The organism is Janthinobacterium rivuli (assembly GCF_009208735.1).
Classification (GTDB): Bacteria; Pseudomonadota; Gammaproteobacteria; order Burkholderiales; family Burkholderiaceae_D; genus Janthinobacterium.
In genome coordinates, this window is the sequence record NZ_WFLJ01000016.1 from 1 (window position 1) to 113,638 (window position 113,638).

Annotated in this window: 105 protein-coding genes and 1 pseudogene (1 of these 106 cut by a window edge); 38 read left to right on the plus strand and 68 right to left on the minus strand. The window is 64.4% G+C overall.

The genetic code is table 11. The features are described from left to right. Positions 1–179 precede the first annotated feature (179 nt). Together GCN78_RS20460 and GCN78_RS20465 are read right to left on the minus strand one after the other, a co-directional pair. A complete protein-coding gene (locus GCN78_RS20460) occupies positions 180–506 on the minus strand; it encodes a hypothetical protein (RefSeq protein ID WP_152253331.1) in 327 nt (108 codons plus the stop codon). 219 nt (positions 507–725) lie between these two features. Next, the gene (locus GCN78_RS20465; protein WP_152253332.1) at positions 726–914 is read right to left on the minus strand and encodes a KTSC domain-containing protein; all 189 of its coding nucleotides are present in this window, start codon (positions 912–914) and stop codon (positions 726–728) included. Positions 915–1,140: 226 nt separating this feature from the next. On the opposite strand from GCN78_RS20465, the gene GCN78_RS20470 reads away from it, so the two are divergent. Together GCN78_RS20470 and GCN78_RS20475 are read left to right on the plus strand one after the other, a co-directional pair. Next, on the plus strand, positions 1,141–2,019 hold the full coding sequence (locus GCN78_RS20470; RefSeq protein ID WP_070260689.1) for an EamA family transporter: 879 nt from the start codon (positions 1,141–1,143) through the stop codon (positions 2,017–2,019). 146 nt (positions 2,020–2,165) lie between these two features. Next, positions 2,166–2,573, plus strand: coding sequence for a c-type cytochrome (locus GCN78_RS20475; RefSeq protein WP_152253333.1), 408 nt, complete (start codon positions 2,166–2,168; stop codon positions 2,571–2,573). Here GCN78_RS20475 and GCN78_RS20480 read toward each other — a convergent pair. After that, a complete protein-coding gene (locus GCN78_RS20480) occupies positions 2,555–2,824 on the minus strand; it encodes a hypothetical protein (RefSeq protein ID WP_226939744.1) in 270 nt (89 codons plus the stop codon). The two genes, GCN78_RS20475 and GCN78_RS20480, sit on opposite strands and share 19 nt — an antisense overlap. A 119-nt stretch (positions 2,825–2,943) precedes the next feature. Continuing rightward, the gene (locus GCN78_RS20485) at positions 2,944–3,207 is read right to left on the minus strand and encodes a DUF378 domain-containing protein (RefSeq protein ID WP_226939745.1); all 264 of its coding nucleotides are present in this window, start codon (positions 3,205–3,207) and stop codon (positions 2,944–2,946) included. 321 nt (positions 3,208–3,528) lie between these two features. Here GCN78_RS20485 and GCN78_RS20490 point away from each other — a divergent pair, with 321 nt between their 5' ends. Then, positions 3,529–4,911, plus strand: a complete 1,383-nt coding sequence (locus tag GCN78_RS20490) for a methyl-accepting chemotaxis protein (RefSeq protein ID WP_152253334.1) — start codon at positions 3,529–3,531, stop codon at positions 4,909–4,911. 33 nt (positions 4,912–4,944) lie between these two features. Here the strand turns inward: GCN78_RS20490 and GCN78_RS20495 are convergent, their stop codons facing one another. From GCN78_RS20495 to GCN78_RS20505, 3 genes are read right to left on the minus strand one after another with little or no spacing between them, the layout of a single operon-like run. Further along, positions 4,945–5,469, minus strand: coding sequence for a GNAT family N-acetyltransferase (locus tag GCN78_RS20495; RefSeq protein ID WP_152253335.1), 525 nt, complete (start codon positions 5,467–5,469; stop codon positions 4,945–4,947). A 7-nt stretch (positions 5,470–5,476) separates the two neighbouring features. After that, the gene (locus GCN78_RS20500; protein WP_152253336.1) at positions 5,477–6,049 is read right to left on the minus strand and encodes a helix-turn-helix domain-containing protein; all 573 of its coding nucleotides are present in this window, start codon (positions 6,047–6,049) and stop codon (positions 5,477–5,479) included. Between the two features lie 48 nt (positions 6,050–6,097). Continuing rightward, entirely contained in the window at positions 6,098–7,000 is a 903-nt protein-coding gene (locus tag GCN78_RS20505; protein WP_152253337.1) for a LysR family transcriptional regulator, read from the minus strand. A 107-nt stretch (positions 7,001–7,107) separates the two neighbouring features. Between GCN78_RS20505 and GCN78_RS20510 the strand changes: the two genes are divergently transcribed. Beyond that, entirely contained in the window at positions 7,108–8,187 is a 1,080-nt protein-coding gene (locus GCN78_RS20510; RefSeq protein WP_226939746.1) for a YeiH family protein, read from the plus strand. 95 nt (positions 8,188–8,282) lie between these two features. Further along, positions 8,283–8,924 (plus strand): LysE family translocator, encoded by a 642-nt coding sequence (locus tag GCN78_RS20515; RefSeq protein WP_152253339.1) that lies wholly within the window; start codon positions 8,283–8,285, stop codon positions 8,922–8,924. 4 nt (positions 8,925–8,928) lie between these two features. Here the strand turns inward: GCN78_RS20515 and GCN78_RS20520 are convergent, their stop codons facing one another. Next, positions 8,929–9,690, minus strand: a complete 762-nt coding sequence (locus GCN78_RS20520; RefSeq protein ID WP_152253340.1) for an alpha/beta fold hydrolase — start codon at positions 9,688–9,690, stop codon at positions 8,929–8,931. An 85-nt stretch (positions 9,691–9,775) separates the two neighbouring features. Between GCN78_RS20520 and GCN78_RS20525 the strand changes: the two genes are divergently transcribed. Beyond that, a complete protein-coding gene (locus GCN78_RS20525) occupies positions 9,776–10,537 on the plus strand; it encodes an AraC family transcriptional regulator (RefSeq protein WP_193316809.1) in 762 nt (253 codons plus the stop codon). On the opposite strand, the gene GCN78_RS20530 is transcribed toward GCN78_RS20525, so the two are convergent. The 7 genes from GCN78_RS20530 to GCN78_RS20560 form a co-directional block, all read right to left on the minus strand. Continuing rightward, a complete protein-coding gene (locus GCN78_RS20530; protein WP_152253342.1) occupies positions 10,534–11,175 on the minus strand; it encodes a CatA-like O-acetyltransferase in 642 nt (213 codons plus the stop codon). The two genes, GCN78_RS20525 and GCN78_RS20530, sit on opposite strands and share 4 nt — an antisense overlap. A 37-nt stretch (positions 11,176–11,212) precedes the next feature. Next, positions 11,213–11,602: a DUF5071 domain-containing protein gene (locus GCN78_RS20535; RefSeq protein WP_152253343.1), complete on the minus strand. Its 390-nt coding sequence runs from the start codon at positions 11,600–11,602 to the stop codon at positions 11,213–11,215. A 13-nt stretch (positions 11,603–11,615) separates the two neighbouring features. Then, on the minus strand, positions 11,616–12,836 hold the full coding sequence (locus tag GCN78_RS20540; RefSeq protein WP_152253344.1) for an MFS transporter: 1,221 nt from the start codon (positions 12,834–12,836) through the stop codon (positions 11,616–11,618). A 167-nt stretch (positions 12,837–13,003) separates the two neighbouring features. After that, entirely contained in the window at positions 13,004–13,330 is a 327-nt protein-coding gene (locus GCN78_RS20545; RefSeq protein WP_193316810.1) for a pentapeptide MXKDX repeat protein, read from the minus strand. A gap of 82 nt (positions 13,331–13,412) precedes the next feature. Further along, the gene (locus GCN78_RS20550; RefSeq protein ID WP_413465225.1) at positions 13,413–14,144 is read right to left on the minus strand and encodes a molybdopterin-dependent oxidoreductase; all 732 of its coding nucleotides are present in this window, start codon (positions 14,142–14,144) and stop codon (positions 13,413–13,415) included. Positions 14,145–14,194: 50 nt separating this feature from the next. Beyond that, the gene (locus tag GCN78_RS20555; protein WP_152253347.1) at positions 14,195–14,791 is read right to left on the minus strand and encodes a cytochrome b/b6 domain-containing protein; all 597 of its coding nucleotides are present in this window, start codon (positions 14,789–14,791) and stop codon (positions 14,195–14,197) included. Next, positions 14,791–15,597, minus strand: a complete 807-nt coding sequence (locus GCN78_RS20560; protein ID WP_152253348.1) for a DUF1223 domain-containing protein — start codon at positions 15,595–15,597, stop codon at positions 14,791–14,793. The genes GCN78_RS20555 and GCN78_RS20560 overlap by 1 nt, the downstream gene beginning before the upstream one ends. 130 nt (positions 15,598–15,727) lie before the next feature. Between GCN78_RS20560 and GCN78_RS20565 the strand changes: the two genes are divergently transcribed. The 7 genes and pseudogenes from GCN78_RS20565 to GCN78_RS20595 form a co-directional block, all read left to right on the plus strand. Continuing rightward, the gene (locus GCN78_RS20565; RefSeq protein WP_152253349.1) at positions 15,728–16,318 is read left to right on the plus strand and encodes a sigma-70 family RNA polymerase sigma factor; all 591 of its coding nucleotides are present in this window, start codon (positions 15,728–15,730) and stop codon (positions 16,316–16,318) included. After that, positions 16,315–16,962 carry an NrsF family protein gene (locus GCN78_RS20570; RefSeq protein ID WP_152253350.1) on the plus strand — a complete coding sequence of 216 codons (648 nt, stop codon included), beginning with the start codon at positions 16,315–16,317 and terminating at the stop codon, positions 16,960–16,962. Before GCN78_RS20565 ends, GCN78_RS20570 begins: the two co-directional genes overlap by 4 nt. A gap of 131 nt (positions 16,963–17,093) precedes the next feature. After that, positions 17,094–18,593 (plus strand): DUF4331 domain-containing protein, encoded by a 1,500-nt coding sequence (locus GCN78_RS20575; protein WP_152253351.1) that lies wholly within the window; start codon positions 17,094–17,096, stop codon positions 18,591–18,593. An 18-nt stretch (positions 18,594–18,611) separates the two neighbouring features. Next, a complete protein-coding gene (locus GCN78_RS20580; RefSeq protein WP_152253352.1) occupies positions 18,612–18,860 on the plus strand; it encodes a hypothetical protein in 249 nt (82 codons plus the stop codon). 66 nt (positions 18,861–18,926) lie between these two features. Next, complete coding sequence (locus GCN78_RS20585; RefSeq protein ID WP_152253353.1) at positions 18,927–20,138, plus strand: tetratricopeptide repeat protein; 1,212 nt, start codon at positions 18,927–18,929, stop codon at positions 20,136–20,138. An 8-nt stretch (positions 20,139–20,146) separates the two neighbouring features. Further along, on the plus strand, positions 20,147–21,268 hold the full coding sequence (locus GCN78_RS20590; protein ID WP_152253354.1) for a HupE/UreJ family protein: 1,122 nt from the start codon (positions 20,147–20,149) through the stop codon (positions 21,266–21,268). Between the two features lie 118 nt (positions 21,269–21,386). Further along, positions 21,387–22,004: pseudogene (locus tag GCN78_RS20595) on the plus strand (aldo/keto reductase); the annotation flags it as partial. Between the two features lie 16 nt (positions 22,005–22,020). Here the strand turns inward: GCN78_RS20595 and GCN78_RS20600 are convergent. Together GCN78_RS20600 and GCN78_RS20605 are read right to left on the minus strand one after the other, a co-directional pair. Continuing rightward, positions 22,021–22,566, minus strand: a complete 546-nt coding sequence (locus tag GCN78_RS20600) for an RNA 2'-phosphotransferase (RefSeq protein WP_152253355.1) — start codon at positions 22,564–22,566, stop codon at positions 22,021–22,023. 17 nt (positions 22,567–22,583) lie between these two features. After that, entirely contained in the window at positions 22,584–24,656 is a 2,073-nt protein-coding gene (locus tag GCN78_RS20605; protein ID WP_152253356.1) for a TonB-dependent receptor, read from the minus strand. Between the two features lie 431 nt (positions 24,657–25,087). Between GCN78_RS20605 and GCN78_RS20610 the strand changes: the two genes are divergently transcribed. From GCN78_RS20610 to GCN78_RS20630, 5 genes are all read left to right on the plus strand, one after another. Next, positions 25,088–26,362, plus strand: coding sequence for an alpha-xenorhabdolysin family binary toxin subunit A (locus tag GCN78_RS20610; protein ID WP_152253357.1), 1,275 nt, complete (start codon positions 25,088–25,090; stop codon positions 26,360–26,362). A 69-nt stretch (positions 26,363–26,431) separates the two neighbouring features. Beyond that, positions 26,432–27,688 carry an alpha-xenorhabdolysin family binary toxin subunit A gene (locus tag GCN78_RS20615; RefSeq protein ID WP_152253358.1) on the plus strand — a complete coding sequence of 419 codons (1,257 nt, stop codon included), beginning with the start codon at positions 26,432–26,434 and terminating at the stop codon, positions 27,686–27,688. A 72-nt stretch (positions 27,689–27,760) separates the two neighbouring features. Continuing rightward, positions 27,761–28,780: a hypothetical protein gene (locus GCN78_RS20620; RefSeq protein ID WP_152253359.1), complete on the plus strand. Its 1,020-nt coding sequence runs from the start codon at positions 27,761–27,763 to the stop codon at positions 28,778–28,780. Then, complete coding sequence (locus GCN78_RS20625; RefSeq protein ID WP_152253360.1) at positions 28,777–29,799, plus strand: hypothetical protein; 1,023 nt, start codon at positions 28,777–28,779, stop codon at positions 29,797–29,799. Before GCN78_RS20620 ends, GCN78_RS20625 begins: the two co-directional genes overlap by 4 nt. Positions 29,800–29,915: 116 nt before the next feature. Then, positions 29,916–31,136 (plus strand): response regulator, encoded by a 1,221-nt coding sequence (locus GCN78_RS20630; protein WP_193316811.1) that lies wholly within the window; start codon positions 29,916–29,918, stop codon positions 31,134–31,136. Here GCN78_RS20630 and GCN78_RS20635 read toward each other — a convergent pair. Further along, a complete protein-coding gene (locus GCN78_RS20635) occupies positions 31,121–31,489 on the minus strand; it encodes an immunity 22 family protein (RefSeq protein WP_152253362.1) in 369 nt (122 codons plus the stop codon). The two genes, GCN78_RS20630 and GCN78_RS20635, sit on opposite strands and share 16 nt — an antisense overlap. A gap of 2 nt (positions 31,490–31,491) precedes the next feature. Next, on the minus strand, positions 31,492–34,185 hold the full coding sequence (locus tag GCN78_RS20640; protein ID WP_152253363.1) for a polysaccharide deacetylase family protein: 2,694 nt from the start codon (positions 34,183–34,185) through the stop codon (positions 31,492–31,494). 161 nt (positions 34,186–34,346) lie between these two features. Between GCN78_RS20640 and GCN78_RS29910 the strand changes: the two genes are divergently transcribed. After that, complete coding sequence (locus tag GCN78_RS29910) at positions 34,347–34,469, plus strand: hypothetical protein (protein ID WP_264372695.1); 123 nt, start codon at positions 34,347–34,349, stop codon at positions 34,467–34,469. A 21-nt stretch (positions 34,470–34,490) separates the two neighbouring features. On the opposite strand, the gene hmgA is transcribed toward GCN78_RS29910, so the two are convergent. The 13 genes from hmgA to GCN78_RS20705 form a co-directional block, all read right to left on the minus strand. After that, positions 34,491–35,795: a homogentisate 1,2-dioxygenase gene (hmgA, locus tag GCN78_RS20645; RefSeq protein ID WP_152253364.1), complete on the minus strand. Its 1,305-nt coding sequence runs from the start codon at positions 35,793–35,795 to the stop codon at positions 34,491–34,493. Continuing rightward, a complete protein-coding gene (locus GCN78_RS20650; protein WP_034755818.1) occupies positions 35,792–35,977 on the minus strand; it encodes a DUF2783 domain-containing protein in 186 nt (61 codons plus the stop codon). Before GCN78_RS20650 ends, hmgA begins: the two co-directional genes overlap by 4 nt. A 12-nt stretch (positions 35,978–35,989) precedes the next feature. Next, on the minus strand, positions 35,990–37,669 hold the full coding sequence (locus GCN78_RS20655) for an FAD-dependent oxidoreductase (protein WP_152253365.1): 1,680 nt from the start codon (positions 37,667–37,669) through the stop codon (positions 35,990–35,992). 13 nt (positions 37,670–37,682) lie between these two features. Next, positions 37,683–39,035 (minus strand): MFS transporter, encoded by a 1,353-nt coding sequence (locus GCN78_RS20660; protein ID WP_152253366.1) that lies wholly within the window; start codon positions 39,033–39,035, stop codon positions 37,683–37,685. 154 nt (positions 39,036–39,189) lie between these two features. Next, on the minus strand, positions 39,190–39,588 hold the full coding sequence (locus tag GCN78_RS20665) for a DUF1842 domain-containing protein (protein WP_152253367.1): 399 nt from the start codon (positions 39,586–39,588) through the stop codon (positions 39,190–39,192). Positions 39,589–39,811: 223 nt separating this feature from the next. Continuing rightward, positions 39,812–40,621 (minus strand): helix-turn-helix domain-containing protein, encoded by an 810-nt coding sequence (locus GCN78_RS20670; protein WP_152253368.1) that lies wholly within the window; start codon positions 40,619–40,621, stop codon positions 39,812–39,814. A 24-nt stretch (positions 40,622–40,645) separates the two neighbouring features. Continuing rightward, entirely contained in the window at positions 40,646–41,155 is a 510-nt protein-coding gene (gene msrA, locus GCN78_RS20675) for a peptide-methionine (S)-S-oxide reductase MsrA (protein WP_152253369.1), read from the minus strand. Between the two features lie 56 nt (positions 41,156–41,211). Further along, positions 41,212–42,555, minus strand: coding sequence for an MBL fold metallo-hydrolase (locus GCN78_RS20680; RefSeq protein WP_152253370.1), 1,344 nt, complete (start codon positions 42,553–42,555; stop codon positions 41,212–41,214). 107 nt (positions 42,556–42,662) lie between these two features. After that, positions 42,663–43,637, minus strand: a complete 975-nt coding sequence (gene hemB / locus GCN78_RS20685) for a porphobilinogen synthase (protein WP_152253371.1) — start codon at positions 43,635–43,637, stop codon at positions 42,663–42,665. Between the two features lie 112 nt (positions 43,638–43,749). Next, on the minus strand, positions 43,750–44,652 hold the full coding sequence (locus tag GCN78_RS20690; RefSeq protein ID WP_152253372.1) for a VirK/YbjX family protein: 903 nt from the start codon (positions 44,650–44,652) through the stop codon (positions 43,750–43,752). 178 nt (positions 44,653–44,830) lie between these two features. Further along, a complete protein-coding gene (locus tag GCN78_RS20695) occupies positions 44,831–46,024 on the minus strand; it encodes an acyltransferase family protein (RefSeq protein ID WP_152253373.1) in 1,194 nt (397 codons plus the stop codon). A gap of 110 nt (positions 46,025–46,134) precedes the next feature. Next, positions 46,135–47,499, minus strand: a complete 1,365-nt coding sequence (locus GCN78_RS20700) for a sensor histidine kinase (protein ID WP_152253374.1) — start codon at positions 47,497–47,499, stop codon at positions 46,135–46,137. Further along, on the minus strand, positions 47,492–48,178 hold the full coding sequence (locus GCN78_RS20705; protein WP_152253375.1) for a winged helix-turn-helix domain-containing protein: 687 nt from the start codon (positions 48,176–48,178) through the stop codon (positions 47,492–47,494). The genes GCN78_RS20700 and GCN78_RS20705 overlap by 8 nt, the downstream gene beginning before the upstream one ends. A 269-nt stretch (positions 48,179–48,447) precedes the next feature. Between GCN78_RS20705 and GCN78_RS20710 the strand changes: the two genes are divergently transcribed. The 4 genes from GCN78_RS20710 (at position 48,448) to GCN78_RS20725 (ending at position 52,488) form a co-directional block, all read left to right on the plus strand. Continuing rightward, positions 48,448–49,218, plus strand: a complete 771-nt coding sequence (locus tag GCN78_RS20710) for a DUF481 domain-containing protein (RefSeq protein ID WP_152253376.1) — start codon at positions 48,448–48,450, stop codon at positions 49,216–49,218. A gap of 16 nt (positions 49,219–49,234) precedes the next feature. Beyond that, the gene (locus tag GCN78_RS20715; protein ID WP_226939748.1) at positions 49,235–51,103 is read left to right on the plus strand and encodes an esterase/lipase family protein; all 1,869 of its coding nucleotides are present in this window, start codon (positions 49,235–49,237) and stop codon (positions 51,101–51,103) included. 124 nt (positions 51,104–51,227) lie between these two features. Next, on the plus strand, positions 51,228–51,872 hold the full coding sequence (locus GCN78_RS29765) for a hypothetical protein (protein WP_226939749.1): 645 nt from the start codon (positions 51,228–51,230) through the stop codon (positions 51,870–51,872). Between the two features lie 40 nt (positions 51,873–51,912). Beyond that, on the plus strand, positions 51,913–52,488 hold the full coding sequence (locus GCN78_RS20725) for a hypothetical protein (RefSeq protein WP_152253378.1): 576 nt from the start codon (positions 51,913–51,915) through the stop codon (positions 52,486–52,488). Between the two features lie 76 nt (positions 52,489–52,564). Here the strand turns inward: GCN78_RS20725 and GCN78_RS20730 are convergent, their stop codons facing one another. The 7 genes from GCN78_RS20730 to GCN78_RS20760 all read right to left on the minus strand — a co-directional run bounded on the left by GCN78_RS20730 (position 52,565) and on the right by GCN78_RS20760 (position 62,236). After that, a complete protein-coding gene (locus GCN78_RS20730; protein ID WP_152253379.1) occupies positions 52,565–53,560 on the minus strand; it encodes a response regulator in 996 nt (331 codons plus the stop codon). Between the two features lie 13 nt (positions 53,561–53,573). Next, positions 53,574–57,281: a PAS domain S-box protein gene (locus tag GCN78_RS20735; protein WP_152253380.1), complete on the minus strand. Its 3,708-nt coding sequence runs from the start codon at positions 57,279–57,281 to the stop codon at positions 53,574–53,576. A gap of 376 nt (positions 57,282–57,657) precedes the next feature. Continuing rightward, positions 57,658–58,125, minus strand: coding sequence for a GNAT family N-acetyltransferase (locus GCN78_RS20740; RefSeq protein WP_152253381.1), 468 nt, complete (start codon positions 58,123–58,125; stop codon positions 57,658–57,660). Continuing rightward, on the minus strand, positions 58,126–58,620 hold the full coding sequence (locus tag GCN78_RS20745) for a nuclear transport factor 2 family protein (RefSeq protein ID WP_193316812.1): 495 nt from the start codon (positions 58,618–58,620) through the stop codon (positions 58,126–58,128). 60 nt (positions 58,621–58,680) lie between these two features. Next, the gene (locus GCN78_RS20750; RefSeq protein WP_152253383.1) at positions 58,681–59,337 is read right to left on the minus strand and encodes a hypothetical protein; all 657 of its coding nucleotides are present in this window, start codon (positions 59,335–59,337) and stop codon (positions 58,681–58,683) included. Then, positions 59,334–59,702, minus strand: coding sequence for a hypothetical protein (locus GCN78_RS20755; protein ID WP_152253384.1), 369 nt, complete (start codon positions 59,700–59,702; stop codon positions 59,334–59,336). Before GCN78_RS20755 ends, GCN78_RS20750 begins: the two co-directional genes overlap by 4 nt. A gap of 74 nt (positions 59,703–59,776) precedes the next feature. Further along, complete coding sequence (locus GCN78_RS20760) at positions 59,777–62,236, minus strand: TonB-dependent siderophore receptor (RefSeq protein ID WP_226939750.1); 2,460 nt, start codon at positions 62,234–62,236, stop codon at positions 59,777–59,779. A gap of 216 nt (positions 62,237–62,452) precedes the next feature. Between GCN78_RS20760 and GCN78_RS20765 the strand changes: the two genes are divergently transcribed. Continuing rightward, the gene (locus tag GCN78_RS20765; protein ID WP_152253386.1) at positions 62,453–63,421 is read left to right on the plus strand and encodes an IS1595 family transposase; all 969 of its coding nucleotides are present in this window, start codon (positions 62,453–62,455) and stop codon (positions 63,419–63,421) included. Between the two features lie 12 nt (positions 63,422–63,433). Here GCN78_RS20765 and GCN78_RS20770 read toward each other — a convergent pair whose 3' ends face one another. From GCN78_RS20770 to ppc, 6 genes are all read right to left on the minus strand, one after another. Then, the gene (locus tag GCN78_RS20770) at positions 63,434–64,402 is read right to left on the minus strand and encodes a FecR domain-containing protein (protein WP_152253387.1); all 969 of its coding nucleotides are present in this window, start codon (positions 64,400–64,402) and stop codon (positions 63,434–63,436) included. Next, the gene (locus GCN78_RS20775; protein WP_226939751.1) at positions 64,399–64,905 is read right to left on the minus strand and encodes a sigma-70 family RNA polymerase sigma factor; all 507 of its coding nucleotides are present in this window, start codon (positions 64,903–64,905) and stop codon (positions 64,399–64,401) included. The genes GCN78_RS20770 and GCN78_RS20775 overlap by 4 nt, the downstream gene beginning before the upstream one ends. A gap of 150 nt (positions 64,906–65,055) precedes the next feature. After that, complete coding sequence (locus GCN78_RS20780) at positions 65,056–65,235, minus strand: hypothetical protein (protein ID WP_152253389.1); 180 nt, start codon at positions 65,233–65,235, stop codon at positions 65,056–65,058. Positions 65,236–65,392: 157 nt separating this feature from the next. Beyond that, positions 65,393–66,853, minus strand: coding sequence for a pyruvate kinase (pyk, locus tag GCN78_RS20785; RefSeq protein WP_081345659.1), 1,461 nt, complete (start codon positions 66,851–66,853; stop codon positions 65,393–65,395). A gap of 91 nt (positions 66,854–66,944) precedes the next feature. Then, positions 66,945–67,955, minus strand: a complete 1,011-nt coding sequence (gene gap, locus GCN78_RS20790; protein WP_152253390.1) for a type I glyceraldehyde-3-phosphate dehydrogenase — start codon at positions 67,953–67,955, stop codon at positions 66,945–66,947. 32 nt (positions 67,956–67,987) lie between these two features. Next, positions 67,988–70,741: a phosphoenolpyruvate carboxylase gene (gene ppc / locus GCN78_RS20795; RefSeq protein WP_226939752.1), complete on the minus strand. Its 2,754-nt coding sequence runs from the start codon at positions 70,739–70,741 to the stop codon at positions 67,988–67,990. 342 nt (positions 70,742–71,083) lie between these two features. Here ppc and GCN78_RS20800 point away from each other — a divergent pair, with 342 nt between their 5' ends. After that, positions 71,084–71,539 (plus strand): RrF2 family transcriptional regulator, encoded by a 456-nt coding sequence (locus GCN78_RS20800; RefSeq protein WP_152253391.1) that lies wholly within the window; start codon positions 71,084–71,086, stop codon positions 71,537–71,539. 64 nt (positions 71,540–71,603) lie between these two features. On the opposite strand, the gene GCN78_RS20805 is transcribed toward GCN78_RS20800, so the two are convergent. The 4 genes from GCN78_RS20805 to GCN78_RS20820 form a co-directional block, all read right to left on the minus strand. Beyond that, complete coding sequence (locus GCN78_RS20805; RefSeq protein WP_152253392.1) at positions 71,604–73,286, minus strand: cation acetate symporter; 1,683 nt, start codon at positions 73,284–73,286, stop codon at positions 71,604–71,606. Further along, entirely contained in the window at positions 73,283–73,591 is a 309-nt protein-coding gene (locus GCN78_RS20810) for a DUF485 domain-containing protein (protein WP_152253393.1), read from the minus strand. Before GCN78_RS20810 ends, GCN78_RS20805 begins: the two co-directional genes overlap by 4 nt. 127 nt (positions 73,592–73,718) lie before the next feature. Further along, positions 73,719–74,900, minus strand: a complete 1,182-nt coding sequence (hmpA, locus tag GCN78_RS20815) for an NO-inducible flavohemoprotein (protein ID WP_152253394.1) — start codon at positions 74,898–74,900, stop codon at positions 73,719–73,721. Between the two features lie 33 nt (positions 74,901–74,933). Beyond that, the gene (locus GCN78_RS20820; RefSeq protein WP_152253395.1) at positions 74,934–75,347 is read right to left on the minus strand and encodes a hemerythrin domain-containing protein; all 414 of its coding nucleotides are present in this window, start codon (positions 75,345–75,347) and stop codon (positions 74,934–74,936) included. Between the two features lie 225 nt (positions 75,348–75,572). Between GCN78_RS20820 and GCN78_RS20825 the strand changes: the two genes are divergently transcribed. The 7 genes from GCN78_RS20825 (at position 75,573) to GCN78_RS20855 (ending at position 82,872) form a co-directional block, all read left to right on the plus strand. Next, positions 75,573–76,451, plus strand: a complete 879-nt coding sequence (locus GCN78_RS20825; RefSeq protein ID WP_152253396.1) for an STAS domain-containing protein — start codon at positions 75,573–75,575, stop codon at positions 76,449–76,451. 7 nt (positions 76,452–76,458) lie between these two features. Further along, the gene (locus GCN78_RS20830) at positions 76,459–76,821 is read left to right on the plus strand and encodes an STAS domain-containing protein (RefSeq protein ID WP_099667758.1); all 363 of its coding nucleotides are present in this window, start codon (positions 76,459–76,461) and stop codon (positions 76,819–76,821) included. A 10-nt stretch (positions 76,822–76,831) separates the two neighbouring features. Next, entirely contained in the window at positions 76,832–77,269 is a 438-nt protein-coding gene (locus GCN78_RS20835; protein ID WP_226939753.1) for an ATP-binding protein, read from the plus strand. Then, the gene (locus GCN78_RS20840) at positions 77,266–78,351 is read left to right on the plus strand and encodes an ATP-binding SpoIIE family protein phosphatase (protein ID WP_226939754.1); all 1,086 of its coding nucleotides are present in this window, start codon (positions 77,266–77,268) and stop codon (positions 78,349–78,351) included. The genes GCN78_RS20835 and GCN78_RS20840 overlap by 4 nt, the downstream gene beginning before the upstream one ends. After that, positions 78,348–80,171 carry an ATP-binding protein gene (locus GCN78_RS20845; protein ID WP_152253398.1) on the plus strand — a complete coding sequence of 608 codons (1,824 nt, stop codon included), beginning with the start codon at positions 78,348–78,350 and terminating at the stop codon, positions 80,169–80,171. The genes GCN78_RS20840 and GCN78_RS20845 overlap by 4 nt, the downstream gene beginning before the upstream one ends. Then, complete coding sequence (locus GCN78_RS20850) at positions 80,158–81,672, plus strand: ATP-binding response regulator (protein ID WP_152253399.1); 1,515 nt, start codon at positions 80,158–80,160, stop codon at positions 81,670–81,672. Before GCN78_RS20845 ends, GCN78_RS20850 begins: the two co-directional genes overlap by 14 nt. Positions 81,673–81,744: 72 nt before the next feature. Then, complete coding sequence (locus GCN78_RS20855; RefSeq protein ID WP_152253400.1) at positions 81,745–82,872, plus strand: metallophosphoesterase; 1,128 nt, start codon at positions 81,745–81,747, stop codon at positions 82,870–82,872. 41 nt (positions 82,873–82,913) lie between these two features. Here GCN78_RS20855 and GCN78_RS20860 read toward each other — a convergent pair whose 3' ends face one another. The 4 genes from GCN78_RS20860 to GCN78_RS20875 form a co-directional block, all read right to left on the minus strand. Beyond that, positions 82,914–83,612 (minus strand): hypothetical protein, encoded by a 699-nt coding sequence (locus GCN78_RS20860; RefSeq protein WP_152253401.1) that lies wholly within the window; start codon positions 83,610–83,612, stop codon positions 82,914–82,916. A gap of 29 nt (positions 83,613–83,641) precedes the next feature. Continuing rightward, the gene (locus GCN78_RS20865) at positions 83,642–85,597 is read right to left on the minus strand and encodes a P-loop NTPase family protein (RefSeq protein ID WP_152253402.1); all 1,956 of its coding nucleotides are present in this window, start codon (positions 85,595–85,597) and stop codon (positions 83,642–83,644) included. 11 nt (positions 85,598–85,608) lie between these two features. Then, positions 85,609–87,801 carry a sugar kinase gene (locus tag GCN78_RS20870; RefSeq protein WP_152253403.1) on the minus strand — a complete coding sequence of 731 codons (2,193 nt, stop codon included), beginning with the start codon at positions 87,799–87,801 and terminating at the stop codon, positions 85,609–85,611. Positions 87,802–88,232: 431 nt separating this feature from the next. Next, the gene (locus GCN78_RS20875) at positions 88,233–89,165 is read right to left on the minus strand and encodes a LysR family transcriptional regulator (protein ID WP_152253404.1); all 933 of its coding nucleotides are present in this window, start codon (positions 89,163–89,165) and stop codon (positions 88,233–88,235) included. A gap of 123 nt (positions 89,166–89,288) precedes the next feature. Between GCN78_RS20875 and GCN78_RS20880 the strand changes: the two genes are divergently transcribed. Then, positions 89,289–90,050 carry an SDR family oxidoreductase gene (locus tag GCN78_RS20880; protein WP_152253405.1) on the plus strand — a complete coding sequence of 254 codons (762 nt, stop codon included), beginning with the start codon at positions 89,289–89,291 and terminating at the stop codon, positions 90,048–90,050. Between the two features lie 48 nt (positions 90,051–90,098). Here the strand turns inward: GCN78_RS20880 and GCN78_RS20885 are convergent, their stop codons facing one another. From GCN78_RS20885 to GCN78_RS20920, 9 genes are all read right to left on the minus strand, one after another. After that, positions 90,099–91,502: a cytochrome c gene (locus GCN78_RS20885; protein ID WP_152253406.1), complete on the minus strand. Its 1,404-nt coding sequence runs from the start codon at positions 91,500–91,502 to the stop codon at positions 90,099–90,101. After that, positions 91,499–93,109 carry a GMC family oxidoreductase gene (locus GCN78_RS20890; protein WP_152253407.1) on the minus strand — a complete coding sequence of 537 codons (1,611 nt, stop codon included), beginning with the start codon at positions 93,107–93,109 and terminating at the stop codon, positions 91,499–91,501. Before GCN78_RS20890 ends, GCN78_RS20885 begins: the two co-directional genes overlap by 4 nt. Before the next feature lie 9 nt (positions 93,110–93,118). After that, positions 93,119–93,643 carry a sorbitol dehydrogenase family protein gene (locus GCN78_RS20895; RefSeq protein ID WP_226939755.1) on the minus strand — a complete coding sequence of 175 codons (525 nt, stop codon included), beginning with the start codon at positions 93,641–93,643 and terminating at the stop codon, positions 93,119–93,121. A 28-nt stretch (positions 93,644–93,671) separates the two neighbouring features. Then, a complete protein-coding gene (locus tag GCN78_RS20900; protein WP_413465223.1) occupies positions 93,672–94,838 on the minus strand; it encodes a porin in 1,167 nt (388 codons plus the stop codon). A gap of 365 nt (positions 94,839–95,203) precedes the next feature. Then, positions 95,204–95,659, minus strand: a complete 456-nt coding sequence (hpaR, locus tag GCN78_RS20905) for a homoprotocatechuate degradation operon regulator HpaR (RefSeq protein ID WP_226939756.1) — start codon at positions 95,657–95,659, stop codon at positions 95,204–95,206. An 86-nt stretch (positions 95,660–95,745) separates the two neighbouring features. Then, entirely contained in the window at positions 95,746–96,705 is a 960-nt protein-coding gene (locus tag GCN78_RS20910) for a DMT family transporter (protein ID WP_152253408.1), read from the minus strand. 60 nt (positions 96,706–96,765) lie between these two features. Further along, positions 96,766–98,574 (minus strand): DUF885 domain-containing protein, encoded by a 1,809-nt coding sequence (locus GCN78_RS20915; RefSeq protein ID WP_152253409.1) that lies wholly within the window; start codon positions 98,572–98,574, stop codon positions 96,766–96,768. Between the two features lie 66 nt (positions 98,575–98,640). Continuing rightward, positions 98,641–98,865 (minus strand): type 1 periplasmic-binding domain-containing protein, encoded by a 225-nt coding sequence (locus GCN78_RS29770; protein ID WP_226939757.1) that lies wholly within the window; start codon positions 98,863–98,865, stop codon positions 98,641–98,643. Then, positions 98,856–99,437, minus strand: a complete 582-nt coding sequence (locus tag GCN78_RS20920) for a LacI family DNA-binding transcriptional regulator (RefSeq protein WP_226939758.1) — start codon at positions 99,435–99,437, stop codon at positions 98,856–98,858. Before GCN78_RS20920 ends, GCN78_RS29770 begins: the two co-directional genes overlap by 10 nt. A gap of 50 nt (positions 99,438–99,487) precedes the next feature. Here GCN78_RS20920 and GCN78_RS20925 point away from each other — a divergent pair, with 50 nt between their 5' ends. Beyond that, complete coding sequence (locus tag GCN78_RS20925; protein ID WP_152253410.1) at positions 99,488–100,096, plus strand: phytanoyl-CoA dioxygenase family protein; 609 nt, start codon at positions 99,488–99,490, stop codon at positions 100,094–100,096. A gap of 7 nt (positions 100,097–100,103) precedes the next feature. Here the strand turns inward: GCN78_RS20925 and GCN78_RS20930 are convergent, their stop codons facing one another. After that, entirely contained in the window at positions 100,104–102,113 is a 2,010-nt protein-coding gene (locus GCN78_RS20930; RefSeq protein ID WP_152253411.1) for a glycoside hydrolase family 3 protein, read from the minus strand. A gap of 208 nt (positions 102,114–102,321) precedes the next feature. On the opposite strand from GCN78_RS20930, the gene GCN78_RS20935 reads away from it, so the two are divergent. From GCN78_RS20935 to GCN78_RS20950, 4 genes are all read left to right on the plus strand, one after another. Continuing rightward, complete coding sequence (locus GCN78_RS20935) at positions 102,322–103,359, plus strand: helix-turn-helix transcriptional regulator (RefSeq protein ID WP_193316813.1); 1,038 nt, start codon at positions 102,322–102,324, stop codon at positions 103,357–103,359. A 107-nt stretch (positions 103,360–103,466) separates the two neighbouring features. Beyond that, positions 103,467–103,928 carry a GNAT family N-acetyltransferase gene (locus GCN78_RS20940; protein WP_152253413.1) on the plus strand — a complete coding sequence of 154 codons (462 nt, stop codon included), beginning with the start codon at positions 103,467–103,469 and terminating at the stop codon, positions 103,926–103,928. 71 nt (positions 103,929–103,999) lie between these two features. After that, positions 104,000–104,287 carry a putative quinol monooxygenase gene (locus GCN78_RS20945; protein WP_152253414.1) on the plus strand — a complete coding sequence of 96 codons (288 nt, stop codon included), beginning with the start codon at positions 104,000–104,002 and terminating at the stop codon, positions 104,285–104,287. A gap of 147 nt (positions 104,288–104,434) precedes the next feature. Continuing rightward, a complete protein-coding gene (locus GCN78_RS20950; RefSeq protein WP_226939759.1) occupies positions 104,435–104,920 on the plus strand; it encodes a hypothetical protein in 486 nt (161 codons plus the stop codon). A 400-nt stretch (positions 104,921–105,320) separates the two neighbouring features. Here GCN78_RS20950 and GCN78_RS20955 read toward each other — a convergent pair whose 3' ends face one another. From GCN78_RS20955 to GCN78_RS20975, 5 genes are all read right to left on the minus strand, one after another. Next, a complete protein-coding gene (locus GCN78_RS20955; RefSeq protein ID WP_152253416.1) occupies positions 105,321–106,862 on the minus strand; it encodes a cryptochrome/photolyase family protein in 1,542 nt (513 codons plus the stop codon). Positions 106,863–106,885: 23 nt separating this feature from the next. Beyond that, positions 106,886–109,339: a penicillin-binding protein 1A gene (locus GCN78_RS20960; RefSeq protein WP_152253417.1), complete on the minus strand. Its 2,454-nt coding sequence runs from the start codon at positions 109,337–109,339 to the stop codon at positions 106,886–106,888. A gap of 74 nt (positions 109,340–109,413) precedes the next feature. Beyond that, the gene (locus GCN78_RS20965) at positions 109,414–109,809 is read right to left on the minus strand and encodes a hypothetical protein (RefSeq protein WP_152253418.1); all 396 of its coding nucleotides are present in this window, start codon (positions 109,807–109,809) and stop codon (positions 109,414–109,416) included. Next, positions 109,806–110,618: a class D beta-lactamase gene (gene blaOXA, locus GCN78_RS20970; RefSeq protein WP_152253419.1), complete on the minus strand. Its 813-nt coding sequence runs from the start codon at positions 110,616–110,618 to the stop codon at positions 109,806–109,808. Before blaOXA ends, GCN78_RS20965 begins: the two co-directional genes overlap by 4 nt. An 84-nt stretch (positions 110,619–110,702) precedes the next feature. After that, positions 110,703–113,638 carry the 3' portion of a heparinase II/III domain-containing protein gene (locus GCN78_RS20975; RefSeq protein WP_152253420.1) on the minus strand. It continues 259 nt past the right edge of the window, so 2,936 of the gene's 3,195 nt are visible here — the last part of the coding sequence; its start codon lies beyond the right edge, outside the window — the gene reads right to left on this strand; the stop codon is at positions 110,703–110,705.

Genomic DNA, 113,638 nt, shown 5'->3' on the forward strand with positions numbered 1-113,638 from the left:
CCCGAGCCAGGGCGTTAACCATAAAGCGTTGAGCATCACCGTGCTCTACCGGATCATCCAGATCAACGGTGGATGAAATAACATCAAAAGGATCACGGTGAGACATGCTGACTTTCTGAGTAAAGCTTTATTGGTCAATTGCCGACTGTCCGCTTCTGGCCGGTAGCCGTCAAAAAAAATTACCCCAGACCAAATACGGCGTTTAGAGATTCGATATCCCAGCGATTATCTCGCTCACTTTGGTAAACCAACACTTCGCCTGTATCAAGCAAATTTCCAAGGCGCTGCCGAATCAGCCTGATGGCAAGATGTATCGCCTGCATGGAGCTTTCACCCACAATATCCGGATATCTTTCGTCAACGCCCATCAGGGCCGCCGGACACGCCCAAGCACCACTATGCTCATAAGGCAGTCCAATGTAGGCCTGAATTAATACTTCGTCACCGTTTCCTCGCAGCCAAAGAATTTCTACGGTAGCGATAATTGCAGGATTCACTACTTTCATCTATCTCTCCCGCGCAAAAATTGTTCTGAACGGCTGCTTCTGGCCCAGGCTGTGTGAAAACTCCAAATCTTAAAATATTCGTGGGTAGGATTACCATTCCCAACACCGAGAAACCGGCGTAGCGCGCGTTTTGAGAGGCCGATTTTTTGAAGGACCAGAATTTTTCTGCGTTTTCACACAGCCTGGGCCGATTGCCGACTCTTTTAGTCGAAATTCCGATTAGCATTGGTATCGGTCGTTGTAGTAAATACCCTTGGAGTAGGCACGCATGAACGCAGCATGCAGATTTGGAGGTACTTGGCAAAAATCATAACTATGCCCCTGCTGGAATTGGATACGCATGCGAGCTGTTTGCTCGTCGTAACCAATTGCAACAATGGCGCTGGAATTTACCCGGACCATTTGCATGGCAGCTCCCGAAAGTGTTAAGACTCAAAATGGAAAAGGCTGTTCGATTAGGAGACGCTACTTCTGACCATTAGTAAACGATTCCACAACTGTAGCGTATTTTGCAACATGATATCGAAAAAGTAGCCGCAATGCACCAGTCATGTCAGCAACTACCTCGTTAAATCTCCCCGGCTTACCAATCTGCCAGCGACTGTCAGCCTCAGGCATATTAAAATACCGTCCCATGACCTCCCCCGCCTCGACCTCCGCCCTCCCAGACAGCATCCTGCTCCCTTCCCTGGCCGTCTTGGGAGGGCAGATTTCCGTCAATCTGGGGGCGGCGATTGCGAAGAATCTGTTTCCTGTCATTGGCGTGGAAGGGATCACGGCGTATCGCGTGGGGTTTTCGGCGCTGATTCTGCTGGCCATCTTCCGGCCCTGGCGCTACCGCCTGACGCGCAAGGATGTGCTCAATTTACTGGTCTACGGTTCCGTGCTGGGGCTGATGAATTTGCTGATTTACCGGGCGTTTGCGCTGATACCGATCGGCATCGCGGTGGCCATCGAGGTGACGGGGCCGCTGGCCGTGGCCATGCTGTCGTCGCGGCGTCCCCGCGATTTGCTGGCCGTGGCGTGCGCCGTGTTCGGCTTGTATTTACTGTTACCGCTGCAAGGCAGTCCGGGCAGCCTGGACCCCGTCGGCGTGGCGTATGCGCTGGGAGCGGCGCTGTGCTGGGCGCTGTATATCATCTTCGGCAAGCGCGCTTCGACCTTGCAGGGCGGCCAAGCCGTGGCCTGGGGCATGACGGTGGCGGCCATGGTGACGGTGCCCATCGGTGTCGCGTATTCGGGCACAGCCCTGCTTGCGCCGTCGATTGCCTTGATGGGCCTGGCCATAGCCATGCTCTCCAGCGCCCTGCCGTACTCTCTGGAAATCTTTGCCTTGCGCCGCTTGCCGCAAGGCGTGTTCGGCATGTTCAGCAGCGCGGCGCCAGCCGTCAGCGCGCTGGCCGCCATGGCAGTGCTGGGAGAACTGCTGAGCCTGACCCAGTGGCTGGCGATCGCCTGCATCGTGTTCGCGTCGGCCATGGCGGCGCTGGGCGCACAGGGCGGCAAGCGCTAGCGGCATCCGCCCCGTCTTGTACCGCTTCCTGCCGCACTTCCTTCATTCACAGCTGCCTGGCGTGGCTGCGCGGCTGACGGGCATATTTTGATTCCCGGCTGTAAAATGCGTCATTGCTTGCCATATCGCGCACTTCCGCCTGACCGATGACATACCCATTTCTTTTTCGCTGGTCCTCCCATCTGGCCGCCGCAGCCTTGCTGCTGGCGCCAGTCGCCGCCGCACAGGCAGCCGCTCCTGCCCCCCTCACGGGCAATGCCGAAGCAGGCAAGGCCGCCTTTCGCAAGTGCGCCTCTTGCCACCAGGTGGGGCCATCGGCGCGCGGCGGTTTTGGCCCCAAGCTGACGGGCGTGATCGGTCGCAAAGCCGGCTCCACCACCGACTATAAATACTCGGCGGCCATGAAAAACGCGAATATCGTCTGGACCGAACAAAACCTGGCCGGCTTCCTGAAAGCACCGAGCGATTTCATTCCCGGCAATAACATGCGCTTCTGGGGCATTGGCAGCGCCCAGCAAGTGGCCGATCTGCTGGCCTATCTGCGCACGCAATAAACAACTCCAGCGCACGCCTGCAGCGCTTGCAGCACACCCTTGCGCTTCTTGTGCGCCGCTTCATAGGCGCGCAGATGCTGGCGCTGGGCATCGGACAGGCCGCCCAGCCTGTCGCGGATCTGCGCCACCGTCAAATGCTGGTAGCCTGCGATCGGCAAGTCTGACGCTGCCGCATCCGAGGTGTGGCTGGGGGCCTTTTTCCGCTTCGGCGCCGCCCGGGTTTCCCCCGCCTGCGGCCTTTGCTTGTTCACGATGCGGGCCGCAACTTCTTCCTCGCGGCCCGGATAGCGCCCTTCCTGCTTGAACTCTTCTCCAGCTGCTTGAATTCACGCTCGCGCCTGGGACTGGCACCGACAGGCATATGCTTCCCCTAAGACTTGGCTGGCAGCTTGCGCACGCACAGATAGATGGAATACAACGCCGCCAACCCCACCAGCACATACACGCCGCGCGACGCCGTCGACATGGCACCGAGGATGCGGGCCACGATATCGATATCGAACAGGCCCACCAGCGCCCAGTTCAAGCCGCCCACGATCAGCAGGATCATCGAGATCCAGTCCACCACGTTCAGGCGCCTGGCCGACATTTCCTCATTTGCCGCACCGTCCGATCCTGCCTGGATATTCGCCATGTCAGCCTCCTGTGAGTAAGAAGAAAGAACCCGCGCCGGGTCTGTGCAAGGAACAGTGTAGGCACGGCATGCGCACATGCCAGTCGGACGATGCCGGGTATCGATGTAGGATAGATCTGTATTACGGCGGGTGATTTTATCCGGCAACAAACCGTGCCGCTGTTGCTAAACAGGCAGTAACTAATTCCAATATGGAAATATTTATAGATTACTTAGTACTGCGCTGCTACACTCATTTCACCCCGGCAACTTCAGGGGACAAGCGCCACGCCATGCCGCCGGCATGGGAGACGGCCACCATGGGACAACAGCTGAGGGGACATGAATATTTCAAACATACGTATCGGTGTGCGCCTGACCACAGGCTTTTTGCTCACTTCGCTTCTACTGGCCGTGGTGGTGGCCATCAGCACGTGGCAGTTGTCCACGGTGAGCGGGGAAATCGATAGCAGCGTGAACCAGCGCTATGCGCGCATCGCGCAATTGCAGGCCACGCGCAACAGTACGCAAGAACAAGCTGCCCTGCGCGAACTCGACCTGCAGATCGCCACGCAATCGGCGCAGATGCGCACGGCGGCCGAGGCTGCCATGGTACGCGCGCACGATACCAGCGTGCTGATCATCGCGCTGGGCCTGGTCGGCGGCGTGTTGAGCCTGGCCACAGCCTGGTTCATCAGCAGCGGCATCGTGCGGCCCTTGCGGCATGCCGTCAAAGTGGCCCGTAAGGTGGCTGGCGGCGACTTGAGCGAGCATATCCGCGTCGATTCCCGTGATGAAGTGGGGCAATTGCTGCAAGCCCTGAAAGACATGAATGCCAGCTTGATCACGATCGTGGGCGAGGTGCGCGGCGGCACGCACGACATCGCGGGCGCCTCCGGCGAGATTGCCGCCGGCAACCTGGACTTGTCGCAGCGCACGCAGGCGCAAGCGAGCTCTCTGGAGCGCACGGCCGCCTCGATGGACGAACTGACGGGTACCGTCAAGCAAAATGCCGATAACGCGACGCAAGCCAATCAGCTGGCCCAGTCGGCCGCCGCCGTGGCCGGCAAAGGGGGCACGGTGGTGGCGCAAGTGGTCGATACCATGAGCTCGATCAACGCGTCGTCGAAAAAGATCGTTGACATCATCGGCGTCATCGACGCCATCGCCTTCCAGACGAATATCCTGGCCTTGAATGCGGCCGTGGAAGCGGCGCGGGCCGGCGAACAAGGGCGCGGCTTTGCCGTCGTGGCCGCTGAAGTCCGTACCCTGGCGCAACGCTCGGCCGGCGCGGCCAGGGAAATCAAGCAACTGATCGGCGACTCCGTCGAGCGGGTCGACGCAGGCGCGCGCCTGGTCGACACGGCCGGCGCCACCATGCGCGAGATCGTGGCCAGCGTGCACCGCGTGACGGACATCATGGGCGAAATCAGCATGGCCAGCGGCGAGCAACTATCCGGCATTGAACAAGTCAATGCCGCCATCGTGCAGATGGAACAGGTGACGCAGCAAAACGCGGCCCTGGTGGAGCAGGCATCGACGGCTGCGGCCAGCATGCAGCAGCGCGCCACGCTACTGTCGGGCACGGTGGGCATCTTCAAGCTGAGCCGTGACCACGCCCAGACGGCGCACGGCATCAGCCTGGTGGCCGCACCGGCCAGCCACGTCGTCACCGCGCCCGAAAACATCCCTGCCGCAAGTGTTAGAGCGCGGTTGAAAGCCTGAGTTCCCGCGTCATGCAGTCGCCATCGTTGCTTGTTAGAGCTGCTTGTACATAATGGTGGTGGCGTCCAGCCGGTCGCCGGCCGGCGCCAGCGCATAGCCGGGGATGCTGCCCGCCACCGCGTAGCCGAGCGACGAGTACAACGGTTCGGCGTGGTCGCCGCTGCGCGTATCCAGAGTCAGCAGGCTGCGCGGCAAGAGGCGCGCCTGCGCTTCCAGCGCCTGCATCAGCTGGCGCGCGAGACCGCGCCGGCGGAAAGCGGGCGCGACCAGCAATTTGCGCACTTCGGCCCGGTGCGCCTGGTTGGGGTTGGTATCCCAGTCCAGCTGCACGGCGCCCGCCACCCTTCCCTCCACTTCGGCCACCAGCAGCAGGCGCACGCCGCGCGTGACGGCCGGCAAGACGTTATCCATCCAGAAGGCCTGGCTGGCCGCCGTGTCGAATGGCAAGATAAAACCGATGCTGGCGCCGTCATGCACGCAGTCTTGCAGCAAGGCGCCCAGTTCCGGCAAGCGGTCACGGATATCGGTGGACGAAAAGTGGCGTAGCGATGCGGACATGGTGACCTCAGACAAGAAAGAGAAAATAGCGGGCGCCGCTGTCCGGCGGCGTCGTGAAGGCGCTGGCGCCATGCAACTGGTAGCGCAGGCAGTCGCCGGCCAGCAAGTCGTGCGCGCGGCCATCGACCGTCACGTTCAGCTTGCCTTCCTGCAGCAACAGATGGTGTTCCATGCCGGGCCGGGGCGAGGCCGCATAGGCGATCGTCACGCCAGCGCCCAGCTCGCATTCGAGCGCTTCGCCCGCCAAGGCGCGTGACGGGGGCGACACGGAACGGCGGATAAAGCCCGTGTCGGGGTCGCTCCACACGCTTTGCTGGGCCCGCCGCAGCAGCGGTGGAAAATCGTCCTCGACCATGCGCAGCAGGCGCGACATGGCCAGGCCATACGCGGCGCACAGCTTGCCCAGCACGGCCGTCGTCGGGCTGACTTCGCCATTTTCCAGGCGAGACAATGTCGCGCGGCTGACCTGGCTGGCACTGGCCAGCTGGTCCAGCGACCAGCCCCGCTCCACGCGCAACTGCTTCAAGCGCGCTGCAAGGCGCTGTTCCGTATCGTTCTCTGCGAGTGTCAAGTTTTCCATATATGGGAATTTATCCCTTATGTGGAAAACGGTCAAGCTGTTTGCACGCTACCCCACCATGCGTGACGCGTGGCGGCACAATTCCAGGAAACCCGTCAAACGGGGCGAGAGGATCTTTTTGGACTGGCGGATCAGGTAAAAGTTGCGCGCCAATGGCGGCAGCATGGTTTCCAGCTCCACCAGTTGACCGCTGGCCAGCAGATCGGCCACCACCACGCGCGACAGGCAGGCGATGCCCAGCCCTGCCGCCGCGCCATACTTGATCGCTTCCGAATTGCTGAACTCGCCGGCGGCGCGCAAGTAGTGCAGGTAGGGCACCAAGGCTTGCTCCACGGCTTCACGCGTGCCCGAGCCCGCCTCGCGCAGCAGCCAGCCCGCCTGGTTCAATTCCGCAAAACTGAGCAAATGGCGCAGCTGTGCCAGCGGATGCGTGGGCGCGGCCACGATCAGCATCTGGTCCGTCAGCCACGGCTCCACCAGCAAGCCCGCTTCGTGGCACGGCCCTTCGATCAGGCCGATATCGACGCGAAACTCCGCCACGGCGGCCGCGATGTCGGCCGTGTTGGCGATCGTCACTTGCGGGATGCTGCGTCCGTACTGCTGCGCCGCCTGCGCGAGGATCTGCGGCAACAGGTAGATGCCGATCGTCGTGCTGGCGCCGATTTGCAGGCTGACTGGCACGGACGGGTCGGCGCCGGCGAACTGGCGCTCGATGCTGACGGCCCCGTCATGCATCTGCCGCGCCTGCGGCAACAGCAGGCGGCCATTGTCGTTGAGCAGCAATCGTTTGCCCACCCGGTCGAACAGTTGCGCGCCAAGCAAGGTTTCCAGTTCATTCAGGGCCGCGCTGGTGGCCGATTGCGACAGCGCGATCACCTCGCCGGCCGCGCTGGTGCTGCCCGTGTCCGCCACGGCGAGGAAAATCTGCAGTTGGCGCAAGGTCAAAGCCATCTCATCTACCTATTCAATTGGTTAAACATACAAAAACAATCCGTTTTACCATTTAATCGACGAACTGTACAGTCTGCCCATACGAACACAGAACCATGGAGTACGGCATGTCTTCCCTCTCAACAACGAATACAAACAGTGTCAGCGACCGCTACGGCCGATTGCTGCCCGGCCTGCTGCTGAGCGGCGTCATCGCCTGGGGCGCCATCGCGCTGGGCAAGCTGGAATGGATGCAAAGCCACGGCATGAGCGCCCTGACCCTGGCCATCATGCTGGGCATTGTGCTGGGCAACAGCGTGTATGGCCGCCTGGCGCCCACCTGCGGCGCGGGCGTGGCGTTTTCCAAGCAGACATTGTTACGACTCGGCATCATCCTGTACGGCTTCCGCCTGACGTTCCAGGATATCGGTCAGGTGGGCCTGGCCGGCATCGCCATCGACGCATTGGTGCTGGCGTCTACATTCGGACTGGCCATGTTCCTCGGCACCACAGTGTTCAAGCTGGAACGCAACAGCGCCATCCTGATCGGCGCGGGCAGCTCGATTTGCGGCGCGGCGGCCGTGATGGCGACGGAACCCGTCGTCAAGGGGCGCAGCGAAGACGTCACCGTGGCCGTCTCCACCGTCGTGGTGTTCGGCACCATCGCCATCTTTTTGTACCCGCTGCTGTACCGCTGGAACCTGGGCTGGCAGGTGCTGGGCGCCACGCCCACGGCCTTCGGCGTGTATATCGGCTCGACCGTGCATGAAGTGGCGCAAGTGGTGGCGGCCGGCAAGTCGATCGGACAGGAAGCGGCGAATGCGGCCGTGATCGCCAAGATGGTGCGCGTGATGATGCTGGCGCCCTTCCTCGTCATCCTGTCGGCGGTGCTGGCGCGCGGCAAGGCCAGGGCCGGCAGCGGCGACGGCAACGCGGCCAAGCTGGCCATTCCCTGGTTCGCCTTCATCTTTATCGGCGTCGTCGCCTTCAATTCGCTGGGCGTGCTGCCAGCAAGCATGGTGGCCACCATTACCGATATCGATACGGCCCTGCTGGCCATGGCCATGGCGGCCCTGGGCTTGACGACGCACATGTCGGCCATCCGCCGCGCCGGCATCAAGCCCCTGCTGCTGGCCGGCCTGCTGTTCTGCTGGCTGATCGCCGGTGGTGCCGCCATCAACCATGTGGTCGCCAGCCTGTTTGCATGATGTCAATCCGGGGCCGCTGACGCGGGAGTCGAAAACTTCGTACAATATGCGTGTTTTGACTCTCCATCCGGCTTTGGCCCCATCCAGGAACATCCATGCATCTCTCGAACTGGCTGCTTTTCTGCAGCGTCGCCCTGCTCGTCACGTTTTCTCCCGGCCCGGCCGTCTTGCTGGCCATCTCGAATGCCATCGCCGTCGGCCCGCGCCGCGCCATGATCAGCAGCATGGGCAATGGTTTTGGTTTGTTCATCATTTCTGGCGTGGCCATGGCCGGCATGGGCGTCGTGCTGGCCACCTCGGCCACGGCCTTCATGCTGCTGAAACTGGCTGGCGCCCTGTACCTGGTGTTCCTGGGCATCAAGCAATGGCGCAGCAAGACCAGCGTCGTGGCCGCTGCCCCCGTGGTACAAGGCGCGGCCAATCCAAATTCGTTCTGGAAACTGTTCCGCCAGGGCTTGACGGTGGCGCTGACCAATCCCAAGGCCATCCTGTTCTTTTCGGCCCTGTTCCCGCAATTCATCACGCCGGGCGAACCCGTGGCCATCCAGTTCACCGTGCTGACGACCTCGTTTGTCGCCTGCGCCATGCTGGCGCACTTGTTCTACGCCAACCTGGCGCGCCTGCTGAAAACCCAGCTGGCTACGCCGGGCCGCGCCAGGCTGTTCAACCGCATCTGCGGCGGCGCCTTCGTCTTGCTGGGCCTGAGCCTGCTGCGCCTGCGCAGCAAGGCCGCGTAATTCACTACTGCGACAAAAACGCCTCGATGCTGGCCGCCAGGGCCAGCGGCGTTTCATTCATCGGATAGTGTCCCGCATTACCCAGCACCTCCAGCCGGGCTTGCGGGTACCACGCCAGATAAGTGCGGCGCATCAGGGCCGCGTCGAAGCGCGGGTCGTGCTCGCCCACCAGCGCCAGCAAGGGCAGTTTCGGCGCCGCCCGCATCACCTCCCCGCTGAAATCCGTCCCGCTCCACGCGAGGAAATAGCTTGCAAACGCGGCCTGATCCGCACTCTCCCACGAGTATTGCGCCTTCCAGTCCAGCCAAGTAGCTGGCAGGCGCCCGCCCGTGCTGCGGGCGATGATGGCGCGCCGCGCCTGCACACTGCCGCTGGCGTCGAGAAACAGTTGCCGCGCCTCCCCGTCGAACGCCACGCCGCAACAGGGCACGGGCGCCACGGCCACCAGCTTGCGCAGACGCAAGGGCGCGAGCAAGGCCAGCCGTTCCAGCGCCATGCCGCCCATGGAATGACCCACCACGCTGAAGGTGGCAAAGCCCAGCGCATCGGCCAAGGCCAGCGCGTCGCGGGCCACCTCGTCCATTGAGTACTCGCCCGCCGCGCCGCGCATGCCGCCATAGCCGCGATTGTCCATGAAGACATAGCTGAAGGCGCCGCCATCGAGCCCCGCTTCCATCGGGGAAAAAGCGTGGGCGTCGCCAAACCAGCCGTGCAGGACGATGACGGCGTGAGGGCCATGGCCCACGCGATGATAGGTATTATGCATACACGCTCCTGAAAAAGAATGCATGGTAAAAGAAGGTCAAACGGCCCGCCTTCGATGCCAGGTCAAATACTGTAGAGTGTGGGCCATGGATGATTTTTATACGGAAGTGCCCCGCCCCTTGATCGCCACGGCGCGCGACCATGCCGCCGATGCCGTCTTTCCCAGCCATAGCCATGCGCGCGGGCAATTCGCGTATGCGGCGCGCGGGGGCATCAGCGTGCACACGCCGCAAGGCAACTGGCTGGTGCCGCCGCAGCGCGCTTGCTGGGTACCGGCCCAGCTCGTCCACGGCATGCGCATGCATGGCGCCGTGACCATGCACAATGTGTTTATCGATGCGCCCGCCATCGCCGGGATGGGCTTGCCGTCCCACTGCCAGGTGCTGGACGCTTCGCCGCTGCTGCGCCAGCTGCTGGCCGAGGCCGTGACCGTGGATGCCTTGTACGTGGAACAATCGCGCGCCGGACGATTGATGGCTCTGCTGCTCGACGAGATCGCCGCGGCCCGCCCCCTGCCCTTGAGCGCGCCCCTGCCGCAGGAACCGCGGCTGGCGCGGCTGTGCATGGACATGCTGCGGCAACCGAGCCTGGACTGCAGCCTGGACGCGATGGCGGCGCAGGCCGGCATGAGCCGGCGCACCTTTACGCGGCAATTTCGCGCCCAGACGGGACTGGCCTTTGCCCAATGGCGCCAACAGGCATGTTTGCTGGCGGCCATCACGCGCCTGGCCGAAGGCCAAGCCGTCACCAGGGTCGCGCTCGACCTCGGCTATGCCAGCCCCAGCGCCTTCACGGCCGCCTTCCGCCGCGTGCTGGGCCAGGCGCCCAGCGACTATCTGTCGAACTAGGCAATGATGGCGGCGATGCGCCGGTCCAGCGCCTGCGCCAGTTTCTGCACATGGTAGCCGTCGACAAAACCATGGTGGGCCTGGGCGGAAAACGGGATGCGCATGCGGCCGTCAGCCTGCGCGGGGCCGAACTTGCCCCAGGTAAAGGTCGGGATATCAGCGTCGCGGTGGCGGTGGATCGGGTGTTCGATGGCCGCCAGTTCCAGCCATGGCAGGCAGGTGATGAAGACATTGTTGCGCTGCTCGCGCTCCGTCTCGCCCTCGCCTATGTTGATCAGCGCGGAACTGCTTTCGGCGATGCGTTTCGCTTCCAGGCTGCGTTCGATGAACAAGTCCAACTGGTCCGTCATGGTGAAACGCGTGTAATTGAGGTTTTCATCGCCATTGATGACGGTATACGAGGCGGGAAAATCATCGATCTTGATCACTTCGCCCTGGTAGATGCGATACATGAACTGATCGATCTCCCTGACCGTGTTCAGCAGGCAGAACAGGAAGAAGTGGAACACGGGGATTTTCCGTTCCTTGCACCAGGGCCGGAAATCCGGCACGTCGAGCTGGAAGTTGATGTTGACGAGGGGATTGTCAAACGCCCGGAACAAGTCATAGCGGTCGCGCCGCTTTTCAAAATTTTTCATGCGGCGAGTGTAGACGATGGGGGGACTGATGGGCAAGTCACGCCGTATCGGCAGCGCTGTCCCGCAAAATCTCCCGGGCCACCTCGGCCACGCCTTCTTCCAGTTCTCCCCCCGTTGGTGCATGGGCGAAGCGTTGCAATTCCCCGTCCAATTCGAATGCCAGCTCCCGTGAATGGCGCACGATGCCATGCAAAACAAAATACTTCCATTGTTCGTCATTACCGGCCAGCACCGCTTTGACATACGGGGCGAGACGTGGACCGATGCCTGCCAGATACGGCAGGAGCACGCCGGCCACCGGCCAGTTCGCATCTTGCACCCACTCGAGGATCTGCGGCATGGCTGGACGGATTTGCTCCCAGCTCAAGGCGATCAGGGCTTGCGCGTTGCGCGTATCGTGCTTATCGCGCGGCAGTGGCAGACTCATGCGAGGCCTCCCGTCATGCGGTGCCGCCGTGCGCCAGGCCCCGCTGCACTTTCCACGCCAGTGGCAAGGTCAGCAGCAATACGGCCGCCAGCGCCAGCAGGGCCGTGTGCACGCTCGTATGGTCGCCCAGCGCGCCGAACAATACGGGCGACAGCGCGCCGCCGCCGATGCTGCCCGTGTAGAACAGGGCGAACGCGTGCTCGCGCTTGCCGGGCTCGGCCAGCTCCGGCACCGCGCCATACAGCACGGACGAGGTGCCATTGAGCGCCAGCCCCAGCAGTGGCAGCATGGCCATGATGCCGACCAGCGGCAGCCACAGGGCCGCGACGATGAGCATGGACGTCATCGATTCCGTCAGCCACACGGTCTTCATCATGCCGATGCGCGCGCCCAGATAGCCGCACAGCAGCTTGCCGAAGGCGCCGCCCACGAACAGCAGGGATAGCGCCACGCCGATGCCGGCCGTGCCCGCGCCCTTGCTTTTCAGCAGGAATGGCAGGAAAGTCAAAAAGCCCATGCGCACGGCGCTGTCCAGGGTGCCCGTGGCCAGCAGCGCGCGAAAACTGCCTTTCGCGCCGCTGCCCGTGATCGTCTTGCCCGCTTTTTTCTGGCTGGCCTGCAGCTCGCCCGGCTTGGGCAGCAGCCACCACAGCAAGCCGGCCGCCGCCAGGCCCAGCAAGCCCAGCAGCGAGACGCTCGCTTGCCAGCTGCACACCAGCAACAGCAAGCCCACCAGCGCGGGTATCAGGGTCTTGCCGATGTCGCCGGCAAAGTTGTAGTGCGACAGCGCCTCCTTCACGCCGCCGCCCGCCTCGTGCGTGTCGGTGACGATGGACGAGGCCAGCGGATGCTGCGTGCTGGCACCCAGGCCGCCCAGCAGCAAGGCGATCAGCAGCACGGCCAGGCCGCCCGCCTGCCCGGCGATCAGGTAAGCGACCCCGGCCAGCGCCGTGCCGCCCACGAGCAGGCGCTCGCGGCCCCAGCGTTTCGCCATGCGGCTGGCCAGCAGCTGGAAGCCGGCCATCATGCCCGAGTAGGAACCGCGCAACAGGCCCACCATGGCGTAGCTGATGCCGAACTGCGCCTGCCAGATGGGCAGGAGCACATAGATCACGTCCGTCAAGCCGTCATGCACGGCATGCGCGCTGCAGGCGGCGAACAGCGAGCGGCGGCGGATCGATTTGTCGGAGGGAGTGACTGCGGGGGACAGCGTGGTGGCGGACGGTTCGTTCATGGTTTTGCAAGCGGGAAAAACGCGAGGCAGCCAGCTTACACCAATTGGCAACTTCGCATCTCAAGGCGTGACAAGAATAATATTATTGCAAGATCAAGAGTGCGCAGGCGCCGGACAAGCGCAAGCCAGGCCCGGCGCCCTCGCCTCGACGGCGCCGGGTTCCCGCCTTACTTGGCCATCGCATCCTTGGCCATGCCATCCTTTTTCATGTCATCCTTCTTCATGCCGTCTTTTGCCATGGCATCTTTCGCCATGCCATCCTTGGCCATGTGATCCTTCTTCATGTGTTTCTTCGCCATCGGCTTGTGCATGCCGTCCTGGCCCATCGCATCCTTGTGCATGGCGTCCTTGTGCATGGCATCCTTGTGCATGGCATCGGCAGAGGCGTCCTTGGCCATGGCGTCTTTCTTCATGGCGTCCTGGGCGAACGCGGTGCCCGACATGAGGATGGCGGAAGCGAGGATGGCGGCGACGGTGGTGATGGTGGTTTTCATGATATGTCCTTGTCTCTGGGTTAGTTGGGCAAATGCCCGGTGTGAAAACGACTGCGGTGCTGCAGGGTGCTGCTAAAAATGTTCAAGAGCCGCCAAACCAGTTATATCCTTGGTTCTCCCAATACCCTCCCGGATACGTGTTCGTCACGAAAATGGCCTGGATGTGCTTGGGATTCTTGTAGCCCAGCTTGGTCGGCATGCGCAATTTCATCGGGTAACCGTATTTCGGCGGCAATGGCTGGCCGTCGTACGTCAAGGCCATGATGGTTTGCGGATGCAGGGCCGTGGCTATGTCGATGCTGGTGAAATAATCGTCGGCGCAACGGAAGCCGATGTATTTGGCCGTCGTGTCGGCGCCGATGCGCTTGAGGAAGTGGGAAAACGGCACGCCGCCCCACTTGCCGATGGCGCTCCAGCCTTCCACGCAGATGTGGCGCGTGACCTGCGTTTCCTGCGGCAGGGCGCGCAGTTGGGGCAAGCTCCATGGTTTCTTGTCGGCGATCAAGCCGCTCAATTCCAGGCGCCAGGCGTCGCCATCGACCTCTTCCACCTCGTCCTCGCCGTAATACGCGTTGAAGGGAAACGGCCGGGTGATCATGGAATCCGGGTACGTGGGTGCCAGTTTATGCGGGTCGAACAGCCAGCCCTGCACCGTGTCGTTGAAGCGCGAGACGGCCGTCAGCGCCGTCTCGATGCTGGCCGGGTCGCTGACGTTGCAACCGGTCAGCAGGGACAGGCCGCCCAGGGTCAGGCTGCGCTGCAGGAACAGCCGGCGCGACGGCTGCTTGATCTGGCGCAAGGCGTCGGCCAGCATGGCCTGGCCCTCTTCTTGCTCGATGATGGTTTTTTTCATGATCGTTTCCTTTAACGTCCCCGCAGCATGGCGACCAGGGTGCGCGGCACCAGCGCCACCATCAGCAAATGCACGCCGACAAAGCCCGTCAGCAGCGCCATGGCGATGAAGTGGACTCGGCGCGCGCTCTCATAGCCGCCAATGAGCTCGCGCAGCAGGGGGAATTGCACGGATTTCCACAGCACCAGGCCGGACAGCACCAGCACGATGCAGTCGAGCATGACGAACAGGTAGGCGGCGCGCTGCACCATGTTGTAATGGCGCGGGTCCGCATGGGCCAGCTTGCCCTTCAGCGCGGCGACGAAATCGGCCAGCAGCGCGCGCGGCGACAAGGGAAAGAACTGGCGCCGCAGCCGTCCCGTGACGATATTGATGATCAGATACAGCAAGCCATTGGCCACCAGCAGCCACATGGCGGCGAAATGCCATTGCAGGGCGCCGCCCAGCCAGCCGCCCAGGGTCAGCGCGCGCGGCAGTTCGAACGGGAAGAATGGCGCCGCGTTATAGATGCGCCAGCCGCTGGTGGCCAGCACCACGACGGCCACGGCATTGAGCCAGTGCGTCAGGCGCAGCCAGGCGGGGTGGATCACGCTCGCTTGTCCGTTCATCACATCGCTCCCTTCGCGCAGGATGCCGTGCTGACGGCTTGCAGGATGGCGCTGCTGTCGGCCCGCTGCACGAAGGCCACCACTTGCAGCTGCTCCGGGCGCCAGCTGGCGGGAAGTTGCACTTCGCGGCGCAGCCGGGCGCGGCCCTGCGCCAGCGCAACTGGCCCCAGCCACAGGCGCACGGCCGCATCGTGGCGCAGGGTGGCGCCCCGGTTTTCGCCGCGCAGCACGGTCGAGACGATGCCGCTTTCGCTGATGGCCACATACAGCTGGCCGCCCGTCTGCCCATCCGGCGCGCTGGCATCGGCTTCAAGCACCAGTTTGCCTCCTGGCGCCGGCGTGGCGGACAGGCCGATGTTGACGGGCGCGGCGGTCGCGTTGATACGGCGGATGGCGGCCGGCAGCTGCGTATCCCAGCCGCGCAATTCCGTGCCGCCGACGAAAAACTGCGGCGTGTAGGCCACGTGGCGAGGCTGGTGGCGCAGCAGCTCGGCCTGGCGAGAGTCAAATTGCGCCTGCGCCAGCGGGTCCGTCCAGCCGATCTGGTCCCAGTACGTGACGTGCAGGGCCAGCGGCACGACCAGGCTGGCCGCGCCCGCCTCCTTGCGCAAGGCGTTCAGGCGGCGGTCGGCGGGCGGGCAGCTGGAGCAGCCTTCGCTGCTGTACAGCTCCACCAGCGCCGCCGTCCGCGGACCGCTTTGCACGGCGCAGCGCTGGCCGGCGGCCAGTTGCGCGTATGCGGGTGCCGTCGCGGCCCACAGGCAGAGCGGAACGAGGCTGGCGGCAAGGCGGTGCTTGATGTGCATGATGACTACCCGTTATAGTGAATGAAGAAACGTGCTTGCCTGTCAATTCGCCGCGATGGCGGGATTGGTTACAGCCGCCGGCAAAATTAGTGATATCTATTTTTTTCAACGCCTGTCACCTAAGGCCCGCATGGAACGAATACCTGTCAGTGAGCACCTGCATGGCACGGAATTGCGGCTGCATGGCTTGATGCTGCGCGGGCTGGAAGGCGATGCGGCGGCGTACCGCAGTTTTTTGCAGGCAAGCAGTGCGCACTTGCGCGCGTTTTTCCGGCGCCGCCTGCAGCGCTGGCCGGACGAGGTGGAGGACCTGGTGCAGGAATGTCTGCTGGCCATCCACAACCAGCGCCTGACGTATGACACGGGCGTGCCGCTGACGTCGTGGATCCATGCGATCGCGCGCTACAAAATGATCGACTGGCTGCGCCGGCATGGGCGGCGCGAGGCGCAGCACTTGCCGTATGACGAAGAAGATAGCGCGCAGGAACTGTTTTCCAGCGCCGATGCCGAGGCGGCCGAGGCCAGCCGCGACCTGGGCAAGCTGCTGGCCACCTTGCCGGCGCAGCAGCGCGACGCCATCGTGCATACCAAGCTCGACGGATGGTCCGTGCGCGACACGGCGGCCGCCATGGGTATTTCGGAAGCCAGCGTCAAGGTGGCCGTGCATCGCGGCTTGAAGGCGCTGGCCGCCAATTTGAGGATAGAAGGAAGCACATCATGAAAACCGATGACTTGATCGCCATGCTGGCCAGGGGCCCCGACGTGGCCGCCGCGCCGCCCCCGGGCGCCGGCTGGCGCGCCGCCGGCACCCTGGGCGCCGGCCTGCTGGCCAGCGTGGCGCTGATGGCCATGCTGCTGGGCGTGCGCCCCAACCTGGAACAGCTGGCCCTGCTGCCCGACTTTTGGATCAAGGTCGGCTTTGTCGTGTGCCTGTCGCTGGCGGCCTGGCAAGTCAGCCGCCGCCTGTGCGTGCCGGGCGCCGCCACGCGCGCCCTGCCCCTGCTGCTCGCCATGCCCCTGCTGCTGATGTGGGCGCTGGGCGCCATCATCGTGCAGGAAGCAGCACCCGAGCAGCGCGCCGAACTGTTCTGGGGCGCCACCTGGCGCAGCTGCCCCTTGCTGATCGCCACCCTCTCCCTGCCCATCCTGGCCGCCGTGCTGCGCCTGATGCGCCAGCTGGCGCCGACCCGCCTGCGCCTGGCGGGCGCGGCCGCCGGCTTTGCCGCCGGCGCCATGGCGGCCCTCGTCTACTGCCTGCACTGCCCCGAACTGGCGGCCAGCTTCGTCGGCTTCTGGTACGTGCTGGGCATGCTGGCGCCGGCCGCCATCGGCGCGGCCATCGGCCCCGCAGTGCTGGCCTGGTAAGCGGCCGGCAAGGTGACATGAACACATTGACAAAGAGTTGAATCCGTTTTTTTCCCCCGGTCGTATAAGTCAGGCAGCCTGCAGTTTCTTGGACTGGTCTGTCAACGCCAACAACAATCGGGAGAATCGAAATGTCTTTGTCACTGTCAAAAACCACCGTGGGCGCCGCCCTGCTGGGCAACCTGCTGGCCTTGGCCATCGCGCCAGCGGCCCATGCCTCCAGCCACCGCGAAGCGCCGTTCATCACGCAAAACCCGAAAGTCGACGCCACCGACTTCTATATGTTCCGCAGCTATGAGGCGGGCCGCGGCGCCTACACCACCCTGGTGGCCGACTATATTCCCCTGCAAGACGCCTACGGCGGCCCGAACTACTTCGCCATGGACCCGAACGCCCTGTATGAAATCCATATCGACAACAATGGCGACGGCAAGGAAGACCTCACCTTCCAGTTCCGCTTTACCAACACCATCAAGGATGGCCAGTTCACCGTGGGCGGCAAGAAAGTGTCGATTCCGCTGGTGATCAACGGCGGCGCCATCGATTCCGTCAACCCGGCCGGCCTGAACGTGCGCGAAACCTACAGCGTGACGGTGGTGCGCGGCGACCGCCGCACGGGCACGCGCAGCAGCGTGACCAACGCCAGCGGCGGCGGCACGACCTTCGACAAGCCCGTCGACTACATCGGCACCAAGTCCATCCCCAACTACGCCGCGTATGCCGCGCAGCACGTCTACGCGGTCAACATCCCCGGCTGCGGCACGCCGGCGCGCATGTTCGTCGGCCAGCGCAAGGACCCGTTCGTCGTGAACCTCGGTGAAACATTCGACTTGATCAACATCAAGGCGCCCGCCACGGAATTCGCCGCGAATGCGGAATCGGCCGCCAAGGATGACCTGGCGCGCAAAAACGTCACGGCCATCGAGATGGAAGTGCCGACCGCCTGCCTGACGGCCGGCAGCGACCCCGTCATCGGCGGCTGGACCACGGCCAGCCTGCGCCAGGGCCGTCTGCTGAACCCGGCGCCGGGCACGAGCACGACGGCGTCGAAGGAAGGCGGCGCGTGGGTGCAGGTGTCGCGCCTCGGCATGCCGCTGGTGAATGAACTGGTCATCGGCTTGAAGGACAAGGACCGCTTCAACGCCAGCAAACCGTCGGGCGACGCGCAATTTGCCGACTACGTCACCAACCCGACGGCGCCGGCGCTGGTGGAAGTGCTGTTCGGCTCGGCAGGCGCCAAGGCGCCCACCAACTTCCCCCGCAACGACCTGGTGGCCACCTTTTTGACGGGCATCAAGGGCGTCAACCAGCCCGTCACCGTGACGGCATCGGAAATGCTGCGCCTGAACACCTCGATCGCGGCCACCAATGTCGGCGCGCAAAACCGCCTCGGCGTGATCGGCGGCGATAACGCGGGCTTCCCGAACGGCCGCCGCCCCGGCGACGACGTGGTCGACGTGGTGCTGCGCGTGGCCATGGGCAAGCTGTGCACGCTGAACATCGGCTGCGCCCCGGCCGACGCGCCCGCCGGCGGCCTGCACTTCACGGACGGCGCCTTCCTCGATGAAACCGCGTTCACGGCTGGTTTCCCCTACCTGAAAACACCCGTGGCCGGTTCGCCGCAACTGTAAGCCAACCAGGAGAATGCGATGAAAAAGCTCTATGTAGTCAGCGCCCTGGCGCTTGCCTCCCTGGTGGCCGGATGCGGTGGCGGTGGCAGCAGCCATGGCGGCGATAACGGCAACGGCGGCACCACGCCGCCGCCCGTGGTCCTGCTCGATGCGTTCTACGTGGCCGTCAGCAACGTCATCCTGACCACCAGCGATGACAAGGATGGCGTGGCCATCGACGCCATCATGGCGACGTCTCCGGAAACTACGGAGCCAGTGCCGCTGTAAGCCCCGCGGGCGCCGGGAGGAGTTCAGCCCGGCGCCCGCGCCACTCCAACGTCGATGGCAGCCACGATGAAAACACCAATTTCCCTGCTGTGCGCCTGCCTGCCCTTGCTGGCAGGCGCCGCGCCCTACACGCCGAAAGATGGCGGCGCCGTCATCGAGCAGCTGCCGCGCCGCGCCGACGCCACGCAGCTCGCCCTGCGCGGCCTGCGCCAGCGGCTCGATGCCACGCCGCGCGACCTGGCCCTGGCCAGCGACCTGGCGCAGCGCTACATCGCCCTGGCGCGCAGCGAAACGGACCCGCGCTACCTCGGCTACGCGCAAGCGGCGCTGGCGCCCTGGTGGCGGCAGGCGGCGCCGCCCGTCCCCGTGCGGCTGCTGCGCGCCACCATCCTGCAAAGCACCCACCATTTCGGCCCCGCCCTGCAAGACCTTGACGCCGTCATCGCGCAGCAGCCGCAAAACGCCCAGGCCTGGCTGACGCGCGCCACCGTGCTCACCGTGCGGGGCGAGTACGCGCAAGCGACAGCGGCCTGCGCCCGCCTCTCCACCCTGACGACGCAACTGGTCACCGTCACCTGCCTTGCCAGCATCGCCAGCGTCACGGGCCGCGCCGCCAGCAGCGAGCGCCTGCTGGACCTGACCCTGCAAAGGAGCGCCGGCGCGGCGCCCGAACTCGACAGCTGGGCCGCAACCCTGCTGGCGGAAATGGCCACGCGGCGCGGCGAGAACGCCATCGCGGAAACGCGCTACCGGCAGGCGCTGGCGCGCCAGCCGCGCGACAGCTACCTGCTGGGCGCCTATACGGATTTCCTGCTCGACCAGCGGCGCCCGCAGGAAGTCGTCAACTTGCTGAAAGACCAGCAGCGCATCGACGCCCTGCTGCTGCGCTACGCGCTGGCCCTGCAAGCGCTGCCCGGCCAGCAGACGGCCTTCCTGGCGGCGAAAGCGGAACTGGCGGCCCGCTTCAACGCCGCCATGCAACGGGGCGACACCGTGCACCAGCGGGAACAGGCCCGTTTCGCCCTGTTCCTGCAGCAGGATATTGCCGCCGCCGTGCAGCTGGCGCAGCAGAACTGGGCCATCCAGAAGGAAGTGCCCGACATGCGCATCCTGCTCGAAGCGGCCCTGGCCGCGCGCAACTACGCGACGGCACAGCCTGTCCTGGCCTGGATCGCCGCCAATGGCGTGGAGGACGTGGCCCTGCAGCGCCTCGTCAGGCAGCTGGGGCCGCGGGATGGACAAAAAATCAGTACCACGAAGAAAGCAGGTGTCCTGTGAGGTGTCCTGTGAATCGCTGCCTTGTCATCCTGCTGTTGTGCGCCTGGCTGGCCCCCGCACATGCGCACAAGCCCAGCGACAGCTACCTGAGCCTGACCGTGCATGGCCAGCAGATCGAAGGGCAATGGGATATCGCCCTGCGCGACCTCGATTTCGCCATCGGCCTCGATGGCAATGGCGACGGCGCCCTGACCTGGGATGAAATCCGCGCGCGCCACGCGGCGATCGCCGCCTACGCGCTGCAGCGCCTGCAGATAGCCAGCGACCGGGGCGCGTGCCCATTGCAAGCCGTCGAGCAGCTGATCGACAAGCACACGGACGGCGCCTACAACGTGCTGCGCTTTCGCGCCGACTGCCCGGATGGCGCCGCGCCAGCCAGTGTGAGCATCGGCTACACCCTGTTCGCGGACCTCGATCCACAGCACAAGGGACTGTTGAAGCTCGCCAGCGATGGCAACACGCAAACGGCCATCTTCGACCCGGACAGCCCGCGCCAGACGATCTCCCTGGCCACGCCCGACCGCCTGGCGCAGTTCGGCGCGTACGTGAAACACGGCGTCTGGCATATCTGGATCGGCTACGACCATATCTTGTTTTTGCTGTCGCTGCTGCTGCCGGCCGTGCTGCTGCCTGGCTTGCGCGAGCAGCAGCAAGGATTGAAAACGGCTTTTTATGACGTGCTGAAGGTCGTCACGGCATTTACGCTCGCCCATTCCATCACCTTGACCCTGGCCAGCCTGTCGCTCGTGTCCCTGCCGTCGCGCTGGGTGGAATCGGCCATTGCCGCTTCCGTGATCCTGGCCGCGCTGAACAACCTGCTGCCCCTGTTCCGCGGCAAGCGCCCCGTGGCCGCCTTCGCCTTTGGCCTGATCCACGGTTTCGGTTTTGCCAGCGTGCTGCGCGACCTGGGCTTGCCGCAGGGTTCCCTGCTGGCCAGCCTGCTGGGCTTCAACGTGGGCGTGGAGCTGGGCCAGCTGGCCATCGTCGCCGCCTTCCTGCCGCTGGCCTGGCTGCTGCGCAAGACCTGGTTCTACCGCCAGGTGCTGACCGTCGGTTCGCTGGCCATCGCGCTGGTGGCGTGCGTGTGGCTGGTGGAGCGGGTGGCGGACATCAAACTGATCAGCGCATGAGGGCATGGTCGGAGGCCATTCATTAGCGCAACTAATAAGACCATGCCGATTCCAGCGGCTTATCAAAGAGTAGATGACACCGTAGAGTAGCTCCTGTCTATGATAGAAGGAGTTAGCCATGAACCGCGTCACCCTGAACAACGGCATCACCATGCCCGTCGCCGGCTACCGCCTGATCGACACGGCCGCTTCCTACCTGAACGAAGCGGCCGTCGGCAAGGGCATCCGGAATAGCGGCGTGGCCCGCGAAGAGCTGTTCGTCACCAGCAAGCTGTGGGTGCAGGACACGGGCTACGAGCGCACGCGCGACGCCATCGACGAATCGCTGCGGCGCCTGCGGCTCGATTAGCTGGACTTGTTCCTGATCCACCAGCCGTTCGGCGACGTGCACGGTTCCTGGCGCGCCATGCAGGACGCGTGTCGCGGCGGCAAGCTGCGCGCCATCGGCGTGAGCAATTTCCATACGGACCGTCTGATGGACCTGATCGCCTTCAACGACGTCGCCCCCGCCGTCAACCAGATCGAGATCAACCCTTTCCACCAGCAGGCGGACAGCGTGGCTTTCATGCTCGAGCACGGCGTGCAGCCGCAAGCGTGGGCGCCGTTCGCCGAGGGCCGCAACAACCTGTTCCACAATGAATTGCTGCTGGGCATCGCCGCCAGACATGGCAAATCCGTGGACCAGGTCGTCCTGCGCTGGCTGACGCACCGGGGCATCGCCGTGCTGGCCTGCTCGGGCGTGGAAGCTCCCTTCAGGGAAAGCCGATAAACCCCGCTGGCACGGCTTGCGTCAACCACACGCCATTGGCCGACACGTAAAACACGTGGCCCTGCGCCTGCATGGCGGCCGCGTCCACCGCCAGCACGACGGGCTTGCCATGGCGCGTGCCGACGGCCACGGCCGTTTCGTGGTTGGCCGACAGGTGCACGTGGTTGCGCGCTCCCGGCAGCAAGCCGCCGGCACGAATCGCGTCGACAAAGCGGCTGGCCGTGCCGTGGTACAGCATGGCGGGCGGCGTGGCGGGCGGCAGATCGATATCGACAGCGGCCAGGGAATGTCCCTGGTTGGCGCGGATGCGCATGCCGTCGTCGCTGATGGCGTAGCGCGTCTTGCTGTCGCGCGCCACCACGTCATCCAATTGTTCACGGGAAAGGCGGCGGCCATGCCGGGCCGCCTGCGCCAGCAGCTGGCCGATATCGGCCCAGCCGTTTGGGTCGAGCGCAAGGCCGATTTTCTCGGGCGCGTGGCGCAATATGAGGGAAAGAAATTTACTGGTATGTACCAAGTGATCTGTCATGCCCCAGTTTACCGTTATCAGAACGCGTATGACAAGGTCAGGCGCGCGGAACGGGGTTCCACGGGATGAAAATGCCGGTCGTTCACGCCATCTTGCGCTTCGCCGGGCAGGCGCGACGCATAGTAATAGTCGATGTCGCTGGCGCGCTTGTTGAACAGGTTGAACACGTCGAGCGACAGCCGCGTCCTGCGGTTGAGCTGATACGCGAGGCGCGCATACGCCAGGGTCGTCGAGGCGGAACGCACGCTATTGTCCTCAATCAAGGGCCGGGGGCCGAAGTAGCGCAATTGCAAAGCGCCCGACCACGGACCACGGTCCGTCACGGTCACGCCGAACGAGGCCACCTTGTCGATGGCGCCCGGGATATGGTTGCCGGCGGGATCGTCTTGCGTGTAGCGCGAGCGCGAGGCGGCCAGGTCCAGGTCGAACAGCAGCCAGGGCGCGGCAATATAATGGTTGTTCCACTCGATGCCGTGGCGGCGGCTGGCGCGGCTCGCTTGCGTCTCCCCCGCGTCGCCGACGAACAGCAATTCCGATGCGACGTCGAGGCGCCACAGGGCCAGCGAACTTTGCAGGCCCGGCAGCCATTCCGTGCGCGCCCCCAGTTCCATGCCCCTGGTCGGCACCAGCGGCGTGACGGGCGTGGACGGCGTGCCGTCCGGCAAGCGCGTCTGCGTCGTGCCGCGCGCATCGTTGCTGTGGAATCCCTTGCCATAATTGGCAAAAAACTCCCACTTGCTCCATGGCCCCAGGATCAAGGACAGCTTGGGCGAGACCACGTGATCGTTCGCCGCGCCGCTGTTGCCCTCGATGCTGCTGTCGACTTTGAAACGGTAAGCGTCGTAGCGCAAGCCCGCCACGGAGCGCAGCCAGGGCAGCCATTGCACGGTGTTTTCGCCGTACAGGGCGATGCTGGCCTCGCGCACCCTGTCTTCGCGCACCGTACTCTGCCGTACCCGATCCACCGTGTTGTACAAGCCGACGGGCGACAGGCGGTCGTAGCGGGCCTGCACGCCGAGCTTGTTGCGCAGGGGAAGACCGAACAGCTGCGTGCTCCAGCTTTCGCTGGCGCTCACGCCCGCCACCGTGCGCCGCTCGCTTTGCTGGAACTGGTCGCCGGTGGCCGGGTTGGCCAGGAAATATGTGAAATCGCTGTTCAGTTCCAGCTGCGAGCGGATCAGGTAGGCGTCGAATTCGAACAGGCGGTTCTCCGTACGCTTGCGCATGGCGTACGACAGGCTGGTGCGCGACGTGTCGCCGCCGTCGCTGGGCGCCAGCGAGCCGAAGCGGCCGATCTCGCCGGATGCGACGGCGCGCAGCGGCACCTGGTCGGTGGCGTTCCAGCTGTTTTTGTACGCCATGGCCGTCACGCTGAAGCCGTCATTGGCCGTGCCCTGGCTGTAGCGCAGCACGCCGCTGTATTTGCGCACGCGCTCCGGCACGTCCCACGGACCGTTGTTGCGGTGTACTTCCAGCCCGTACAGCAAGGTGCCCGGCCCGGCCGCGACGGAATCGGCCACGACGCCGCGCGCATAGCCGTGCTGGCCGATGGACACGCTGGCCTGGCCTTGCGGCAATTTGTCGGCCAGGCGGATGCGCGCGCTGCCTGCCGAGGCAAAATCGCCTTCGCCGGCGAAATACGGCCCCTTCTTGTAGTCGATGCGCTGCACCAGCTCGGGAATGAGGAAATTGAGGTCGGAATAACCCTGTCCATGCGCGTGGGAGCGCATGTTGACGGGCATGCCGTCCACGTAGGTGGCGAAATCCGTGCCATGGTCGAGGTTAAAGCCGCGCAGGAAATATTGGTTGGCCTTGCCGTCGCCGCTATGTTGGGTGACGATCAGCCCCGGCACGAATTCCAGCAATTCGCCCGTGCGCAAGGCGGGCCGGTTGACGATCAATTCGGTCGTGATGACGCCCTGGCTGGCCGCGTCCGACGTGCCGACGGCGTTGTCGTAGTGGCCCGTCACGCGCACGGTGCGCGCCGCATTGGCTACTGCATCAGGCACCGCGGCGGCAGGCGGCTCCGCCCATGCGCTGGCCTGGATGGCCAGCAAGGCCAATGCCAAAGGGATTTTCCTTGATTGCATATTTTCTCCCGTTCATCCTGAAAACAACTGCTTGTGACTCGCCTCTGAAGATACGCAAAACACCGGCGTTCGGATTCAAACATTGCGCAAAATCAAGCCGCAAAACACATGTTTTCAAACAATGAAGTAAATAGCGGCGAAGTTATCTTTAGAGAGAATGTCGTCATATAAAAAGTGCATACTACCTTTCAGAATCCGCGCACAAGACCGGCCCGCCAGCATCTCCTGCCATGCCTGCCGCTCTTTCGCCCGCGCCGCTCCGCCGCGCGCATCAGGGCTGTCGCTGTGATTTCGCCGTCTACGCGACGCCCTGCCATGTCGACCATGCAGGCTGGCGCAGCCACGGCAAAGTCTTTGGTTTTTTCCATATTGTCAGACACCGGCACGCCTGCACGGCGCGGCCTGGCGACCACTTTGAACTGGAGAACTACATGACATTGTTCCTGCCCTCTTCCACGCTGCTGACACCGGGCGACAATCCTGATGGCCAGCGCTTCGTGCTGGCCTCGCAGCAATGGATCGACCTGCAGACGCGCATCCAGGCCGTGCTGGCCCTGCCGTCGGATATCGGCGAATACGAACAGCGCTACGGCGACGCTTCGTCCGGTTCGCAAATGAAGGAATGCTTCGACGCCATGCGCAAGCTGCGCCAGACGGCCGAACGCTACGGCAGTCCCAGCAGCCTGCGGGCGAAGATCCTGCACGACCCGAATTTCCTGGCCAACGGCACGCGCCCGAAAAACGATGCCTTTTCCGCCACCGTCTGGACCGTGGAGCGGGCACACCGGGATGCCTTTACGCTGTCGTCGACCTTGCGCAGCATCCCGGAGATGGCGCGCCACGAATCGGCGGCCGACGCCACGGCCGGCATCAAGAGCCTGTTCCTCGACAATGGCCAGATACTCGACAATATGCAGAACACCATCGCGAAAATCGGCGAGTTGATCGCGGAGTTCGAATACATCGAAACAGCGCTGGACGAAGCCCAGTTGCTGATGCGCACCTTCACCGAACGCTCATCCAAGACGCGCACTGAACTCGACAAGGAAATCGGCGCCCTGGGACAGAAAATCGGAGAACTGGAGCGCGCGCGCGACGCCGCCTATTCGAAATGGCTGGCATTGACTATTTCCGCCTGCATCGTGCCCGCCGTCATCGGCATCATCGGCATTGCCATCATGGTGATCCTGGCCGTGCCCACGGGCGGCGGCAGCTTTGCCATCGGTTCGGCCGTCACGGGCGGCGGCGTGGCCCTCTCCGCAGCGGCGCTGGGCGCGGCGGCCGGCGTGGCGCGCGGCAAATACGATGGTCTGGTACAGGAAGTGCACGAGCAGAGCGCCTTCCTCGCCAAGCGCGTGTGCTACCGCAGCGACCTGGGCGCGCTCGATGAACTGATGAAATTCTCGCTGCCGGCATCCAACGGCATCCTGGGCCAGTTGCGCAGCGTGCAAGCGGCCTGGAGCACATCGGCGCGCGAACTGGGCGCGCGCGCCAGCGATTTGAGCGTGGACAACCTGCATACCGGACCATGGCTGCGCGAAGCCGAGATGGTCAAGGCGGCCGATGGCTGGCGCACGCTCGACAACGCCTTGAAGGCGTTTGTTACCGGGTCCTTTGTCGATGCCAATCTGATCGGCTTTGGCGCCAGCTTGCCGCCGGACCAGCCCGACTGGCAGCAGCAACTGGCGGCCAGGCTCGCCGCCTGACGCCAGCGTTTTCAGTAGCTGTTTTCCGTACTTCCACGCAGTCTGACCTGATCACTGAAGGGAACTACCATGAGTGTTACCGCTATTAATACCGCCGCCACGCCATCGATCGACCCGCCGCCTGGCTTGACCACGCCGGCCAATCCCCAATCCGGACAAAAGAGCCAGTTTGCCCTGTTCAGCGATAGCTGGATCGAATTGCAAGCCTATGTGGGCTCGGCCACCGAATTGCCCATCACCAAAGGCGATTTCGAAAGCAAGTACGGCGCCGTCGATGGCTCGCAAACGGTACTCGATTGCATCGGCGCAATGAAAAGCGTGCAAAACGCCTCCACCGAATTCGGCAACCCGAAAAGCCTGCGCGCGGCCCTGATCAAGAATCCCGGCCTGCTGGCCACGCCGACGCCGCCGACAGAAATCTACACGCACACAGTATGGCTGGGCCAGCGCGTGCATGACACCTCGACCAAGCTGGTGAGCGGCTATCAAAGCGTGCTGGATGAACTGCCGGGCCTGCCTCCCAAGGAACAGGTGGAAAACCTGAAAGCCTATCTGTTCGACCAGACCATGGGTCCGATACCGCTGGCGCAAAAAATGTCGGCCGAAGTGGCGGTACTGATCAGGAAGCTGGGTCTGTTCGAACAGAAAATGAATGAATACAACAGCAAGCTGCAGGCATTTACCAGCAGTTCGTCGACGATGATCGCCAATGTCAACCGCACCATCGGCGGCCTGGAAACGAAGATCGTGGAGCTGGAGAAACTGCGCGATGCAGCCTACAAGGCCTGGCGCGACTTCACCATCGCCGCCGTCACGGCGTCCGTCGGCTGCGCGCTGATCGGCGGCCTGCTGGCGCCGTTCACGGGAGGCGTCTCGCTGCTGGTGGGCGGCGCGGCCGCCATCGCCGCCGGCGTAGGGCTGGGCGTCAAGGCGGCGCAGAACCGCGCCGCCTACAACGAATATTGCACACAGATCAGCAGCCAGACGCAGGAATTGCAAAAGAAACAGCGGCTGCGCAGCGACCTGGGCGACTTCAACACGCAGATGGCGCGCGTGGGGCCGGCCATGTCCAAATTCCTTGGCAGCCTGCAAACGGTGGAAGGCGTGTGGGTGCAGATGAATACGGACATGATCACGCTGGGCAACAGCATCACGGAATCGAACGTGGGCAGCATGCCTTTCCTCGTCAAGGCGAAAGCCAAGCTGGCCATCGATTCCTGGCAAGCCATCGATGACAGCGCCAAGCAGTTTACCGTGCAGTCGCTGGTCGACTACGACAGCCTCGCATTCGGCCAGCACTTGTCGGAAAACCAGCGCGCCGCCTGATGACAGTTGCCCCCCGGCTCAGGCAGCGGGGGGCAAACATACCGATCGTTGGCTTATAGAAAGGCAAACACCATGTCGAGACAATTCGGATATCCGCTGGCAGTGCAACAGGCGGCGCTGCGGCAAGCTGTTGATGATGGCAATCCCCATCTGGCGTTTGAAGACGGCAGCGCCTGGGTTCACCTCACGTACTACATCGTCCAGGCGGACAAGCAGCAGCCCGGTCCGGACAAGGCGCTTGCAGCGGCGGCGCAAGCCGTAGCGGACGAGGCTGCCCGCTTTGGCACGCCGAAAAGCTTGCGTGCCCTGCTGGCCACAGCGCCTGACGCCCTGGCGCAGAACACGCCGCCGGCCATGCTGTACGCGGGCCTGGTGTGGTTTGTCTTGCGCCTGAAAAGTGCCGCCACCAGCATGCTGTCGTATCAACAATCACTGCTGGAGGCCGGTATTGCCGCCAGCGACAGGCGCGAAGCACTGCATGCGCTGGGACCGATGGTGGAAGAAGCGCGCGCCTCCATTGCCCCCCTGCTGCAAGGCTTGAACAAATGGAAGGATGGCGTCTTGCCGGCGAATGCGGCGCTGGCCCAGCTGGCAACACAGACGGGCACTGATCTGCAGGCGCAGCAAGAGGCGCTGGGGCGCTTGCAGGCAACCATCGCATCGATAGAGGGACAATTGGCGCACCTGGGCCTGTTCAGGGGGCACAAGAAAAAGGAACTGGAAGCGCAGTTGCACGCCCTGCGCGAGCAGCTGGCGCGCGACACGGCGCTGTCCGAGCAGCTGCGACTGCAACTGGAAGGCGTCAACCTGCTGCTGACCAATGGCGGCTGGCTGGAAACGGCTATCGACGAGCTAATCCATTGGCTGGACGGCTTGCGCACCGCCTGGAGCGCTCTCGGGTCCGGTACGACCCAGCTGGCGGCCGACGCCAGCGACGCGGATCTGGGCAACGACAGCTGGCTGGCGCAAACACTGGCCAGCGCCATGGCCTTTCCCCTGTGGCAGGCGCTCATCACCGCCGCGCAACGCTACGCCAGCAACGCGCTGGTCGACTTCCCCGCGCCGCCCGTCGCGGCGGGATGGCAGCCATGAGGCGCGCCGCCGCGCGCCTGCTGCATCTGCTGGCCATGGCCACCCTGGCGCTGGGACTGCTGCATGCGCCCGCCATGGCGCAAAACAGCAATACCGACGCGCTGGAAAACGCGCTGCGCCAGCTGGCGCAATTCCAGCGCGAAGTGGCGAATATGCGCAATGCCGTGCGCCAGCCTCTGGGACCGTACCCGCTGTACACGCAGTGCAGCTGGTGCAGCGAGCATGCGTGGTGGGGCCTGGGCATGTGCACCAAGACGACCACGGAAACATGGTCGCAGAATGTCGATTTCACGTGGACGCGCAACCAGCTCGATCAGGTGCTGGCCCGCGCCGAACGGGATGCGGGCAACCTGGGCACGGCATATGCTCCCACCCAAGCGTGGATAGACAGCTTGCCGGCCTTTAGCCGCGCCTTCGACGCGAACGCCGACCGCGTGCTGGCGGTGCAGGAGCAGATTCGCCAGGGAATCGGGCCCAACGACCAGCAGCGGCAAACGGCGACGCAGGCGCTGCAACAGCTGAGCGGCGACATGGAGCGCAGTTCGGCCCAGCTGAAGGCGGGCACGCAGGCGCTGGCGGTGTCGCTGCAGCAGCAAAGCGCCTATCGCGAACAGATCCGCCTGGCCATCGAGGGTGCCGACCGCTCGGCCCAGGAAGCGCTGCGACAGATAGAACAGGCGGCCCAGTCGCATCACTGCCAGGATGGCTTGCCGCAAAAGTTCAATGCCATCCGCGACGACTTCAAACGCTCGATCCAGAACATCTCGGCAGCTTTCCAGCAACTCGACAGCAGCAGCCGCGGCGCCGAGACCGGCCTGGCCGCACTGCTGGGCGCTGTCGTCACCTCCCAGACCGACATGCAATCCATCCTCGACCTGCTCAAGGCGGCGCAGAACGACAAGCTGGGCAGTTTCCTCGAGCGGCTGCACCTGAATGCGGCGAAACAGCAATGGCACGACCTGGCCAATGCCTATACGCGGGTGGCGCGCGAAGCGGCGCTGGCGCAAGGAGGCGGCTGACAAAGACTGACACTGCCAGGATGCCGCCGCTTTGCGCCGTCTCAATGCCACGGCCGCCCCACTTCCTATGATGAGCATATGCAGCTTGTGCAATGCCGCATCCATTGGGAGGGGCCGTGGGCAAATCGGAGACCAGCAGCGACGGCGCCAGTGCGCCGGCAGCGGTGCGCAAGAAAGATGCGCTGCCGTACATCCTGCTGTTCATCCTGCTGGCGGGCTTGCTGGCCGTGCTCGCGGGCGCCCTGCTGCCGCCCCACTATCACGCCGTGCCGGCCCTGCTGTGGAGCTTGGGCTTTTGCGTCAGCGGCATGCTGCTGGGATTTTTGTTCGGCATACCGCGCAGCCTGCCATCGGGTACCGTCAACGCGGCGCCGCCCGACGAGCGGACCAATGGCAAGGGCCGAACCACGGACGAGCCGCCCCCGGCAAGCACCGACGTGGCGGCAGGCAACGCCAGCAATACCCTGTTCCTGGGCACGCCCACGCCCATGGAAATCAATTCGAATCTGGTGGAAGTGTCGGACTGGCTGACGAAAATCATCGTCGGCGTGGGTTTGATCGAGCTCAAAAGTCTGCCCGGCAGCGCGCGCAGCATGGCCGCCTTCATCGCGCCCAGCCTGGCCACCGACACGCCGACGGCCATGGCCATCGTGGGCGGCATCATGCTGTTCTTTTCCGTGCATGGTTTTCTGATCGGCTACCTGCTCACGCGCATTTACCTGTCCATCATGATCAAGCGCGCCGACAGCCTCGTCAAGAATGAATCCGTGCGCCTGGAAAGCGGCAAGGAAATCGAAGTGACGGAATTGAGCCGCTTGCAGCAAAAGTCGCTCGACGACATGCAGGAAGCCGTGACGCAGCTGCTGCTGGCCCATCCGCCGGACGGGGGCGCGGCGGTCACGGCCCTGGCCGGCATGCCGGCGGAGAAAAAGCCCGCCACTCTGGTGCTGTGGCTGGATGACCATCCACGCAACAATACCTTGCTGGTGGAACAGATGGAACGGGAAAACATCAAGGTAGACCAGGCGGCCTCGACGCGGCAGGCGCTGGCCATGCTGCAACAGAAACCCTATGCGCTGCTCATCACGGACATGGCACGGGTGGAAAACCGTCGGCGCATCAAGGATGCGGGCGTGCGCACGGTGCGCGAGGTGCGACAGGCGCAGCCTGCGCTGCCCATCATCGTCTATTGCAGCAAAGATACGTTGGCAAGTTATGGCACGGAAGCGGAGGCGGCGGGTGCGCGCTTCATCACCACGTCCGGCACCAGTCTGCTGGCGGCCGTCAACAAGCTATTGCACGAGGGACGCGAGGACGGCGATCAATCCACCCGGTAACGGTAGCTGCCCACATAGTGGAGCGAACTGCACTGCGGATGCGCCAGCTGATTCGGCGCGAACACGCACACGCTCGTGTCGGCCAGCACGCCCTGTGCCTGCGCATCCGCACAGGCTTGCGCCAGCCAGCTGTCGGCATACGACACGCCGTCCAGCAGCTGCGCCAGCGGCACGGGCGCCGGCAACAGCGCGCTTTCAATACAGGCTGGCTCGTACCGGGTGAGACCCGTTTCCAGGAAGAATGGCGACGGCACGGCATCGCCATCGTCCGTGTACGCGGGAGCCACATAGGCCTGCAGCGCTTCCCGGCCGGGAAAGCGGCCGCTGCAGGCAAACACGTGGACGATGGGCACGCTTACAGCTTCTCCATCTTTTGCCGCACGGCCGGCGCCGTCGAGGCCGTCGGCGCCAGTTCCAGATACGTCTTATACGCGGCCTTGGCCTTGGCCGCATCGCCAGCCTTGGCATAGGCGTCGCCCAGGTTCAAGTAGGCGATGGCGCGCGACGGGTCCATCTTGACCGTGTTTTCAAACCAGCGGGCCGCTTCGCGGTATTTTTCCTGCTTGTAGAAAACAAAACCCAGGTTGTTGGCGGCCAGTGCGAAATCGGGGCGCAATTTCAGCGCTTCCGTAAATTGCGCTTCCGCCGCCGCATATTGTTTCTCCTTGTACAGCTGCAAGCCGCGGTCGTTGGCCCGCTGCGCCAGCTGGCGCGTGGAGGTCGGCACGGCGCCCGGCGTGACGATCTTCTGCTCGCCGCCCTGCAAGTCCTTGACCGTCACGCTGGCGGTGGCCGGCTTCGCGTCGAGCTTGCTGTTCAGGGCGATGGCTTCCGTCGACAGCTGCGTCGTGTTCGGGCTGAGGAATTCCGTCTCGCCCGGCAATTCGAAGACGAAATCGCCCCCTTCCGAGCCCGGCAGGCTGCCGAACGCGGGAGTCTGGTTCGAGACGCTGGAAACGGCCGGCGCCACGTAGGCCGCCAGTTCCGTGGCCGTGATCAAGCCGTCGCCGTTGAGGTCACCCTTGCCAGCCAGGCCCTGCAGCAGGGTCCACGTGAAGACGGAATGGCCGTTCGGCCCGCCATCGGCCACCAGCTGGTCGCCGCCACCGGCCGTCAGCATTTGCCGTCCGATGCGCTTGGCGTTGTCGCGCAGGAAAGAGCTGGAACCGGCGCCGCGCGTCAGGCCCAGGCCGCTGTAACAGGCATCCATGACGAAGAACGCGTGCTTGGCCGTCAAGGACTCCGCGATATTCTGGATTTCCGTCATCGGAATCGCATCCGTGGCGAACTGTGCCGGGTCGGAATCGACGGGCACGATGTAGCCGAGGTCGCGTCCGGAACTGAGCTTGCGCGTGGCGCCGTGGCCGGCGAAGAAGACGAAGATGCGGTCATTCTTTTGCACGCCGCCATGGGCCAGCTTGTCGTGGAAGGCGGCCAGGATGTTGTTGCGCGTCGCTTCGCCATTCTTCAGGGTCACGACACGCTCGGGCGCGAACGCGAATTTCTCGATCAGCGTCTCGCGGATGCCTTGCGCATCGCGCACCGCATATTGCAACTTTGGCCATTTCGCGTAATCGTCGATGCCGATCACGACGGCCCAGGAATTGGCATAACCGGTGGTGACGGGCACTTTTTCAGGCGCGGGCGCCGTGCTTTTGGGCACCTGGAAGCTCGTGCCATCCCAGCCCGCGAATTGATAGCCTTCGGCGATCAGCTTGTCGAGCACGGCCGGCAAGGCTTTCACCGTGCGCTCGTGGATGTCGTGGAACAGCACGATGCCGCGTCCCGCCTTGTCGACGGAGGCCAGCACGCGGTTCGTGATCGAGCTGGGCACGGGGTCGGCCCAGTCCAGCGAATCGATATTCCACATCACGGATTTCAAATGCGCATCGGCCAGCGCGGCCATGCCTTCGCTGTTGCGCGCGCCATACGGGAAGCGGAACAGCGCGGCCCGCTCGGGGCTGATGGCTTTCAGCAAGGTATCCGTGCCGAGGATTTCGCCTTTCAGCTTGTCGCCCGTCTGTTTCGACAATTGCGCGTGGCTGAAACTGTGGTTGCCCACGGCATAGCCCTCTTGCATCAGCTTGCGGCTCACTTCCGCGCCCGCATTCAGCTTGGCGTGGCCTTCCGCGTCGAGCGAACCGAGGTTGCGCCCCACGTTGAAGAACACGGCCGGCACGCCATACTGTTTCAGGATGGCGGTGATCTCTTCCGTGTAGCGGCGGTGCGGGCCGTCGTCAAAGGTCAGCACGATGGTTTTCTTCGGCAAGCCGAGGCCGAAGATTTCCGCCTCGTCCTTCTTGGGGACGGGCTTGGCGTCGGGCACGGAGCCGGCCGGCGGTGTCGCATACGGTACGACGATGCCGTTTTCCTTCAAAATCTGTTCGCGGCTGTAAAGTTTTTTCAGCTGCGCCACGTAATCGTCCCACCGTTCGCGCTTGAGTTCGATGGCGCGCTGGCCCAGGTTGCCGAAGATTTGCCGGATTTCCTTCTCATAATTGCGCTCGATCTCGCCCAGCGCATCGAGGTCTTCCGAAATGCGCTTGTGCAGCTTGATGGCCGGCAAGGACGAGTCTTTCGCCACGTCGACCAGCATGCTTTGCAGCAGCTCGCGGAAGGCCAGGCGGTCCGCGTCATACAGGCCGGGATCGGATTCGATATACGTCAACAGGCTGTCGAGCGCTTCGAAGCGGCCCGGATTGGTGGGCGCCGTCAACTGGTCGAGCGCCGCATCGAGCTTGGCGATGCGTTCCTGGTTGTCATGGAACAGCGCCTGCCCCACTTTACGGGCTTCGTCGCGCGCCCCTTCGGGCAAGCTTTGCTCGTCGGCCAGCAACACGATAATCTTGCGGAAATTGCCCAGCAAGTCGCGGAACTGGGCGGCCACGGCGGCCGTGTCGACGGTCGCTTGAGGTGCGGCGGCCGGACTGCCCGAGGACGGGGCGCCCGGCGTGGCGGTGACGGCGGGACGGGTGTACGCATAAATGCCGGCCCCAGCGGCGAGTGCCACGACGACGGTGGCGGCGATCTTGATCGGCTTGGAAGTCACAGGCTTGTCATTCCCTTCACATACTATGCATAGAATTCAGATGGCGCGGATGCGCACGATGCATAATTGTAAAGCACGCTTGGCAGTTGTTCAGTCCGCACGATGAATTTCGGCAATAATATCGCTGAACCCCTCCATCGATAGCGAAAACGGAAAAGACGATGCACAAGAAACTCTGCGCAGCCGCGCTCATGCTGGGCGTGGCCCTGATGCTGCTGCAACTGCGCGCGCATGCGGGCGATGGCGTGGTGACGCTGGTCGGGCACGTGTGCTTGCCGCACTGAGCAATTGAGCTGGCCGTCTGATCAATCAGGGTCCGGGTCGAAACGCTTGCGCAAGCCTTGCCAGCACTCAAAATAATCGTTCTGCAGCAGGCCGCCATCGAGCGCGAACGGCGTGGGCTTGATAATGGTGCGCGTCTCGAACATGAAGGCCATGGTGTCGCCCACCTTCACGGGCGCGGACGTGTCGCTGTGCGACGCCTTCTCGAACGTTTGCGCATCGGGGCCGTGGCCGGACATGCAGTTGTGCAGGCTGGCGCCGCCCGGCACGAAACCGGCCGCCTTGGCGTCGTATACGCCGTGGATCAGTCCCATGAATTCGCTGGCCACGTTGCGGTGGAACCACGGTGGGCGGAAAGTGTGCTCGGCGGCCAGCCAGCGCGGCGGGAAGATGGCGAAGTCGATGGCGCCGAACAGGGGATTTTCGCTGGGCGCCTGCAGCACGAGGAAGATCGACGGGTCGGGATGGTCGTAGCTGATCGAGCCGATGGTGTTGAAGCGGCGCAAATCGTATTTGTATGGCGCGTAGTTGCCATGCCAGGCCACCACGTCCAGCGGCGAATGGTCGAGGGTCGTGCGCCACAGATGGCCTCCGAACTTGGCCACCAGCTCGCATTCGCCGTCGATGTCTTCATACGCCGCGTGCGGCGTGAGGAAATCGCGGCTGTTGGCCAGGCCGTTCGAGCCGATGGGCCCCATGTCGGGCAGGCGGAAGGCCGTGCCGAAGTTTTCGCACACATAGCCGCGCGCCTTGCCGTCCGGCAGGGTCACACGGAAGCGCACGCCGCGGGGGATGACGGCGATTTCCTGCGGTTCCAGCTCGATCAAGCCCAGTTCCGTGGCGATCGCCAGCCGGCCCTCCTGCGGCACGACCAGCAATTCGCCATCGGCCGAATAAAAGAAGCGCCGCATGGAACGGTTGGCAGCATACACGTGGATGGCGCAGCCGCTCATCGTTTCAGCGCTGCCGTTGCCCGCCATCGTCTGCCAGCCATCGATGAAATCCACCGCCGTGGCGCCATCGGGCAGCGGCAGCGGGTCCCAGCGCAATTGGTTCGGCGGCGTCGGCGGCATGGCGTGGAAGTCGCTGACGATGCGCGTGTTGGCAAGCACAGTGAATGGCGGATGCTGGCTGGCGGGACGGATGCGGTACAGCCACGAACGGCGGTTCTGTGCGCGCGGCGCCGTGAAGGCCGTGCCCGACAATTGTTCCGCATACAGGCCCAGCGGCGCCTGCTGCGGCGAATTCTGCCCCTGCGGCAAGGCGCCGGGCACGGCTTCCGTGGCAAATTCGTTGCCGAAGCCGCTTTGGTAGCCAGCGCCTATCATGCGCGCTCCGCCAGGCCGTCGGCCGCGTCGCGCAGCAAGCCCTGCACCACATCGGCCTTGCCGATGGCGCCCATGGCCAGCAAGGCGAAGCGGGCCAGGAACAGGGGCGAACGCTGTTCGCCCAGGCCGCCCATGGTGTGGCACAGCTCGGTGTATAGATTATCCAGTTCGATGTCGGTCATGTTGTCTCCTTGTTACTTCGATTGGGCGATGCCGGCCGCCGCCAGCGCTGCCGCCACCTGTCCCGCCTGCACTTGCCGCCAACGTCCCAGCACGTGGCCATCGGGGCGCACGAGGTACAACGTGCCGGGCTGCGCGTCGAACAGCGAGCATACCTGCGCCGTATGGTCCCAGGCGCACCCTTGCGCCCCGCTGCGGGAAATCGCCACGGTCGTCAGCGGCAAGGTGTCGCCCAGCGCCAGCAGGTCCGCAGGCACCTGGCCATCCTCGCTGAAGTACAGTCCCGTGAAATCGCCATCAACGCGCTTCACCAGATCGGTAATATACCCCGCTTTTTGCCCGCCGTTGTGCGGCAGCGCCAGCGGGCATTCGGGCAAGACCGTGCCCGGCGCGGGGCCGGTGGCAAACGTGTCGAGGTCCGGCGCATTCAGGGCCGACTGCGCATACGCGATGGCGCTGGTCTGGCGCGGATTGATCAGCGAGCGCACGTGCGCATGCTTGCCCGCCAGGCCCAGCACGGCCGTGCGCATCAGCTCGAAGGCGAAGGTGGGCGGCGCCATGAATTCCGTGCTTTTCGTGCCGTGGCGCAGGTTTTCATGGGCCGCATACACGCGCTCGTTCGAATAGCTGTCCAGCAAAGCCTGCGGTGCCTGGCCCTTGACGACGTAGGCCAGCTTCCAGGCCAGGTTGTCCGCGTCGTCGATGCCGGAATTGGCTCCGCGCACGCCGAAGATGGGCACCAGGTGGGCCGCGTCGCCCGCGAACAGCACGGGACCATGCCGGTATTTGTCCAGGGTCAAGGCATTCGCCTTGTAGATGGTGATCCACACGGGATGCCATGGCTGCGTCTCGCCCATCATGGCCAGCAGGCTGTCCACGCGGGGCGCCACGTTTTCCAGCAACACGGCCGCCTGCGCATCCTCGTCGTCGCGCAATTGATAGTCGATGCGCCAGATATCGTCGGGCTGCTTGTGCACCAGCACGGTCGAGCCGGGATTCGACGGCGGGTCGAAATAGGCGAGGCGCTCCGTCGGGCGCTCGCTCTTCAGGTGAATATCGACGATCACATAGCGCCCTTCATAGCTGGTGCCCTGCAGTTTCAGGCCCAGCGCCTCGCGCACGGCGCTGCGCCCGCCGTCGGCCGCCACCAGCCAGTCCGTCTCGATCTGGTAGGTTTCATCGGACGTGGCCACGGTGACGGTGGCGCCGTCGGCGCGCCGCTCCAGGCCAGTCACCCGCGTTTGCCAGCGGATATCGATCAGCTCGGGCTGGCGTTCGGCCGCGTCGAGCAGGAATTGCTCGATATGGTATTGCGCCAGGTTGACCATGGGCGGCAGCTTCTGGTTCGCGTCTTGCGGCATCGTGAAGTGCAGCACTTCCTCGTCGCGGTAAAAGCTGCGTCCGCCCGCCCAGGGCAAGCCCTTGGCCAGGAAACCGTCGAGCGCGCCCAGCCGTTCGATGATTTCCAGGCTGCGCCGCGAAATGCAGATGGCGCGGCTGCCCGTGCAGACGCCATCGTCCGCTTCGATCAGCACCGAACGCACGCCGTGGCGCGCCAGGCCCAAGGCCGTGGCCAGGCCCACGGGGCCGCCGCCGACGATGAGGACCGGGACGTGCTGGGTGCCGGCGCCAACTGCTTTGCCGGGCGGATACACCTTCGGCACATGGGGATAGGGGTGAAACGTGTCGCTCATGATGGCTTCCTCTTCAAGAATGTGTTTTACCGGCTCGCGCGATGGGCAGGGTCAGCACGATGGCCGCGCCCGCCACCAGCAGCACGCTGGCGTACAGCAAGCCGGTGGCAAAGCTGTGCGTGAGATCCTTCAGCCAGCCCACGACGACGGGGTTCAGGGCCGAGCCGATATTGCCCGTGGCATTGATGACGGCGATGCCAATGGCGCGCGCGCCCAGACTCAATGCCCGGTCCGGCGTCGTCCAGAAGACGGACATCGCGGTATACGCGCCCGTCGAGGCCATGCACACGCCCAGCAGCTGCACCACCGGGTTACCGGAATACGCCGTGAACAGCCAGCCGGCGGCCGACAGCAGCATGGGCCAGACGATGTGCCAGCGGCGTTCCTGCAGGCGGTCCGAGCGGCGGCCCCAGGCAATCATGCCGATCACGGTGCACACTTGCGGAATGGCCGCCAGCAAGCCGATTTGCGTGTTGCTGGCGTTGCTGTTAAAACTTTTCACGATCAGCGGCGTCCACACGGCCACCATCGCCAGGGTATTCACCAGGCAAAAATAGGCGATGCCGAATTTCAGCACGGTGGGCGACAGCATTTCCGCCAGCACCGAGGTTTTTTGGCGGGGCTCCACCGGCTTGTGCTCGGCCGCCAGCATGCGCGCCAGCACTTGCTGCTCCAGCTTGCCCAGCCAGTTCGCCTTGGCGGGCGAGTCGTCGAGGTAACCGTACACGGCCAGGCCCAGCAGAACGGAAGGCATGCCTTCGAGCAAGAACAGCCATTGCCAGCCTTTCAAGCCCCAGTGGCCGTCCAAGCCCAGGATCAGGCCCGACAGGGCCGAACCGATGGCGGCCGTGACGGGCATGGCGATCATGAACAGGGCATTGGCCCGCGCCCGGTAGGCGCTGGGAAACCAGTAGGTCAGATACAGCAGCATGCCGGGCAGAAAGCCCGCCTCCGTCACGCCGACGAGAAAGCGCAGCGCGTACAGGCTGGCCGGGCCGCTGGCGAACAGGGTCGCCGTCGAGGCCAGGCCCCAGGCGATCATCATGGAGCCTATCCATTTACGGGCGCCGATGCGGGCCAGCACGATGTTGCTGGGGATGCTGCAGGCGATGTAGGCGATATAAAACAGGGTGGTGGCAAAGCCGAACTGGGTGCCGGACAGGCCCAGGTCTTGCATCATGGTCAGGCCGGCGAAGCCGATATTGATGCGATCCAGAAAGGAAAACACGAACAGCAGGAACAAAAATCCCAGCAAATGGCGCGATACCTTGCGCATCACCTGCTGTTCCAGTTGGAGGGTGGCCGCGTCAGAAACGGGCGCGGCAGTAGCGGGCGTGGCGGGGGGAACCGCCTGGGTGATGGTCATGCTGGTCTCCATAAGGTGTCGCCCTCCCCTTGTTATTGTTCTTGGGTGAGAGCGGCCGGGTGATCCCGGCTTGCAACACAGTATGCAGACGACTATGCCGATGGTTGTCCCCATTTTGGGGACAACCATCGGCCAAAAGGACTAGCCAGCGAGCTTAGCCGCGTTTCTTGATAGGCACGTTATCGATTTTCTGGTTGCCATAGCTGAAGGAACCGTGGCCGCTCCAGTTGTTATCGGTGACAAAGGTGGCGTCGAACTTGGCCAGGTAGCTGCCGATGGCCGGTGGCGGCACGGAAACGACATACTCGCCGCTCAGGCTAAAGACGCGCGTGGCGCCGCCGATGCCCAGGCCGTGCACGGGGCCGCTGACGGGGCGAATCACCACGCGGCCATGCGGCGGGGCGATCGATTGCGTGATCAGTGCTTCGCCGCTGACGGAACCATCGTCAGGATTGTAAAACAGAGCCAGATTCAGGATCGGTGCGCCAGGCAAGCCAAGATTGCCTGCGATCAGAAACACGTGCTCTACCGCATTCAGTTCAGATGAGGACACAATGGACTCCTTCGGAAATGATTTCTGAGCCATCAAGACAGAGATCGCGGGACGCGACAGGCATAGGCTGTCAGCCTTGCCGATGGCCGTTTTGCTTTGGCGCATCAACACTCTGCAGATAGCATAGTCAATATTTTGCTAGCAATATGCTCACATTATTGCCTTGAATTCAGGAAATTTTATGCAGCCCCTGGCATGCCCCTACCGCCAGCATTTATCCAGCCTATGCCCCTAGACATAGCGCAAATAATTGTCGCTGGCTGGAAATGCCCAGGCGCTTATAGGCGCGCTTCTGGTAGGTGATCACGCTGGATGGCTGCAGGCCCATGGTCTCGGCGATTTCCACGGCCGTGAGGCCTTCGAGCACGCAGCGCAACACGTCCAGTTCGCGCTTGCTCAAGGCGGGGCAATGCTGGCGCAGCCTTGCCAGCATCATCGGCGCGACGCCTAGCGTGGCCTGGCCATTCAAGCTGTAGTGGTGTTTGACGGCATGGGCAAACAGCGGTGACAGGGTTTCGATGCCCGCCACTTCGCCGGGCAGGAACTTGCCCTGGCTGCTGTCGCGATAAAAATTGACGGACAGCCAGATGTCGCCGGCCGGCTGCACCAGCAAGGATAGCCGGTCAGAGACATTCGGTTTTTGATAGCAGGTGGCGCGGTAGCCGGGATGGTCGATCTCGTCGCTGGCCTGCTGGTGCAGCACGATGGCGGGATCGAGTTTGCGCCCCGGCGTCGGCGCGATCACGCGCTGGTTGCCATCGAGCGCGTAATAGTGGCGCGCGTAACTCTCGGCAATGTCTTGCAGAAAACGGCCGCCGCGCCGGTCGGCCACGGCGACGGTGCGGGGCCGGTTGCCAAATTCATAGGCAAAGATCGTGCACTGGGCGATGGGCGCGACCGTGCTGACCGTCTTCAGGATGACCCCGGCGACGGCGTTCACGTCCGCATGGCCGATGGCCGCCATCAGCTCCAGGGTACGCCCGAAGTCCAGCTGCCCTTCCGCCTGCCGCCGCTCGACGCGCCAGTAACGCATGCCCGCTCCCCTCTGCCGCTTCGCTTACTGCGCGCGCTGCGGCAAGACCCAGTCCGGCCGGATGTAATGGCAGGTATAGCCGTGCGGCAAGCGCTGCAGATAATCCTGGTGCTCCGCTTCCGCTTCCCAGAACGGACCGGCCGGCGCCACTTCCGTCACCACCTTGCCGGGCCACAGGCCGGAGGCGTCGACGTCGCGTATCGTGTCTTCGGCCACGCGTTTTTGCTCGTCGTTCGTGTAGAAGATGGCCGAACGGTAGCTCGTGCCGCGGTCATTGCCCTGGCGGTTTTCCGTGCTGGGGTCGTGGATCTGAAAGAAGAATTCCAGGATCTTGCGATAGCTGATGGTGTTCGGGTCGAAGATGATCTCGATCGCTTCCGCGTGCGTGCCGTGGTTGCGGTAGGTGGCGTTGGCCACGTCGCCGCCGCTGTAGCCCACGCGCGTGGCGAGCACGCCCGGATAACGGCGCAGCAAGTCTTGCACGCCCCAGAAGCAGCCGCCCGCCAGGATCGCGGTTTCCTTGTCTTGTGCCATGGTGTCTTTCCCGTTGTAGTCAGAAGCAGCTATCTTACCCTGTCGCGCGACTTTCTTCAGCGGGCCAGCAAGCGCTTGAGCTGCGCCGCCTGGTAGGCGCCGATGGCGTCGTTGAACAGGCAGCGGATCAAGGGATCGTCGACGATGTCGGCCTCCTCCAGTGCGGCCCGCGCCCCGGCATCGAACGGCCCATCGTTGATGCGCATGTACATCGACGTCAGCGATTCACCGAGCACCAGCGCCGCATGGCATTTCACCAGCGGCACTTCGGTGGTCCAGCCGGGCGCCTCGCCCGTGTCGGGCACGAGGTCGATCAAGTCGCCATGCGTGCGGTAATGCAGGACCGTGGCCGCGCCGTCATGGCCGTACAGGCTCAGGCGCCACAGTCGCGGGGCCTGGAAATAGCTATCCTCGGGCAGCTCCATGTCGCGGTAGCGTTCAAGTAAACCTTGGCGGCAAAAATCGAGCACCAATGCCGCATCATCCGCGCTCAAGGGGGCGAAACGGCGCGCGATGTCCGCCGTGGCAGGTGGCGGCGCATCGGGACGGTAGTCGAAATCGACGTCCTGCGGGCCCACGGGAACGACCCACGACAAAGGCGCGGCCGGCGTCATGCCGTGCGCGTCGAGCAGCACGGCCGTCGACGGGTCGAGACGGAAGATGTGCGCATCCGGCAGCGCGGCGCCGATCTCCCGCGCGAACCGGCGGTAGGTGATCGGGAACATCGCATGGTTGTACCAGGACCAGTCTTCCTGCACGAACTGGCAGGAACTGGGCACGAGGTAACGGGGCGCCAGCGCGCGCAGCTGCGGCACCCAGTCGTCGGGCAGTTCGACCGGGCCAGGGGGCGCCTGCGACGGCGCGATGACGGCGATCTCGCGCATGGTCTGGAATGGCCACAGCACCATGTCCCAGGGCGCGAAGGCGGCCAGCTGCGCCAGGGTCTCGGGGCCGATCCAGGAATCGACGACATTGAGCACGTTGAGGCCATCGGCGCGCACCTGGAACAGCGAATCGACATCGTCATCGAGCGCGCGGCGCGGAATCACCTCGATGGCGCCCACCCGCACGGGCACGTCGACCTGCAACTTCCCCACGTGGGTAAAACCGAGCGCGCGCAGCATCGCGAACAGTTCGTCGAAGACGCAGTACAGGTAGATGGGCGTGGCGCGGTCGAGCACGTCGAGGCTGTCGAGCGAGCAGTGATCGTCGTGGAAGTGCGAGATGAGGACGGCATCCCAGCGCAGCCGGCGCACGGCGTCGAGGTCGAAGCGCACGGGCGGAAACGCGTGGCAGTTGCGGCTGAACGGGTTTTCGACGATGGGATCGAAGGCGATGGCCGTGCCTTCGCATTCGAAGACATAGCCGGCGTGCAGGATGCGGGAGATTTTCAGGGGCATGGATAAGCTAAATAAACCCAACGGAAAATTCCGGGGTCAGACCCGCCGGGTCTGACCCCAGCTCTTGCTTTGGGGGTGAAAACAAGCATTAACTTGATGGGAAATGTTTAATACGGATTATTCAGCACATCCATCGCAAAATACGTAAAGATCATGTCCGCGCCCGCGCGCTTGATGGCGCCCAGGGTTTCCTGCACCACGCGGCGCTCGTCGATGGCGCCCGCCTCGGCGGCGAACTTGATCATTGCGTACTCGCCGCTGACCTGGTAGGCGCCGATCGGCAAACGCGTCACTTCGCGCAGGTCGCGGATGATGTCCAGGTAGGCACCGGCCGGTTTCACCATCAGCGCGTCGGCGCCTTCGGCTTCGTCGATCAGGGACTCGCGCACGGCTTCGCGGCGGTTCATCGGGTCCATCTGGTACGTCTTGCGGTCGCCCTTCAGGGTGCTGCCGGCCGCGTCGCGGAACGGGCCATACAGGCCGGAGGCGAACTTGGTCGAATACGCCATCACGGGCGTGTCGTGGAAACCGGCCGCATCTAACGCGCTGCGGATCGCCGCCACCTGGCCATCCATGGCGGCCGACGGGGCGATGATGTCGGCGCCCGCCTGGGCCGCGATGACGGCCTGCTTGCCCAGGTTGAGCACCGTGCTGTCATTGTCGACCGTGTCGCCATGCAGGATGCCGCAATGGCCGTGGTCCGTGTATTCGCAGAAGCAGGTGTCGGACATGACCACCATTTCCGGCACGGCGTCCTTGATGATGCGCGACATGCGGGCCACCAGGCCGTCCGGGTTCAGGGTGTCGGTGCCGTGGCTGTCCTTGTGGTGCGAAATGCCGAAGGTCATGACGGAGCGCAGGCCGGCGCGCGCGTAGCGCTCGATTTCCTGCGCCAGCTTCGCTTCGGGTATGCGGCGCACGCCGGGCATGGACTTGATGTCGATGAAATCGCTGGAACCTTCGTCGACGAAGATCGGCAGGACCAGGTCGCGCGGATTGATCTCGGTTTCGCGGAACAGCTCGCGCAGTTGCGGGGTCGCGCGCAGGCGGCGCATGCGCGAAGTGGGGAATTGTGCTGGCATGGGATGACTGGCTTCAGGTTAACAACGCCGGTCAGTATACGCCGATCGCGCCGCTTGCGCCGGGCCGGCCGGCAAAAAAGCCGCGCAGGTCAAGAAAGACCTCCCTGCGCCCTCATTGCGCGTGCTGCAGGGCCGCCACTTGCCAGCGCATGTCGGCCGCCAGTTGCACCAGCATGGCGCCGCGGCGGCGCGCGTCCGCCCGTTTTTTCGACGGCACCAGCTCCAGGTCCGGCATCCGGCAAGGGCCGCATGGCAGGCGGAAATCGCCGTCGCCGGTGGGCAGCGCATGCAGTTCGCGCCACGCCAGGTCGTAGTCGCACGAGATATGCCGGCGCCGGCGCCAGTTCAGGGCGATGCGGTTGGCGTTGCTGACCAGGTCCAGGTGGGCGCAGCCGAAAAAGTCGCCCAGGTCGCGCAAGGCGGCCACCATCAGGTTTTTCGGCCGGCAGCCGTGCAGCGCCCGCGTGGCCTCTTTCACCGCCTGCGCGCCGGCGGACGAGCGCAAGCCCTGCAGGGCGCCCAGCTGGATGACGCTGCCGCCAGGCCGGGGACGGAACAGGAAACTGGCCAGGTACAGCGGCACGCCGTCGCGCGTCAGGCGCAGGCACAGCTCCCCCTCGCGGTGGCTATCGTGGATGGCCGTCAGCTGCAGGCGGTAGGTGGCGCCATCCTTGCCCTCGATGGCGGCCAGCACCAATGCGCGCCGCGCCGCGTATTCCACCAGCGGCCGCGCGCCCGCCTGCCACAGGAAGCGGTAATGCCCGCACAGCAGGTCCACCCTTGCCGCGCAGCCGAGCTGGCGGCTGGCGTAGGGCCGATAAATCTTGTACAGCAGACTGGGATGGGCTTGCGCCAGCGCCGCCAGGCCAGGCGTGCCGGCGATGTAGGCTTGCCAGCGGGCGCGCTGCAGCGGAAACACGAGCGCGCCCAGCGCGGCCTTGATGCGGTGGCCATGCTGGCGCAGTGGCGCCTGCTGCGCTGCGGCATTGTCGCCGGTGGCGGTAAAAGTATGCATGAAAACGGCTCTGCGACGGGTCGGGACTGGCAAGCCGCGGCGCGCCGCGGGCAGCCCGGAAAAGGCGGCTGCGCGCACGCAGCCGCTCAACACCGGGTAGAGCGGATGATAGGGGGAGGCGAAAATGAAGGGGGTTACAAATTGGTAATGTCGACTTGGCGTATGGCGCACAAGCACATTACGGCAGGGAGCCGGCGGCAGGTTCCCTAAGGTCGCGCTTGAGCCACCGCAGCAGCCAACGCCGCGCCGGCACTTCCAGCAAGCGGTAGCTGATGCTGCTGACAACGAGCAGGATGGCGGTGAAGATCGTCGCCTTCATGATGTAGTCCGATATGCCCGTGCTAGGCAACATCAGGCGTAGCGGCTTTTGCAGCACCATGGCCAGCGGCACATGCAGCAAGTAGATGGCATACGAGCAGTCGCCCAGGAAGGCGGCTGCCTGGCCCTCGAGTATCGCCGGCCGCAGCCTCGCGGCAAGCCACACCGTCGCGGGCAGGACGCCCATCACGACGAGGCCCAGCGGTATGACATCGACGGTATCTCCTACCGCATAAAAAGCGGCAAACACGCCTAGCGCCAGCGCCGCAAAATAGGCCAGTATCCAGGCATGCATGCGGCACTGGAACAACAGTAAGCCACCGGTAAAACCCAGCAGGCCACGCAGCAAGCCTTCGTGTACGTCATCGGACTCATAGCCAGTCAGGTAGCGGTTCATCCAGACGGCGAACCCCCATAGCAGCAGCGCCGAGCACAGGTGCAGCGCGAGCTTCCAGCGCAAACCATGCATGCCCATGCGGACGGCAAAGAACCAGATCAGATTGATGGACACCTCGACGAAAATCGACCAACTGGGTCCGTTCAAGGGGAAGGTAGGCCCGTCATCCTGCAGGCAGGGCAGCATCAGCGCATTGGGCACAAAGCATGCGATGTTCGCTGACGTGGCGCCGATGCGGCTCTTGACCAGGGTCACGGCAAGGGCCGCCAGTAGCGCGACGGCGTACAGCGGATACAGCCTGGCAAAGCGGTTATACAGAAAGTCTCTGAACGGCATGCCAAGGCGGATGCGCTCTTCATAGCTGTGTGCCATGACCCAGCCGGACAGAATGAAAAAGAAGTCGACCGCCAGATAGGCGTGCGTGATCTTGAAGCCGAATATGACTGGCAGGTGATACACGGCGACCAGCATCGCGGCCAGGCCACGCAAGCCATCGAGAGAAACGATGCGGCCGCTGAAATGGCCACTCTTCATGCCAGCACCAATCATGCTTACTCCCGATATCCACCTGTCGAACTGGCGCACCGCGCCAGCAAAGAGAACCAGGCAGATGTGGCGATCACTCGATGCGGCCGCACGACGACGGGCAGGATGCACCGTCCAATGGCGACGCCACAAAAGTATTAAAATTATATCATGATGCTTTATTAAAAAGCAAATATAGCAACACTTATAGCAAAAAACACGCGGCGACCAGCAAGGCGGGCTTAGCGGACAATAAAATCGGCCAGCCTGAAACGCAGGCGCAAGCCAGGCGCCGCATCCTCGATCTCCAGGCGGCCCCCATGCAGGGCGGCGATGGCGGCCACGATGGACAGTCCCAGGCCATTGCCGGGCAAATGGCGGCTCTTGTCGAGCCGGTAAAAACGCTGCGTCAGCTTCGGCAGTTCCTCCTTTGGTACGCCGGGGCCGTTGTCGCGCACGGCCAGCCAGCTGCCGTGTTCATCGCTGCCGGCCGACACTTCCACCGTGGCGCCCGGCCCCGCGTACTTGATGGCGTTGTCGACCAGGCTGGCCAGCGCGCTGCCCAGCAGGTTGCGGTCGCCGCGCGCCGGCACGCCCTCGCCATACATCTGCACCAGCAGCACGCCCTGCTCGTCGGCCGTCGCTTCGTACATTTCCACGATGTCGGCGCCGATCTGCTGCAGGTCGAGGTTGTCGAAATTCTCCGGGCGCATGCCCGATTCGGCCGCCGCGATCTGCAGCAGCTTGTCGAACACGCGCGTCAAGTCGTCGATATCGTCGATGGCCGCCTGCGCCGCGCTCTCGTAGCCAGCCACGCCCTGCTGCTGGCGCAAGGCGCCATCGAGCTTGTTGCGGATGCGGCCCAGCGGCGTGCGCAGGTCATGCGCGATGGCGTTCGACACGTGGCGCACGCCTTCCATCAGGTGTTCGATACGGTCGAGCATGCGGTTGATGTCGCGGCTCAGCAAGCCGAATTCATCCTCGCTGGAGACGGGAATGCGCCGGCTCAGGTCTCCCGCCTCGATCTCCCCCGCCGTGCGACGGATCTGCCCGATGCGCGCTTCAAGCTGGCGGCGGAACAGCCACGCGCCCGCCACCACCAGCAGGATGGCCACCCCGCCGCCATAGGCCAGCGAGCGCAGCACCAGGGTGCGGATCGACTTGCCCTCTTCCATGTCGCGCCCGACGAACAGGCGCGCGCCGCCCTCCAGGTCGCGGATCAGCATGCGCGCGGGCACCCGGCGTCCTTCGCGCGTGACGTCGCGGTGCAGCAAGCGGCCCACGGGGCTGCCAAGGTCGGGCCAGGACGACAGATTGCCCGCCACGCGGCGGCCATCGGCGTCCACCAGCAGGAAAATCTCCGTGTCGCTGTCGGTGCGGTCAGTGAGCAAATGGGCGATTTCCGCCGTCGTGCGGCTGCTGCCCCCCTGCTGGTACAGCGCGGCGAGGCGCTCCGAGAGCAGGGCCAGCTTGCGGTCCACGCTGCGATCGAGCACGCCGATGGTGCCGAAATAGAACACGGCGCAGACGATGCTGATCGAGACGACCACCAGCACGCCATAGCCGAGCGCCAGGCGGGCCGCGATCGAGCGATGCAAGTTACGCACCGTCGAGCACGCCCAGGGTGTAGCCGACGCCGCGCACGGTGTGGATCAGCGGCGGCGAAAATTCCTTGTCCACCTTGGTGCGCAAGCGGCTCACCTGCACGTCGATGACGTTGGTCTGCGGGTCGAAATGGTAGTCCCACACGGCTTCGAGCAGCATGGCGCGCGTCACGGACTGGCCCTGGTGGCGCATCAGGTATTCCAGCAGGCGAAATTCGCGCGGCTGCAGGGCGATTTGCCGGTTGGCGCGGGTCACGCGCATGGTGCGCATGTCGAGCACCAGGTCGGCCACCTGCAGCTGCGTCGCTTCGGGCACGGGCGCGGCGCGCCGCAGCAGCGCCTCGATGCGCGCCAGCAGTTCGGCGATGGCGAACGGCTTAGACAAATAATCGTCGCCGCCGCTGCGCAGGCCGCGCACGCGCTCGTCGACGCTGGACAGGGCCGACAGCACCAGCACGGGCGTGTTGCGGCCCATGCCGCGCAGGCGCGCGACGATGGCCAGGCCGTCGATCTCGCCGGGCAGCAGGCGGTCGAGCACCAGCGCGTCCCAGTCTTCGCCGCAGGCCAGGCGCATGCCGTCGATGCCATTGTCGCAGGCGGTGACGTCGTGGCCCGCCTCGCGCAGGCCGGCACAGATATAGCGGGAAGTTTCGGCTTCGTCTTCGATGACCAGGCAGCGCACGGGAGTTCCTTGTAAAAAATCGGGACAGCAAATAGGCGCAGCATACGCCAGGCGCGCGCCGCTTGCCAGTCCCGCCGCGTGCGGCGCGCGACGACAGGGTCGGGTACAATACAGCCTCGACATTGTTTGGCCGCGCCCGCGCGCGCATGTGCGCATGTTTTTATTGGCGCATGTTTTGAGCGCCTTCCGGATTGCCGCGGCCTGCTTGGACACCACTGCCATTAACGAACATCCGGCACGCCTGGCGCGCGCCATAGACCAATACAGCCATGAAATCGACCCACTCTCTCGCACTGGCGCTGGCCATCGCATGCGGCAGCGCCGCCGCCGCAGACACCAAGCAAAGCATGCTGTTCGATGAAATCCCCATCGGCAGCTGGAGCACTTCCGCCGAACTGGGCGCCATCACCACCTCGGGCAACACGGTCGGCACCTCCGTCACTGGCAAGATCGACGCGCGCCAGGAACTCGACGACTGGAGCAACCAGTACATCTTCAGCGGTTACTTCAAGGAAGATGAAACGACCAACGACGACGGCGAGAAGGTGCGCGAACGCTCGGCCGAACGCTTTTCCGCCTCCGCCAAGGCCGCCTACAAGCTGATGGCCGACCATGAAAAACTGTTCGTGCTGGCCTCGCACGTGAACGACAAGTTCGGCGCCTACACCAAGTACTCGACCCTGGCCGTCGGTCATGGCTCGCGCTGGTACCAGTCGAGCGACAAGAGCGTCGACGTGGAAATCGGTCCGGGCTATTTCAGCGGCACCAATGATGCGGGCGAATCGGAGCACGGCCTGACGGTGCGCGGCGCGGCCGCCATGAAGTGGAAGATCAGCCAGTCGGCGATGTTTACGCAGACGGTCAGCGTGGAACGGGGCACCTCGAACACCCACTCGATCGCCGAGACGGCCCTCAGCACGAAAATCAACGGCACCATGCAGATGAAGGCCGCCTTCAGCGCCCGCAACGACACGCGCGTACCGGACGACAAGAAGAACACGGATACGCAAACCTCGCTGACCCTGGTCTACTCGTTCTGAGGTGCCGGCGATGCTGATGCGGCGCCTGCGCGCATGCGCCCTGCTGTGCGCCGCGGCGCTGCTGAGCGGCTGCGCCGCCGTCACCGTCAGCGCCATCTCGCCGGCCGACTACCTGCAGCAGCGGCGCGGCGACATCCTCACCACGGGCAAACTCAGTGCTTCGGCCAGCGAGGTGCTGCGCATCATCGGCAGCGACATCGCCGCCTGCGAAGCCAATACGGGCAGCTGCCGCGCCGACCTGGCACGCTCCGAGCTGCTCAGCGACGAGCAGCGCCTGGCGACCCTCTCCGAACTGTGGCTGGAAAGCGCCCTGGCGGAGGAAAAACAGGGCGGCCACCCGAGCGCCGAACGGCTGGCCGCGTGGCTCGAATCGGCCCGCTACGCGTACGCCTACCTGTTCTACACGACGCGCACGCCGGGCCAGCGCGCCTTCGAAGAGCGGCAGACGCAGATCCGCGACTACTATAACTACGCCGTGCAAAAGGCCGTGGGCAACCTGTTCCGCCACCGCGGCGAATACCGTCCCGACGGCCATGTGATCCGCGTCGCCGGCTGGCAGATCGACAGCGAATTGTCGGCCCTGCGCCTGCCCGAGGACGGCACCCTGCCCGAGGAACTGCTGCCGGCCACCTCACTGTCGTTTTCCGGCCTGCGCAATGTGTACCGGCGCGACGGCTTCGGCGCCGACCTGGTGGCCGTCATGCCCAAGCCGCAGGCATCGAAAGGCGAGTATGTGCCGTATCAGGAAACGCGCTTCCCCGTCGTCACGGCGCTGATCCGCTTCGACGGCAACAGCCTGCAAGAAGTGCTGGCCACGCAGCAGTTGCTGGTGATGCTGGTCGACCCGACGCGCAGCGAATCGACGCGCATGGCGGGCCAGGAACTGCCGGTGGCGGCCAATTTCACGGCAGGCTATGGCCTGTGGCTGGCCCGCTCCGGCTTCGGCGTGCAGGCGCTGCGCACCCTGTTCGGCCGCGCCGACGGCATCTCGCGCCCGCAGGTGCACCTGATGCAGCCGTACGACCCAAACAAGCGCACCATCGTCATGTTGCATGGCCTGGCCAGCAGCCCGGAAGCGTGGATCAACGTGGCAAATGAACTGATGGGCGACGAACAGCTGCGCCGCCGCTACCAGATCTGGCAGGTGTACTACCCGAGCAACGCGCCGCTGGCGGCCAACAACGCCGCCATCCGCCAGGCGCTGAACGCGACCCTGGCGCATTTCGACCCTGCGGCCAAGGCCGATGCCGCGAACGACATGGTGTTGATCGGCCACAGCATGGGCGGCGTGCTGGCGCGCCTGATGGTCTCCGACGCCAGCAACACCCTGCTCGACGCCATCACGGAAGAATACAATTTGAAGGGCAAGAAGGCGGAGAAGGTGCGCGCCGGTCTGGCGCCCTACCTGAATTTCACGGCCATGCCGCAGGTGAACCGCGCCATCTTCATCGCCGCGCCGCACCGCGGCACCTCGTTCGCCAACCACAAGGTGGCGCGCTGGATCGCCAACCTGATCACCCTGCCCATCAACATGCTCGACCAGTTGTCGGACGCGGCCGGCAGCCTGGCGCAGCTCGACACGGGCAGCAGCGAACCGCTGCGCATCCCCAACAGCATCGATAACCTCAGCGACAAGGACCCGTTCGTGCGCCTGGTGGCCGACCTGCCCATCAGCCCGAAAGTGCGCTACTACTCCATCATGGGCAACGACACGCCGGACCTGCCACTGGCGGAATCGAGCGACGGCGTGGTGCCCTACGCCAGCGCCCACCTCGACGGCGCGCAGTCGGAAAAAGTCATCCCGTCCTGGCACAGCGTGCAGGAAAGCCCGCAGGCGATTCTGGAGATACGGCGGATTTTGCGGCTGCCTGATACCTTGCCCTGATGCGCTTGGCATTATTTCCGCGTGGATTATCGCTGAATAAGAAAGTTACGTCACATGATAAAATTGCGAAACATGAGAATTTCGTATACGATGTTCTTTACCAAGCTACTGCAAAGGAATCATCATGACAGTGCATCTGCATCACGATACGCTGGCGCCCGACCGTCAGGCATTAACAGATAGTGACCTTCGGGTGGTGGAACAATTCTCGCAGCTAGTAACCGCACAGCTCGACATACTGGCACAAGGGCCCGAGCGCCAGCGCCTGATCGACGTGGCCACGCGCGCGCTCCATCAAGCGCGCGCCTTGCTGAGCGCCCCGCCGCCGCTCACGCCGCCCCAGCTTCCCGTGTCAAAACTCAAGGTGTCTGATGTCATTGGACAAGGATGGGTAGAACTGTCGCAGGCCTCCCTGTATCGCGCGGTGGAAAGCCAGCGTTTTTATTGCGTGACGCCAACAGGGCGCAGTATCGGCAAGGAATTTCCGGCATGGCAATTTGTGCAGCCCGTGCCGGAACTGATCGCGCCCGTGCTGGCCATCCTGGCCGGCCAGCCGAGTAGTGAAATCCATGCCTTCTGGATCAGCAGCACAGACGAACTCAACGAACTATCGCCAGCCGAGATGCTTGCAGGCAAATCGTTCGAAACGAGGGTCGATATCCATTCAAGCCAGCAGGCGCTGCTGAATCTGCCGGCAAACGAGAGATTGCGCAAGGTGCTTGCGTTGGCGAAGTGGCAGCATAGGGGGATGGCTGACATCGTAGGTTAACATGCGACACGGACATACAACGTCCCCCGTCCCGCCGGACATGGCTGCGCGCCTGCCGGCATTGACCTCGCTGCGCGCTGATTTATTAAGCAAACTTGCCACCCATCAAGCAGGCCAACCGTTGGTACGCGCAGCGTGGAACACGGCATCGATCTGGCCGCTGAAAGTCGAACGCACGTACCGCTTCGGCCCGCCCGCCGAGTTGGCTGGTCCGAGCGGTTTCCCCTATCACTGGATATATATCGCAGACGATGCCGACACGGCAGCCTGGGAAGCCCAGCTGTGCCGTAACGACGTCACGCGTCCGGGCACCTTTTATATCGCGCACAATGCGCAACAAGCGCTGATCGCGACGCTGTCATTCAGCGTGCCACTGCGACTGCTCGACCTGACGGGTCTGGCCGCCAGCCGGCTGGGCATCTATGACCAATGCGCAGCCTTGACCACGGCTGGTGCCAATGGCTGGGCTGGCAGCTCGATCAGATCATTACACAGGAGGCAGGGGGGATTCATGGCTTCATCTATCCGTCGCGCCGTCAGCCCGGAAAACTCGCCTATGCCCTCACCTCGCGTTACATGGCAACGCTGGGCAGGAACATGGCGCGTTCGCATCTGACGTTCGGCGACACCCCTGCCTATGCCAGCCTGCTTGCTGACCACCTGCGCGTGGACCCACCCTGACCTGACACTCCCTACGCCGGCTCGCGCCACTGGTCCTTGATCTCCAGCATGGCCGGCAAGTGCTCGATGAACAGCGCCAGCAGGTCCGGGTCGAAGTGCGTGCCGCTGTCGCGCTGCATGGTGGCGATGGCGTCCGGCACCGTCCAGGCGGGCTTGTAGGGGCGTTCGCTGGTGAGGGCGTCGAAGACGTCGGCGATGGCGACGATGCGGCCTTCGTGCGGGATTTCCTCGCCCTTCAAACCTTGCGGATAGCCGCTGCCATCCCATTTCTCGTGGTGCGTGAGGGCGATGGTGCGCGCCATTTTCAAGAGGCCGCCCGCGTGCTCGCCGATGATGGCCGCGCCGATTTCCGCGTGGCGGCGCATGACTTGCCATTCGTCCGCATCGAGCTTGCCCGGCTTTTGCAGGATGGCGTCGGGGATGCCGATCTTGCCCACGTCGTGCATGGGCGCCGCATTCAATAAATCTTCCGCCCTGGCCGCGCTGTAGCCGGCCGCCAGCGCCAACTGGCGCGCGTAATAGCTCATGCGGATGACGTGCATGCCCGTTTCATTATCTTTGTATTCGGCCGCCTGGCCCAGGGTCTGGATCACCTGCAGGCGCGAACGGCGCAATTCCTCGGCGTCGACCAGCGACAGATGCGTGCGCACGCGGGCGCGCACGATGGGCGGGCTGACGGGTTTCGTGATGTAGTCGACGGCGCCCGCGTCAAAACCGTCCGCCTCGTCCTTCACGTCGCACAGGGCGGTGACGAATATCACGGGAATGGACGCGGTGGCCGGCATGGCTTTCAACTGGCGGCACACGTCATAGCCCGTCATGGCGGGCATCATGATGTCGAGCAGGATCAATTCGACGGGGTTGCTGCGCGCCAGTTCCAGCGCCTTCTCGCCATCCTTGGCATACAGCAGGCGGTAATCGTCCTGCAGGATCTGGCGCAGCACCTGCAGGTTCGTCGCTTCGTCGTCGACCAGCAGCAGGATCGGTTTGTCTTCGTGTAAGGTCATGGTTCGCCCAATATCAGGAAAGGTCGGCAGGCGCTGGCGTATCCAGCCACGCCAGCAGCTGGCGCAGCACGCCCGCGGCGCGCGTAAATTCAAAGTCGTCGATGGCGCTGGCCAGCGCCTGCAGGCGCGGCTGCTGGCCGTGCGGCGCCAGCATGGCGGCGATCCGCGCGATCAAGGCGTCGTCCAGCTGCCCGCCTTCCAGACTGGCGATGGCTTGCCGCAGCAAGGCGCCGGTGGTGGCGGCGTCGAGCGGCGCGGCCGCTTCCGGCGTCGCACCGGCCACGGGCGCCTCGCCCGCCTCTTCCTGTTCGCCGGCCAGCGCCATGAAGGCGGCGGCCAGCTGCACCAGCAATTGCGTCGCCGGCAGCTGGCGCGCAATGGCCTGTTCGATGCGTCCCAACAGGCTTTCGACCTGCACCAGGCACAGGTTGCCCGCCGCGCCCTTGATACGGTGCAGCAAATGGCCGGCCACGCTGCCGCCGCCCCGTTCCAGTTCGGCCGCCAGCATGGCGGCGCAATCGCCATTGGCCTGCACGAAGCGGCCAATCGCCCGCTGCAAGGCTTCGCGTCCGCCCCACAGCGCGATGCCGCGCTGCCAGTCGACCTGGCCGGCGGCCGCACGCGCCGCCGCGCCGGACGCCGGCGGCGGCATGGCCACGGCGATGTCGAGCAGGCGGGCGATTTCCGCCGTCAGCTTGTGCATTTCCAGCGGCTTCGAGGCGAAACCGTTCATGCCGGCCGTCTGCGCGGCGCGCCGGTCCTGTTCCAGCACGCTGGCCGTCAGGGCGATGATGGGCGTCGCCTTCAAGCCCTGTTCGCGCTCGTGCACGCGGATCAGGCGCGTCGCTTCCAGGCCATCCATGCGCGGCATCTGCACGTCCATCAGGACGATGTCGAAGCTGCCACGGCTGAACTCGCGCACGGCGCTCTCGCCATCGCTGGCGGCGATCACCTGGTGGCCGGCTGCGCCCAGGCTGATCAGGAGCAGCTCCACGTTCTGCGGCACGTCGTCGGCCGCCAGGATGCGCAGCGGCGGCAAGGCCACAACGGGCTGCTCGCTGCGGCGCGCCACGGCCTTGCCCGGTGCCAGCGGCAGCAGCACGTGGAAGACGCTGCCCACGCCCAGGGTGCTTTCCACCGTGATGGTGCCCCCCATCAGCTCGACCAGCTGCAGCGAAATCGTCGTGCCCAGGCCCGTGCCGCCAAAGCGGCGGCTCATCGAGGAATCGGCTTGCGTGAACGGCGCGAAGATCTTGTCCAGACGGTCGGCGGGGATGCCGATGCCCGTGTCGTGCACGGCGATATGCACCTGCTCGCCCCGCATACCAACGGCCACGCGCACATGGCCCACTTCCGTGAACTTGACGGCGTTGCCGATCAAATTCGTCAGCACCTGCTGCACCCGGCGCGCGTCGCCCAGGAAGAACTGGCCCATGCCGGGATCGATATCGACGTGCAGCACCAGGTCGCGCGCATGCGCCGTGATGCGCAGCGACGCGGCCACGTGGTCGACCAGGTCGGGCAGCGAAAAGTCCACCAGTTCCAGCTCGGTGGCGCCTTTTTCCAGCTTGGCCATGTCGAGGATGTCGTTGAGCAGTTCGAGCAGGGAGCGGGCCGACTGGCGCACCGTGCCCAGGTGGCGGCGCTGCAGGCTGTCCAGGGCGGTCCCCAGCAGCACTTCCGTAAAGCCGATGATGGCGTTCATCGGCGTGCGGATTTCATGGCTCATGTTGGCCAGGAAGCTGGTCTTCGATTCGGCGGCCAGCTCGGCGCGGTCTTTCGCGGCGCGCAGGTTTTCCTGCATGGCGCGCCGTTCGCTCACGTCGGTGGCCAGCTTGACCACCTTGAACGGCTTGCCGTCCGTGTTGAAGATCGGGTTGTACGAGGCGTGTATCCACACTTCCCGGCCCGCCCTGTCGATGCGCTTGTACTCGCCGGTGTTGAATTCACCCTGCGCCAGGTGCTGCCAGAACGCGCTGTAGTCGGGCGAGGTCACGTAGCCCGGTTCGCAGAAGATGCTGTGATGCAGGCCCAGCACGTCCTCGAGCCGGTAGCCGACCAGGTTGAGAAAGTTCTCGTTGGCCGCCAGGATGCGGCCCTGCAGGTCGAACTCGATGACGGCCATCGCGCGCGAGATGGCCGTCACCTTGCCTTCGTATTCGGCGTTGCGCAATTCGCTTTCCGTGATGTCGAGGATGACGCCGTCGATCCAACGCACCACGCCGTCGTTATCGAGCACGGGGCCGCTGCTTTCGCGCACCCAGCGTTCGCGCCCGTCGCGGTGGATCATGCGGTAGACGTTCTCGAAGTCGCGCTTCTCGCCCGCCGCCTGCACGCAGGTGTCGTTGACGCGTCGGCGGTCGTCCGGGTGCACGAGGTCGAACAGCTTGACGCGGCCCTCGGCGAAGTCCTGCGGCATCCAGCCCGTCAGGTTGAAAACGGCGTCGCTGATGAAGATCATCTTCCATTCGGGCGCGAAGCTGCAGTGGAAGGACACGCCGGGGATGTTGCGGATCAGGGTGCGGTACTGGCGCTCGCTGTCCTTCAGCGCCTGCTCCATGCTGCGCGACGAACGCATGTCCGTGACAAAGGCCACGAACAGGGGCTGGCCTGGCGTGTCGATCTTGCCGATCGCCACGCGCATGGGCAGCACGGCACCGTCCTTGTGGCAGCCATCGAGTTCGCGTCCGCTGTCGAGGATGCGCGAGGCGCCCGTTTCCAGGTAGTCGCGCAGATAGCCCTCATACTCGGCCGCGTCGGCCGGCTGCAGCAGCACGCTGGCGTCGCGCCCCACGATCTCGGCTTCGCGCCAGCCGAACAGCGCTTCGGCGGCGGGATTGAAGGAGCGCACCTTGCCCTGGCCATCGATGGTGATCAGGCCGTCGGCCGCCGTGTCGACGATGGCGCGCAGGCGCGATTCGCTGGCGCTGGCATGGCGCAGCAGCTGGCGGTAGCGCAGCAAGCCGTTCGCGGCGGCGACAAACACCGTCAGGGTGACGGTGATCAGCGCCACGGCCAGCGCCACGAACGACGCCTGCACTGTGATCGTATTCTCGCCCGCCGTGGGCGTGCCGGAAAAGCGCGCCGCCAGCATGCCCGTGTAATGCATGCCGGAAATGGCCAGGCCCATCACGGCACTGCTGACCAGCAAGGATGCCAGGGGACCGAGGCGCAAACGCATGGCGCTCAGGCCGAAGCGTATCCACAACGCCAGCATGGCCATGACGACGGCCACCAGCAGCGACAGCGCGAACAGCCACGGCTGGTAGTGCAGGGTCAGCGAGGTTTGCATGGCGGCCATGCCGCTGTAATGCATGGAACCGATGCCCACGCCGACGAGCACGCCGCCCACCACCAGCTGGCGCCAGTTGATGCTGGGACGCGCCAGCAGGTGCAGCGCCACCCATGAAGCGGCCACGCCGGGCAGCATGGACAGCAGGGTCAGGCTGGGATCGAACGAGACGCGCGTGCAGATGTCAAAGGCCAGCATGCCGATGAAGTGCATCGACCAGATGCCGCCGCCGAGCGCGATGGCGCCCGTGACGATGGCCGTCTGGCGCTGGAAGCCGCGCTCGCTGCTGCGCGCCATGCCGGCGATCTGCAGGGCCATGAACGAGGCAAAGATGGCGATACCGATGGAAAACAGCACCAGCCAGCCATTGTGCGTGCCGTAGATGTACTGCATGGTATCGCTCGAGACGGCGAAGATGGAACTAAACATACTGTCGTGGCATAAGGTGAGTGAAACGTGACGTCGCAAAACATGACGGCGCACCGCGCGCGCCGGCGCCACGCTCTTTACTAAAGCGGCAACACAGCGGAAATGACAACGGTAGCAGTCGACCAGGGCAAGGCTCGGTCATCACGCCCGCGCCTACCGCGCGGGGGAAAGGTGCTTTTTACAGGGTGAAAAAGCGGAATGCGTACGAACTCTGGCGCGGATGGCTGGCCGCCAGCGTGACGATGATTTTTTAAAGAGCCATGAGTATAGTTGCTTTGCGAACATATTCATAGGACTTCAGCAATATAGTTGTCAGGAAATATATATTATGCAGCGATACGGCGACATTTTCCCGTCGTCGCCAGGTGCGCCGCCGTCACGCCGGCGTGCGCACGGCCAGCATTTCGCCCTCCGCATCGATGCCCGTTTCGACAAAACCGGCCGATGCATACAATTGCCGCGCCACCAGATTAGCGGGCGCGTAGTACAGCGCCACGCGGGCCGCACCACGGGCGCGCATCTCGTCCAGCAGCAGCTCCAGCGCATGCCGACCCAGGCCCCGTTCCTGCCAGCCCGCCGCCAGCATCAGCCGGTATAGCACGTGGGTATCTTGCCGGCCCGCCGGGCCGGGCTCCGCATACAGGGCAAAGCCGGCCAGCACGTCGCCGACATAGATGGCGCGCGCGTGCATGTGCGGGTGTGCGGCTGCCAGCGCCAGCGACTCGGCATTGCTGGCAATAAAGTCTTGCTGCGCCGCCTTTGGCGCCAGCGCGCGCACGGCATCGATGTTGCCAGCAGTGACGGCGCGCAGCGACAGCTGTGGCAAGGCTGGCCCGGCGCTCACTTATTTATTCGCGCGATGGCCGTAGCTGAGCACGCGCGTCATTTGCCAGCCTGCCGGGCTTTGCTTCCAGATGATGGTGAAATCGGCCAGGCCGTCGCAGCTGCCCGTATCGAACTGGCAAAAGCGGTGTGCACCCTGCTCGATGGCGCCGAAGTCCCGGATCGGATAGACGCGCTGCGAGCCGGCGACAATTTCCCGGCGAAATTTGCCACAGACATGCTGTTGCGTGTTGGCCAGCATGGCGTCGCGGTTCCACGTGACGCCGCCCTGGTCGTGGTAAAACTCCACGTCCGGGGCAAAGTAGCTCGCATGTTCCTGCAAGCGTCCCGCTTCGGCACAGTGATTGAAGGCATCGAAAGCCTTGGCGTCGAGCGCGACGATGGTCGCTTCCAGCGTGGCATCGGCGCCATCCGCGGCGGCGGCGTGCAGAAAAAAGGCGGCGCAGGCAAGCAGCGCGCAAACCTGCGGAAAGCGGCAAGGCAAGAAACGATACATGGACATTTCCTTTTCACCGGCGCTCACGGGGCCGGCGTGCGAGCATCATAGCAGAGTCAATTACGCCTGCGGCCAGCGCGCGCGGATGGCGGCGCACGACTGGCAATGCGGGCCGGCCGTCTTGCTGACGGCAATGCCGGCAAGCGTGCAGCGGCGGCTGAGCTCATCCTTGATCTGCCGCAACGACCAGCGCTGCGGCACGGGCAGGTCCAGACCCACCACGCGGATCACGGGAAAATCCGCGCGCGTCGTCTGCAGCAGCAGGTCCACGCGCGTCAGCGGCGTCGAACCGCGGTAGACGGAGGATGCGCCCGCATGGCTGACCAGTTCGACCCGCTGCAGTTGCGCCAGGTCAAGCTGCACCGTCTTGTCCCAGCCCGGCAGGTGCCGCGCATGGCGCCGCAGCAGCAGGCTAGCGTCGTCGAGTTCCACATGAAAGAGCAAAGCGCGTCCGGGAAACAGCACCAGGCCGGCGATCCAGGCGGCCAGCGCCAGCGGGCCGAACAACACTGCCTCGCCCGCATACGGCATGTCGCGCCAGACGGCTTGCAAGACAAAGGCGATGATCAGCGCGCAGCCGCCCAGCAGCACGCTGCGCGACAGCACGGGACGCATGTCCGCCATCAACGCGGCCTGGGCCGCCGCATCGTCGGCTGGCGCAAAGCAGATCCATTCGGCGCGTGCCCGTTTCAGCTTGCGCGCCGGCTCTGCGCTCAAGCGTTCTGCGCCAGCATGCCGCGGAACCAGGCCAGGTGCTCGCGCGTCAGGTAATTGGCGCCGTCGCCATGCAGCAGGACGATCTCGATCTCGGGGGGAATCGACGCGAGCAGCTGCGCGCCCGTGACGGGAATCTTGGGAAAATGGATACCGGCGAGGAAGGCGGGATCTTCCGCCACCGTCACGCACTGACGCTCGGGGTTCGGCGACGGCACGAGGAACAGGTCGATCTGCTCGCTTTGCCCGCCGATGACGACGTGTAATTGCGCGACCAGCAGTTCGGGCAGGATCAGCTCGATGTTATTTTCGGCGCGCGATTGCTGAAAAGCGCTTTTCAGGGGCGTGAGGAGAGGAATGGCGGTCATGGCAAAGTGAAAAGATAAAGACGGCGGCAGTGTAGCAGAGGCGCCCGGACGGGCGCGCTCCGCTGGCGCCACGGCTACAGCTTGTAGTTCAAGGACAGCATCACGCTGCGCGGCGCGCCGTAGCGTTCCAGCCCGCCCGACCAGGCGTAGCCGAGTCCCTGGTAGTAGCGGCGATCGAGCACGTTGTCGATATTCAAGCGCAGCTGCAGCTGCTCGTTGATGCGATAGCCGGCATTCAGCCCGACGATGGCATAAGCGCCCTGCCGCGTCAGGTAAGCCTTGTCGCGCCGCTCGATCTTGTCCTGCGCAGTCACGGAGGCGCCCAGGTTCCATTGGGCCAGGCTGCCGCGCAGCTGCACGTTCGTGTACAGCTTGAACAATTGCTTCGGCTCGTCCGTGGCGATACGCTGGCCGATGTTGGCGGCCACGCTATCCTTCGTGTACTTGGCCAGCACATAGGTGTAGCCGCCCGCGATCTGCCAGCCCGGCAATGGCGAGCCCGACAATTGCAGATCGACGCCTTCGCTCTGCACCTGCCCGGCCGCGCGGGCGCAATAGATGGCGCCGCCCGTGGGGCAATTGACTTCATCGGTCATGGCGCGGTTGTTTTGCTTGATGCGGAACAAGGCGCCGCTGGCGTTGAGCCTGCCGCCAAAATACTCCCCCTTGACACCCACTTCCAGGTTGGTGCCGCTCAACGGTGGCAAGCCATTGCCGTTGACATCGAGCACGCTTTGCGGCTGGAAGATCTGCGTGCCGCTCGCATACACGGAGTGATGCGGGTCCACATCGTAGACCAGGCCCGCATACGGCGTGAATTTCGCGCTTTCCGTCAGGTCGCGGCGCCACGTCGGAGTGCTGGCATACCAGCCCGTGACGTCCTGCGCATACCAGCCGAAGCGTCCGCCCAGCAGCAGGCGCAGCGGATCTGCCAGGCTGAAGTTGCCGGCCGCGTACAAGCCCTTCTCGTCCGTCTTGCGGCCCCAGTTGTACGGCTCGAAAGGCGCGCCGTTCATGCGGTAAGCGCGCGGATTCCAGCGGCGGATGTCGATCACGCGCTTCCCGGCGCCTTCCCAGCTCTGCGCCGCGTCCGAATCGTCATGGCGGTAGCTGGCGCCGACGATGACGTCATGCTGACGGCCGAACCAGGTGACGGGACCGCTCAAGCGCCAGTCCGCCACCACTTGTTGCGTGCTGTACTTCCAGCCCGTTTCCGACTGTTCCAGCAAATACGTTTCGCCGTCGACGCGGCTGTTGGTGGTATTGCGCGTGCTCGACGAGGCGTCGATATGCGTGATGGCGAAGCGGCTGCGCCAGCCCTGCCCCAGCTGCGTTTCCAGGTCGGCGAAAACGACGTTGTTGTCGCGTTTCTGGAACGAGTCGGCGTTATTCAGGAAAGTCGAGCGGGGCAAGTCCATGTGGCGGCCGTCAAGCAAGGTCGGCAAGCCGACGAACACGCCATCGGTGCGGCTGTGCTGGCGCGAAAAGCCGATGCCGGCCGTGGTCGACGGCGTCAGGTCCGCCTCGACGATCGCATACACGGTGCTGTTCTTGTTGTTGACCACGTCGACGAAACTGTCGCTGTCGCGCAGACTGGCCGCCACGCGCCCGCGCACGCTGCCCGATTCGTTCAGGGCATTGCTGGCGTCCACCGTCCCTTGCCGGTCCTGCCAGCTGCCCACGTGGGCGGACGCGTTCAGCAAGGGCGTGGCCGTGGGGCGCTTGCGTATCATGTTGATGCTGCCCGACGGCGCGCCCGCCCCTTCCATCAAGCCGGTGGCGCCGCGCACCACTTCCACCCTGTCGTACATCAGCATGTCGGCCGAGACGTTGCGCTCATTGAAACCCGTGACATCGAGCGGCAAGCCATCGACATTCACGTGGCTCAGGGCGAAGCCGCGCGCGAAATACGTGGTTTCCTGGTCGGACACGCCCTGCGTCTTGCCATACAGACCGGGCGTGGCGCGCGCCACGTCCTGCAAGGTGGTCAGATCGAAATCCTCCATTTGCTGGCGCGAAATGACGCTGACCGTTTGCGGCGTGTGGCGCTGCGACAGGTTCAAGCCCGTCGCCGTCGACATATTGCGCGACGTATACAGCCCCGTGCCTTCCGTGGCGCGGTCCGCCTCGGCGCTGACGACCACGGCGGGCATGCTGGCCAGGCCGCCATCGGCCGTGCTGGTATTGATCTTGCGCAGCAGGTAATTGCCCTCGCCGCTGCCAAGCACTTCGAGGCCGCTGCCTTGCAGCAGTTGCTGCAGGCCGGCGGTAACGCCATGGCGTCCCTGCAAGCCCGGCGTCACCAGGCCGTCGAGCGCCACGCCCTGGGTGGACAGGTTGATCCCGGCGGCGATGGCAAACGTGGACAGCGCATCGCGCAGGCTGCCGGCGGGAATATGGTAGTCGCGCACGCTGGCGGCCGGGCTGGCCTCGGCGGCCAGCGCCACGTGCGGCAAGCCGGTGCCGGCGGCGCTCACGGCCAGGAACAGGACCAGCGCGGCGCGCACGGCGCCGGTGGTGGGATGGAGCGTCATGCGTGCTGTGCTGAAGCTGCGGTACTGCAAAGCCATGTGGACCCTTTCGATGGTTCGGATTGTTCGTTCTCTACCTTGTATGACGAAGCAATCTCAAAAAAGGGACAGGCAAGCGGCAAATAATTTGGCGCTGTCCTCGTAAAATAGGGGAAATGCCGGAATCTTCCCTTGGCGGTGCTGTCTGACTCTGCATACCCACCACACAGGGAGCAGATCATGCGGCCAGCCGAATGGATCAGCTTTATCGCGCAGTTTGCGCAGTTGAACCGGCGCCAGCGGCAGGCGGGCATGGCCCTGCTGCATGGCAACACGCCACACGACGCGACCGTCGCGTTGCTGGAAAGCGTGGCGCAGTCGCGCTTGGCCTGCCCAGCCTGCCACTCGCCGCACCTGCATCGGCATGGCCATGCGCACGGCCTGCAGCGCTACCGCTGCGTGCCTTGCGGGCGCACCTTCAATGCCTTGACGGGCACGCCACTGGCCCGCCTGCGCCATAAGGCGTTGTGGCTCGATTATGCCGATTGCCTGCTCGATTCCCGGTCGGTACGCCAGGCGGCCAGCCAATTGGGCGTGCACCGCAACACCACGTTTCGCTGGCGCCACCGCTTTTTATCGTTGGCAAAAACGGACCGGCCGCATGGCCTGCATGGCATCGCCGAGGCCGACGAGCTATATGTGCTGGAATCGGAAAAGGGATCCAGGCAGATGACGCGTCCGGCCCGCCGCCGGGGCGGCCATGCGCAACGGCGCGGCATATCCAACGAGCAAGTCTGCATCCTGGTGGCGCGCGACCGCACGGGCCAGACCCTCGATTTCGTCACCGGCAAAGGCGCGCTGACCAAGGCGCAGCTGCACCGCTGTTTGTTGCCCATCATCGATAAGGATATCCTGCTGGTCACGGATGGCCATGCCGCCTACCGGGCGTTTGCCATGGAAGCGGGCCTCAGTCATCAGGCCGTCAACCTGCGCGCCGGCATCCGCGTGCGCGGTGCCGCGCATGTGCAGAACGTCAATGCGTATCATAGCCGCCTGCGCGAATGGTTAAGGCCGTTTCACGGCGTGGCCACGCGCTATCTGCCAAACTACCTGGGATGGCGCTGGATACTCGACGCCAAGCGCATCCGCTCACCCGAAACGTTATTGAAAGCAACGCTGGGAGCGTTCCCACATCTGACGGTGACATAGCCAATAATTTCTTCAGGCCGCCTCGACACTGATCCAGTAGCGCGTGCGGCGCGCCAGCCGGATCGGCAAGGCGCGTTGCAGCAAGAGCAGGATGTTGTCCGGGTCGTTCAATTGAAAAATGCCGTCCACGGGCAGGGCCGCCAGCGCGGGATCGCAGCGCAGCACGCCGTGGCGATAGCGCGCCACCTGTTCCAGTACCTCGCCCAGCGGCATGCGCTCGGCGATCAGCACGCCCCGCAACCACGCGTCCGCATACGGCGCCAGCGGTGACAAGGGGGACACGGCGAGATCATCGAAACCGCCCTGCCGGCCCGCATCGACCCTGCGCAAGGCGCCTGGGGCCTGCGCTGGCTCGATCTCCACGGCGCCTTCGCTGACACTCACCTGCGTGCGCGACGCCAGCACGCTGCCGCCCTGGCGCACGCTGAAGTGCGTGCCCAGCGCGCGCACGGCGCCATTGCTGCTGCGCACGAGGAACGGACGCGCCGGCACGGCCGCATCGTGCGCCGTGGCGACATGGATTTCCCCCGCGTGCAGCACGACCTGCCGCGCCGCGTCGTCAAAGCGCACGTCGATGGCCGTGTCCGTATTGAGCACCAGTTGCGTACCGTCGGGTAACGTCATGTGGCGGATTTCCCCCGTGGCCGTGCGGATGGCGGCATGCCACGCTTGCCAGGGCGCCGACTGGCTGGCCAGCCACCATGCCGGCCCGGCCGAGATCAGCCCGGCCAGGCCGTACAGCACGGCACGCCGCTGCGACGAGCGCGGCGCCGCGTCCGCCGTCTGGCGCAGCGCGACCGGCACGCTGGCCAGGGTGCCGCACACCAGCTCGGCCCGCTGCCACGCCGTTTCGTGCGCGGGATCGCTGGCGTGCCAGGCCTGGAACGCTTGCTGCTCGGCCCCAGTCAAGGGGCCCGCATGCAGGCGCACCAGCCATCGCGCCGCCGCCCGCGCGGCGCGGGGATCGACCGTCCCCTTCACAGGATCAGCAGGATGCAGCGCTCGAACGCCTGCACCATGTAGCGCTTGATGCTGCGCTCGCTCACGGCCAAGCGCCGGGCGATTTCCCCGTAGCCGAGGCCATCGACATGGGCCAGCAGGAAGGCATTGCGCACCAGCGGCGGCAAACCGTCGAGCATGGCATCGATGCGCTGCAAGGCTTCGCGCACGAGCAAGCGCTCTTCCGGCGACTGCATCAGCAATTCAGGCTGCTGCGCCAGGGTTTCCAGCCACGCCTGCTCCAGCGACAGGCGCCGGTAATGGTCGATCAGCAGGCGCTGCGCCACGGTCGTCAGGTAGGCGCGCGGCTCGCGCAAGCTCTGCCGGCAGTCCGGCGGCGCCGTCAGCAGGCGCACGAAGGTATCCTGCGCCAGGTCGGCCGCATGGTCGGCGCACTGCAGCTTGGCGCGCAGCCAGCGCATCAGCCAGCCATGGTGGTGGCTGTAGATGCCGGCTATTGAATCGCTGGACTGCGCAATGTTCACTGGGGGACTCCGATGCGCAAGGCAAGGCGCGGCCAATTGATAGTAATTCTCATTATCACAAATCATTGCCTGCGGCGTCAATGCCGATGTCTGCCCCCGCGCGGAAACTGTTGTTTCAGGCGAAGTGGCATGCCTGTCGCGCGCCCCTCATCAGGCCAACGTGCGCTTTCCGGGCTTGGCGGCCAGCACGAAGGGAATGGCAAGCGGCCCCAGAAAAGTCACCAGGACGGCATTGACAGCCGTTATTTTCAAGGAGCGCCGTTTGGCAATGAAGAGGCAGGCGAAGGCCGACAAGGACCAGATCAGGGCAGGCAGGTATGCGGTCATCATGAACTCCGAAGGCGCCTGGGAAGGCAGGAAATGCATGCTGACACGGAAAGGAGGTCACCGCAACGGCAAATGCCCGATTTGCCGTTGCGGTGCGAAGCCAAGCGCCCCGCTTTCAGTCGTTCTTAAGACTGCGGGCGGCCCTTGGCCACTGATACGGTCAGTGCTGACCGATCTTCATGATTTTCAGCGCGTTCGTGCCGCCGACCTTGCCCATCGGCTCGCCCCAGGTCAGCACGACGGTGTCGCCCTTGGCCACGACTTTATGTTCCAGCAGCAAGTCTTCCGCCTGTTGCAAGACCTTGTCGCGGTCGGTGCCGGACGTCAGTTCCAGGGTGCTGACGTTGCGGTACAGGGCCAGCTTGCGGCGCGTGCCCACGCTCGGGGTCAGCGCGACGATGGGGATATCGATGTTGCAACGGCTCATCCACAGGGCCGTGGAACCCGATTCCGTCAGGGTGGCGATGGCTTTCACGCGCAGGTGGTGGGCCGTAAACAGCGCGCCGTAGGCGATCGATTGGTCGATGCGCGAGAACGTGGCGTTGAGGAAATCGGCGTCCAGCTTGCAGGTATCCCATTTCTCCGCGTCCAGGCAGATGGCGGCCATCGCTTCCACCGTCTCGATCGGATAGCGGCCCGAGGCCGTTTCCGCCGACGTCATGACGGCATCCGTGCCGTCCAGCACGGCGTTGGCCACGTCGGACACTTCCGCGCGCGTCGGCACGGCGTTGACGATCATCGATTCCATCATCTGCGTGGCCGTGATCGCCAGCTTGTTCGACGCGCGCGCCATCTTGATCATGCGCTTTTGCAGGGCAGGCACGGCCGCATTGCCCACTTCCACGGCCAGGTCGCCACGCGCCACCATGATGCCGTCGGACGCGTCGAGAATTTCTTGCAGCGCAGGAATGGCTTCCGCGCGCTCGATCTTGGCGATCATCATCGGCTTGTGGTCCCACGCTTCGCCGGCGATATTGGCCAGCTGGCGCGCCATGACCATGTCGGTGGCGTTTTTCGGGAACGATACGGCCACGTAATCGGCCTGGAAGCTCATCGCCGTCTTCACGTCTTCCATGTCTTTCGCTGTCAGCGCCGGCGCCGACAGGCCGCCGCCCTGGCGGTTGATGCCCTTGTTGTTCGACAGCTCGCCACCGATCTTCACGGTGGTGTGGATTTCGCTGCCGACGACTTTATCCACCGTCAAGACGATGAGGCCGTCGTTGAGCAGCAGCACGTCGGCCGTGCGCAAGTCGCGCGGCAACTCCTTGTAGTCGAGGCCGCAGCGCTCGATATTGCCCAGCTCGCCGTTCTCTCCCCATTTCGCGTCGAGGATGAACTTGGCGCCGTTTTCCAGGAAAATCTTGCCTTCTTCAAACTTGCCGACGCGAATCTTCGGGCCTTGCAAGTCGGCCATGATGGCCACTTCGCGGCCGCACAGGGCGGCCGCCTCGCGCACCATGCGGGCGCGGTCGATATGGTCTTGCGCCTTGCCATGCGAGAAGTTCAGGCGCACGACGTCGACGCCGGCCTTGAACATGCGGACCAGGGTATCGATATCGTTCGAAGCGGGGCCGATGGTGGAAACGATCTTGGTGGCGCGTTGCTGTACTTGCATGGTCATGGTGTGCTGCTTTCTATAAAGTTCGTGCTGCTACAAGGGCCGGCCTTGTGGGCCGGCCGTCCTGGTGCGCTGGATCAGCGGTACTACGTTCTTACTTGGCCGCCATCAGGGCGACGGTCGTGTCGAGCATGCGGTTCGAGAAACCCCACTCGTTGTCGTACCACGACGACACTTTGACGAGGCGGCCCGAGACCTTGGTCAGGGTCGAATCGAAGTTCGACGAAGCCGGGTTATGGTTGAAATCGATGGAAACGAGCGGTTCCGTCTGGTACGTCAAAATGCCCTTCAGCGCGCCTTCCGACGCCGTTTTCAGCAAGGCGTTGACTTCCTCGACCGTCGTATCGCGCTTGGCGATGAAGGACAGGTCGACCAGCGAGACGTTGATCGTCGGCACGCGCACGGCAAAACCATCGAGCTTGCCATTCAGTTCCGGCAAGACCAGGCCGACGGCCGCCGCCGCGCCCGTCTTGGTGGGGATCATCGAATGCGTGGCCGAGCGGGCGCGGCGCAAGTCTTCATGCATCACATCCGACAGCACCTGGTCGTTCGTGTAGGCGTGCACGGTGGTCATCAGGCCCGATTCGATGCCGATGGCGTCGTTCAGCGGTTTCACCAATGGCGCCAGGCAATTCGTCGTGCATGAAGCGTTGGAAATCACCGTGTCCGAGGCCTTCAGCACGTGCTGATTGACGCCGAACACGATGGTGGCGTCCACGTCCTTGCCGCCCGGTGCGGAAATGATGACTTTCTTCGCTCCGCCCTTCAGGTGCGCCGACGCTTTTTCCTTGGTCGTGAAGAAGCCCGTGCATTCGAGCACGACGTCGACGCCCAGTTCGCCCCAGGGGATCAAGGCCGGATCGCGTTGCGCGAAGACGCGGATGCGGTCGCCATTGACGAGCATATTGTCGCCGTCGATGGTGACGACGCCGGGAAACTTGCCGTGCACCGTGTCGTAGCGCGTCAAATGCGCATTCGACCTGGCGTCGCCCAGGTCATTGATGGCGACGATCTCGATATCCTGCTGCTTGCCGCCTTCATAAAACGCGCGCAAAACATTGCGGCCGATGCGGCCATAGCCATTGATGGCAACTTTGATGGTCATGCTGTCTCCTTGATATTGTTTGAATGACTTACTTAACCACTATTCCTCAACCCTGCCGCGATGCCATTGATCGACAAATGAATGCCCGTGCGCGCCGCCGCATCCTGTTTGCCTTCACGGAAGCGTTTCAACAGCTCCACCTGCACGTGGTTGAGCGGGTCGATGTAAGGGAAACGGTTGCGTATGGAGCGCTGCATCAGCGGATTAGCTTGCTGCAACTCTTCCTGGCCCGTGATCAGCTTCAAGGCGTCCAGGGTGGCCGCGTATTCGGCGCGGATGCGCGTGAAGATGGCGTCGCGCAAGGCCTTGTCCTTGACCAGTTCCGCATACTTGCCGGCAATCGCGATGTCGCTCTTGGCCAGGACCATATCCATGTTCGACAGCAGGGACGTGAAGAAGGGCCAATCCGTGTACATGCCGCGCAGCACGTCCGCACCATCGGCTGGATGGGCGGCCAGGTAGGCTTGCACGGCGGAACCGAAACCGAACCAGCCCGGCAACATCAAACGGCATTGCGCCCAGCTCAAGACCCAGGGAATGGCCCGCAAATCCTCGATGGACGTGGATTTCTTGCGCGACGCGGGACGGCTGCCGATGTTCAACGCGGCAATCTCCGCGATCACCGTCGATTCCCAGAAATACTGTTCGAAGCCGTCCGTGCCATACACGAGGTCGCGGTAGGCGTTCAGGGCCGTGCCGGACAGCTCTTCCATCGCGGCCAGGTGACCCGCGCCAGCCGACGCCTTCGGTTGCAATTGCGCCTGCGGCAGCAGCGTCGACTGGATGGTGGCGGCCACCAGCACTTCCAGGTTGCGGCGCCCCACTTCCGGGTTCGCATACTTGGCCGTGATGACTTCGCCCTGCTCCGTCAGGCGGATTTGTCCCTGCACAGCGCCGGCCGGCTGGGCCAGGATGGCTTCGTAGCTGGGTCCGCCGCCGCGTCCCACGGAACCACCGCGGCCGTGGAACAGGCGCAGCTTGATCTGGTATTCCTTGAAGACCGTCACCAGCTCGATCTCGGCCTTGTAGAGTTCCCAGCCGGAGGTGAGGAAACCGCCGTCCTTGTTGCTGTCCGAGTAACCGAGCATGACTTCCTGCTGGTCCGCGCGCGACGCCAGCAAGCCACGGTAGAACGGCAAGCCGAAGGCGCGCGCCATGATGGCGGGGCCGGCGCGCAAGTCGTCGATGGTTTCGAACAGGGGGATGATGTTGACGTCAACTTCGCGGCTGTCCTGGCGCAGCAAGCCCACTTCTTTCAGCAGCAAAGCCACTTCCAGCAAGTCCGAGACGCTGGCCGCCTTCGAGATGATGCAGTTCGGCACCGATTCGCGGCCGTACTTGACGTGGGCTGCGCGCACGGCGCGGAAGATGTCGAGTTCGGACGTGGTTTCTTCCGAGTATTGCGCATATGGCGACGTCAACAGACGTGGCGACTCCAGCTCGGCCAGCAGCACGGCGATGCGCTGCTCTTCATCGAGGTCCAGGTAGACGAGGCCAGGCTGGGCGCCGGCGAACAGTTCGCCCACGACGCGTTCATGCACGTCGGAATTCTGGCGCAAGTCCAACGGCGCCAGCGAAAAGCCGAAGACCTTGACGGCGCGGCGCAGCTGGCGCAGCCGGCCACGGGCCAGCGCGCGCAAGCCATTGCTGACAAGCGAATGCTGGACCACGTCCAGGTCGGCCAGCAGCTCAGCTGCCGCGGCATACGGCTGCACGCCGTCGGCTTGCTTGCCCTTTCCAGAAAGCACCACGCGCGTGGCTTCCAGCCGCGCATGGATGCCGTGCAAGGCGCGGCGGTACGGCTCGTCGACGCGGTGCGGCGAGGCATCGGCCGAGCGTTCGGCCAGCGCGCGCAGCGGCTCGCTGCAGGCATTGAGTATTTGCGCCAAGGACAGTTGCGAAGCGAGCTTGCGCAATTCACCGAGGTAAAAATCGAGCACCTTGTCGGCTTGCGTCTGCAGGGTGCTGCGCAGGATGTCGGCCGTGACAAACGGGTTGCCGTCGCGGTCGCCGCCTATCCAACTGCCGACTTTCATGAAATTGGGCAATTCCGCATCTTCCCAGCGGGCATCGCGCTGGGCCAGCATGGTTTCCAACGACGAATACAGTTTCGGCAGTTCGCGCAGGATGGTGTGGTCGTAGAACGACAGGCCATTGGCCACTTCATCCATGACGGACAGTTTGCTCGTGCGCAGCAAGCGCGTCTGCCACAGGGTGACGATGCCGCGGCCCAGCGCCTCTTCGTTTTGCTCCGCCTCTTCCGGCGTCATTTGCACGCGGTCGCGCTCACTCAACAGGCGCGCGATGGCCATCTGGCAATTCTGGATACTCTTGCGCTGCACTTCCGTCGGGTGCGCCGTGAAGACGGGGCTGACAAACGCATCTTCAAAGAACGTTTCCAGCGCATCGGCCTTGCCAGCGTCAAACACGTTGCCGACGGCATGGCTGAGGCTACCCTGGCGCGGCGGCGAACCGGCGATCAGATGGGCGCGCGTGCGGCGGATGTGATGTTGGTCTTCCGCGATATTGGCCAGCAGCGAGAAGTAGCTGAAGGCGCGCGTCAATTGCGTGGTTTCTTCCTGCGACAGCGCTTGCAGCGCGTCCGACAGCTGCGCGCGCGCCGCTTCATCATTGTCGCGGCGGAAACGGATGGCCAGCTGGCGCACATGTTCGATGCGCTCGAAGGCGGGGTCGCCCAGGTGGTTGCGGATGGCGTCGCCCAGCAGACGGCCCAGCTGGCGGATATCGCTGCTCAGCAGCTCGTCTTTCACTTCATTCATTTGCATGGTATGTATTTCCTGGGGCGGCCACGGCGGCACCGCACAGATTGCGTAGTACGCGCTTCCCGGCCCGGGAAACGCCCATCGTCGAATTTGTAGTAAATTTACCTTATTGTCTCACCATCCTCTTGATTTTCATCAATAAAATTCATGCTCAAAGGGCTTTACAGGGCATGCGAGCTGTTTGCCAGGGCAACAATATGAAAATTTACTACGCATTTAAGCGAAAGGCAACCAACTTTTGTCTTTCGAGACTGAAAAGTGGCGGCGCAACACACATGCCACGCGCTCTCCTGTATGCTGGCGGCTGAAACAAGGATGTAATCCACATCTTATGAACGATATCCCATGCGACTGACTGCCTATACCGACTACACCCTGCGCACCCTGATGTACCTGGGCGTGCACCGCGACCGCCTCGTGACCATCCAGGACATCGCCGACCTGCATGCGATTTCAAAGAATCACCTGATGAAGGTGGTGCACCAGTTGGGCCTGTCCGGCATCGTGGAAACGGTGCGCGGCAGGAATGGCGGCCTGCGCCTGGCGCGCGACCCGGCCGAGATCAATATCGGCACCGTCGTGCGCGAAACGGAAAATGATTTTTTCATGGCGGAATGTTTCAACAAAGAAAACAATACCTGCCCGCTGACGCCCGATTGCCTGCTGAAGGCCAAGCTGGGCCAGGCCACGGCCGCCTTCCTCGCCGTGCTCGACACCGTGACCCTCGCATCGATACTCGACGCGACGCCGGGCGCGCCGGCGCTGGCGGCGGGCGTGATTCCCCTGCGCATGGCAAAGTAAGCGCGCCAAAAACAACAATGCCCGGCGAACCGGGCATTTTTTACTTCAATTACGAACTAATCCATCAATGCGCGCTGGCACCGGAGGCGCCGATGCCCGTCTCCGAACGCATTTGCTGCGCTTCATAGCCGGCGCGGTCGATGCGCGCGCGGGGGCTCTTGTCGAGCACCGAGAACAGCCAGATGCCGACGAAGCCCGCCGTCATCGAGAACAGCGCCGGCGAGGCATACGGGAACAGCGCTTGGCCATGACCCAGCACGTCGACCCACACGGACTTCGACACCACCGTCAGCGCGACGGCCGTGATCAAGCCCAGGAAGCCGCCGATGGTGGCGCCCCGCGTGGTGCAATCCTTCCACAGCACCGACATGAACAGCACGGGGAAGTTGGCCGAGGCGGCGATGGCAAACGCCAGCGAGACCATGAAGGCGATGTTCTGCTTCTCGAACGCGATACCCAGCACCACGGCGATGATGCCCAGTACGATCGTCGTCACGCGCGACACTTTCAATTCATTGGCGCCCGTCGCCTTGCCCTTCTTGATGACGGTGGCATACAGGTCGTGCGACACGGCCGACGCGCCCGACAGGGTCAAGCCCGCCACGACGGCCAGGATGGTGGCAAACGCGACAGCCGACATGAAGCCGAGGAAGACGTTGCCGCCCACGGCCTTGGCCAGGTGCACGGCCGCCATGTTGTTACCGCCCAGCAGCTTGCCGGCCGCATCCTTGAACTCGGGATTGGTGCTCACCAGCACGATGGCGCCGAAGCCGATGATGAAGGTCAGAATGTAGAAGTAGGCGATCCAGGTGGTGGCCCAGAACACGGATTTGCGCGCTTCCTTGGCGCTCGGCACCGTGAAGAAACGCATGAGGATGTGCGGCAAGCCGGCCGTGCCGAACATCAGCGCCATGCCGAACGAGATGGCCGAGATCGGGTCCTTAATGAAGGAACCGGGGCCCATGATGGCTTCCTTGGTGGCATGCACATCCACCGACTTGGCGAACAGCGCTTCCGGGCTGAAGTTGAACTGCGCCAGCACGGCCACGGCCATGAAGGTGGCGCCGCCCAGCAGCATCACGGCCTTGATGATCTGCACCCAGGTGGTGGCCGTCATGCCGCCAAACAGCACGTAGATCATCATCAAGGTGCCGACCAGGACGACGGCGATCCAGTATTCGAGGCCGAACAGCAGCTTGATCAGCTGGCCCGCGCCCACCATCTGCGCGATCAGGTAGAACGCCACCACCACCAGCGTGCCAGACGCGGAAAAGATGCGGATCGGCGCCTGCTTGAAACGGTAGGCGGCCACGTCGGCAAAGGTGTAGCGGCCCAGGTTGCGCAAGCGCTCGGCCATCAGGAAGGTGATGACGGGCCAGCCGACGAGAAAGCCGATGGCGTAGATCAGACCATCGTAGCCGTTCAGGAAGACGGCGGCGGAAATACCGAGGAAGGAAGCGGCCGACATGTAGTCGCCCGCGATGGCCAGGCCATTCTGGAAGCCCGTGATGCCGCCGCCGGCCGTGTAGAAATCGGACGCGGACTTGGTCTTCTTGGCCGCCCACTTGGTGACGAACAGGGTGAAGATGACGAAGACGGCGAACATGATGATGGCCGTCCAGTTGGTGGGTTGCTTGACGGCCTGGCCCAGGTCGGCGCCGGCCGCGAACACGGCATTGCTGGCGCCCAGCAATGCCAATACGCTCAGGCAGGATGCGCCGCGCGAGGCGAGCTTGGCGGCGTTCATGCTTGCACCCGTGCCTGGATGGCGCTGGTCAGGTCGTCGAATTGCTTGTTGGCACGGCGCACATAGATGCCGGTGATCACCACGGTAAACACGATGACGAACAGGCCGATCGGCATGCCCCAGGTCATGACACCCGTGCCCGTTTTCGTGGCAAGAAATTCCTTGTCGAAAGCGATGAGCAGGATGTAGCCGTAGTACACCAGCATCATCAGGCCCGTCAGGGCCCAGCCGAAGCGCGAGCGCACCTTGACCAACTGATGATAGCTGGGGTCGCCCTTGATTTTTTGAACGAGATCGTCATGCATTGTGTTGCCTCCTGTTATGTAAAAGCTGCTCTGTTGTTTTCGAGCTTGGATTCACAGTACAGCGCGAGGCTTACCCGCCCCTTACGGCAAGGTTTTTTCTCGCCGGGACAACACAAGGCAGGAAAAATCAGTTCAAGGCGGCCGCCGGTCCGAAGAACTCATGGTGCGTCTGCTGTTCCGGCACGCCCAGTTCGCGCAGGTATTGCTTGACGGCCCGCATGAATGGCTGCGGCCCCAGGAAGTAGGCGTCGACGTCGCGCGAGGCCGGCAGCCAGTGCGCCAGCTGTTCTTTATTCAGCAAGCCGACGGCGTCCGGCGCATCCTGCTCGCCGCCATGTTCCGCGTAGCAGTAATAGCGCTGCAATTGCGGGTGCTGCGCGGCCAGTTCGTCGATCTGCGCGCGAAACGCATGCACGCCGTGGTTGCGCGCCGCATGGATGAAATGCACGGGACGCTTGCCGCGCAGGGCCGCCGTCAGCATGGCCAGGGTCGGCGTGATGCCGACGCCGCCGCTGATCAGCACCAGCGGCTTGTCGCTCTGCGTCAGCACGAAGTCGCCCGATGGCGGCGTCAGCTGCACGGTGTCGCCCGCCTGCACCTGGTCGTGGAAGAAATTGGAGACCTTGCCGCCCGCTTCGCGCTTGACGCTGATGCGGTAAGTCTGGCCATTGCTGGCGGCCGACAAGGAATACTGGCGGCGCATGGGCACGCCATCGACCGTGGCCAGCACGCCGATGTACTGGCCCGGCGCAAAGTCGAGCACGGGCTGGCCATCGGCGGGCGCCATCAGGAACGAGGTGATCTCCGCGCTTTCCACCGTCTTACCGCGCACGATAAAGTCGCGCGCGCCGCTCCAGCCGCCCGGCGCGGCGGCCTGCGCCTTGTAGATGCGCCCTTCCTCGCCGGCCAGGATGTCGGCCAGCTGGCCGTAGGCCGCGCCCCAGGCGTCGATGACGGCGTCGCTGGCCACCTCTTCGCCCAGCACTTCGCGGATGGCTTGCAGCAGGCTGGCGCCCACCAGCGGATAGTGCTCGGCACGAATTTGCAGGGCCACGTGCTTGTTGACGATGGTGGCCACCAGGTCGCCCAGGGCCGCAAGCTTGTCGATGTTCTTGGCATACATCAGCACGCCATTGGCCAGCGCGCGCTGCTGGTCGCCGCTGTGCTGGTGCGCCTGGTTAAAGTACGGCAACACTTCGGGATGGTCGCGGAACAGATTCTTGTAGAAGTGGCGCGTCAGCGCTTCGCCGCCCTGCTCGAGGATGGGGACGGTGGCCGTGATGATGGCGCGTTGTTCTTGGGTCAGCATGTGGAACTCCTGTGTCTAGATGGGTAAGCGGTGTCAGGCCAGCGATTCAATGGCCGGATACAGATCGTGATCCTCGCGCCGCATGCGCTGGAACAGCGCTTGCAGCACGGTGTTGGCTTCGCTGCGGAAGGCCTCCGGTTCCGCTTCCAGGCGCACCGGTGTATTCCAGCGGCCGGCGAAATCCAGGTAGGCGCCGGCGATGCCGTGCATTTCGTTTTCGTACTGGCGCCCCAGCTGGGCCACCCTGGCCACGCCGGACGCTTGCGCGGCCGGATACAGGTAGCGCTGCTCGACGGCCAGGTGCAGCTTGATCAAGCCGCTCATGGCGATGATCTGTTCGGCAATGGCCTGCGCCTGCGCGGCGACACCGCCGCGCGCCAGCTGGCGCAAGTCGTCGATGGCGGCCAGGATGGCCAGGTGCTGCTGTTTGAATTTATCGATATTCATGGCGTGTTTCTCTTGTTGAGTGCAGCCAGTGTAGCGGAATTCGCATAAACATGCAAACCATATACATCTTTAAAGTGGCAGGTTTACGGCGGAAATCTGGAACGACATGCGCCACTATGTGCGGCACAGAACACAAGCCACAATCGTGCTTGCCTATAATTTATTCATCACAGCGCGCATCCGTTCACGGCCGCGCCGCACCCTCCACTTCAGCCAAGGATGAGCATGAAAATCAAAGCGGGCACGGGCCAGGCGCAGCAACTGGCCGGCATCATCAACGATCACCACACGGAACTGCTGGACGGCTGGATGGCCGGCCTGATCGCCCGCCTGGTGCGACGCGACAAGATCGCGGAAAACGAGCTGCGCCAGCAGGCATCGCAATTGCTGCCGCTGCTGGCGGGCGCGCTGGCAAGCGGCGACTCGTTCGACCTCGAAGGCGGCGCCTGGGACGACACGCGCCAGCTGCTGGCGGAAATATCGCAATCGCGCGTGCGCCAGGGCTATTCGCCGATCGACACGGCCAGCTTCATGTTCGCGCTGAAGGAACCGCTGTTCGCCTATCTGCGCCAGCAAATCACGGCGCAGCCGGAACAGCTGGGCGACGCCATCGTCAGCACCAGCAAGCTGTTCGACGAACTGGGCCTGCTGACCATCGCCATCTACCAGAAGGCGCGCGAACAGGTGATCCTGCGCCAGCAGCAGGAATTGCTGGAACTGTCCACGCCCGTGGTGCAGCTGTGGCAAAACGTGCTGGCCCTGCCCCTGATCGGCACCCTCGACAGCGCGCGCACGCAGGTGGTGATGGAAAGCCTGCTGCAAAAGATCGTCGACACGGGCGCCCTGATCGCCATCATCGACATCACGGGCGTGCCCACGGTCGACACCCTGGTGGCGCAGCACCTGCTGAAAACCATCGCCGCCGCGCGCCTGATGGGCGCCGACTGCATCATCAGCGGCATCCGCCCGCAGATCGCGCAAACCATCGTGCATCTGGGCGTCAACCTGGAAGACGTCATGACCAAGGCCACCCTGGCCGACGCCTTCGTCGTGGCCCTGAAACGCACGGGCTCCAGCATCACCTACCAGCAGCAACAACACTGAGGCGCCTATGGAAAGAATCCCCATTTTACGTATGGGCCGGCTGCTGCTGGTGACGATCCAGGTGGACATGCATGACCGCCTGGCGATGACCTTGCAGGACGATCTGACCACCCGCATCGTGACGGACCGCGCCACGGGCGTGCTGATCGACATCTCCGCGCTAGACATCGTCGACTCCTTCATCGGCCGCATGATCAGCAACACGGCGGCGATGGCGAAAATCCTCGACGCGCGCACCGTGGTCGTCGGCATGCAGCCGGCCGTCGCCATCACCCTGGTGGAACTGGGGCTGACCCTGGAAGGCGTGAGCACGGCGCTCAACGTGGAACGGGGCATCAAGCTGCTGGAACGGGGCGGCGCATGCGCATGACGGGGGCGCCGTGCTAGGCGCGCAGACTCCGCAGCGGGCGCAGGCCGGGGTGCAGCAGGTGCTGCCCCTGCACAGCGACGAAGACGTCGTGCGGCTGCGCAAGCAGGTGCGCGACAGCATGGTCGCCATGGGCTTTGGCCTGATCGAACAGACCAAGATCATCACGGCGGCCAGCGAACTGGCGCGCAACACCCTGCGCTACGGCGGCGGCGGCGAAGCGCGCATCGCGCGCGTCAGCGACGGCGCGCGCCAGGGCCTGGAACTGCGCTTTGTCGACGCGGGACCGGGCATCGACGATATTCCCCTGGCGCTGACCGATGGCTATACCAGCGGCGGCGGACTGGGACTGGGGCTGGGCGGCGCCAAGCGCCTGGCCGACGCATTTCACATCGACACGGCGCCCGGCGCGGGCACCACCGTCACCATCGCGAAATGGAAGCTGTTTTGAACCACCAGGAACCGCAGCCTGACATTCTCAGGCAAAGAACTTTTCCCATCGGCGAACCGAGCGAGATCGCCGCGGCCCGCCGCGCCGGCAACGAACTGGCGCGCCGCATCGGTTTCGACGACGTGCGCACGGGCCAGCTGGCCATCATCATCAGCGAAGCGGCCACCAACATCGTCAAGCACGCGCAGCGCGGCGAAATCCTGCTGCGCAAGGTGCTGCGCGGCGGCACCAGCGGCATCGAAGTGCTGGCCATCGACAGCGGCCCGGGCATGGCCAACGTGCGCCAGCACATGCAGGATGGCCATTCCACCACGGGCACCTACGGCGTGGGACTGGGCGCGATCCGCCGATTGAGCCAGGAATTCGACCTGTACACGGCACCCGGCCAGGGCACGGTGCTGATGATGGTGGTCTGGGGTCCCGACGCCAGCAGCGCCATCCCGGCCAGCCCGAACTGGCAGATCGGCGCCGTCTGCCTGCCGCTGGCCTCGGAACAGGTGTGCGGCGACGCCTGGAACGTCGTCTGCGAAGGCCATGAACTGAGCCTCATGGTGGCCGATGGCCTGGGCCACGGCCCGCTGGCGGCGCGCGCCTCGGAATGCGCCAGCGCGCTGCTGGAACACGACACGCCGGGCCTGCCGCCCCTGCCCGCCCCCTTCATCGCACTGGCCCACGGCGCCCTGCGCGCCACGCGCGGCGCGGCCCTGGCGGTGGCGCATATCGACAGCGCCTCCCGCCAATTGCGCTATGCGGGCGTGGGCAACATCGCCGCCTGCGCCTTCGACGCGCAGCAGCGCCGGCATCTACTGTCGCATAACGGCATCGTCGGCAGCAATCTGCGCAAGGTGCAGGAATTCCGCTATCCATGGCAGCCGGGGACGACCTTGATCATGCATAGCGACGGCCTGCACACGCGCTGGGACCTGGAACGCTATCCGGGCCTGGCGCACTGCCACCCCAGCCTCGTCGCCGCCGTGCTGTACCGCGATTTTGCGCGCGGGCGCGACGACGTCACGGTGGTGGTTCTGCGCGAACACGAGGAACAGCGGGCCGCCACCGCGGAAAGGAGCGACACAGCATGACACAACGCATATTGACGGCGCATATCGGCAGCGAACTCGATGTGGTGGGCGCACGCCAGCGCGCGCGGCAGATCGCCGCCCTGTGCGGCTTCGGCGTGCAGGACCAGGTGCGCATCGCCACGGCCGTGTCGGAACTGGCGCGCAACGTCTACAACTACGCCGGCAGCGGCAAGGTGCATTTCGCCATCGATGGCCAGACGGCGCCGCAGGTGCTCAGCATCCGCATCGAGGACCAGGGCCCCGGCATCGCGCATCTCGACAAGATATTGGCCGGCACCTACCGTTCGCCGACGGGCATGGGACTGGGCATCCTGGGCGCGCAGCGCCTGATGGACCGCTGCCATATCCGCAGCGCGCCGGGCGACGGCACGCAGATCACGCTGCACAAGCTGTTCCCGCGCGACGCGCCCCTGCTCGACGGAAGCATGGTCGGCGCGCTGTCCGGCAGCCTGCAGGCGCTGCCGCCGGACATCACGCTGTCGGAAGTGCAGCAGCAGAACCGCGAACTGCTGAGCACTCTGGCCGAACTGAAGACGCGCCAGGACGACCTGCTGCAGCTGACGCGCGAACTGGAAGACACCAACCGGGGCGTGGTGGCGCTGTTCGCTGAACTCGATGAAAAGGCCGACCACCTGCGCCGCGCCGACCAGATGAAATCGCGCTTCCTGTCGAACATGAGCCATGAATTCCGCACGCCGCTCAGCTCCATCCGCGCCCTGTCCAAGCTGCTGCTCGACCGCATCGACGGCGAGCTGTCCGAGGAACAGGAAAAGCAGGTGCTGTTCATCCTGCAAAGCGCCGTCAGCCTGAGCGACCTGGTGAACGACCTGCTGGACTTGGCCAAGATCGAGGCGGGCAAGGTCGACGTGCACGCCAACAGCTTCCAGGTGGCCGACCTGTTCAGCGCATTGCGCGGCATGCTGCGTCCGCTGCTCGTGTCCGACACGCTCACGCTCACCTTCATCGATCCCGATCCGGCGCTGCACATCCACACGGATGAAGGCAAGCTGTCGCAAATCCTGCGCAACTTCATCTCCAACGCCCTGAAGTTCACCGAGGCCGGGGCCATCGTCGTCAGCGCCACGCCACTGCCGGAGCAGGACGCGATCCGCTTTTCCGTCTCCGACACGGGCCTGGGCATCGATGCCGAGGACGTGCAGCTGATCTTCGAGGAATTCAGCCAGGTGGAAAACCACATGCAGCGCAAGGTCAAGGGCACGGGCCTGGGCCTGCCCCTGTGCCGCAACCTGGCCACGCTGCTCAATGGCACGGTGAGCGTGGAAAGCACGCCGGGCCACGGCTCGCTGTTTTCCGTCGTCCTGCCCGCCAGCTACCATGCGCCCGAGGGCAGCCTGCCGCCAAGCGCGCCGGCCAACGACAATGGCAACGACCAGCGCATACCCGTGCTGGTGGTGGAAGACAATCCGCCCGTGCGCCTGCTGTATGAAAAATTCCTGGCCGGCAGCGAGTTTCGCGTGGTTCCCGCGCGCAGCGTGCGCGAGGCGCAGGAACGCTGGGAACAGCAGCGCCCCGCCGCCGTCATCCTCGACATCCTGCTGCACGGCGAAACGGCCTGGCACTGGCTGGCCGAACTGAAAAACGATCCGCTGCGGCGCCAGGTGCCCGTCATCGTCGCCACCGAGATCGACGACGTGCGCAAGGGCCTGGCCCTTGGCGCCGACGCCTACTACGTCAAGCCGCTGTCGCGCCAGCAATTGCTGGCGACCCTGCGCGCGCTGATCGGCAACCAACACCACCGGCAAGAGCCGGTTCCGCCGCAAGGCACAACCACCTGGGACAATGCGCATGCTACCGGATAACAACAGCGATGCTCTGATCCTGAACGTCGATGACAGCGATGGCGCTCGCTACGCCAAATCGCGCATCCTCCAACGCGCCGGCTTCAAGGTCATCGAAGCGTCGAACGGCGGCGACGCGTTGCTGCGCGCCCGCCAGGACCGCCCCAACCTGATCCTGCTCGACGTCAAGCTGCCCGACATCAATGGCCTGGAAGTGTGCCGCCAGTTGAAGGGCGGCGCCGAGACCAACACCATCCTGGTGCTGCAGACGTCCGCGTCGTGCATCGGCACGGCCGACAAGATCCGCGCCCTCGATGGCGGCGCCGACAATTACCTGGTCGAGCCGATCGAGGCCGATGAACTGATCGCCAACGTCAAGGCGCTGCTGCGCCTGGGCCGGGTCGAGCGCGCGCTGCGCGACGTGGACCGCCGCAAGGACGAATTCCTGGCCACCCTGGCGCACGAACTGCGCAACCCGCTGGGCCCCATCCGCACGGCGCTGGCCCTGCTGTGCAAGCTAGACCCCGTCGTGCCGGCCGTGCAGGACAATGCTCGCCGCACCATCGCCCGCCACACGGACCACCTGGTGCGCCTGGTGGACGACCTGCTCGACGTGTCGCGCATTTCGCAGGGCAAGATCTCGCTGCAATGGGAAAGCGTGCGCCTGGACAGCGTCATCCGCAGCGCGCTGGAAACGAGTTCGCACAGCGTCGAAGCGCGCGGCCACGCGCTGGACGTCAACCTGCCCCAGGAAGAACTGTGGGTCTGCGGCGACGCCGTGCGCCTGTCGCAGATCGTCGCCAACCTGCTGCTCAACGCGGCCAAATTCACGGCGCCGGGCGGACGCATCGCCATTTCCGCCGCGCGCGAAGGCGACAACGTGCGCATACGCCTCTGCGACAATGGCATCGGCATCGCCGCCGCCAGCATCGACAGCATCTTCGGCCTGTTCGAGCAAAGCGGCCACTCGCCCGACCGGGTGCAGGACGGCCTGGGCATCGGCCTGTCGCTGGTGCGCAACCTCGTGACCCTGCACGGCGGCCAGGTCAGCGTGCACAGTCCCGGCGTGGGACTGGGCAGCACCTTCGAAGTCCTGCTGCCGCTGGACGCCAACGTGCCGCTGCCGGCCGCGCCGGCGCCGCAGGCGGCCACCGGCGGCAGCCAGCGCATCCTCGTCGTCGACGACAATTGCGATGCGGCCGACACCCTGGCCGAACTGCTGGAAATGTACGGCCACACGGTGCGCACGGCCTACACGGGGGCGCAAGCGACCGAGCGCACCCTAGAATTCAAGCCCGATATCGTCTTTCTCGACATCGGCTTGCCCGACATGAGCGGCTACGAGGTGGCCGTCCAGTTGCGCGGGCTGCCGATCCCGCAGCAATTCCAGCTCGTCGCGCTGACCGGCTACGGCCAGGAACACGACCGCCAGGCGGCGCTGCAGGCCGGGTTCAACGAGCACTTCGCCAAACCCGTCGATTTCGGCAAGCTGGCCAGGCTGGGATTGCATATCGCCCCATGAGCGAGGTTGCGGCTGACTGTCGATCAAGGCGTCGGCTATAATCGGCGGCCGCCTTACCTCTGGAAGCATGACATGACCACCCGCACGCCGCTGCTGCGCATCACCATGATACTGGGCGCCCTGCATGCCCTCCTCGGCTGGCTGCTGCTGCCTGCCCTGCCCGTCGGCCTGGCCGGCTGGCTGCTCGGCGGCGCCGTGTTGCTGGCGTCGACCATGCTCATGCCGATGACCATCTTCGCCCGCGCCGTCACCAGCGACGCGCGCCTGGCCGACCGCCTGAGCTGGGCCGGCTCGCTGTGCATGGGCTTTTTTTCCTCGCTGTTCCTGCTCACCGTGCTGCGCGAACTGCTGATGCTGATCCCCGCCACCCGCCCGCACGCCCAGGCGTCCGCCGTGCTTGTGCTGCTCCTGGCGCTGCTGGCCACCGTCGTCGGCTTCATCAACGCCCGCCGTGTGGCGCGCGTGCGCGACGTCGACGTGCCCATCACCGGCATGCCGCCGGCGCTGCAAAATTTCACCATCGTGCAACTGAGCGACATCCACGTGGGCGCCACCATCAAGCGCGCCTACGTGGAGGCCATCGTCGCGCGCGCCAACGGCCTGCAGGCGGACGTCATCGCCATCACGGGCGACGTGGTCGACGGCACGGTGGCGCAACTGGGCGGCCACACGGCGCCGCTGGGCGGGCTGCGCGCGCGCCACGGCGTGTTTCTCGTGACGGGCAACCATGAATACTATTCGGGCGCCGCGCCGTGGGTGGCGGAATTTCGCCGCCTGGGCTTGCGCGTGCTGATGAACGAGCATGCCATCCTCGAGCACGACGGCGCGCGCCTGGCGCTAGCCGGCGTGACCGACTTCAACGCCGCCGCCTTCGATCCCGCCCAGGCAAGCGACCCGCAAGCGGCCATCGCCGGCGCACCGGCAGACATCCCCCGCATCCTGCTGGCGCATCAGCCGCGCAGCGCAGCGGCGGCCGAAGTGGCCGGCTACGACCTGCAACTGTCCGGCCACACGCACGGGGGACAATTCTGGCCATGGAATCTGTTCGTACCGCTGCAGCAGCCGTATGTCGCCGGCCTGCACCGGCGCGGCCGCCTGTGGATATATGTGAGCCGCGGCACCGGGTACTGGGGTCCGCCCAAGCGCATCGGCGCGCCGGCCGAGATTACGAGAATCAGGCTGGTGGCGCACAGCGGCTGAGCAGGCCTGGGGCATGGCCAGTTTCTTTATCGCTGCGGCAGTCAGACCCTGCCGGCAAACATGGCAATTCCGGCGGCACAGCCTGCGCTGGCCACGACCAGGGTGGCAATCAGCCAACGCCGCACAGATTGTGTCGAGGACGCCAGCTGCTCCGTCCATTTTCTGGCCCACGCCTCCTGCTGCATCGCCAGCGCGGTCAATTGCATTTGCTGCTCGGCAAACGCCAAATGCATCTGCGCCACGGACTGCACCAGCGGCGCCACCTCGGCTTCGTTGAGGCGGGCAACCTCCATGAGCGATGCCGCCACCTGCGTGCCCAGCTCATGGCGCTGCTGCGCCATCATTTCATGCAACTGAATGAAGGATTGCTTGCCGGACTCACCTTGCTGCACCAGTTGTCCCGACAATTTATCCACCGAATCGCGGTGGGCAGTCACCGTGCCCTGTTCCAGCGTATTCTGGACCTGGTGCAGCATGGGTTGCAACGACAGGCGAATTTCGCGCGGCGTCTCTTCGGCCAGCGATTTGAGCGAGCGAATCTGCGTGAGCGCGTCATCCGCACTCATATTGGTGCCCTGGATAATGGCCTGTAAATCTTCCAGCATCGATTCAAACTGGTTCAACCGTTTGTCCAGCTCTCGGACCGACTTCGTAACAGGCGCCAGCGGTTCCTGCATTACTTTTTGCAATAATTCCTGAAATTCGTGTTCCTGGCGGGCGATATCGTGTTGATTATTCATGGCCTTGGTCAATATGAAGTAAAAGTGAATTAAATGGCGGAGGGTTCGATGTGCAGCAGGACTTGCTTGCGTACGTCCGCAAGCCGTACGGCAGCCAGCAGGCCCAGAAAGCCGGTGACGAAGTTGCCGGCGGTGCAGATCGCCTGTCGCCGCTGTTCCAGCTCAGCGACATACTCCGCGTCGAGCAGCGACGCAAAGCGGCGGCTCTCCACCAGGTCGTTTTCCATCCGCTGTTCAAACAGCTCGCGCGCCTGCGTGTGCTGTGCCAGCTTCTCCTCCAGCAGCTTGATCGGCGCGATGCCGCCATCGGCAAGCCGCTGAAAATCGTCGCGTTTGTAGCGTTGCTCCTCCAGCTCCTCCAGCAGGTGTTCCCGCCAGGCATGAGCGGCGGCCAGCCAGCGTTTGCGGGCAAGCGCCTTGAGTTCCGTCTGGACCTCGTCGATACAGCGCTTGAAGGTCCTGAGATCCCTGGCATAGTCGCTGCCCTCGCCGGTGCTCCAGTATTTGTCCACCCAGTAGGCATTGAGGGTGGAGAGGAAACTGCTGAACGCATCGTCCAGTATGTCGTCGCTGCCGCTGGCGCCATCCTTCAACTCCACACGGCGCCAGAACAGCTGCGTGCCTGACATCCGTGCCGTGTCTGGATGACTGGACACAAATGCCTGCCTCAGGGATGACTTCGCGCGCCGGATCACTGCCTTGAAGCCGTCGACGCTTTCGTATGGATCGCCAGGCGCCGTCGTAGCAAAAACAAAATGCCGCGCTATGTCTTTCGACAAAATCTCGTCCGTCAATGCTTCCTGCGCCTGCGCCAGGCTGGCGCATTGTTTGCCGATATTCTCGGCTGCCAGTTGCGCCTGCCCTTGTTCGTGCTGCGCCCGCCCCAGTACCGCTTGCAGCGCCTCGCTCTCGCCGCGCAGTACTTCCTGGCGTTTTTCCTTCACCCTGGCAATCACCACGTGCGCATCGACGGCAACGCGCAGACGCGCCAATGGCGTGGTCGACGCCTGTATGTCGCTCAGCAACTGCTGCTTGAGTGTCAGCATCATCGGCTGTACCCGCGCATACAGAAGGGGCTCGGCTTCGCGGGCATCGAGCCACGACTGCCCGAACTCGAGCGGGAAAAAGTTCGCCGCGCGCTTGACATCCTCACTCAGCGGTATCGAGCGTTCAATCTGTTCGACCAGGCGCCGCCGGTACAGCGGCACTTCGGCCTCGCCCGCATGCTCGCGCACCATGTCGCGCACCGACTGCGCCGTGAAGGAATAAGTGGTGACAATCCGAAAACGCCGCGGCGCGCTTTGCCAGTCCTCGATGCCCGGCAACGTCAGGCCGCCCCCCTGCAGGAACGACAAGTCATCACCACGCCCCACCAGCAGGATCAGATCGGCCAGTGGCACATATTTGCGGGCCATCGCATGTACATGCTCCTGCTCTGCCGCGTTTGCCGGTTTGTCGCCGGGAAGATCGAGCATGCGCACGCCCGACTGCGCGACATCGGCATCAAAGCATTCCAGCGGGACGAACACGACGCACGGCCCATGCGCGACCAGTTGGCGCATTTCCATCGCCGTTCGCAACCGGCCAAGTTCCGCCTCCATGGCTTGGTCATCGCCGTACCATGCGGTGGCCGTGTCGTTGACTTTCAGTCCCCAGCGCTGATCCGGCGAACGGCGGTATTCCATCGTGGTGGCGGTGGCCGATTGCCCGGCCGCGCGCCCACCCCGCAAGACCCGCGCCACGCGCGGCATGTGCGTCGCCAGCACGCCCATCAACTCCATCAGCAAGGTGGTTTTGCCGACCTGAGTCTTGCCGAAAACGATCACGTAGGCTTCCGCCTGCTGATCCTTGCTGGCCAGGCGGTCACGGATTTCAGGGCTCAGCGATTCGGCAAAGCGCGTATATGCCCGGAAGGCCCAGTCCAGCCGCTCCTGGTCATGCTGTGCCCATGCCGCGCGCACGCCGGACGCTTGTGCCGGCGCCAAGCTGCCCCGGCTCACGCGGCCGCATCCGCATGGAACAGCGCCATCGTATGCCCGGACCGGCCCAGTTCAAACAGCAGGTCACGCTGCAGCGAACGCACATCGGCCAGGGCCTTCGCCAGGCGGTCTTTTTCCATCAGCGCTTCATCCAGGCGGTAACGCGCGCGCAATGACTGTTCCAGCCGGCCCCGCATCTGGCCCATCATCTGATTGAAATGGTGGATAAAATGCTTGTGGTGGTGTTCTTGTATGCTCTGCAACATCGATTGCGACACGAGCCGTGCCTTCTCATCATGGATGCGCGTGGCCTGCATGGCGGAATACGCCAGATACCCCACCGCCACCGCGCCAACCACGGCGGCGCCAACGCCGCCGATGGCGGCACCGGCCGCCGCCGTCCCGCCAGTACCGGTGCCGGCCGCAGCGGCCGAGGCGGACGCCGGATTGAACATGCTCATCAGCGCAGGAATCACATCGACATCGCCATCGCTGAGCACGTCGACGGCAAAGACGGTGGCAATGCTGCGCAAGACCGTCTTGCCCAAGGTCACGCCGTCGCCCAATTGCTGCACCGCCTTTTTCATCATGTCGGCTTGATCGGACGCCTCTGCCGTCTTCAATTCAGGCGTCAGGCCCACCAGCGCGGGCATCATGCTGGCCAGCCGCGCATATTCCAGCGTCAGGGCCGGCAAGAGCTTGATCGCGCTGACGACATCCTTGGTCACCAGCTGGGCCTGCCCCTCCGGCGCCCCCTTCACGCCCAAAATCACCCGCAGATTTTGCTGGTCGTCCTCGTCCGGACGCAGCCAGGCAATCGCTTGCCGCTTTGCATCGACATAGCCCAGTTTTTGCATCGCTGTCGCATCGCTTCCGTGCGCGATGGCGAGCACTTGCTGGCCCTGCTCACCGCGCAGTTTCTTCTGCGTCAGCCCGCCGATCATGTCGGTGTGCTTTTCCAGCACGTCGGCCTGGCCGCCCCACGATGCGCTTACGCTCTGCTCTATGTGCTGGTGGCTTTGCGTGGCCGTTCTGGCGAAGTCCTTGATTTTGTTGACCACACCCTCGTGATCGCTGATCAAGCTGCCTTCGAGCGTCTTCCAGGCCGCACCCAGATGCGCTTGCAGCAATTGATCGACGCCTTCCAGATAGTCCTCGCGCAAGCTATCCCTGGCCTCGTCGAAGGCCTCCAGATAGCTGCGCACTGCCTGCAAGCCCTCATTGCCGCTCTCGCGTTCATGAAAGAGCAGCTTGGTTTTGTTGTGCACCAGTCCCAGAACCGAGGTCAGGTCACGGCTCAGCACCCCTGCCAGACGGCTCAGTTGCGCCTTGCGGTCGCCGCCGCCCGAGCAGGACAGGTCCTGGATCGCCTTGGTCAAAGCTGGCAGCCAGTCTTGACGGTAGTTCTGGTCATCCGCGCCGACGCAAATGATTCTGGTCCCGGCCAAGTCGGCTGGCACCTTGAACACATGGGCCGCCGTATCGCGCAACGCCTGCAGGCGCTCCGGCTTGCCGCGCGCGGCCTCCGTTTTACTGATCACCACCAGGGTTTGCGCGCCACCCAGTTCGCCTTGCAGCATGTCGGTGACGATGTCGAGCTGCTGCTGGTTGGCCATGCGCGTCTCGTCCGTGACGACGATGCAGCCGACCGCACCGACCAGCGCCTGGCGCATCAGTTCCTGCCATGATTTATTCTCGCGGTCCTGCGTCTCGTAGCCAGGCAGCAGCAGCCAGGCCTGGTTCGCCCGGTTGAAATAGCGTTGCGGCACCTTCAGCACGGGCAGCAGCACCTCCATTTCCGGGTCGCATACGGCTTTCTGGAAGGTGGCGACATCGACGTCGTCCTCCACCAGCACGTATTGCCCGTCCTGCCGGCGCAGGCAGCGCAGCGCGCCCTGCACCTCGGTGTGCGACGCATCTTCCAGCACCAGCACGGGCAGCTTCTCGCCCCGGCCTTCGTTAGGCTGCAGCCATTGCGCCGACTCGCCATCGAGCGCATACAGCGAGCGCAGCAGTGTAGTTTTTCCCGCCCCTTGCGAGCCGCCGATCGCCAGGATCGACGTCGTGCCCAGCACTTCGGCAAGCAACAGGCGGCGCATGATCAGCGGCATGTCGGTGCGCAGGCGCTCGTCGTCAATCAACTGACTGGCGCCATGCAATTCGCGTAAGGCAGCGTTCAAATCTTGCAGCAAAATTTCAGGAGAATGCATCGTGAGGACTTTCTATCGACAACGGTTTAAATAACTGCGCTCCAGGCGATGTTGATCCCATACCTATAGTCGCGCGGCAAGCGCATGCGGCGATTCGTGGATGGGATCTGTCAGGAATGGACGGCACCGACAAAAACTTTCTTTTCGGAATGTTTTCATCTTACACAAGCGTAGCGACAGATCGTGTCGCTACCACCCGCCATGTCATGTTATTTGTGAAAAGAAAGTATATTTACAACAATGTGGCGGCTAGCCCAGGCTGCGCTGGGGAGAATGGCCATCACCATGTGGTAGAACAGCTATCAACACCTACTGCGCGTCGTAATTTGCGGTCTGTGATGCTCACTGCCTCGGCGGCCCCGTACTTCGTACAGTTGCGCTTCTCGAGCCAACGGGGGCGCCGAGCCTTCCTTCCGCTCGCTACGATTTTGTCAGGTGTTGTAATCTGGCCGTATCTGCGCGGCGAAATCGCGCTGGCGGAACTGCTCCAGCAAAAAATCGACGAACACGCGCGTCTTCGCGGGCAGCAGCTTCTTGCTGGGATAGTACACGGACAGGGGACCGGAATCGGCATGCCAGCCGGGCAGCAACCGCACCAGGGCGCCGCTGCGCAAATGCGCCAGCGCATGCGGCATGGGCAACAGCGCCACGCCGACACCGAGGATGGCGGCCTGCGCCATCGCTTCCGGGTCGTCGAAGATGGCGCGCGGCCGGCATTCGGCCACGCCTTCGCCGCCCTGGTCATTGCGCAGGATCCAGCTGCGCAACCTGCCGCTGCCGGCCGAGCGACGCGCCACGCCGTCGAACTGCGCCAGCTCCAAAGGGTGGACGGGCATGGTCTTGCCGCGCATGAAGGCGGGCGACGCCGTGGCGACGACGTAGGCGTGGCCCAGTTCGCGCGCCACCACGCCGGGCGTCAGCTCAATGCCGCCGCCGATGGCGACATCGAATCCTTCGCCGATCAAGTCCACTTGCCGGTTATCGAAATGGCAGTCGGGCACCACGCCCGGGTAGCGCGCGATGAACTCGCCCAGCAGGGGCACCACGTAGCTGCGCCCGAACGACGGCGCCATGCTGATTTTCAGGATGCCGGCCGGCTGGCCGCCCTCCTCGGCCACGCCGGCGATCGCTTCGCGCAGGGTGCTCAGGGCGCCGCCTATCTGCTGCAGGAAGCGCTCGCCCCCTTCCGTCAGGGTCAGGCGACGCGTGCTGCGCTGGAACAGCCGCAGTCCCAGGCTCGCTTCCAGGCGCGCCACGTTCTTGCTGACCGCGGCCGGCGTCAGGCCCAGGCGGCGCGCGGCCGCGGAAAAGCTGCCCAGCTCGGCCGCCAGTACGAACGATTGCAAGTGATTGAGTGCATCCATGCGCCTATTCTACCCGCTCATTCGATCCAAATGGTTGAAAGTAATTGTAGCGATTCATGGCTAGCGCGCAGGCAATGAAAGGCAGATACTGGCTTCCTCGACTCCTCATCTAGAAAGCCCATCATGCAAACCGCAAACACCACTTCCCAGTCCTTGCTGAACAAGATCGCCTTCGTCACGGGCGGCTCGCGCGGCATCGGCGCCGCCATCGTGCAGCGCCTGGCGCGCCAGGGCGCCAACGTCGTCTTCACCTATCAAAGCTCCGCCGCCGAAGCGCAGGCACTGGCCGCCAAGGTGGAAGCGGCCGGCGGCAAGGCCCTGGGCGTACAGGCCGATGCGGCCGACGCCAGCGCCCTGACGGCCGCCATCGACAAGGTGGCGGCGCAGTTTGGCCGCGTCGATATCCTCGTCAACAACGCGGGCGTGTTCCTGCCCGGCGCCATCGACGACTTTTCGCTGGCGGATTTCGACAAGACCGTGGCAGTCAACGTGCGCGCCGTGTTCGTCGCCATCAAGGCGGCCGTGGCGCACATGCGGACGGGCGGGCGCATCATCAACATCGGCAGCACGAATGCGCACCGCATGCCGTTCGGCGGCGCGGCCGCCTACGCCATGAGCAAATCGGCGCTGAGCGGCCTGACGCAAGGCCTGTCGCGCGACCTGGGTCCGCGCGGCATCACCATCAACAACGTCGAACCGGGCCCCGTCGCCACGGACATGAATCCGCCCACGGGCGACTTCGCCGACCTGATGCACGGCCTGATGGCCCTGCCCCGCCACGGCACGGCCGATGAAATCGCCGGCATGGTGGCCTACCTGGCCAGCGAGGAAGCGGCCTTCGTCACGGGCGCCGGGCTGAAGATCGATGGCGGCTTCGCGGCATAAAAAAAGGGGCCAGACTTTCCAGTCTGGCCCCAGCCCATGCTTCAGCGTTTACATCGCCTTGCGCCGCCGTCCGCGCCACCACAGCAGCAGTGCCAGCAGCACCAGCACGCCGACGATGATGCCCGCGCGGGCCAGGCCGATCAGGTTCGAGGCAGGTCCGCCGTTGCGCAGGGTCGTCACCTGTTCCGCCGTCACCTTGACGTCGGGATTGCCGTACATCTTTTGCACGTAATTGCCCAGGGTGACGATCTGCTCGTCCGACAGCGTCTGGCGGAAGGCCGGCATCAGGTGTCCGGCAGCATGACTACCGTTGCGGTCCTGGCGCTCGACGCCGTCGAGAATGGCCATCACCAGGTTGTTGCTGTTGCCGCGGCCCGTCACCGAGTTGTGGAACAGCGGCGGCAGGCTGCCGTCGAAACTGCCCTCGCCCTTGGCCTGATGGCAGCTGGCGCACTGCGCATCGTACAGCTGCGCACCCGACATCTTGTTCAGGTTTTGCGGCAGCGGCACGCCGCGGATGCTGGCCAGCTCGTCGCCCGCCTTGCCCCATTGCGTCACCGGCTGCGTATCGGCCTTGTCGCGGATGGCCGGCACGCTCTTGATGTAGTGAGCGATGGCGTTCAGGTCCGCGTCGTTCAGGTGCTTCAGGCTATGGTCGATGGCTTCGGCCATCGGTCCCGCAGCTTGCGCCTTATTGGCCGCGCGGCCCGTGCGCAGGTAGCCGACCAGCTCCTGCTGGCTCCAGCCGCCCACGCCGCTGTTGACGTCCGAGGTGATGTTCGGCGCATACCAGGTGCCCAGGTCCGCGCCGCCCAGCTCCTTCGACAATTGCTCGGCCATCAGCGCATTGCGTGGCGTATGGCAGGTGGTGCAGTGGGCCAGGCCCTGGGCCAGGTAGGCGCCGCGGTTCCACTCCATGCTTTTCGCCGTATCGGCCACGAACGGTTTCTTGTCGAGGAAGAGCCAATTCCAGCCCGCCATCGACAGGCGGATATTGAACGGGAACGGCAAGTCCGTCTGTTGCGCCGGCGCCTTGTCCACCGCCGCCACGCCATGCATGAAATAGTCGTACAGCGCCGCCGTATCCTCGTCCGTCACCTTGGCGTAGGCCGTGTAGGGCATGGCCGGGTACAGGTTGGCGCCGTCGGCCCGCACGCCATGGCGCACGGCGTCGGAAAACTGCTTGAGCGTATAGTTGCCGATGCCGTGCGTGGTCGACGGCGTGATGTTGGTGGCAACGATGGCGCCCAGCGGCGTGGCCAGGGCCAGGCCGCCGGCCATCGGCTGACCACCGGGCACGCTGTGGCAGGCGATGCAGTCGCCGGCCATTGCCAGGTAGCGGCCACGTTCGATCGCCGCCGCATCGGGCACGGCCTTGTCGGCCGCCAGCACGGGCATGGCCGCGAGGGACAGCAGTGCGGCGCCCGCCGCCATTCTGAAGGTTGCCATCATGCTGTTCCTCCCTGTTGTTCGTCGAGGATGTGCTTGACGGTGCGCAGCGCCACGGCCAGGCCGTTTTCCGTCGAATTGCAGGTGCCGGACGTGGGCAGCACGCCGGTGCTGCACAGGAACAGGTTGGCGTGGTCGAAGGTGCGGCCCCACTGGTCGCACACGGCCTTGGCCGGGTCGGAACCCATCGACAGGGTGCCGCAGATGTGCTGGTTGTTGGCGAACACGCCTTCCTTGCTGTGGCGCAGATTGGTGCCGCCCATCAGCTTGGCGATCTGCTCGAAATCCTGCTTCGAGCGCTCGTGGCCACGCCGGGTGTACTCGTCGATCGCATAATGCGCCTGCGGCTTGGGGATGCCCATGGCATCTTTTTCGCTGCTCAGGGCGATGCGGTTTTCCGGGTTCGGCAGCACTTCCAGCACGTTCTTCAGGCTCATTTCGCGGGCCGAACGGAAACGCAGCTGCTGTTCGAACGCTTCACCGAACACCCCCTTGCCGATCAATTCCCTGGTGGCGCCATCGACGCGCGAGATGTTCGTGAAATCCAGGCGGTACGGCGAGTGCTGGCTGCGGAAATCGCCGTCGCGCATGGTGTTGATGGAGTTGGGGCTTTGCGGGCCGCGGCCCAGCCACAGGTCTTCATCGGCGTCGAAGGTGATCGAGGTGCTCGGGTGGTCCATCAGGTTGCGGCCCACCATGTCGCTGCTGTTGGCCAGGCCGTTCGGGTACTTGTCCGTGGCGGAAACGAGCAGCAAACGGGGGCTTTCGATGCCGTTGGCGGCCAGGATGAAGGTCTTGGCCGTGACCCGGTGGCTCTTTTTATCCACGTCGTAGTACAGCGCCGCCGTGATGCGGCCCTGCGCGTCGTGTTCCAGCTTGTAGACGTTGGCGTTGCAGACGATCTTGACGCCAGCGTCTTCCGCCTGCTGCGCGGCGATGCCGCCGTGGTATTGCGCGTCAATGGGGCAGATCGGCTGGCAGCTGTTGTTGCCGCAGCAGGCCGGGCGGCCATCGTAGCCGACGCTGTTGCGCGCCACCGTGTTGCCCACCACTTTGTACGACGGGTCGAGGCGTTCGCGGATGCGACGCATGGCGTACGGCTCCGTGACGGGGTCCATCGGGAAGGCCTGCTTGCGCGGCGAACCCGTGTTGTCAGCGCCGGACACGCCCATGATGTCTTCCGCTTCCTGGTAGAACGGCTCCAGGTCTTCGTAGCTGATGGGCCAGTCGACGCCCACGCCGTACAGGGTATGGATGCGGAAATCGTTCGGCACGTTGCGCCACGCCTGCGCGGCCCAGTGCCACGAGGTGCCGCCGAACTGGCGGATGTATTCGGCCGGGTACGGATACGGGCCGGCCTGCACCAGGTAGCCGTTGTCCTTCGGCTGGTAGATCGGGTGCGGCGCCGTGTCCACCGAGGGATACGGCGACATCCAGTCGCTGCGGCGCGTCGTGTTGCGGAAACGGGCGACGATTTCGCCGCGCGACACGCGCGGGCCCGCTTCCAGGATCAGCACCGAGGCGCCAGCCAGCGCGAGCTTGCGCGCGGCCAGCGAGCCGATGATGCCGGAGCCGATCACGAGGTAATCGGCGGAGAGTTCTTCAGCCATGATGGCTCCTCAAATTGGTTTTCTGGCCCAGCTGCCGTAGGCGCCATAGGAATACGTGGGAGGCTTCAGGACGTCGGCCACGACGGCCGCGTTGAGCGCCTGCTCATAGGCGACGCAAACTGCCGCCTCGCCCGTGCCGACGATGCCCAGGTACCAGGCGCTGGCGATCTGGCGCGGCAGGGCCGCCAGCGGCGCCTGGGCCGGGTCGAGTGCGTCGAGCGCTTCCTGCAGGCCGGCCGCCTGCAAGCCCTGCGCATTGATCAAGGCCAGCAGCGCGCGCACCTTGGCGGGGAAGGCGGCGTCCTGCGCCACCAGCGCGTCATACAGGCGTTTGGCCAGCGCCGGGTCGAGCACTTGCCGCCCGACCAGCATGGCCGACACGCCCAGGAAGGCGCCCTGCTCCGCATTGGCGACCGGTTCGGCCAATGCCCAGGGGATCAGCGCCGCGGCCGAAGCCGACAGCAGGCCGGCCAGCACCATGCGGCGGCCGGGGTTCAGAGGGCCGCGGCCCTCCTTATTGTGTATAGCGTCCAATTGAAGCTCCCGTGAGTTCAGCAACCGTTCAGAAAGAATGCTTGAGACCGACCATGACCACCGTCTGCCCGCCGTTCGACGACGGCGTGCCGTTTTGCGAATCGCCGACCGAGGCGACGGCATTGACGATGCCGCCGTCCTGGCCCAGGGTCTGGCCGCGCGCCAGCTGGCGCGCTTCGATCAGGTAGATCGCGGTGCGCTTCGACAGCGCATAATTCTGCTCGAACGACAGCTGGCGGTAGCGCGCGCGGTCCGACACGCCGTTGGCGTGGCTGGCGAAGGTGTCGCTGTAGCCGGCGGCCAGGAACCATTGCGGCGTCAGCTGGTAGCTCGAGATCAGGCCGGCCGTGTTGAAGATGGCCGTGTCGCGGAAGGCCGAGCGGCTGCCGGCCTGGTATTGCACGTTGCTGGCATTGGCGCCCACCATCCACTTGCCCATGGTGTAGCGCGCGCTGGCGGCGATGAACTCGATGCTGTCGGCCGAAGCGTAGCCCCGGTTGATGGCCGAGATGCCGAAGCTGCCCGAGGCGTTGTCGCTCCAGCCGGCGCCATTCTGGCCATTTTTCAGTTTCAGATAGCCGAGCGCGAATTCGGCCGGCGAGGTGCTGTACTTGACGGCCGCGCTGAAGCTGCTGCCCACGGCATTGCCGTCGGCCGCTTCGCCAAAACCGTATTGCGCACTGGCCTGCAGGCCGCGCCAGGCCGGCATGCTGTAGGTGACGGAATTGCTGATGCGCACGGTCGTATCGAGGCCGTCGATATCGCCCGGGTGGGCGCCGGTGGCGCCCGTCAAGACGTTGCTCGAGGCCAGCGAGCCTACCAGCAGGTAATACGGCGTGTACTGGCGGCCGGCCGTCAAGGTGCCGTAGGCGTTCGACTGCAAGCCCACATAGGCCTGGCGGTTGAACAGGGAGCTGGCGGAACTTTGTGCGCCCGTGTCGCTTTCAAAGCCGTTTTCCAGCAGGAACAGCGCCTTCAGGTCGCCGCCCAGGTCTTCCACGCCTTGGAAACCGATCTTGCTGGCGGACAAATTGCCGCTGCGCATATAGGTGTTCGACTTGCCGCCCTGGTTGCTCGCGTACGCGGTGGCCGCGTCCACGACGCCGTAGATGGTGACATTGCTTTGGGCGCAAACGTTTGCGCCGATCAGCGTGGTGACGGCCAGCGCCGCAGCGCGCATGCATGGTGTGTTCATTTTTTTCCTGATTTTCCTGTTTTATTGTATGCCCGACAAGTATTGCCGCCGTGACGACGACATACCGGCGCGGCGCCGCGTGCCGCCCCATCCACTGATGGGACGTCCGCTGTTCTTCTTGATTTGGATCAAGTGACGCAAATTATACGCCTATTTACTCACATGTAAGTGATTGACTGTAAGGCGTAGTCTTATAGCAAAACTTTCTTGTGTCTTATAGCAAAACCGGCAGGCGCGCGGGCGCAAGCCCGGCAGACTGCGGAAATACACGGAACAGGCATGGACAAAGCGGCGGCGGCGCGTGTCAAAAAACACGCGTCCGGCGGAGCATCAGGCAGGCGGAAAAGCGGGGGGAAACGGCAAGGTCAGCGCAGGATGGCGGGCGCCACCGGCAAGGTTTCGAGGGCGATGAAGGCTTCGAGGGTGCGGCGCATGTCTTCGAACACCTGCTTGCCGTAGGCCGCTTCCAGGTGGGCATATTGCAGGTCGATGAGTTTCCCCATCTGCAGCAGCAGGCTGGCGCCCGCTTCCGACAGGTGCACCTTGCGGCGGCGCTGGTCGCCTTCGAATTTGCTGCGCCCGATCAGGCCGATTTCTTCCATGCGCGCCAGGATGCCGCTCATGCTGGGACTGGAAATCTGGCAGATTTCGCACAGCTCGCGCGGCTCCAGGGTCGGGCTTTCGTTCAGCGCGCGCATGATGCGCCACTGCTGCTCCGTCACGCCGAAGTGATTGAGGATGGGGCGAAAATGCTGCAGCAGGCTGTCGCGGGCCTTCAGCAGCAGTTGCGGCATGTTCGGATAACGGATCGGTAGCTGCAAGCGGAACTCCCTGGATGGCCGGCAAATGAGGATCATTATACGGCCCGCCCGGCGCAAACGGCAGGCTGCCAATGATGTATTTTTCGCTACGTCCGCCCCGCCTCCCGCCCTTCTGCCTCCTCCTGCGCATGCCGCCGCACCGACCACAGCACGCCTGCGGTCAGCAAGAGCATGGCCGCCCATTCCAGCAGGCGCGGCATACGCTGCGCATAGACGAAGCCGTACAGCAGCGCGAACAGGGTCTCCGACAGGATCAGCTGCCCCGACAAGGTGACCGGCACCCGGCGCGACGCCAGGTTCCACAGGTAGTTGCCGATCACGGAAGCGCCCAGCGCCAGCAGCAGGCACACGAGCCAGTAGCGGGGCCAGTCGCGCGCCGGCGCCGCATCGCCTCCGACGGCCTGCTGCAGCGCCAGCACCACGGCGCCCACGACCAGCGCGATGGCGCCGCTGGCCAGGCCATACAGCATAGCCCACTCCACGGAGCTGACATGCGCATGGCGCTTGAGGAAGCGGGCATTGTCGAGCGCATACCAGGTCCAGCAGGGGAGCGCGCCAACGGCGCACAGCACGCCGGCCAGCTTGTGCGCCAGGCTGGCGCCGCCCGCGCCACCGTCGTGGCGGAAGATATCGACATTGATGCAGGCGATGCCCAGGGCCACCACCAGCAGCGGCCAGGCCAGGCGGCGCAGCGGCAGCGCGCCATGATCCTTGCGCCCGAAAATCGTCACGCTCAGGGGCAGCAAGCCGATGATCAGGGAAGTGGGCGCCACGCCGGCCAGCTTGACGCCATACGCCAGCAGCAGGTAGTACACGACGTTGCCGGCAAGCGCCTGGCGCAGCATGGCCAGCCAGTCGCCGCGCCGCAAGCGCCGCAGCAGGGGCAGGAGGCGCGGCAGCATCAGGCCGGCCGCCAGCGCGCCGTAACAGACGTAGCGGCCCGCCATCAGCTCGAGCGGAGAAAAGTCCGGCAACAGGACGGGCACAATGAAAACGGCGCCCCAGAAGGCGCCAGCCAGCACACCACATACGATCCCGCGCCACATGCCTGCTACTTTCACGTCGTCATTCAAGGGCGCCAGTATGGCATGCGCAGGAGACCGCCGTCAGTCCCTGGCTTTTCTCTGCTCGGGGATGAAGTGCTCGCGCACGGCCTTGGCCAGCAAGTCCGGCGGCAGCAAGCCCTGGCCCAGCAGGAAGTTGTTGAAGGCCAGGCGGTCGAACTTCTCGCCCAGCGCCAGCTCCGTTTCCGCGCGCAGCTGCAGAATGCGCGTGTAGCCATAGAAATAGCTGCCCGCCTGGCCCGGCATGTTGAAGGTGTAGCGGTCCAGCTCCTGGCGCGCCATCGCTTTCGACAGCATCACTTCGTCCGTCAGGATACGCCCCGCCTCTTCGCGCGTGACCTGCCCCAGGTTCAGCATCGGGTCGAGCATGGCGCGCGCCGCGCGCAGCATGCGGAACTGCAGCGCGATGAACTGGCCTTCGGCTGGCTCGTACGGGATCATCTCCGCTTCCGCGTACAGCGCCCAGCCTTCCACGTTGACGCTGTTGAACGCGTACAGGCTGCGCGCCTGCGACACGCCCCGCTCCACCATGGCGCTGAACTGCAGCTCGTGGCCAGGACGGCCTTCGTGTGCGCTCAGGGTCCATGCGGCGCCCGCGAAATTGAAATCGTCATACGCTTCGCCCTTGCCGCTGGCGGCCGGATTGCTGACGGGGAGCACGAACTGGCCATGCTCTCCCGTATTGCCGATCAGCGGAGGCGGACGCATATGCGGCGCCGGCTGGGCCGCCGATTCGGCGGCGGACGCCAGACGCATGGTCATGGCGCGCGCAGGGATATCGACCACGCGCTGCTGGGCGATGCGCTGTTCCAGCTGCGTATTGACGCCCTTGTAGTGCGCCTCGAGCTGCTCGTTCGGGATGGAATCGGTCTTCAGCGCGCGCAGCACCTGGCGGTAATCCGCGCCGTCGACGCCCTTCAGCGCCATTTTCGCCGCCACCACGGGCGCCAGCGCCTGCATGGCGGCGCGCGTTTCCAGGTAGGCCACCTGCGCCCGCTCGACCAGCGCGCGCGGTTCGATGTCGATGCCCACCTGTTTCAGGCGAAACGCATACAGCTCGGGCGCCATGCGGAAATCCGTGCGCGACAAGGGCAGCACCACCTGCTTTTCCCAGGCCGCATAGTCATTGAGCTGCTGCTCCATGGCGGCCAGCGCGCTTTCCGCGCCCGCGATCTGCATATCGGCGAACAGCTTGCGGATGCCGGCGATATACGTCGGCACGTTTTCCAGCGACTGCTCCACCTGCAGGCGCACGGGTCCGGCCAGGCCCGGCTTGCCGATTTTTTCCGTGAAGCGCGCCTTCGCCTGCGCCGTGATCGGCGTGCTGCCCGGGAACTGGCCCACATAGCGCTGCAGGCGTTCGAGCGCCTTGGCGCGGCGCGCGGCCGGACGCTGTTCCTGCAGCAGGCTTTGCATGCTGCCAAAGACCATTTGCGGCACATCGATCCACGGCAAGGCGTACTTGGCGTCCAGCTGGGTGCCGGCAACCTCTTGGTCGACGGCCTGCGTGAGGATTTGCAGATCCTGGCGCACGCGCTCATCTTTTTCCGTCGCCAGCTTTTGCTGCAATTGCGCGCGCGCCTTCCGCATGGCCGCCACCTGGCGCTCGGTGATGTTCGGCCCCAGGTCGGCGGCCAGGCCGTCGTACTGCGCCAGGCCCGTATCGGAAGCGTTTTCCGGCGAATACTGCGCCTGCGCCGCCAGCACGATGGCCGCGTTGCGGTTGCTGGCCTCGACCCAGGCCGATGGCGCGCTGGCCGCCGCCGGCGCGTTTGCCATGGCCGGCATGACAAACGCGGTGGCGAGCAAGGCGGCGAGTACGGTCTGATGCAATTTCGGAATGACGGACATCGGGGATTTCCTTCCTGAGGTGAGCGATGAGCGAAGCGACGAGTATCGGCCAGCCTTGCATGCCTGTCAATTCACTCCTTGCAGGGGCGGCAGGTTCCACGGCGAGACCACCTGGATGGCCGACAGCGACGCCGGCCGGGCCAGGGCCGGCAGCGCGCCCGTGGCGCCATCGATGCCGTGCCCTTCGCTCACTTCGACGACGCTCACGTGCCGGTGCCGTTCGCGCAACGCGCGGCGAAAGCCGATCTCGCGCTCCTCCTCGCCATGAAAGCGGTTGCTGCTCAGGGGCACCAGCACCTGCTGTTTTTTCTCGCGCTGCCCAGCCACTGGCCGATCAGGTAAGCGGCCGTCTCGCCCGCCGCGCGGTTATCCATGCCCACATAGCTGCGGCGCGTGGAACCTGGCAAGTCCGTCACGAGGGTCACCACGGGGATGCCTGCCGCCGCCAGCCGGTTCACCGCCTCGGCCACCGGCGCCACATCCGGCGCCTTGAGCAGCACGCCATGGCTGCCGTTCTTGCGGATGCGTTCCAGCAGGTCGACGATGCCGCCCACTTCCAGGGTTTCATGCAGGTGAAAGCGCGAGCGCAGCACGGCCGGATGCAAGGACGGCAGCTCAGCCTCCAGCGCGGCGCGCACGGCGTCCGTGAAGCGACGCGGCGCCACCATCAGCAGGTCGAGCATGAATTTTTTGCCGGACAGGCCCACCTGCGTGCTTTGCCGCGCCAGTTCATCGAGCGCCTGCATCACGCGGCGCACGGTATTGGCGTGCACGCCGCCGCGCTGCTTGATCACGCGGTCGACCGTGGCCGCGCTGACGCCAGCCTGCAGCGCCACGACCTTGACGGGAAAGGGATGCGTCATGCCGTGCTCCATTCCAGTTGATGGTTTTTTGATGGATTTTGTGATGAAAAATGCGGATTTTCATCCTTATACTGATTCTACAACCTAAGACCCAGGAGACAGCGCATGCCCACCACGAACGTCGGCGCAACGCCACCAGGCCCCTTCTGGCTCACGCCGGAAAACTGCGACCTGCAAGACTTCATCGCCACCGTCAGCCAACTTTTCGCGACTACTTCGCGCAGCATTGCGTGCGGCTGCCGCTGTCCACAGGCGACGCCGTCTTCTTCAACCCGGCCCTGTTCCACGCGGCCGGGCATAACCGCTCGCCCGACATCCGCCGCATGGCCAACCTGCTGCAAGCGTCGGCGCCGTTCGGACGCGCCATGGAAGCGCTGGACCGCCGCGCCATGAGCGTCGCGCTGTATCCCGCGCTGCAGACGCTGCGCGACCAGGGCGCCCTCGATGACGCCGGCGTCGGCCACGCGATTGCCGCCTGCGCCAAAGGCTATGCCTTCCCCAGCAACCTCGATCGCGACCAGCCCATCGATGGCATGGCGCCGCCTACGCCGCAGCAGATCATGCCGCAGGCAGTGGAACGGGACTGGCCGTTGGCGCGCTTGATCGACTCCCTGGACAGCCACGCCTGGCGCCAGCGCAGCGGGACGACACCGGGTTGAACGCCGCTTAGTACGCCAGCCCGTAACCGAACTTGTACAGCGGATGCGCCGTGTCATACGGCACGTCCGATTTCTGCACCTGCACTTCGGCCATCGACGAGGGCAGCTCGAACGGCAGCTTGCCTTGCGGCTTGGCCTTGCCCGTCAGGACATCGAACAGCGCGCCGTCGCTGACGCCGAAGTTGGCGAGGATGGCGCTGGCCTTGTCCTGCACGTTGCCGAGAATGGCCGGGCGGTCCAGGTACACGGTGACCACCGTCTTCGGCGCGTTCTTCGCCGCGTTCTTGATCGCCTCGTAGTCGGCATTGCCGTCCACGTAATCGAGGCGGCCCTCGTGCTGCATGCTGCCGAAGATGTAGTTCGGGTGCAGGGTTTCATACGGCGCGGCCACGCGCAGCAGGGCCACGTCCGCTTCCTGCGGCGTGGCCACCACCGTGTAGCCATACTGCTGCGCAACGGCCGCGTCGATGCCGTACAAATACACCTTCTTGACGCTGGCCGCCAGCGGCAAGACCTTCTCCTTGTTTTCCAGCAAGACCAGCGAGCGGCGCTGCGCCTCCAGGCCCGCCTCGATGAAGTCCGCCTTGCCTACCGTGGTCGCCGCCTTGGCCGCATCGACAAACGGATGCTCGAACAGGCCCTGCTTGAATTTCTGGATCAGGATGCGCCGCGCCGAAGCGTTGATGCGCGCTTCCGTCAGCTGGCCCCGTTGCACGGCTTGCGTCAGATAGGGCGCTTCCGTCACGCCGCCGAACTGGTCCATCCCCGCCGTCACGGCTTTCACGTACCGCTCGGCCTTGGTGGCGTCTTCCATGCCCCACGGCGTGCCGAAGCCGATGAAGGAAGGCGCCACGCCCGGCGCCGTGCCGTTGCGGCAGTTGGCGTCGCAGTCGGAGGTGATGCCCCAGTCGGACAGGATCACGCCCTCGAAGCCGTATTTGCCGCGCAGCAAATCCGTCAGCATGGTCTTGCTGAAACCGGCCGCCACCTGCTCCAGCGTGATGCCGGCTATGGTGATATTGCCATCCGGCAGAGCGTACGTCGGCATGATGGAAGCCGCCTTGGCCACGAACGCCCCTTCGAACGGCTTGACGTGATACGCGAAGTTGTTGCCCGGGTAGGTCATGTAGCGGCCATAGTAATTATGGCCATCGAAGCCCTCCTTCGTGGCGCCGTAGCCGACCCAGTGCTTGACGACGGCCACCACGCTGCCGTCATGCAAGCCCGTATTGCCGTCCTGGAAGCCTTCGATATACTGCTGCACCATGCGCTTGGCCAGGTCGGCGTCTTCGCCAAAGGTGCCGTTGATGCGCGACCAGCGCGGCTCGGTGGCGAGATCGGCCTGCGGCGACAGGGCTTGCGTGATGCCGACGGCCAGGTATTCCTGGCGCGCGATGTCGCCGAAGCGGCGCACCAGCGCGTCGTCGCCGATGGCGGCCAGGCCCAGGGTTTCCGGCCACTGCGAGAAGCCCTTGGTGCCGGCGCTGGCGCCCACCGTGTACTGGAAATGGTGGCGCGGGTCCGTGCTGATGGAGACGGGAATGCCATGGCGCGACGTTTCGCTCAGGGCCTGCACCTTGTTGTACTGGGACGCCATGTTGGCCGTGTCGCCCGCCATGCGCGTAATGAAGGTGTTCACGTACTGCTTGACGATCAGGTCCTGCAGGGCCGTCAAGTCATACGCGCCGCCCAGGCCGATGCCGGAAGGGTCGGACACGGTGGGCGCCGTGCCGTGCATCATCAGGCCCGCTTTTTCATCAAGGCTCATGCGCGACAGCAGATCGTCGGCGCGCGCCTCGGCCGACAGGCGCCAGTCTTCATACGGGTCGATCTTGCCGTTGCGGTTCATGTCCTTGAAGGTATAGCCGTCGACCTTCAGCTGGGTGTAGGTGGTGGCGCCGAACACGGGCTGCGTGTATTCCTCGCTGACGGTGTCGTTGCCGCAGGCGGCCAGGGCAAGCGTGGCGATGCAGCCGGCGACCACGCGGGCCATCGGTTTCAATGTGCAATTCATCATTATCTCCAAGACTGTTTTTGTAGGTATCAAGGCGCGGCAGCAAGGCCGGCCGAAAACAATATAGCGTGAGAATGCGTGAGTTTCTTGACCGCGCAGCACGCGTTTTATACCCGCGAGAACAATTTTTGGTTAGATGGCACAACAACCAACAATCTCCTACAAAGTGCTAATATTTGTGAAAAATTACTACAACAAGCAGGAGGCAGCCTTGCACAAACCCGACACGCGCACGGTTTCGAACCGGATCGCGCAGCAATGCGCGCGCGCCATGCAGGCCGACGGGCACGACCCCGCCGACTTTTTCCGCCACACGGGCATCACGCCGGCGCAGCTCACGGAACCAGGCGGGCGCATCAACGCCGAGCGGCACCGCCGCATGACGGCCTACGCGCAGCAGCTGCCGCAGCACCGGGCCATACTCGACCTCGACGTGACGCACTGGTTCGCGCATTACTCGGGCATCGCCCACGTCTGCTTCAACCGCCCTACCCTGCGCAGCGCGCTGCACGAGCTGCTGCATTTGCGGGGCCTGATCGGCGAATTCGACTTCATGCTGATGAGCGAAAACGGCACGCGCATCGAGATCGAATACCTGTCCGAGTTTTGCCCGGCGGGCGGCGCCATGCAGGCGCTGGCCAATTTCCGCATGCTGTCGCTGGTGGCGCGCGCCTACGACGCCGGCGCGCCCACCGCCTTCCACGCCGGCTTCCAGGGCAAGGCGCCGTGGTTCGCGCCGGCCATTGCCGAGTGCTTCGGCGCCGCCGCCACGTTCGGCCAGGCGCGCAATACGCTGACGTTTGACGCGCCCGCGCTGGACCGGCCCTTCGCCCAGTTCAACGCCATGCTGGCGCCGCACGCGCTGCGCCACGCGCAGGGCCAATTGCAGCAGCTGCAGGGCGCGCAGCTGTTTTCGGCCCGCGTGGAGCAGGCCATCATCGATTTGCTGGCCCAGCAAGGCGCGCGAGACGCCGACGGCGCCGCGCTGCTGCCGGCCCTGTGCGACGGCCTGGCGATGAACCGCTGGACCTTGCAGCGCCAGCTGCAGCAGGAACGGACCTCGTTCCGCGCGCTGGAACTGCGCGCCAAGAGCCGCGAATCGCGCCGGCTGCTGCGCGAAACGACCCTGAGCGTGGTGGAAATCGGCGAGCGCCTGGGTTTTTCCTCGCAAAGCGCATTCACCCGCTTCTTCAAGACCCAGTTCGAGCTGCCGCCGGCGCGCTACCGGAGCGATGCGGCCGGACTCTAGGCAGGCAGAACCATCATGCGGCGGCGGAAGGCGGGCGACGCGCAGCATTGACTATTGAATAATTTTTACGCATAGTGTCACACCCTGCCTTGCACTCCCCCTCGAATATGCCCATCAGCCTGCGCCCCGTCACCGTCGACAACTTCGACCTCATCAGCGAATTGCCCTTGTTGCCCCAGCAACGCGACTATCTGGCCAGCAACGACTATTCCATCGCGCAAGCGAGTTTCCATCCCGCCACTATGCATACGCGCGCCGTGTATGGCGATGAGGAGGTCATCGGTTTCCTGATGTTCGTCTCGCCCGACGCCGACGATCCGCCCGGCCACTACCAGATTTGGCGTTTCATGATCGATCACCGGCGCCAGGGGCAAGGCCATGGCCGCGCCGCCCTGGCCCTGGCGCTGGCGGAAATCCGCGCCCGCCCCGACGCGCGCAGCATCGAAATCTGCTACAAGCCCGGTAATGCCAACGCCAAACAATTCTATGCCAGCATGGGTTTCGTGGAAAAAGGCATGGATGCCGATGGCTGCGACATGCTGGCCGTGATCCAGCTCGGCGCAGCCTGACTGGGCATGGCGGGCAGGACTGGCCAAACTACGCTAAGCTGCTTCGGCCCCAACACTACACAAGGACCACCATGACCCTGATCGTCGTCGCCACCATCGATGCCCAAGCCGACCATATCGACGCCGTGCGCGCCGCACTGAAAGCCGTCGTACCGCCCAGCCGCAAGGAAAGCGGCTGCCTGCGCTACGAACTGCACCTCGACAACCAGATTCCCACGCGTTTCATCATGCTGGAAGAATGGACCGACAAGGCGGCCCTGACGGCGCACTACGCGACGCCCCACTTCCTGGCCCTGGTGGCCGCCGCTGACGGCAAGGCCGTCAAGATCGACGTGGCGGAATTGAGCAAGCTGAAATAGCGGCAAACGCGCGGCCATCTTGGCAAGTTGCCATCTATAATGTGGCAACTTTTCTTTATGGCCATCATGACATCCTTTTCCACACTACGCGGCGCCGCAGCCGCAGCCGCCTTGACTCTCTGCGCCGGCGCCGCGGCGCAAGCGCCCATGCCCAACCTTGTGGGCGAATACAAGCTGCTCTCGTCGACGACCGTGCCGCCCAGCAACTGGGGTTATTCCAAGGCCCGTGTTTCCATCAAGCAGCTCGATGACCATCACCTGCTGATCCTGCTCGCCTGCGAGTGGAAGCGCGAACCGAAGGCCGTCTGCGGCGACTATTTCTATGCCCAGTGGCGCGACGACGGCCTGTATCTGCAGGACATGAACACCTTCGCCATGCGCCTGTACTTCGATCCCGCCGCGCGCAAGCTCACCATCATTTCGCGCGGTGCCGACGCCAAGCAAAGCGTGCGGCACGAAGTGTTCAGCGCCACGACCGCGCCGCTGGTCGATACCGCCCTCGTGCGGCGCATGAAGCGCGAGCAATCGAATGCCGACAGCAAGGAAAACCGGCGCGTGTTCGGGCCCTACACCAAATGGGACTACCAGGAAAACCGCATCGAATTCCAGCGTCAGGGCGTGACGGCACCGTGATGGCGTGACTGGTCCAGCCCCTGCGGCGGCGCTGCTGCCCCACTTCGTGCAGAATGGCCGACCTGAAACCGGGCAGCTATGCCGACGGCAAGGCGCCGTTCCCCTTGACTGCGCGGCATCTGACCCTGCTGCTGCGGCAGCAGTCGTGGATGCCGCTGGAAATGCTGGGCATGGAGGCGGAAGACTATTTGGCCGAAGGCTCGGCCCACCCCGAACGTCGACGGCAAGCGGCCGTATGGCGACTTCACGAATTACCCCGTGGACATGGCGCAGGCGCTGGGCCTGCCCGTGCCCCAGCAAGCGAACGGCAGCCTGGCCATCACGCCCGCGCTGCAAGTGTTCGTGCGGGAAGTGCTCTTGCGGCGCACTACCCTGTAAGCGCACCCCGGGCTTCCAGGCGTTACAGGGAATCGAGCCGGGCCAGCATCGTGGCCGCCTGCTGCCGGAAGGCGGCGATCGCGGCCTCATCCATCTTCTCCAGCTGGCGATACGCCATGCCGATGCGGGGATTGCGTTCCAGTGTGTCCGCATTGCGATGGAAAAAATCCCAGTACAGGGCATTGAAGGGACAGGCGTTCTCGCCGATGCGCGCCTTTTTATCGTAATGGCAGCCTTTGCAATAATCGCCCATTCGGTCGATATACGCGGCGCTGGAGACATACGGCTTGGTGGCCAGCAAGCCGCCGTCGGCGAACTGGCTCATGCCCACCGTGTTGGGCAGCTCCACCCACTCGAAGGCATCGATATACACGCCCAGGTACCAGCCATGCACCTGGGCCGGGTCGAGGCCGGCCAACAAGGCGAAATTGCCGATCACCATCAGGCGCTGGATGTGGTGCGCATGCGCCTGTTCCAGCGACTGGGTGATCGCCTGCGACAGGCAATGCATCTTCGTCTTGCCATCCCAGAACCAGGACGGCAGCGGGCGCGCATGGCCGAAAAAATTCTTTTCCGCATAACCGGGCATATGCGCCCAGTAGACGCCGCGCACATATTCGCGCCATCCGAGGATCTGGCGGATGAAACCCTCGACCGCGGCCAGCGGCGCATGGCCGGCGTGATACGCGGCCTGCGCCCTGTCGACCACTTCGCGCGGGTTGAGCATCTTGACGTTCAGCGCGAACGACAGCAGGGAATGAAACAGGCGCCAGGCCTTGACGCTCATCGCATCCTGGAAATCGCCGAAATGCGGCAAGGCCCGCTCGATGAAGGCGTCGAGCTGCCGCAGCGCCTCGTCCCGGTTCAGCGCCCACGGCAGCCGGTCGGCATGCGGCGCGCCAAAGCTCTTCACGCCTGCGGCGACGATGCTTTGCCATAACAGGGAATGGTCATGCACGGTGCGCGGATCCTGTGGCTCGGCGGGCGTGCCGCGCCAGGGCTTGCGATTGTCGTGGTCGAAGTTCCACTGACCGCCCACGGGTTTTTTCGCGTCTTCCATCAGCACCTGGTGGGCGCCGCGCATCTGGCGGTAGAAGAACTCCATCAGCCACTGCTTGCGGCCGGCGAAGATATCGGCCGCCTCGTGGCGGGCCGTATAGAAATGCTCGCTGTCGACCATCAGCCATGGCATGCGCGAGCGTCGCCCGGCCTGGTACAGCTGCTGGTCGAGGCGCCACTCGTCGGGCGCCTGGTATTCGAAGGCGCCGGCGTCATAATGGCGAATCAGCGCTTCGATATTCTCCGGTATCGAGCGCGTGCTGTCCGCGTCGTCGATGGCGATGTAGTGCATGGTGTGGCCGCGCTGGCGCAACTGGCGCGCCAGCGCGCGCATGGCGGCGAAGATCGCCAGGATTTTCTGCGCATGATGCAGCACATAATCGGTTTCTTGCCGCACTTCCATCAAGACATAGATGGTGGCGTCATCGACTTCGGTGAACCAGCGATGCTGCGCGTTGAGCTGGTCGCCGAGTATCAGGCGCAGGGTGGGCTTGCGTGAGGTCATGATTGTTCTTTGCGATAGTTGACTTACCCTTGCGGCACCGGCTGCGGCTGCGGCACCGGCGCGGGAACCGGCTCCGGCACCGCCTTGCCATGCGATTCCTGTCCGCCGTCGCCTTCGGCCGGCATGGCCAGCGGCGCCGGCGGAGCGCCTTCCTGCAGCAAATCTCCCGGCTCTTCCACCGGCTCGTCCTCTGGCTCCTCGACCGTCTCCACATGGCGCAGCGGCGGCGGTGGCTTGCCGCCGGGGAAGATGGCGTCGCGCGACAGCTTGCCCGTGTCGAGCGCCGTCTTGAAGAAGTCGCCCACCACCAGCACGGCGTTGTGCCCGCCCTGGCCCCAGTAGTTGCTGCGCATGGTGACGCGCGCGTCATTGAAGCCGACCCAGGCGCCACCCACCAGTTCCGGGTGCATCAGGATGAACCAGCCGTCGGCATTGTTTTGCGTGGTGCCGCTCTTGCCGGCCACGTCGGAGCGGATGCCGAAGCGGCTGCGGATGGCCGTGCCCGTGCCGCGGTCGATCACGCCGCGCATCATGTCCGTCAGGGTGGCGGCCGACGCTTCTTTCATGGCGCGCTTGGGCTTGTCCTCGCCGAAGCGGGCGACGAACTTGCCTTCGCGGTCGGTGATGTGCGTGACGACGAACGGCAGGCGCGCCTCGCCCTGGGCCGCGATGCTGGCGTAGGCGTTGACCATTTCCAGCAAGGTGACGGGGCTGGTGCCCAGCGCCAGCGATGGCACTTTTTCCAGCTTGCTGTCGCGGATGCCCAGCGCACGCGCCAGCTTGATGATCGGCGGCAAGCCGACATCTTGCATCACTTGCGCCGTGATGGTGTTTTTCGAGTAGACGAGGCCGTCGCGCATGGTCATGTCGCGCCCCGTGGTGCCGCTCATGTCCGTCGGGCGCCATATCGTGCCGTCGGACGCCTTGATATCCATCACGGCGTCGCGGTAGACGTGATCGGGGCTGAGCCCCTTTTCCAGCGCCGCGCCATACACGATGGGCTTGAAGGTGGAACCGGGCTGGCGCGCCGCCTGCGACACGTGGTCGAATTGTTCGCGCGCAAAGTCGCGGCTGCCCACCCAGGCGCGCACGGCGCCCGTGGCCGGGTCCATGGCAGCAAAACCCGCTTCCAGCCGCGTCTTCGACTTGCGCAGGGCAGTCATGAAGGCGCGGTCGCCTTTCAGCTGCGCCAGCGCGTCGTCCGGCGTGGCGCCGGCGGCCGTCAGCTTGCGGTAGTCGCCCGACTCGCGCACGAAGGCGTCCAGCAAGGCCGGGTGGGACTTCCAGAAATAATCGAACGGCACGCTGCCGCCCTGCATGCCCGCATACATGCCCGTCGAGGTGGACGACGGCACGCCGGCGCGGCTCCATTCCACGTCGGCGATGGCTTGCAAGGCGTTCGCCTGGCGCTCGACGGCGCGCTCGGCCGCCTGCTGCAGATCCTGGTCCAGCGTGGTGTGCACGATCAAGCCGTCGCGCTCCAGGTTGTAATCATTCTCGTCGGCCCAGTCGATCAGCCATTTGCGCACATAGGCCGTGAAATGGCTGTCCGATTGCGCCCGTTCGCTCTGGCGCTCGAAATGCAAACGCAGTGGTCGCTTGATCAACTGCTTGTAGCGGGCCTCGTCGATGACGTCGTGCTTGCGCATCTGCCCCAGCACCACGTTGCGCCGCTGCAGCGAGCGTTCGGGATTGCCGACGGGATTGTAGTAATTCGTGCCCTTGAGCATGCCGACCAGGGTGGCGCTTTCCAGGATGTCGAGGCGCGAGGCGGGCTTGTCGAAATAGGTGCGGGCCGCCATTTCGATGCCGTAGGTGTTGTACAGGAAGGGCACCGTGTTCAGGTAGGCTTCGAGGATTTCCGTCTTGCTGTAGGTGGCCTCGATCTTCAAGGCCGTGATCAGTTCCTTCAGCTTGCGGTTCAGGTTGCGCGAGCGGCCTATTTCCTCGGGGAACATATTGCGCGCCAGTTGCTGCGTGATGGTGGAACCGCCCTGGGGGTTGCCTCCCGCCGTGTGCAAGATGGCGCCCGCCGTGCGCGTAAAGTCGATGCCATGGTGTTGGTAGAACCGGTGGTCTTCCGTCGAGATCAGCGCGCTGATCACGTTCGGCGAAATCTGCTGCAAGGTAACCCGTTCCTGCAAGCCCTGGTCGAAGCGGGCCAGTTCCTTGCCGTCGGCGCTGACCATGGTGCTGGGCGCGGCCGCGCGCGCCTGGCGCAAGTCGTGGATGCTCGGCGTCAGGGGAATCAGCAACAGCATGTATAAGGTCACCAGCGCCAGCACGGCCAGGAACGACCATAGTCCCAGCACCAGAGCGCGCCGCACTGGCGGCAAGGTCATCAGATGCGCATGGCCGCGCCGGTACAGCGCCACTGCCCTGGTCCACGCCACACCCGCCACACGCAAGCCCTGCGCGCGCCCCCATGTCCATGCTTGCCGTGCTTTTTCCTGAAACTGCTCCATGCCTGATGCCATGCTTGTAACCTTGTCTGATGCCGGATGATCCGTTTCAGCAAGTATATAGGGCGGGCAACAAAGCGGGCCGGATTTTACGCCAGGCAAGCATCGAGGCGCGCCAGGGTGACGCCGACATACGCGCCCACGCAGCGCGCATCATGCGTCGTAAACGGGTCTTCCACCCGCAGCAAGCCGCAATCGCAGACGACGGGGTCGACGCTGATCACGACGCCGAGCGCCAGGTAGCGCCAGCCATCGAGGCGCAACAAGCGCTGCTCCCGGCCCGGATTGGCGCGGAAGATGGCGTCCCAGTCGTCCATCTCGCTGGGCATGGCCGACAGTTCCAGTCGCACTTGCGTGCCGGCGGCCAGTTGTCCACCGCCGAACTCGTCCATCACATGCAGGCGCTGGCCATCCACCTCGATGACGGCTTCCAGATAGTCGCCGTCGGAAGCGAGGAAGGTGGCGGCGACGATGCAGGCCGTCACTTCTGCGCCTGCTCCAGCAGGGCCGGCAATTCCTTCAGCATCGCTTCGCGCGTGCGCAGGCCCGCCGATTGCGCTCCCTTCTGTTCGTCCTGCACGAGGCGCGCAAACACGATGCTGCGCTCGCCCTTGCTGGCCCAGCCCACGAACCAGCCGTAGCCATGCGCCTCGTCGAAGCTGCCGTCGGCCTTGCGCGGGAAAGCGGCCCCCGTCTTGCCGTGCACTTGCCAGCCGGCCACGTCCGCCAGGCGCGTCAGGCGGCGCGTCTGTTCCATCGCCTGCTTGGTGACCGGCAACTGATCGTTGACCAGCTTGCGCAAAAAGCCCAGCTGTTCCAGCGGAGAGATCTTCAGCGAAGAACTGATCCACGAGCGCTCCAGGCTATTCTCCTTGCCCTTGTCGCCCGACACGTCCGCGTTACCATAGCGCAAAGCCTTCGCATATTTCTGAAAGCGCTCGGCGCCCAGCGCCTGCGTGATCTGCTGCGAATACCAGACGACGGAGTACTGCATCCAGCGCGACGGGTCCGTATCCTGGCGCCACGCGTCGCCGCCCCAGTCCACATAGCCCTGGCGGTATGGCAGGGCCGGCTTGTGCTCGTCCTTGAGGAAGCCGGCGTCGTAGCCCATCAAGCTGAGGGCGATCTTGAACGTGGAAGCGGGTGTGACGCGGTCGATGCAATTACCCTCTTGCAGCAGAACGGCGCCCGTTTTGGCGTCCGCCATGGCGGTGCAGATGGTGGCGGCCTGGGCCGGCGTAATGGAAAAAGCCGACAATACGGCCAACAAGGCGCTAGGCAAATAGAGTTTCATGCGTTCTAAAAAAAATAGTCGACAGTTACCCAGTCAGAAAATCCGCCGGGAGCCGGTAGGCGGTCAGCGCCGCCTACCGTTATTCTACATGCCGATATTGACCACACCTTCACTCGAACTGCGATACGTTGCGCTACTGGCAGGTGCCTGCGCCAAAATCAGCTGTTCGCCATCCGCCGTGGCGGCACGGCTCAGCAAAAAGTCCGAGTTTGGCAACAGGCCGGTGGCCAGTACCGTGGTGGCCGAGGGCGGCCCAGTCCAGCTCATGCGGGCCGACGGCGCCGCGTCGCGGTTGAACGCCACCACCGTCTGTGTACCGATCAGCACCACCTCGGTATGGCTGTCCGCCACCAGCCGCTGCGCCGAACCACTGCCTGCGCTGCCGCTGCCATAATCATTGTCCGCCACGTGCAAGGCGTGCAGGAAATACTGAACCGTACCGGCAGGCGCGGCCTCGGACGCCTGTACCTCCAGGCGCCACGCGCCTATATCTCCCGTGACGCTGTCGTCGTAAGGCCCGGTCGCTGGCTTGGGTGGATAATTACGCCATTTATAGCTATTGTCTGGCTGCAAAGTGCGTACCGTGAACCGGCAATCGCCGGTGGGGCCGCCTGGCTGCAAGGTACCGATGCCGATGGCCGAATCGGCGCTGATCTGATCGCACAGTTGTCCATGCGCGTCCAGGCCGCCGACCTTGGTGATCGCGGCCTGCTCAGGCAGCAGCGTCCGGGCGATCAGCATGCCGCCGCCATTGCGGATGGTGATGGCGCGCGCATCGCCCGCAGCATGGGTAAAACGGTACTGTCCGTTGCCGAGCGCAGTCGCCGGCACCGCTGCCGCCGGCTCGTTAACCGTATGCAGCAAGAATGTGGCAGGCGCGGCGTTCGTGCGCACGCGGTCAAAGCTGAGGATGATGGGCAGGGAGCCGGTCGCGGGGACCGGCAGGTAAACGATGCTGCGCAGGAAGCCATGCGCCTGATCCAGCTTGCTTGCGGCGTACGCCTTGCTCGCATTGCCCCGGACATAGGTGTAGGCCGGCGTGTATTCGTAATTGACGATGCCGTCCATCGCATTGATCGCGCCCGGCTGTATCTCTTCCAGCGTAGGATAGGCTTGGCGCGCGCTGCCCAGCCATTGACCACCGTCGTTGCTGAATTCCACCTTGCTCGTGCCGCTGCCCGGGCGCTGGAAACGCTCGTTGCCATCGAATGCGATGACCGTATTATGCGCAATGCTGCGCGTATAGTAGTTGGCCCAGTGGGCGCTGCCGTAGGCGTCGTAGCGGCCCGAATCAACCAGCAAGGGCCCCTTGTAGTTGAGGGAAATGCTGTTCTGGTCCAGATGGTGGTGATTGTCGCTGATAAACGAAGTGGACTTGAACTCCAGCAGCGTGGCATCGGCATGCGTCCAGCGGTCGCGCATAAGCACCTGGCCTGAACGGCGGAAGTGGCGTGACAACTCCAGTTCCGCTGGCGCATTCAAGGCCGCCGTATTTACGGGCCACAACAGCTGCTCCAGTATGTAGGGATAGCGGTTCGGCGACTTGCGCTGGGCATGCACTTTCTCCTGGTAAAAATTCCAGGCATTGCCGTCATTCGCGTGAGCGGCAGCCCACAGCGCAACGCTGCCCACCAGTGTGCCAGTGGACAAGGTGACGAAGTTGTCTCCGCTGGCCGGGTAACTTTTGTCGTCGCGCAAGCCATAGATGTAGGGATAGATGGTTTTTGGCAGCCATCCGGACACCTGCCCCATGTCGTCCGCGTTTTGCACCGCCGTATTCCACATCAACAAGCGTGAAGGCAAGTCGACCAGGCTGTAGGAAAAGCCCGAGTGATATCCGCCATCGGTCGAAATATCGCGACGCACCGCCAGGAAGCCTTCGTTGAAATGGCTATACGCCGTATCGATCATGGGCAGTACGTCGGCGTTCGGGGCATCGGCGATGGCCAGCAAACCGGCCGCCGCGCCATACACGCTGCTGAAATTCATGCCTGCCATATAGGCGTTGGCGATCGAAGGCTGCGGCGGCACGGCATAACGGTTCCAGTTGCTGAAGACGGGCTTGACGGCGCAATCGAAGGCGGAGGAAGACATTCCCTGCTGGCCGCAAATCTCGCTTAACAGATTGGTGCCGCCCGGCGCTGCCTGCGCAACGATGGTCGTTCTGATGCTGGCAGCCATCGCCGTCAGATAATTGGCCTGGCCTGGGTCGTTTGGGACGACGGTCTGTCCCAGCTCCGCATGCAGCCAGTCATACAGGATGCCCAGCGCGGTAACACGCCCGCCCATCGACATATCCCCGCCCGCGTTCAGCGGAACGGCGCGCAGTTTATCGATATAGTTCAGGACTGCAGAGAAATATGCCGGTTGTTTTTTGATTTTATAGGCCAGCGCCAATTGCTGGGCAGTTGCGACCAGCAAATTGCGATGTCCGGTAGCCGTATTGCATACGGCCGGGGCGGTCCATGGCGTGGCCGAGGTGGGGCACATAGTGAGCGAGGCCACATCCAGATCCACCAGCCTAACAAAGTCGAACCATGCCGTCGCCAGCTTCAGGTCCACGGCATCAGGGTAATGCACCACCGTATTGCCTTGAGCATCTTTCAGGATAAAATTACTGATTGCCTCATTCATCCTGCCCGGAAACTGGAAAGCCGTCAGGTCCGGAGAAAAATTGACTTTTTCACTATTCGGGTTATTCATATCAACACGCAGCCATTCGAGACTCATCGGCATGTTGACGCCACCTATTTTAAGGCTGCTTGTTTTCGCAAGGCTATTCCAGCTAAATTCTATCCGCGTCGCCACACCGATGGGCATATCCACCACTTTCTGGGCGATATATCGGGCCGCCTGGCTGCCTATGGTCTTTTGCAACATGCCGACCTGGATACTGGCGGTACCTGCCGTATCCGCATCGGTATGCCGGATGAATATGCCATTTTTCCCATTAGAGGTATTCAATTCACCAAAGACCAGCTGCACTCCGCCATCGAGCGCCGGGTTTTTCTCGGCCGCCG

What these genes read in the sequence shown, in the direction of transcription:
- GCN78_RS20460 (WP_152253331.1), bottom strand. Translation starts at nt 506, where the DNA reads ATGAAAGTAGTGAATCCTGCAATTATCGCTACCGTAGAAATTCTTTGG.
- GCN78_RS20465 (WP_152253332.1), bottom strand. Translation starts at nt 914, where the DNA reads ATGCAAATGGTCCGGGTAAATTCCAGCGCCATTGTTGCAATTGGTTAC.
- GCN78_RS20470 (WP_070260689.1), top strand. Translation starts at nt 1,141, where the DNA reads ATGACCTCCCCCGCCTCGACCTCCGCCCTCCCAGACAGCATCCTGCTC.
- GCN78_RS20475 (WP_152253333.1), top strand. Translation starts at nt 2,166, where the DNA reads ATGACATACCCATTTCTTTTTCGCTGGTCCTCCCATCTGGCCGCCGCA.
- GCN78_RS20485 (WP_226939745.1), bottom strand. Translation starts at nt 3,207, where the DNA reads ATGGCGAATATCCAGGCAGGATCGGACGGTGCGGCAAATGAGGAAATG.
- GCN78_RS20490 (WP_152253334.1), top strand. Translation starts at nt 3,529, where the DNA reads ATGAATATTTCAAACATACGTATCGGTGTGCGCCTGACCACAGGCTTT.
- GCN78_RS20495 (WP_152253335.1), bottom strand. Translation starts at nt 5,469, where the DNA reads ATGTCCGCATCGCTACGCCACTTTTCGTCCACCGATATCCGTGACCGC.
- GCN78_RS20500 (WP_152253336.1), bottom strand. Translation starts at nt 6,049, where the DNA reads ATGGAAAACTTGACACTCGCAGAGAACGATACGGAACAGCGCCTTGCA.
- GCN78_RS20505 (WP_152253337.1), bottom strand. Translation starts at nt 7,000, where the DNA reads ATGGCTTTGACCTTGCGCCAACTGCAGATTTTCCTCGCCGTGGCGGAC.
- GCN78_RS20510 (WP_226939746.1), top strand. Translation starts at nt 7,108, where the DNA reads ATGTCTTCCCTCTCAACAACGAATACAAACAGTGTCAGCGACCGCTAC.
- GCN78_RS20515 (WP_152253339.1), top strand. Translation starts at nt 8,283, where the DNA reads ATGCATCTCTCGAACTGGCTGCTTTTCTGCAGCGTCGCCCTGCTCGTC.
- GCN78_RS20520 (WP_152253340.1), bottom strand. Translation starts at nt 9,690, where the DNA reads ATGCATAATACCTATCATCGCGTGGGCCATGGCCCTCACGCCGTCATC.
- GCN78_RS20525 (WP_193316809.1), top strand. Translation starts at nt 9,776, where the DNA reads ATGGATGATTTTTATACGGAAGTGCCCCGCCCCTTGATCGCCACGGCG.
- GCN78_RS20530 (WP_152253342.1), bottom strand. Translation starts at nt 11,175, where the DNA reads ATGAAAAATTTTGAAAAGCGGCGCGACCGCTATGACTTGTTCCGGGCG.
- GCN78_RS20535 (WP_152253343.1), bottom strand. Translation starts at nt 11,602, where the DNA reads ATGAGTCTGCCACTGCCGCGCGATAAGCACGATACGCGCAACGCGCAA.
- GCN78_RS20540 (WP_152253344.1), bottom strand. Translation starts at nt 12,836, where the DNA reads ATGAACGAACCGTCCGCCACCACGCTGTCCCCCGCAGTCACTCCCTCC.
- GCN78_RS20545 (WP_193316810.1), bottom strand. Translation starts at nt 13,330, where the DNA reads ATGAAAACCACCATCACCACCGTCGCCGCCATCCTCGCTTCCGCCATC.
- GCN78_RS20550 (WP_413465225.1), bottom strand. Translation starts at nt 14,144, where the DNA reads ATGCTGGCCGACGCCTTGCGCCAGATCAAGCAGCCGTCGCGCCGGCTG.
- GCN78_RS20555 (WP_152253347.1), bottom strand. Translation starts at nt 14,791, where the DNA reads ATGAACGGACAAGCGAGCGTGATCCACCCCGCCTGGCTGCGCCTGACG.
- GCN78_RS20560 (WP_152253348.1), bottom strand. Translation starts at nt 15,597, where the DNA reads ATGCACATCAAGCACCGCCTTGCCGCCAGCCTCGTTCCGCTCTGCCTG.
- GCN78_RS20565 (WP_152253349.1), top strand. Translation starts at nt 15,728, where the DNA reads ATGGAACGAATACCTGTCAGTGAGCACCTGCATGGCACGGAATTGCGG.
- GCN78_RS20570 (WP_152253350.1), top strand. Translation starts at nt 16,315, where the DNA reads ATGAAAACCGATGACTTGATCGCCATGCTGGCCAGGGGCCCCGACGTG.
- GCN78_RS20575 (WP_152253351.1), top strand. Translation starts at nt 17,094, where the DNA reads ATGTCTTTGTCACTGTCAAAAACCACCGTGGGCGCCGCCCTGCTGGGC.
- GCN78_RS20580 (WP_152253352.1), top strand. Translation starts at nt 18,612, where the DNA reads ATGAAAAAGCTCTATGTAGTCAGCGCCCTGGCGCTTGCCTCCCTGGTG.
- GCN78_RS20585 (WP_152253353.1), top strand. Translation starts at nt 18,927, where the DNA reads ATGAAAACACCAATTTCCCTGCTGTGCGCCTGCCTGCCCTTGCTGGCA.
- GCN78_RS20600 (WP_152253355.1), bottom strand. Translation starts at nt 22,566, where the DNA reads ATGACAGATCACTTGGTACATACCAGTAAATTTCTTTCCCTCATATTG.
- GCN78_RS20605 (WP_152253356.1), bottom strand. Translation starts at nt 24,656, where the DNA reads ATGCAATCAAGGAAAATCCCTTTGGCATTGGCCTTGCTGGCCATCCAG.
- GCN78_RS20610 (WP_152253357.1), top strand. Translation starts at nt 25,088, where the DNA reads ATGACATTGTTCCTGCCCTCTTCCACGCTGCTGACACCGGGCGACAAT.
- GCN78_RS20615 (WP_152253358.1), top strand. Translation starts at nt 26,432, where the DNA reads ATGAGTGTTACCGCTATTAATACCGCCGCCACGCCATCGATCGACCCG.
- GCN78_RS20620 (WP_152253359.1), top strand. Translation starts at nt 27,761, where the DNA reads ATGTCGAGACAATTCGGATATCCGCTGGCAGTGCAACAGGCGGCGCTG.
- GCN78_RS20625 (WP_152253360.1), top strand. Translation starts at nt 28,777, where the DNA reads ATGAGGCGCGCCGCCGCGCGCCTGCTGCATCTGCTGGCCATGGCCACC.
- GCN78_RS29910 (WP_264372695.1), top strand. Translation starts at nt 34,347, where the DNA reads ATGCACAAGAAACTCTGCGCAGCCGCGCTCATGCTGGGCGTGGCCCTG.
- hmgA (WP_152253364.1), bottom strand. Translation starts at nt 35,795, where the DNA reads ATGATAGGCGCTGGCTACCAAAGCGGCTTCGGCAACGAATTTGCCACG.
- GCN78_RS20650 (WP_034755818.1), bottom strand. Translation starts at nt 35,977, where the DNA reads ATGACCGACATCGAACTGGATAATCTATACACCGAGCTGTGCCACACC.
- GCN78_RS20655 (WP_152253365.1), bottom strand. Translation starts at nt 37,669, where the DNA reads ATGAGCGACACGTTTCACCCCTATCCCCATGTGCCGAAGGTGTATCCG.
- GCN78_RS20660 (WP_152253366.1), bottom strand. Translation starts at nt 39,035, where the DNA reads ATGACCATCACCCAGGCGGTTCCCCCCGCCACGCCCGCTACTGCCGCG.
- GCN78_RS20670 (WP_152253368.1), bottom strand. Translation starts at nt 40,621, where the DNA reads ATGCGTTACTGGCGCGTCGAGCGGCGGCAGGCGGAAGGGCAGCTGGAC.
- msrA (WP_152253369.1), bottom strand. Translation starts at nt 41,155, where the DNA reads ATGGCACAAGACAAGGAAACCGCGATCCTGGCGGGCGGCTGCTTCTGG.
- GCN78_RS20680 (WP_152253370.1), bottom strand. Translation starts at nt 42,555, where the DNA reads ATGCCCCTGAAAATCTCCCGCATCCTGCACGCCGGCTATGTCTTCGAA.
- hemB (WP_152253371.1), bottom strand. Translation starts at nt 43,637, where the DNA reads ATGCCAGCACAATTCCCCACTTCGCGCATGCGCCGCCTGCGCGCGACC.
- GCN78_RS20690 (WP_152253372.1), bottom strand. Translation starts at nt 44,652, where the DNA reads ATGCATACTTTTACCGCCACCGGCGACAATGCCGCAGCGCAGCAGGCG.
- GCN78_RS20710 (WP_152253376.1), top strand. Translation starts at nt 48,448, where the DNA reads ATGAAATCGACCCACTCTCTCGCACTGGCGCTGGCCATCGCATGCGGC.
- GCN78_RS20715 (WP_226939748.1), top strand. Translation starts at nt 49,235, where the DNA reads ATGCGGCGCCTGCGCGCATGCGCCCTGCTGTGCGCCGCGGCGCTGCTG.
- GCN78_RS29765 (WP_226939749.1), top strand. Translation starts at nt 51,228, where the DNA reads ATGACAGTGCATCTGCATCACGATACGCTGGCGCCCGACCGTCAGGCA.
- GCN78_RS20725 (WP_152253378.1), top strand. Translation starts at nt 51,913, where the DNA reads ATGGCTGCGCGCCTGCCGGCATTGACCTCGCTGCGCGCTGATTTATTA.
- GCN78_RS20730 (WP_152253379.1), bottom strand. Translation starts at nt 53,560, where the DNA reads ATGACCTTACACGAAGACAAACCGATCCTGCTGCTGGTCGACGACGAA.
- GCN78_RS20735 (WP_152253380.1), bottom strand. Translation starts at nt 57,281, where the DNA reads ATGTTTAGTTCCATCTTCGCCGTCTCGAGCGATACCATGCAGTACATC.
- GCN78_RS20745 (WP_193316812.1), bottom strand. Translation starts at nt 58,620, where the DNA reads ATGTATCGTTTCTTGCCTTGCCGCTTTCCGCAGGTTTGCGCGCTGCTT.
- GCN78_RS20755 (WP_152253384.1), bottom strand. Translation starts at nt 59,702, where the DNA reads ATGACCGCCATTCCTCTCCTCACGCCCCTGAAAAGCGCTTTTCAGCAA.
- GCN78_RS20760 (WP_226939750.1), bottom strand. Translation starts at nt 62,236, where the DNA reads ATGACGCTCCATCCCACCACCGGCGCCGTGCGCGCCGCGCTGGTCCTG.
- GCN78_RS20765 (WP_152253386.1), top strand. Translation starts at nt 62,453, where the DNA reads ATGCGGCCAGCCGAATGGATCAGCTTTATCGCGCAGTTTGCGCAGTTG.
- GCN78_RS20780 (WP_152253389.1), bottom strand. Translation starts at nt 65,235, where the DNA reads ATGATGACCGCATACCTGCCTGCCCTGATCTGGTCCTTGTCGGCCTTC.
- pyk (WP_081345659.1), bottom strand. Translation starts at nt 66,853, where the DNA reads ATGACCATGCAAGTACAGCAACGCGCCACCAAGATCGTTTCCACCATC.
- gap (WP_152253390.1), bottom strand. Translation starts at nt 67,955, where the DNA reads ATGACCATCAAAGTTGCCATCAATGGCTATGGCCGCATCGGCCGCAAT.
- ppc (WP_226939752.1), bottom strand. Translation starts at nt 70,741, where the DNA reads ATGCAAATGAATGAAGTGAAAGACGAGCTGCTGAGCAGCGATATCCGC.
- GCN78_RS20800 (WP_152253391.1), top strand. Translation starts at nt 71,084, where the DNA reads ATGCGACTGACTGCCTATACCGACTACACCCTGCGCACCCTGATGTAC.
- GCN78_RS20805 (WP_152253392.1), bottom strand. Translation starts at nt 73,286, where the DNA reads ATGAACGCCGCCAAGCTCGCCTCGCGCGGCGCATCCTGCCTGAGCGTA.
- GCN78_RS20810 (WP_152253393.1), bottom strand. Translation starts at nt 73,591, where the DNA reads ATGCATGACGATCTCGTTCAAAAAATCAAGGGCGACCCCAGCTATCAT.
- hmpA (WP_152253394.1), bottom strand. Translation starts at nt 74,900, where the DNA reads ATGCTGACCCAAGAACAACGCGCCATCATCACGGCCACCGTCCCCATC.
- GCN78_RS20820 (WP_152253395.1), bottom strand. Translation starts at nt 75,347, where the DNA reads ATGAATATCGATAAATTCAAACAGCAGCACCTGGCCATCCTGGCCGCC.
- GCN78_RS20825 (WP_152253396.1), top strand. Translation starts at nt 75,573, where the DNA reads ATGAAAATCAAAGCGGGCACGGGCCAGGCGCAGCAACTGGCCGGCATC.
- GCN78_RS20830 (WP_099667758.1), top strand. Translation starts at nt 76,459, where the DNA reads ATGGAAAGAATCCCCATTTTACGTATGGGCCGGCTGCTGCTGGTGACG.
- GCN78_RS20845 (WP_152253398.1), top strand. Translation starts at nt 78,348, where the DNA reads ATGACACAACGCATATTGACGGCGCATATCGGCAGCGAACTCGATGTG.
- GCN78_RS20850 (WP_152253399.1), top strand. Translation starts at nt 80,158, where the DNA reads ATGCTACCGGATAACAACAGCGATGCTCTGATCCTGAACGTCGATGAC.
- GCN78_RS20855 (WP_152253400.1), top strand. Translation starts at nt 81,745, where the DNA reads ATGACCACCCGCACGCCGCTGCTGCGCATCACCATGATACTGGGCGCC.
- GCN78_RS20860 (WP_152253401.1), bottom strand. Translation starts at nt 83,612, where the DNA reads ATGAATAATCAACACGATATCGCCCGCCAGGAACACGAATTTCAGGAA.
- GCN78_RS20870 (WP_152253403.1), bottom strand. Translation starts at nt 87,801, where the DNA reads ATGCATTCTCCTGAAATTTTGCTGCAAGATTTGAACGCTGCCTTACGC.
- GCN78_RS20875 (WP_152253404.1), bottom strand. Translation starts at nt 89,165, where the DNA reads ATGGATGCACTCAATCACTTGCAATCGTTCGTACTGGCGGCCGAGCTG.
- GCN78_RS20880 (WP_152253405.1), top strand. Translation starts at nt 89,289, where the DNA reads ATGCAAACCGCAAACACCACTTCCCAGTCCTTGCTGAACAAGATCGCC.
- GCN78_RS20885 (WP_152253406.1), bottom strand. Translation starts at nt 91,502, where the DNA reads ATGATGGCAACCTTCAGAATGGCGGCGGGCGCCGCACTGCTGTCCCTC.
- GCN78_RS20890 (WP_152253407.1), bottom strand. Translation starts at nt 93,109, where the DNA reads ATGGCTGAAGAACTCTCCGCCGATTACCTCGTGATCGGCTCCGGCATC.
- GCN78_RS20900 (WP_413465223.1), bottom strand. Translation starts at nt 94,838, where the DNA reads ATGAACACACCATGCATGCGCGCTGCGGCGCTGGCCGTCACCACGCTG.
- GCN78_RS20910 (WP_152253408.1), bottom strand. Translation starts at nt 96,705, where the DNA reads ATGTGGCGCGGGATCGTATGTGGTGTGCTGGCTGGCGCCTTCTGGGGC.
- GCN78_RS20915 (WP_152253409.1), bottom strand. Translation starts at nt 98,574, where the DNA reads ATGTCCGTCATTCCGAAATTGCATCAGACCGTACTCGCCGCCTTGCTC.
- GCN78_RS20920 (WP_226939758.1), bottom strand. Translation starts at nt 99,437, where the DNA reads ATGACGCATCCCTTTCCCGTCAAGGTCGTGGCGCTGCAGGCTGGCGTC.
- GCN78_RS20925 (WP_152253410.1), top strand. Translation starts at nt 99,488, where the DNA reads ATGCGGATTTTCATCCTTATACTGATTCTACAACCTAAGACCCAGGAG.
- GCN78_RS20930 (WP_152253411.1), bottom strand. Translation starts at nt 102,113, where the DNA reads ATGATGAATTGCACATTGAAACCGATGGCCCGCGTGGTCGCCGGCTGC.
- GCN78_RS20940 (WP_152253413.1), top strand. Translation starts at nt 103,467, where the DNA reads ATGCCCATCAGCCTGCGCCCCGTCACCGTCGACAACTTCGACCTCATC.
- GCN78_RS20945 (WP_152253414.1), top strand. Translation starts at nt 104,000, where the DNA reads ATGACCCTGATCGTCGTCGCCACCATCGATGCCCAAGCCGACCATATC.
- GCN78_RS20950 (WP_226939759.1), top strand. Translation starts at nt 104,435, where the DNA reads ATGCCCAACCTTGTGGGCGAATACAAGCTGCTCTCGTCGACGACCGTG.
- GCN78_RS20955 (WP_152253416.1), bottom strand. Translation starts at nt 106,862, where the DNA reads ATGACCTCACGCAAGCCCACCCTGCGCCTGATACTCGGCGACCAGCTC.
- GCN78_RS20960 (WP_152253417.1), bottom strand. Translation starts at nt 109,339, where the DNA reads ATGGCATCAGGCATGGAGCAGTTTCAGGAAAAAGCACGGCAAGCATGG.
- blaOXA (WP_152253419.1), bottom strand. Translation starts at nt 110,618, where the DNA reads ATGAAACTCTATTTGCCTAGCGCCTTGTTGGCCGTATTGTCGGCTTTT.